This is a genomic window from Dietzia alimentaria 72, assembly GCF_000226215.1.
Classification (GTDB): Bacteria; Actinomycetota; Actinomycetes; order Mycobacteriales; family Mycobacteriaceae; genus Dietzia; species Dietzia alimentaria.
The window spans coordinates 112,890-228,232 of sequence record NZ_AGFF01000008.1; the positions used below are offsets into that span (position 1 = coordinate 112,890).

Genomic DNA, 115,343 nt, shown 5'->3' on the forward strand with positions numbered 1-115,343 from the left:
ATGAAGCGTCCGGCAGAAGGCAGACCATCGTAGTGACCCATAACGCGAACCTTGCGGTCGTTGGTGACGCCGATCAGATCATTCACTGCGAACTCCGAAACCAACGATTCGCGGTGAGTAGCGGCAGCATTGCCGAGCTCGATGTGGCACAGTTCGCCTTGAATGTTTTGGAGGGAACCAAGCCTGCGTTTGATAACCGTCGCCACAAGTATGAGGCGTTCCCTGAGTTGACTTGAGCAAATTCGTACCTACGACCTACCGGCGTGGACGCGCCTGCGACCTGGCCGGCGGACTGTCCCATCGCACGCAAGGACTGCCGCGCGGACTCCTTCGTCGCTGATCCCTAGCCGCTCGGAGACTTGAATGAGCGTGAGCCCACTATCGGAGAGTCGTGCTGCCGCCGTCCGAAGTTCGTCGCTCAGCTCAGGGCGACGAGTGACAAGACCTGACTGCACCGCCAACTGCCACACCGTCGACCGATGAATCCTAAATCGGGCCGCCAGGTCACTCACCGGCGCACCTGACGCATAGGCAGCGACAAGCTCTGCCCGATCCGAGGCATTCAAACGGGTTTGAGATTGACGCGAATTTTCTACGACAGGACCACCCGAATCAGCTGGCCGTGCCCCACGCGAGCGAGGAGTACGAGGCGCAGAGCCCCTGAGAACGCGGGAAATCAACGATCACAGTGGCATGCTCGGGTTTGAGAAGTGCCTACTGAGGTCCACAATCACACGCTACGCCGGGCGTGGGGCCTTGCCTGCTATGGCTTCAGAAAGCCAGGCCCATCCGGAGCGCGCCCACCGCCTCGGAGAGCGCGGCCCGGGCGATCGGTGTGGCTCCGACGGCGTTGACGAATGGGTGGACCAGTGTCGAATGTCGGCGTAACGCCACCATGACCCCCGCGTCGGCCATTTTTCGGGCGTACGCCTCGCCCTCATCGCGCAGTGGATCGAAGCCACCGGTGGCGACATAGGCCGGGGGTAGCCCGGAGAGGTCGGTTGCGAGCAGAGGGGAGGCTCGCGGGTCGGTGCGGTCGTCGTCTGACCGGATATAGGTTCGCTCGAACCAGTCCATGTTCGCCTTCGTGAGGAAGTAGCCCTCCCGGAACATCTCGTACGACGGGGTCCTGGCCGACATGTTGGTGGCGGGAACAAACAACAGCTGAAAGTCGGGCATTTTCTCACCGTCGTCCCGCGTCACCTGGCAGACGACCGCAGCCAGGTTGGCCCCCGCACTGTCGCCGCCCACGGCGATCCGGGTGGGGTCGACGCCGTACGCCTCGGCGTTGTCGCGTACGTGCCGGAACGCAGCAAGGGCGTCCTCGACGGCGGTGGGGAACCGGAACTCGGGTGCGAGCCGGTAATCCACGCTGAGAACGGTCAGTCCGCCGGTCCGCGCGATGTAGCGACACGTGGCGTCGTGGGAGTCGATACTTCCCAGCACCCAACCGCCGCCGTGGAAGTACACCAGCGCCGGCTGGGGCTCGTCGGTGTCGACTGACGAGTAAAGGCGGGCGGGGAGGTCGGCGCGGGCGGCGTCGCCACCGGCGAGCGGGAGCACGATGTCCCGGACAACGGCGAGATCGATCGTCTCTCCCGAGACCGTGTACGCCGATCGCTCGAGAGCAAGACGGGCTTCCTCCAGCTGCATGTCCTCGTACTCGCCCTTCGACATCAGGGATGTGAACCGCACCCCTGCCTGGAAATGCGGGTCGAGGATCTGGCCGCCGGCGCGCCGCGGCGGACCCGCCGCCAGTTGGATGAGTCCGCCGGGCAGCCGCCCGGCCGCCGACATGGTGGCCTTGGTCAGTCGATCGGAGAACGTCGGAGTGAAGACGCGATGGCCGGACATCGGGGAACGCATCGTCCCAGTGTGCCGAGCAAACGGAAAAAGTATGCGGCAAACGAACAAATGACGGGTCATCCGAGACCGGTTGCAGTTAGCCCCGTCGTCGTCGCCCGCTGCACTGCCCGCGGCTGACACACTGGGCCCCGACTGTCGCCGTCAAAACGATCGCGGCCACAATTCAGGGAGGAACCGATGTCGCAGGACATGATCGAGAAGGCGCTCGCCACCGTGGGGGAGTGGCCGGTGGACAACGTCTCCGCAGCGGTCGTCGGCCCTGACGGCACGGTGGCACTCCATGGCGACGAGTCCCGGGTATATCGATTGGCCTCCGTCACCAAACCCATCGTGGCGCTCGCGTCGCTTCTGGCCGTCGAGGAAGAAGCGATCTCACTCGACGATCCCGCCGGGCCCGAGGGCTCGACCGTGCGCCACCTGCTGGCCCACGCCTCCGGGCTTGATTTCGCTGACCGCGACACGATCCGAACCGGCCCGGGCGAGCGGCGCATCTACTCTTCCGCCGGTTTCGAGGTGCTCGCCGACCACATCGCTGACGCCACCGGGATCGCCTTCCCCGACTACCTTCACGAGGCCGTCTGCCAGCCACTCGGGATGACGTCGACGGCACTTGAAGGCTCGGCCGGGCACGGCGCCTCTGGCAGCCTTGCGGACCTCGCAGCGTTCGCCCACGAGCTCGTGGCGCCCAGGCTGCTCGCGCCCGAGACCTTGGAAGAGGCCGTCAGCGACCAGTTTGGCGGGCTTGACGGAATCGTGCCCGGCTACGGCATGCACAAGCCCTGCCCCTGGGGGCTGGGGTTCGAACTGCGCGGGTCCAAGCACCCGCACTGGACCGGCCAGCACAATTCGTCCGGGACCTTCGGACACTTCGGACAGTCCGGCACGCTCCTGTGGGTCCAGCCAGACCTGTCCGCCGCGCTGGTCGTGCTCACGGACCGCGAATTCGGCGACTGGGCGAAGCCGTTGTGGCCCGAACTGTCCGACAGGGTGGTCAAGGCTGCTTCCCGGCAGTAGGTCCACGGGGACCCGCTCGGCCGCTGATAGCTCGGAACGGCCGCCGGATCCCGACACGCCGCAGGGGGCTCCCGGAAGCGGAATACTGCTGCTGTAACTTTGCTGAGAATCCAGAAGTGTCGCTGGTGTAATTCGTTCACTTACGGCACAGTGGTGATCAACAACAACATAAGTCACATCGTGCACACGATTTCATGAGGTCGTTGGGGAAGACGTCCCTCAGTGAGTCGGGAGTGAAGCGATGTCTGATCTGAATAATTTTGCGGATACGACGACCGGTGTGGTGTTCATCCACGCGGCGCCGACCGCACTATGTCCACACGTCGAGTGGGCTCTGACGAGCATCCTCGACGCGAACTCAGCCATGCGCTGGGAAGACCAACCTGGCCAGCCGGGCGCTCGCAAAGCGATCGTCGATTGGATCGGCCCGGTTGGCACTGGCGCACGTCTGGCCGACTCGTTGGCTAAATGGTCCATGTTGGCCTTTGAGGTCACCGAGGACCCGAGCGACCTCGTCGACGGCGAACGCTTTTCGCACACACCCGAGTTGGGGATGTGGCGGGGTCAGACCGGCGCGAGCGGCGACGTGGTGATCGCTGAGAACCGGCTCCGTCGACTGATGCAAGACGGCCCCGCAGCGTTTCATGCCTCCGTCGAGACCGAGCTCGGCACAGCCTGGGACCGGGCTCTCGAACCACTACGCGGACACCCGGCCGCCGCCGAGGTCACCTGGCTCTCGCGCGTCGGCTGATTCGCTCACGCTCCCGCATCTCATAGAAAGCGCCTGTTCCCGGGTCGTCCGGGCGCAGGCGCTTTCTGATCGCCGACCTGCGATCCGGCGCGGTGACTATGCGCCACTCGATCTTGGCGGGCGATTCCCGGGCCATGGAGGGCGCTACAAGGCTTCGAGCGACGTTTAAGGTACCCGGGGGAGGGCCACAAACGCAGAACGCCCGCTCCCGGCGGTGCGGAGCGGGCGTTCTCGTGGTTGGCGGATCAGCTAGGTCACAGCGGGATGTTCTTGTGGTTGCCACGTGAGTGGGCGGCGGTATCGAGTGCCTCGGCGAGACGACGACGGGTGTCGGTGGGCTCGATGACCTCGTCGACGACGCCCATCGAGACCGCGCGTCCCACGCCGCCGGCGATCGCTGCGTGCTCCTCGGACAGGCGCTCGTGCAGTTCCTCGCGCTCGTCTTCGGGCGCTGCGGCGAGCGTCCGCCTGTGCAGGATGCCCACGGCTGCCTTGGCGCCCATGACGGCCACCTCGGCGTCGGGCCAGGCGAACACCGCGGAGGCGCCGAGTGCGCGCGAATTCATGGCGATGTAAGCCCCGCCGTAGATCTTGCGGGTGACCAACGTGACGCGGGCCACGGAGGCCTCGGCGAAGGCGTGGAGCAGTTTCGCTCCGCGGCGGACGACGCCCTCCCACTCCTGCGAGACGCCCGGCAGGTACCCGGGCACATCCACCAGGACGAGCAGTGGCACACCGAAGGCATTGCAGAGGCGGACGAATCGCGAGGCCTTCTCCGCGGACTCGGAGTTGAGACATCCGCCCAGACGGAGCGGGTTGTTGGCAATGACACCGACCGTACGGCCGGCCATCCGGCCGAAGCCCACCACAATGCTGGGCGCCCACTTGGCCTGGAGCTCCTCGAAGGTGGTGCTCCCGTCGAGCTCCGACGAGTCGAGGAGGCCGTGGACGAGCGGACGCACGTCGTACGCACGCTTCGGGGACTCGGGCAGGAGACCGGCCAGGTCCGTCTGGTCGCCCTCGAGGACCTGGAGGTCTAACTCGCCCTGGGCGGACAAGAGGTTGACCAGGCGCCGGGCCCGGTGGAGAGCATCGCGCTCGTCGTCGGCGGCGATGTGACACACGCCCGACTTGCGGTGGTGCACGTCCTGGCCGCCCAGGCCCTCCATATCGACCTGCTCGCCGGTGACAGAGCGGACCACGTCGGGTCCTGTCACGAAGATCTTGCCCGCCGGCGCCATGATCACGACGTCGGTGAGTGCGGGACCGTACGCGGCACCGCCGGCGGCGGGGCCGAGCACGACCGAAATCTGCGGCACGTGGCCCGATGCGCGGACCATGGCCTCGAAGACCAGGCCGACAGCGTGGAGCGCCTCAACGCCCTCCGCGAGCCTGGCGCCGCCCGAGTGCCACACCCCGACGATCGGCAGGTGCTCGTCGATCGCGACGTCGATGGCGCGCACGATATGGCGACACCCTTCCAGGCCCATGGCGCCGCCCATGACGGTGGCGTCCGTGGCGTACGCGATGGTGGGCTCACCATCGATGAGGCCCCGGGCGGCGAGAGCGCCCGAGGCATCGGGCTCAGTGATGAACTCGAGCGACGCGGGGTCGAAAAGGTTCTCAAGCCGCAGGACAGGGTCGCGCGGATCGATCTGGGTGTTCTGGTCCACGGTGCTGGTGATGGTCATGAATGCAGTCCTTTCCTTGGCACATGTCCCGGTTAGAGACATGAGCTCTGACGGACCCCCGGACTGGCTGGTGGGCGGCGATGGCGTTCGGAGCGGGACCCCCGTCCCGTTCCTGCCACCCGCCCGGTGCCCCGCGGTCAAGCGAGGTGGTGTGAGTGAACTGCCCTGCACACGAGGAGGGGACGCGGGCTCGCATGGTGCACCGACCGCACCTTCGGCCCTTCGACGCGTCCCCGCCCCGGCGTGCGGGGCATCAGGTCAGCTCTTGTCGATCTTCTGGATGTAGTCGACCGCATCCTGCACGGTACGCAACTTCGCGAGGTCCTCGTCGGGAATCTCAACCCCGTAGCGGTCCTCCGTCTGCACGGCGATCTCCACCATGGAGAGCGAATCGATGTCGAGGTCATCGACAAAGGACTTCTCTGGAGTCACCTCGGATGGTTCGATCCCGGTGACCTCCTCGACGATCTCTGCCAGTCCTGCGATGATCTCGGCCTCGGTGCGTGCCATGTGTTGTCCTCTCTGCTCTGGGACGCCGTGCCCGGTGGGCGCGGCGGACGTTCTGGTCACGGGCGTCGGATCAGGGCCGACGACCGTGGGGTGTGTGGGAGCGGTTACGAGCCGCTCAGTGCGGGGACCGACTCTAGTACGAGTTCGAGGTCCTCGGGGGTGGTGATTCCGTGCCGGGGCACGTCTCGCATCATCCGCTTGGCCAGCCCGACGAGTGCCCCGGAAGGCGGCAGTTCGACGAACATGTCGACCCCCAACTTGAGCATCGTCTGAGTGCAAAGGTCCCAGCGGACTGGGTTGGTGATCTGGTTGACCACGCGGTTCAGGGCGTCCCGGCCAGAGGTGACGACTACGCCGTCGGCGTTCGAGAGCAACGTCAGCTCGGGGTCGTTGACATCGGTCGCGTCGGCGAGCTCGCGGAACTCTTCGACGGCTGACCTCATGTGCTCGGTATGGAACGCGCCGGCGACTTCGAGTCGCCGGAGCCGTGCGCGGGCGGGGGGGTTCTGTTCCAACGCATCGCATGCCTCGAGTGGGCCGGCGGCGACGATCTGGCCGGCCCCGTTGCGGTTGGCCGGGGCCAGACCCGCGTTGTCGAGTGCGAGCAGCACGTCGGCCTCGACTCCGCCCAGGACGGCGATCATCCCGGTGGGGCGGTCAGCGCATGCGCGGGACATGGCGGCACCCCGTGCAGAGGCCAGCCGGAGAGCGTCGGCATCGGAGATCACACCGGCCACGGCGAGCGCGGCGATCTCACCGATGGAGTGGCCGGCAACGATGGTGTCCGCAGGCACCTCGCCCCGACGACGAAGCTCGGCGGCCCCGAGGAGGGAGGCTGCGACGACAAGGGGCTGAGTCACCGAGGTGTCGGTGATCTCCTGGAGGGTCGCGGTGGTCCCGAGGCGCTCGAGGTGCAGTCCGCTTGACGCGGACCACTCGGCGAGACGGCCGGTGGCGCCGGGAAGCTCGAGCCATGGCGCGAGCATTCCGGCTTTCTGGGACCCTTGTCCTGGGGCGGTTAGGCAAAGCACGGTTATTAGACAACACGTCCGGGCCGGGTTCGGATGATGTTCTCACAGCCAGAAACTTGCCCCTGTTTTTGTAGGGTTCCCACAAAAGTCGAGTTGGCAGGACGTCCATCTGTTGCTGGGCCAGTTTCGTTACACCGTGGGGTGGGAGTGATTATTTAGATCTCCTGTGAATGTCGTTCGGCGAACTTTCCGAGGACGAGCGCGATCCGCAGGACAAATGAGTCCCTCGCGTTGAGGGGATCGAAGGCCGTGATCTGGCTCACTCTTTTTAAGCGGTACCGAACGGTATTGGGATGTACGTACAACTCCCGTGCGCAGGCCTCGACGTGCCCACCGGAGTCCAGATACGCCCTTAATGTCGCCTCAACCGAGCTGTCCGCGCCTCGAAGTGGGGTGACGATCCGCTCGACGAGCATGGCGGCCGCGCCCCTGTCACCGCCGAGAACCCGCTCGGGGAGGAGGTCGATCGCCGCCACCGGCCGCGGGGCGCCCGGCCATCCACTGACGGCGGTCGCGGCAGAGAGTGCCTCCGCCGCGCTGTCGGGTGCCTCGATCAGAGAACCCACGGTGTGTCCGTGCACCACGGGCGCCTCGTCGGAGAAGGCGTCGATGACCGGTGCGGGTATCGACGTCGAAGACTCGAGCGCCCCGGAGAGGATGACGACGAGGCGCGCGCCCTGCACCACGGCCAGCGCGTGCCGATCGGACGCGACAGCTGCTCGATGAACGGCGGGCACCGATGCCAGGCCCAGATCCTCGCGCGGCGTCCCCACTATGACCGTCGCCGGGGTGGTGGGATCCCAGTTCAGCGCGGAGGCGCCGGAAATGAGGTCGGCATGCCGGTCACCGCGCACGACGGCGTCGACGATCATCGCCTCCATGCGGGTGTCCCACGCGCCACGGTTCTCCGCTGCCGCCGCGTACACGGACGCGGCGGTGAAGCCCAGTTCGCGGCCGAACTTCAGCACGGCGGCGATCATCAGGCCGCGTTGGCGTTCGTTATGGGTGATCCGTGGCATCACCAACTCGAAATACTCAAGTGTCGACCGGACCAGCTGCACCGTCTGCTGCAAGGTCAGCCCCTGACCGAGCCCCTTGGGGAGCAGTTTGAAGCCCGCGATGGTGTCGGTGTGCGGGGCCTCGGGGTTACGCATCCACGTGACGAAGTCACGCACGGCGCTCTGGATGATGAGCTGGATCTCCGCCCGCTGGTCCGCGGAGAGTTCGGCGAAGAACGGCAGCTCGAGTTCCAGAGCTCGAACGGCCTCGGTCGACAGGGTCCCCGAGTACCGGGTAATGCGCTTGAGCAGCGCATCGGAGACCGGACGCCGGTCCGGTGACGTCATTGAACGTCGCCGGACCGGCTGCGATCCGTCTGACCCGTCTCCGGGTTCGGTCAGCTCGGTCACGCCACTCCGGGGTCCGTGGTGGGCTCGGGCGCAGCCATGACGTCGTCGATCTGGTACTTGCGTGCGGCTTCCAGGAGGGTGCGCTTCTCCACGCTGCCCTCACGGACCAGGCCGGCGAGGACCGCCACGATGATCGACTCGGTGTCGGTGTTGAAGAACCTACGGGCGGCCGGGCGAGTGTCGGAGAACCCGAACCCGTCGCAGCCGAGCACGGTGAAGTCGCCGGGGACCCACGCACGGATCTGATCCGGGACCGCCTTCTGGAAGTCGCTCACGGCGACCTTCGGGCCCTCCGCGGACTCGAGCGCCGCAGTGACGAACGGAACCCGGGGCTGCTGGTCGGGGTGCCGCAACTCGTGTCGCTCGCTTTCGAAACCATCGCGCGCCAGCTCGGTCCACGACGTGGCGGACCACAGATCCGCAGCCACGTCCCATTCCTCGGCTAGGACGCGTTGGGCCTCGACCGCCGCGTACATCGCCACGCCGGACGCCAGGATCGACGCCTTGTGGGTGCCCGACTCCGCCTTGCGGAAGCGGTACAGGCCCCGTAGCAGGGCGTCCGCGTCGAGGTCCTCCGGCTCGGGTGGCTGGGGGACCGGCTCGTTGTACAGGGTGATGTAGTAGGAGACATTGCGGTCGATCCCGTCTGTCTCCGTCTCGTGCGCGGCACCCGGCCCGTACATCCGCTCGATGCCTGCCCGCACGATGTGGGCGACCTCGTAGGCCCAGGCCGGGTCGTAGGAGATGATCCCCGGGTTCGTCGCGGCGAGCAGCGGAGAGTGCCCGTCCATGTGTTGCAGTCCCTCACCGGTGAGCGTCGTGCGGCCGGCGGTCGCACCCAAGAGGAATCCTCGCGCGAGCTGGTCAGAGGCGGCCCAGATGCCGTCGCCGGTGCGCTGGAAACCGAACATCGAATAGAAGATGTACAGCGGGATCATGGGCTCGCCGTGGGTCGCGTACGCAGTGCCCGCCGCGGTGAACTCGGCCACCGACCCCGCTTCGCTGATCCCCTCGTGCATGATCTGGCCGTCTTTGGCCTCCTTGTAGCTCAGCATGAGGTCGTGGTCTACCGATGTGTAGTTCTGCCCGTGTGGGTTGTAGATCTTCAACGTCGGGAACCACGAGTCCATGCCGAACGTGCGTGCCTCGTCGGGGATGATCGGGACGAACCGGTCGCGCAGACCTTCGTCGCGCATCAGCTCCTTGGCCGTACGAACAAGCGCCATAGTCGTGGCTACCGCCTGCTTGCCCGATCCCTTGCGGAGAGATTTCAGTGAGTCGATGTTCGGGACCGACAGCGGGGTGAACGTCTGACGACGCTCCGGTACATGGCCGCCGAGGTCCGTCCTCCGCTCGAGCATGTAGCGGATCTCCGGTGAGTTGGGTCCCGGGTTGTAGTAAGGAGGCTGAGTCGGATCGGCCTCCAACTCCTCATCCGTGATGGGGATCTTCTGGGTGTCACGGAAGAGCTTGAGATCGTCGAGCGTCAGTTTTTTCATCTGGTGCGTCGCGTTGCGACCCTCGAAGTTCTGGCCCAAGCCGAAACCCTTGATGGTGTGCGCGAGGATGACCGTCGGCCGTCCGGTATGTTCCATCGCGGCTTTGTACGCGGCGTGGATCTTGCGGTAGTCATGCCCACCGCGGCGCAGGGCCCAGATCTCGTCGTCGGTGATGTCCTCGACCAGCTTCGCGGTGCGGGGATCGCGCCCGAAGAAGTGCTCGCGGATCCAGGCGCCGTCGTTCGCGCGGAACGTCTGGTAGTCACCATCGGAGACGGAGTTCATCAGCGACACGAGGGCACCCTCGGTGTCCTTCTCGAACAGGGCGTCCCACTCGCGACCCCAGACCACCTTGATGACGTTCCACCCGGCGCCGCTGAAGTACGACTCCAGTTCCTGGACGATCTGCCCGTTGCCGCGCACCGGCCCGTCGAGTCGCTGCAGGTTGCAGTTGATGACAAAAGTGAGGTTGTCCAGGGCATCGTTGGCGGCCACCTGAAGTGCCCCGCGCGACTCGACCTCGTCCATCTCGCCGTCGCCGAGAAACGCCCAGACGTGCTGCTGTGAGGTGTCGGTGATGCCCCGGTTGTGCAGGTAACGGTTGAACCGTGCCTGATAGATGGCGTTGAGGGGGCCGAGCCCCATGGAGACAGTGGGGAACTCCCAGAACTCGGGAAGTGAACGCGGATGGGGGTAGGACGGCAGGGAGCGTCCGGGGTGGCTCTTCTCCTGCCGAAAGCCGTCGAGGTCGTGCTCGCGGAGTCGACCCTCGAGGTAGGCGCGGGCATACATGCCGGGGGAGGCATGGCCCTGGAAGTAAATATGGTCGCCGCCGCCCGGGTGGTCCTTGCCGCGGAAGAAGTGGTTGTAGCCGACCTCGTAGAGGGGGGCGGCGCCTGCGTAGGTCGAAATGTGGCCACCCACACCGATCCCGGGCCGCTGCGCCCGGTGCACCATGATCGCCGCGTTCCACCGGATCCACCGGCGGTAGGTGCGCTCGATCGATTCGTCACCGGGGAATTCGGGCTCGCGGCTCGTGGGGATTGTGTTGACGTAGTCGGTCGAGGTGAGTGCGGGGAGGGGCACGCGCTGCTTGGAGGCCCTTTCGAGCAGTCTGAGCATGAGGTAGCGGGCCCGCTCGGGGCCGGCCTCCGCGAGCATCCCGTCGAGCGAGTCCATCCACTCCTGCGTTTCCTCGGGGTCCGAGTCCGCGAGGTAGGAGGCGACTCCTTCCCGTAGGACCGGCACATTGGTGGGTGCGGAACCGTCCCTGGGGCCTGCGTTCTCGGTCATGCTTTTCGTCCTCACTTCTGCGATTCCCTCTGCGGTGACCAGGTGGGGTCACGACGTTCGGTCGCGGTGCAGTTCCCGGGTCGCTGCGCATCCCGCGGGTGTGTGGCGGGTCGCGCGGCGGACTCGGTGCGGGCCGCCGTCGGCCCGCGTGTCCGATTGTGCCCCAAAGCGTGACGCTCGACACCCCCGTGCAGTTCTCCAGCGGATGAAATGGGCGGTAGGCGTTTCCCGTCGGAGGGTGCGCGGGTAGTGTTCCTGGTCAGCGAAAGACCGAACAGGTATTACACGGATATGAGGGAGGAACACCACGGTGGTCGCCGCGGCGAACCAGCAGGACGGAGCGGACCAGGTAGCTGGTCAGCTCGAACTGACGGAAGGCATGCTCGTTCAGGAGGTCGGATGGGATTCCGACTGTGACGAGTCGATCAGCGAGGCCGTCGAGGACGCCGTCGGATCAGAGCTGCTGGAAGATGACACCGACGAGGTGGTCGACGCGGTGCTGCTCTGGTGGCGCAGCGGTGACGGCGACCTGGTCGACCGGCTCATGGACGTGGTGACGCCTCTGGCTGACGCCGGATCCGTGTGGGTCTTCACCCCCAAGACGGGGCTCGACGGTCACGTCGAACCGGCAGTGATCGCCGAGTCTGCCCAGACGGCGGGGATGCTCCAAACGCGTACTGCCGCGCTGGGGGACTGGGCGGGCAGCCGACTCACGTTGCGCAAGAACAGCGCGCCTCGAAAGTGATCGTCGCCCCGGGCCGCACTCCTGCCTCGATGTGAGAGTGCGGCCCCGGGTGCGATAATCTAACCCGCGCCGGTGCGGTGATCCGCGTCGGCGCACGCGCGCGTAGCTCAGCGGTTAGAGCTCTGGTTTTACACACCAGCGGTCGGGGGTTCGATTCCCTCCGCGCGCACCCAGAGGTAAATCATGACCACCGGACGATGCTCCCTGGCGGGTGTGCCCAAGACGTTCCGCGAGAGGCTCAGGCCCCCGGAGGGGCCAGATGTCCTCGCGCTTATCTAGCTCCGCAGTCGATCCGCTCGCTGGAAGGCACGCCGCTGCTCGGCGTCGTTTCGTTGACCGTAGCGGTCCTGCAGCGCGCGTCGGCGGGCCACGATCTCATCGTCGACACCGGTAATCGTGGACGTGTCCTCGTCGGCGCCTGGGGCATCCGATCCCGTAGCACCCCCATTGTTGTGGTTCGCCGCTTCTTCGTCGTCGCGGCGCCGGGCTCGGAATTCGGCCCAGGCGAAGTAGAGGAGTGCTGCGGGTGCGAGCACGCCGAAGGTCAACCACTGCAGCCCGTAGGACAGGTAGGGGCCGTTCTCGATGCCGGGAATCGGCGCGGGAGTGAGCGATCCGGGTTGGTCGCCCGTCAGTTGCAGGTAGCCGTCTGTCACCACTGCGTGTCCGAGGGACGTGCCCAGAACAAGGGGATCCACCATGCGGACGGCAGGTATCCCGTCGATGCGAACAGGCTCCGCGTGACCAACCTCGGCTGTGCGGAGGCGGGCGGTGATGTCCACCTGGCCGGCCGGGGCGGCGGGGTAGTCCGGCACCGTATTGTTCTCGCCCACCGGTACGTAACCACGGTTGATCAGTATCTCAGGTCCGTCGACCGGCTCGAACACGGTAAGCACCTGGTAGACGGCCTCGCCGTCAACGGACCGCAGCCGCAACAATGCTTCCGCATCGGGCTGCCAACTCCCGGCGAGCGTGACCAGGCGCCACTCGCGTTCGGTGTACGCCTGCGGACTGTTGACCACCTCGGCCAGGGGTGCTGGTGCAGCCTCGACGGATTCGGCCAATCGTGAGTTGCGGACGTCCAGATCCTCGCTCTTACCCAACTGCCATGGGGCCAGAAGCGCAAAACAGGCCCAGGTGAACAGAATGACGGCCAGGAGGCCGAGCATCCACCCGGGGGTCAGGAAACGCCGCAGATTGCGCATGGTCTCAGGGTATCCGTCGTGGACGTTCAGCTATCGGAGCAGGTCTCGGACTTCGGCGACCAGGCCTGGCAGGGCAGCGTCGATCTGGAGCCGGGTGCGGGTGAACCCGCTGTCGTCACCGTAGAAGGGATCGGCGACGTCATGGCCGTCGGCTGAGGGGTCGAACTCCCGCAGGAGACGGACCCGCTCGGGATCGACGCCGGAGTCGAGAAGGTGATTTCGGTGACCGCTATCCAGGGCGACGAGGAGGTCGGCGCTGTGGTGATGGTCGGACAACTGGGCCGCGACGTGTGCGGAGTCGTATCCGTTGGCTTCCAACTCCGCAGCGGCACGGGGATCCATCCCGTCGCCGACGTGCCAATCGCCGGTACCGACGCTCGACACCCAGACCCTGTCGCCGAGCCCCTCGTCAGCGAAAGCACGCCGTGCCATGACGTCGGCCATAGGGGAGCGGCAGATGTTGCCGGTACAGACGAACACCACGCTCACCTCTGATTTACCACTCACGGATGATCGCCTCCAGTGCTGCGGTATCGATCGCAGACCAGCGGGCCGCGTCCCATTCGTCCGGCTGGCCGTAGCCCCAGCGGACGAGGGCGGTAGGAATTCCGAAACGGGCCGCACCCTCCACGTCGTGTTTGCGGTCACCGATCATCAGCACCTGTCGGGTGCCGCCCTCCTCGGATGGTATGGGTGCGATCTCCAATGCGGCGAGGGAGTGTGCGATCACATCCGCCTTCTCGAGGCGGCCAACCGTGATGTCGGCACCTCCGATGAAGTCGAAGGGGGCAGCCAGATCGAAGTGGCCGAGGATCCGCCGGGCGACGTCCTGGTCCTTACTGGTGGCCACCGCCATCCGGTAGCCATCCCTGGCGAGTCGGTTCAGCAGATCGTCCATGCCGGTAAAAACGCCGTTCTCCTGCCAGCCCACCTCGTCGTAGCGCTCGCGGTATGCGGCCAGTGCGCGGTCGAGGTCGGCACCTGCGAGGCCCAGCGAGGACAGGGTCTCGGTCATGGGCGGGCCGGCTATCGACCGGATGTCACGGGTGTCGTCCCACCGGGTGTCGGTTGCGTCGAGCGCGTGGAGGAGGGACTTCGAGATGCCTTCGAGGGAATCTGTGATGGTGCCATCGAGGTCTACGAGAAGAATCGGACGATCAGACATGACGCCAGTGTCCCAGAATCGGACTGGGTGGCTCCGTGACCGGGGGAGGGCAAGTGCGTGCACCATGGTGGAGAGTCCGGTCATCGTGCAGCGGATGGAACAGGAAGGGGAGCAACCATGACCACCGGTAGTCCCATTTTGGCCGAGGTGATCGACCTGCTCGAGCAGGCCTACCCGCCGCGACTAGCGGAGAGTTGGGACCGCGTGGGCCTGGTAGCCGGCGACCCCACCGCACAGATACACCGGGTCGTGGTCGCCGTCGACGCCACTGACGCGGTGGTGGACCACGCGCTTGCTTCGGGCGCCGATCTGTTACTGGTACACCATCCTCCGCTGATGAAGGGGGTGCATTCGGTGGCTGCCGATACCCCCAAGGGACGACTTTTGCACCGCCTCATAGCTGCTGGCTGCGCCCTCTATTCGGCGCATACCAACGCCGATTCCGCCCGCCCCGGCGTCAATGACGCACTCGCCGAGGTCCTCGGGCTGACCCCCGGGCGACCACTCGCGGTTACCGGTGACGGAACCGTCGATCGGTGGGTGGTGACCGTGCCCGGGGACGACGTCGACGCGCTGCTGCAGTCGGTGTTCGCCGCCGGGGCCGGACAGATGAGCGGCTACACCGAATGTTCGTTCTCGATTGCAGGCACCGGGAGGTTCCGGCCTGGGGAGGGCACCGACCCGACGATTGGGAGTATCGGCGAGCCCGAAGAGGTGGCCGAGCTCCGCGTGGAGTTCGTGGCTCCACCGGAGCTGCGATCCGCGGTGCGACGCGCGGTGATCGACGGCCACCCGTACGAGGTCCCGGCGATGGACGTGCTGGTCAACCATGCTGGACCCGGACCGGGGCCTGAGAGCACCGGGCTCGGTCGGGTCTGCGAACTCGATGAGCCCACGACTCTGGCCGCGTTTACCGCGCTTGTGGCCGATCGACTGCCCGTTACCGAATGGGGCGTCCGCGCGGCCGGTGATCCGGATGGTCAGATCAGACGTGTCGCGCTGTGCGGCGGGTCCGGCGACTCGCTGCTGGGTGCAGCCCGGGCGGCGGGAGCGGACGTCTATCTCACTGGTGATCTGCGCCACCACGTGGTGGACGAGCACCTCCGGGAGGGCGGACCGATGCTCGTGGACGCCGCCCATTGGGCGCTTGAGTTCCCCTGGTGTGCGCAGGCCGCGGCACTACTCGAGGAGCGGGCCGGAGTTGTGGCGACGGTCTGCGATGAGCGGACCGATCCATGGACGGTGGCGTCCGGAGGAGTGCGCGACGAGCGGTAGTCTTGGCCCTCATGAAGGCCGATCCCACTCTCCAGCGTCGACTCGTCGACCTCGCCGACCTAGACCTGCGTCTGGCGGGTCTCTCGCATCGGCGTTCGGCGCTGCCCGAGCAGGCCACCGTGGACGACCTAGAGGCCCAGCGTCGCGGTGCCGTAGAGTCCGCGGCTCGCGCCCGAATCCACGTAGAGGACCTGGATCGCGCGATCGCCAAGTTGCGCTCCGACCTCGACGCCGTTCGTCGGCGCCGGGCCAATGACGCGGACATGCTTGCTACCGGAGGAATCTCCGAACGCCAGGCAAGCGAACTCGAGTACGAGTTGCGATCGCTGGTCCGCCGTGAGGGGGCGCTCGAGGGGGAGCTCGCGGAACTCGAAGAGCGGCTCGAGGCTGTGAACGCCGATGTTCGTCACTCCGGCGCGCTGATCACCGACCTCGATGCCAGGCTCGGAATGGCCAGGACCGTGCGGGACACCGCCCTGGCAGAGCTTGAGGACGCGGTCACCGAGACCACCGGCGAGCGCGCCCGTAGTGCCGAGGACATCCCGGCGGACCTCCTCGACCTTTACGTCCGTAGTGCGGAGAGTTCGGGGGTGGGCGCGGCGATCCTGAACGGTGGTCGATGCTCCGCCTGCGCCATGGACCTGGACCGACGCACCATCTCCGTGTTCCGTTCGGCCCCCAAGGACGAGGTTCTGACCTGCCCCGAGTGCGGTGTGATCGTGGTCCGCACCGACAACTCGTGAGTGCCGGCCCCGGGTGGACCGGAGCCACCGGGCGCCCCACCCGGATCGTCCTCGCGCGCCACGGGCAGACCGCACTCTCCGTGGATCGTCGCTACTCCGGCCAAGGCGACCCGGAACTCACCGACCTCGGAGTTGCCCAGGCGGAGAAGACCGCCGCTCGACTGGCTGCGCTACCGCACCTGGCCGCCGTCGTCTCCTCGCCGCTGCGCCGGTGTCTGGCCACGGCCGAGCGCGCTGCCGTTACCGCCGGGGTTCCGCTGGTGGTGAACGAGGATCTCATCGAGACCGATTTCGGCCGATGGGAGGGGCTGACGTTCCGGGAGGCGGCCGAGCGTGACCCGGACGTGCACTCGAAGTGGCTCGGTGACACCGCCGTCGCGCCACCGGGCGGCGAGAGTTTCTCCGTGGTCCGCGAACGCGTCGAGCGGGGCCTACGCGGGATCGTCACAGATCATCCGGGAGCTGTGGTGGCCGTCGTCAGCCACGTCACCCCCATCAAACTCGCGGTCCGCGCCGGCCTAGGGGTGGGGAACGAGCTGCTGTTTCGTCTCCACCTAGACCTGGCTTCCGTATCCGACGTGCGCTTCTACCCTGACGGGCCTACCTCGGTGCACCTGGTCAACGACACCTCGCATCTCGACTAGACTTCTCTAGGCGAACGAGTCGGCCGGACGGCCGCGGACAGGGGAACCGGCACCCGAAGGGTGTCAGGCCTCGGCCCGAGGAAAGTCCGGACTCCACAGAGCAGGGTGGTTGCTAACGGCAACCCGGGGTGACCCGCGGGATAAGTGCCACAGAAAACAAACCGCCGCGCACTCGCTGCGCGGTAAGGGTGAAACGGTGCGGTAAGAGCGCACCAGCGCCCCGGGCGACCGGGGCGGCTAGGTAAACCCCACCCGGAGCAAGGTCAAAGGCCCCATCGTCTGACGATGTGGCTGCGCGGATGAGTGTGCACGAGGTGCACAGGAAGGGCTGCTCGCCCGAGTCCGCGGGTGGACCGCTCGAGGTGCCCGGCGACGGAGCACCCAGATGGATGGTCGTCGCTCTCCGTGCGCGGAGGGCACAGGATCCGGCTTACAGGCCGTCTCGTTCGCCCCCTCCAGGCCACGCGGATCGCACATCGGAACGCCCTCGTATCCATCGGCGGACAGCGAAGCGGCTAGTAGTGTCCGGGGAGTACGTCCGTACCCGACTACCCGAGGAGTCAACCGTGTCGGAAGAACAGTGGTACTACGACATCGCCACAGGTCAGGCCATGCAGGGCAAGGTGACCAATTGGGACAATCGAATGGGGCCCTACGCGACGCGTGGAGAGGCGGAGTCGGCACTCGAGCGAGCCAAGGCACGTAACGAGGCCTGGGACGCCCAGGACGACAACTGACCTGGAGACCGGGGCCGCGGTGTGGCCGAGCCCCCGTGCGCGGTGCGCGACTGAGTCACCCGGATTCATCTGCGGGTACCGTCACAGTGGTTCCGATCACGTGTTCTTTTGTGGGGAGATTCAGTGGAGCAGACAACTGTCGTTGACGTCCTCGTCGTCGGGGCCGGTTTCTCCGGTCTCGGCGCGGCCATCCGGCTGACACAGGAGGGCTTCAACGACCTGGTGGTGCTCGAACGAGGCTCCGACGTCGGCGGGACCTGGCGGGACAACAGTTATCCGGGTGCGGCGTGCGACGTGCCGTCCCACCTGTATTCCTTCTCGTTCGCCCCCAACCCCGACTGGTCCCGGGCGTTCTCCCCGCAGGGGGAGATCTACGACTACATCCGCCGGGTCACGCACGATGCCGGGGTGCGCGAGAAGATTCGGTTCGGGGTCGACGTGACCGCGGTGGAATTCGAGGAGGACCGCGGCCGCTGGACGGTGCGGACCTCCCAGGGCCAGTACGACGCCCGCGTGGTGGTGTTGGGCGTCGGCGCGCTCTGCGAACCCAAGCGCCCGAACATCGATGGGCTCGACGACTTCGCGGGCCCCGTATTCCACACCGCCCGGTGGGATCACTCTGTGGCGTTGGCGGACAAGCGGGTGGCGGTGATCGGCACCGGAGCCTCGGCGATCCAGGTGGTGCCGTCAATCGCACCGCAGGTGTCGCACCTTGATGTCTACCAACGGACCGCGCCCTGGGTGCTGCCACGGATGGACCGGAAGTACCCGGAGATCGAGCGCGCGGCATACCGCCGGATCCCCGGCCTCCAGCGCGCGATGCGGGCTCTGCAGTACGCCAGCCGCGAGTTCCAGGTGGTCGGACTCACGCGCACGCGGGCAGCGCTTGCCCCGATCAAGGCGATCGGCCGTGCGCACCTGGCCCTGCAGGTCCGCGACGCGCGGCTACGCGCCCGTCTGACCCCTCGATTTGAGCTCGGATGTAAGCGGATCCTGCTGTCCAGTACGTGGTATCCCGCCTTGACCAGGAACAACGTGGACGTGGTCACGGAGCCGATCAGCCGCGTCACGACGCAGGGGATCACCACCGTCGACGGTGTCGACCACCCCGCCGATGTACTGGTGGTGGCCACCGGCTTCCACGTGACCGACTCACCGTTTTTCCACCGAGTCCGCGGTGCCGATGGCCGCACCCTCGCGGACAGGTGGGAGGACGAGGGTATGGAGGCCTACAAGGGCACCACGGTGGCCGGCTACCCCAACCTCTTCGTGCTGGTCGGCCCCGCCACCGGCCTAGGTCATTCCTCGATGATCTACATGATCGAATCCCAGCTCAACTACCTGGTGGACGCCATGCGCACCATGCGGGACCGCGAACTGCAGACTGTCGAGATCCGCCGGGCCGTGCAGGATGCCTACAACCAAGAATTACGTGACGGTATCGGAGACACGGTCTGGGTGAGCGGCTGCCGGAGCTGGTACCTCGATGCGAAGGGGAACGCACCCGCCGTGTGGCCCGACTTCACGTTCGCGTTCCGCCGGGAGACCCGGGAGTTCGACCTGAGCGCCTACACGCGAACCGTCAAGGGCGAAAGTGGTCGGTAGCTTCGAGCAACAGGTGGGTTGTCCCGACTTCGGTCATCGCGTGCCCGGCGGCGGGGACGATGTGCAGCTCTGACCCCGGCCACGCCGCGTGCAGCTCCCACGCGTTGGCCACCGGACACACCACGTCGTAGCGCCCGTGCACGATCACCGCCGGCAGATGAACTATGCGGTCCATCCGGTCCAGTATCGAGGCGCCGTTCAGGAATGCGTCGTTGACGAAGTAGTGGTTCTCGATTCGGGCGAACGCGAGCGCAAATCGGTCCGGGTCGCCGAAGACTCCAGCAGGGCGGGGGAGCAGGGTGGACGTTGACTTCTCCCAGGTAGTCCACGCCCGCGCCGCGACGAGCTCCATCTCAGCGTCCCCGCAGTGCAGGAGTCGGTGGTAGGAGGCCACATGGTCGTACCCGGACTGCAGCACGGCGTCTGCGCCGTCGGCGGCGATCAGGGGCGCGAGATAACCCTCCCATTCGTCGGGGAACAGGTGTGCGGCTCCGCCTCGATAGAACCAGTCGATCTCCGACGGCCTGCACAGGAAGATTCCCCGCAGCACGAGGCCGCGGACCCGGTCGGGGTGTTCTTGCGCGTAGGCCAGCGCCAGTGTTGATCCCCATGAACCTCCGAACACCAGCCAGCGCTCGACCCCTAGGTGCTCACGCACCCGCTCGAGATCGGCCACCAGATGCCAGGTCGTGTTGACGGCGAGGTCGGCGCCGTCGGCCACGTGCGGGGTACTGCGCCCGCAGCCGCGCTGGTCGACCAGGATGATCCGGTAGGCAGCGGGATCGAACATCTGGCGGTGGGCCGGGCTGGTACCGCCACCGGGGCCGCCGTGGAGAAAAACCACCGGGGCACCGTCGGGATTGCCCGAGCACTCCCAGTAGAGCTCCTGGCCGTCGCCCACCTCGAGCATGCCGCTGTTGTGGGGTTCGATCCTCGGGTATAGGGCGTGCCGCCCGCCGCGCCCGGGGTCTTGTGAAGCCACGATCAGAAGGAGTGGTCGGGCCCGGGAAAGGCGCGCGAACGCACTTCCGCGCCGTATTGGCGTGCGGCGTCGCGCAGACCGTCGGCGAGCGCCGCATACTTTTTGACGAACTTGGCGGTGCGGCCGGTGCCATAGCCGGCCATGTCCTGCCAGACCAGAACCTGGGCGTCGCAGCCGTTTCCGGCGCCGATGCCGACCGTGGAGATTTCCAGCTCGTCGGTGACCTCGCGGGCCAGTTCGGCGGGCACCATCTCCATGACCACCGAGAACGCCCCGGCCTCCTGGACGGCTCGGGCGTCGGCGCGCAGTTCGTCTGCGGCGTCGCCGCGACCCTGAACACGGAAGCCACCCAGGCCGTTGACCGACTGCGGGGTGAAGCCGATGTGTGCCATGACGGGGATCCCGGCCTCGACGATCGCCCGGATCTGCGGTGCCATCCGAACGCCGCCCTCGAGTTTGACGGCCTGGGCGCCACCTTCCTTCATCATGCGGGTGGCCGCGGCGACCGCCATCGCGGGCGAGCCCTCGTAGCTGCCGAACACCAGGTCCGCCACGACCAGCGCCCTGGGGGCGCCACGGGTGACAGCCCGCACCAGGGGGATCATCTCGTCCTCGGTGATCGGGACGGTGGTGTCGTAGCCGTAGACCACGTTGGCCGCCGAATCGCCGACCAGAAGGACGGGGATCCCGGCTTCCTGGAAGAGCTGCGCAGAGACGAAGTCGTAGGCGGTGAGCATGGGCCACGGTTCACCGGCGGCCTTCATCTCGGCCAGGTGGTGGATGCGCGTCACACGGGTGAGTCCCTGCTGCACCGCGTCCGGTGCGTCACCGGATCCGTAGACGGGACTATCGGGGTTCTCGCTCATGGGGGTGTGGCCTTCCTCGGGTGACCTCGAGGCCGGCCGTGGCCGGTCCCCGGGTGGGCAGGGGGCGGTGACGAAAGTGCTATCCGTCGCCGACGAGTCTGCCACGCGCGCCCCGCGGGGGTCGGCGTGCGTGGTGCGAGGTGGATGTCACACGGACGTAACACGACAGGCACTAGGTTGGACGCCATGAACCGCCAGCAGGAGTACGTGCTCAGGACCCTCGAGGAACGCGACATCCGGTTCGTCCGGCTCTGGTTCACGGATGTCCTCGGCACCCTCAAGTCCGTTGCTGTCGCGCCGGCCGAACTCGAGGGGGCGTTCGGGGAGGGGATCGGCTTCGACGGCTCAGCCATCGAGGGTTTCTCCCGGGTCTCGGAGGCGGACACCGTCGCCAAGCCGGACCCGTCGACATTCCAGGTTTTGCCCTGGGCCCACGACGACGGCGGCCAGCACTCCGCCCGCATCTTCTGCGACATCTTCAACCCGGACGGCAGCCCCAGCTGGGCGGACCCGCGGCACGTGCTGCGCCGACAGCTCAACAAGGCCGCCGACCTGGGCTTCTCCTGCTACGTGCACCCGGAGATCGAGTTCTTCCTGTTCAAGGACCTGGACACGGACGGTGCCGAGCCTGTCCCCACCGACAACGGCGGTTACTTCGACCAGGCGGTGCACGACACGGCCCCGCATTTCCGCCGCCACGCGATCGAGGCGCTCGAGGCCATGGGCATCTCCGTGGAGTTCTCGCACCACGAGGGCGCCCCGGGGCAGCAGGAGATCGACCTGCGCTACGCCGACGCGCTGAGTATGGCGGACAACATCATGACGTTCCGGTACATCGTCAAGGAGGTGGCCATGAACAACGGGGTGTGGGCGTCGTTCATGCCTAAGCCGCTACGCGACCACCCGGGCTCGGCCATGCACACCCACATGAGCCTGTTCGAGGGCGACACCAACGCGTTCCACGACCAGGACGATGAGTATCAGATGTCGGCCACGGCGAAGTCGTTTGTCGCCGGCATCCTGCGTCACTCGCCGGAGTTCTCCGCGGTGACCAACCAGTGGGTCAACTCCTACAAACGACTTATCGGTGGCGGGGAGGCTCCCACCGCGGCCACCTGGGGCCGGGCCAACCGGTCGGCGCTCGTGCGGGTGCCCATGTACACGCCCAACAAGGCGTCGTCCCGCCGGATCGAGGTACGTAGTCCGGACTCGGCCTGTAACCCGTACCTGGCGTACGCGGTGATGTTCGCCGCGGGCATCAAGGGCGTGCAGGAGGGATACGAGTTGCCGCCGGAGTCCGAGGACGACGTGTGGACCATGAGTCGCAGGGAACGGCGCGCGATGGGGTACACGGACCTGCCGGGCAGCCTCGAGCAGGCACTCGACGCGATGGAGGAGTCCGAGCTGGTGGCAGAAGCGCTCGGCGAGCACGTCTTCGAGTTCTTCCTGCGCAACAAGCGTCGCGAGTGGCAGGAGTACCGCAACGACGTGACCCCCTACGAGCTGCGCAACTACCTGAGTCTGTGATCGGAGGGGGCATCGTGAGCCGGGACTCTTCGAGGCCTCGCCTCCCCAGCCCGGGTCGGCTCGGCCTGCTCGACAACCGGGCCACCGAGTGGTTGGGCTACCTGGGGTGGGACGACGACGACGCCGTCCAGATGCTCTGGGCGTTGTCGCGTGCTCCCGATCCGGATCTGGCGCTCGGTGCGCTCGTCCGGCTGCGGGAGTCACTGGCCTCGGAATCCCACGGCACGAGCTCGTCCGCGCGTGCCGGGACGGAGGCTGGAGTCGCGGCACTGGATTCAGCCCTCCGGTCCGAGCCTGAGCTCCGGGCGCGGTTGCTGGGTTTGCTGGGCTCGTCGAGCGCGCTCGGGGACCACCTCGTGGCGGATCCCACCCGCTGGGCGTCGCTCCGGTCGGACCTGCCGTCGCGAGAAGACGTCCTGGCCGCCATGCTCGGGTCCGTCGAGGCGGTGCCCGAGGAGCCGGTCGAGGGGGCTCCCGAGCCGACCCAGTCGGCCGACCTGCGGAGTGTGGGCACCTACCGGGCGAAGCTCACGGGCGGCGCTGCGGTAGCGGTCCTGCGCTCAGCCTACCGAGATCAGGTGGCGCTGCTGGCAGCACATGACGTGGCCCCGACAGTCGAGGACGCCGCGCCGGTACTGGCCTTCACCGACGTGGGGACGCGCTTGTCCGATCTCGCGGACGCTGCCCTGACGGCGGCGCTGGCCGTGGCCGTGACCACCGTCTACCCCGATTCCCCGATGCCCGCGCGACTGGGCGTAGTGGCCATGGGCAAGGGCGGTGCCCGCGAGCTCAACTACATCTCCGACGTGGACGTGATCTTCGTCTCCGAACCCGCAGACGCCCGGACCGCGCGCGTGGCGGGGGAGACGATGCGCATCGGGTCGATGGCCTTCTTCGAGGTCGACGCAGCACTGCGACCGGAGGGTAAATCCGGGGAGCTCGTGCGGACCCTGGAGTCCCACTCCGCCTACTACAAGCGTTGGGCAAAGACCTGGGAGTTCCAGGCGCTGCTCAAGGCCCGCCCCATGACCGGCGACCTGGCGCTGGCCGAGGAGTACCACGCCACCGTCCACCCCATGGTGTGGACCGCCGCGGAACGCGAGGACTTCGTCCACGACGTCCAGGCCATGCGCCGGCGGGTGGAGCAGAATGTCCCGGAAGCTCTGCGCGAACGCGAACTCAAGCTGGGGCGCGGGGGATTGCGCGATGTGGAGTTCGCGGTACAGCTGCTTCAGATGGTCCACGGGCGCACAGACGAGGACCTCCGGGTCACGAGCACTGTCGACGCATTGGCGGCCCTGCGCGCTGGCGGGTACATCGCCCGCGAGGACGGGGCCGAACTCCTGGCCGCCTACGAGTTCTTGCGACTGCTCGAACACCGGCTCCAGTTGCAGCGCTACAAGCGGACTCACATGCTCCCGGAGGACCACGACGAGGAGGCCTACCGCTGGCTGGCCAGGGCTTCGCTCATCAAGCCGAACGGGCCCCGTGACGCAGCCCAGGTGCTGCGTCGCGAGCTGATGGGAATCCGTCGTCGGGTGCGTCGCCTGCACTCGAAACTGTTCTACAGGCCCCTGCTCGACTCGATTGCCTCCTATGACGCTGAGGCGTTGTCGCTGAGTCCCGAGGCCATGGAACGTCAGCTCGCGGCCCTGGGCTTCGGCGCGCCCCGCAACGCGCTCGGGCACCTGCGTGCGCTCGCCGGCCAGAACAACCGTCGCGGCCGGATCCATGCGCTGCTGCTGCCCACGTTCATGGAGTGGCTCGCGGACACCCCGGATCCCGACGGCGGATTGCTCGCGTATCGCCGTCTGAGCGAGGAGAACCAGGAGATCACCTGGTTCCTGCGCACCCTGCGGGACGACAGCATCGTGGCCCGCCGCCTGGTGACCGTCCTGGGCACGTCGGCGTTCGTCTCCGAGCTGCTCCTGCGTAACCCGGAGGTGATCCCTGACCTCACTGACGGAGCCGAGGGACCGGTGTTGATGGCATCGCAGGTGTCTGACATCGCCTCTGCTCTCGCTGCTTCCGCCGCGCGACATCCGACCCCGGAGCGCGTGATCGCCGCCGCGCGGTCACTCCGCCGCGCCGAACTGGCCCGGGTAGGTGCCGCCGACGTGCTGCGGATGATCTCCGTTCCCGAAGTCGGCAAGCGGTTGTCCGCCATCTGGCGTGCGGTCCTCGAAGCGTCGTTGGCCTCGGTGACCCGCGATATGGTGCCCGCGGGTGGAACCCCACCGGCCCGGCTCGCGTACATCGGCATGGGCCGGCTGGGCGGGGATGAGCTGTCCTACGGCTCGGACGCGGACGTGTTGATCGTGTGCGATCCGGTCGAGGGCGCCACGGACGACGACGCGGTCAAGTGGGCCACCCAGGTGGCTGAACGGGTGGGCAGGCTGCTGTCCTCGCCGTCGTCGGATCCGCCGCTGGATCTCGACGCGGACCTCCGTCCCGAGGGCCGCAGCGGTCCGCTGGTGCGGACGCTGGCCTCCTACCGCGCCTACTACGCCAAATGGGCGGAGACCTGGGAGCTGCAGGCGCTATTGCGAGCGTCGTTCGCGGCGGGCGACCGTGAGCTCGGGCTGGACTTCCTCCACATGATCGATGTGTTCCGCTATCCGGAGGAGGGCGTCCCGCCGAAGGTCGTGCAACAGATCCGCCGGATGAAGGCCCGCATCGACTCCGAACGGCTCCCGCGCGGGGCCGACCCGGCAACACACACCAAGCTCGGGCGTGGCGGACTGGCCGACGTGGAGTGGTGCGCGCAATTACTCACCATGAAGCACGCCGCCCGCGTGCCAGGCCTGCACACCACATCGACCCTCGAGGCCCTGGACGCCGCTGCCTCCGCCGAACTTCTGTCCGAGGGGGAACGCGATGCTCTGGTCAAGTCCTGGCTGATGGCCGGGCATGCCCGCAACGCGCTGGTCCTCGCGCGGGGCAAGGCGGTGGACCAGCTCCCCGGGCAGGGCCCGATCCTGGCCGCGGTCTCGATGATCTGTACGGGCTCCGGTGACGGCGCGGAGTTCCTCAATGAGTATCTACGCGTGACCCGCCTCGGGCGCCGGGCGGTGGATCACGTGTTCTGGGGCGAGGTCTAGCGGCGGGGATCAGGGTGGGGCAAGGGTCGTCCCCGATGCGCGCAGGGCGTGCGCGCCGTTAACCTGGGAACATGCCTGTAACGATGAACCTCACCCTCACCCTCGACGGCGTCACCTATGGCGAGCTGTACGAGTTCGTCGACGCCGTCCGCGCCGCAGGTGTTCCCGCCGACGAACATGTCCGCTGCCTCGGCTCCGACGACAAGGGCGACCGCTTCGAGATAGAACTCGGCCCGGACCGCCGCCGCTCGGGTGCCGCCCGCGCGGCCTCGGGAGCCCTCGTCGGTGAGCCCGTCGGTCCGACCCGTGGCCCCTCGTCCCCGACCTCATCGTCCCCCTCGATCGCGTCGGTCGCCGAGACCGTCCGGTCGATGGTGCGCAACGGTGACGACCTGGATCGGGTGATCGCCGCCCTCGGAGACCTGCGCAAGTTCCTGCGTTGACCACACGCCGCCCGTTCGCGCGGGCCACGGGGGTGCTGGCAGTTCTCGTCGCCGCGGTGGGTATAGCCCTCCATCATTGGCGCTCCGAGGCTCCGGCAGTCCTGGTTCTGGCGACGTTCGCGGTGGCGTTGTGGCTGTTCTCCGTGATCGCTCTGGCCGCCGCCGTGCGCGCCCGGTCTGCGGTGCTGGGGGGCATCGCCGTCGTGTTGCTGGGGGCCGGGGTGGTCCAGTACAGCCCGCTGGTGGCGTCGCCGCGGGACATCGACGACGACAAAGGCGTTGGGCTGCGGGTGATGGTCCAAAACCTCGAGTTCGGACGGGCCGCGCCACACGACGTGCTCCGGGCGGTCCGCGACGGCGGGGTGGATCTCCTGATGACCGTGGAGACGACCCCGGAGTCGGCGGATGCGCTGCGCACCGCCGGGATAGTTACCCTGCTTCCGCACGAGGCGGTGGTGGCGGCCCCGGGTGCACAGGGAGTGGGCGTCTGGTCGCGATACCCGCTCACTGCGCCGGAGTCGATCCCCGGATTCAGTCTCGGCGCCGTCAGAACGTCGATGGTGGGCCCCGGTGGACCGGTGACGGTGGTGGCGGTCCACCCCGTGGCCCCGGTGTTCGACGCCGGCGCCGCGGTCGCGGAGGCCGATCTACTCCGCGGCTATCTGGGCGGACTGCCAGGGCCCGCACCAGTGGTGGTGGGCGGTGACTTCAACGCCACCTGGGACCACGTCCGATTCCGGGATCTGCGCGGGCTCGGTTACACGGACTCCGTCTCCGGCGGCGGCGACGGGTGGGTGCGCACCTGGCCGACGGACCGATGGTTCCCCCCGTTGATCGGTATCGACCACATTCTGGCCCGCGGCGTCGTGGGAGTGGGCCAGACGCAGACCGTGGACGTGGCGCGAAGCGACCACCGAGGAGTCACGGCGACGGTGCGTCTGCACTCCAGGTGGCCCCGGTGACCTAGCATGCGGACCATGAGTTCACGTTCTCATCTGACCGCATCCGGCTTCGCGGCTGTCGCGCTCGCCGTGACCCTGGCGGCGTGCGGCGGGACGACCGTTGACGGGCAGGCTCCGGAGGTCTCGTCCGAGCAGGGGACCTCGGCCGCGACATCGAGCTCCGCGTTCGCGCAGGAGCGGCCCGAGAAGCCGACCGGGCCGGTCCCGTCCCCGCCCCCGCAGTCCCCGGCGTCTGAACCAATGCCGGGTGAACCCGATCCGCTGCCCGCGCCTGACGCCGAGGGCGAGCCCGCACCGCCGGAAGCGCGGGGCGAGCCCGCACCCCCGGAACCGGGCGGCGGGGACTTTGTTGCACTGCTCGAGCGTCGTGGCGTGGTGATGCCCGGGGGAGTGGATCCGGTGGCCACCGCCACTGAGGCCTGCAGTCGCTTCGACGACGGACAGCAGATGGATGAGGTGTCGGGCTGGCTGGGCGAGCGCGGCGGACTCGATCGGGACGGTCAGGGCTACTTCCTCGGGGCCGCCGTGGGCACCTACTGCCCGGAGAACTTCCCCAAGCTCGGTTGAGACTGGCTCGAGGTCACATGCGGCCGTACCGGGCTCGGACGATTGAGTAGACGCCGTAAAGGCCGATCCCGACGCCGGTGAGGATCAGCAGGACCCGGCCGAAGGGCTGTTCGCCCACAGTGCGCAGAGCGGAGTCGAGGCCCCCGGCCTTCTCCGGGTCGGCGGTCACCACGGCGGCCACGACCAGTCCGCCGAGGATCGTCAGCGCTATACCCTTGGAGATGTAACCGAGTTGGCCCGCGATCACGATGGCCCTGCCGACATTCCCGCCGCCCGTGCGCTTGAGGTCCTCGACAAACTGCTTGGTCGCCCCTTTGTAGACCTGATAGAGGCCCACTCCGATCAGCACGAGCCCGGCCACCACCACGGCGACCTTGCCGGGGCCGGAACCGAGTAAACCGGCGGTGGTCCCGGACGCGGTCTGCGAGTCCGAACCGCCGCCGCCGGACGCGAATCGGGCGGTGGTCACCCCGAGCGCGAGGTACACGGCAGCTTTCGCTCCGGCGGTGGCGCGGTCGCTCATCTCGTCAGAGCCCAGAAACAGCTCTATGACCTGCCACAGCCCGAGGGCCACAAAGGCCGCCGCCCCCGCCCACAGCAGCGCCTGACCGCCGGGAGCCTCGGAGATCTGTGCGAGCGCGCCGGAGTTGGATGCCTCTTCGCCACCGGATCCCGTGGCGATCCGGATCGCGATCCATCCGATCAACAGGTGCATCACGCCGTTCATCACATATCCGGCGCGGGCCAGCCATTCCAGGGCCGGGTGGTCGACGGCAGACCTGGCGGCATCTCCGACTGAGCGGGAACGTAGCGGCGAGTTCATGCCTGAACCCTGCCATGCGGCAGCGGTGGCTACCACTCGATCTCGCCGAGCACCTCATTTCGACGCCGCAGTTCAGTGGCCCTCAGCTCCGTCTCGCGATGCTTTTCCATGCGGCGACGGGCCTGCTCTGCGAGTGCGTCGGCCTCGACTTCCGCGAGCAGGAGCTGGAGGCGGTCCTTCTGCTCGCGCAGGGTCTCGACGGAGGTGCCCATGGCGATGAGCTTGCGCGAACCGGCTGAGGCGTGCAGGAACGGATTGCGCTCGAGGATGAGTCGCGCCTCCTCGGGATCCAAGACCCGGGACAGCTTGAGCATTACCGGGTAGCCCTGACCCTCGCGTGCAGCGTCCTGCTCGTGCTCGGGGTCCAACGCCGCCGCCACCACTTTGAGTGGGCGGGCCCGGGGAGACGAGCTCCGGAAGTCGATTCCGTCCGCGTCCGTATCCATGTTGCCCCGGCCCCTTCCTGCTGCGCCGACCGGCTGCGAGCTATGCTCTCGTCCGCCGCCTGATCCAACCGTAAACGCCCCGGCCGTGGTGGCCGGGGCGTTTAGGCGATTCAGGTGATCCGGGCGTACCGGTCCGGGGTCAGCAATCGTAGTAGAGCTCGAATTCGTGGGGGTGTGGGCGCAGGGCGATCGGCGCAATCTCGTGATCGCGCTTGTACGAGATCCAGTTGTCGATCAGGTCCTCGGTGAACACGCCCCCCTCGGTGAGGTACTCGTGGTCTCCCTCGAGACGATCGATGACGGCCCCCAGAGAGGTTGGTGCCTGCGGGATGTCCGAGGCCTCCTCCGGCGGGAGCTCGTACAGGTCCTTGTCGACCGGGTCCAACGGCTCGATCTTGTTCTTCACGCCGTCGAGCCCCGCCATCATCATCGCGGCGAACGCGAAATACGGGTTACCTGAGGAATCCGGGCAACGGAACTCGATGCGCTTGGCCTTGGGGTTGTTGCCGGTGATCGGGATGCGGACACAGGCCGAACGGTTGCGCTGCGAGTACACAAGGTTGATCGGCGCCTCGTAACCGGGCACCAGGCGGTGGTACGAGTTGATGGTGGGGTTGGTGAACGCCAGCAGCGACGGAGCGTGGTGCAGGATGCCACCGATGTAGTGGCGAGCCATATCTGACAGTCCCGCGTAGCCAGACTCGTCGTGGAACAGCGGCTGGCCGTCCTTCCACAGCGACTGGTGGGCGTGCATACCGGACCCGTTGTCACCGAAGAGCGGCTTGGGCATGAACGTGGCCGACTTGCCGTTCTGCCAGGCGGTGTTCTTGATGATGTACTTGAACAGCTGCACATCATCGGCGGCGTGCAGCAGCGTGTTGAACTTGTAGTTGATCTCCTGCTGGCCGCCCGTGCCCACCTCGTGGTGCAGGCGCTCGAGTTCGAAGCCGGCGTTGGTGAGGTTGGTCGACATCTCGTCGCGGAGGTCCACGTAATGGTCGTACGGGGCGACGGGGAAGTACCCACCCTTGGCCCTGACTTTGTAGCCCAGGTTGGGGGACCCGTCGGCCTCCTGCCTCGCCCCTGTATTCCAGTGGCCGGAGATGGAGTCGACCTCGTAGAACCCGTGGTTGGTGCCGGAGCCGTAGCGGACGGAATCAAAGACGAAGAACTCTGCCTCGGCGCCAAAGAAGCAGGTGTCGGCGATACCGGTGGAGATCAGGTATTCCTCCGCCTTACGCGCGACGTTGCGCGGATCGCGGCTGTACGCCTCCCGGGTGAACGGATCGTGGACGAAGCAGCTGATATTGAGTGTTTTGGCTTTGCGGAAGGGGTCGATCAGCGCGGTCGAGATGTCCGGCAGGAGCATCATGTCCGACTCGTGGATCGACTGGAATCCGCGAATCGACGATCCGTCGAATGCCAGACCTTCCTCGATCATGTCCTCGTCGAACGCCGCGGCGGCGATCGTGAAGTGCTGCTCAGCCCCCGGCATGTCGGTGAATCGGATGTCGATGTACTCGACGCCCTCATCCTTGATGAACTTGATGACCTCATCCGGAGTGGAGAATGCCACGATTCGCTCCTCGTCTCTGAAGTGCAACGGAAAACCTGTGTCTTCCGTCGTGCGGTGACCTCACGATATGGGCGAGGTGTTGCCCGGCCGTCAAGCGGATGTTTCGTCGGTGTTACGCGGCGGGCCGGGGGTGTCCCTCCCAATGGGGCAAGCCTAGTAGCCCGGGGTGCGCCACCGCTGACATGGGGAGCGGAACGTCGCGGGCTACCCTTGGTGGTATGCGTGAAGTAGCGGGATCGTGGCTTTCCGGACCCACCTCGGCGGGTGGCGGAGTGGAGCAGGCGTACAAGGGCGAGAGACTGGGACTGCCGCAGTACGGCGAGGGCTCGCTGGCGCCTCTGGGGGTTCGGTTTGGAGCGCTGATCGTGGACTGGCTCCTCGCCTACGCCGTGGTAGGGCTGGTGGTGACACTAGGCGGTCCACAACTGCTCGGTGGTGACTCGTTTGCCGGAGTCTCCAGCTGGGCGGTACCGGTGGTCTGGGGCGCCGCGGGTGCAGTCTGCGTGTGGCTGTTCGCGCAGACTCCGGGTCAGGCCATCGTCGGCATCGGGACTGCTCGCATTGACGCGGAGGAGCGGGTGGGAGCAGGACGCGCGGTAGTCCGGGTCCTGTTCATCTTCTTCCTGCTTCCCCCGCTGATCCAGGACGAGGACGGCCGCGGAATGCACGACCGGGCCACGGGAACGGCACTCATCCGCACCCGCTGACGGTCATCGAGCCGGAGGTGATCAGCCGCGGCGACGAGCGCTTCGCTGGATGTTGCGGACTTTCGCACCCTTGGGAATCGGCCCCTTGGGCATCTGGTTCTGCAGCCCGGTCTTGGTGGACAGCGCCCGCAGTCGGGTGTCCAGAGCATCAACCTTCTGCCGACTGATGTTCATCGGGTAGCGGGTCAGACGGCGGGTGAGCTTGCGTAGCGGCACCTGCTCGGGGGTCGCGCCCTCCTCGTCACCCACGATCAACTCGTAGATCGGGGTGTCGCCCACAACGCGGGCGATCTTCTTCTTCTGCTGCGAGATGAGCGGCTTGAGCCGGTGTGGCTGGCCCTCACCGACCAGCACGATGCCGCACCGACCCACGACCATGTGTACGGCGTCGAAGCTCGTGGTGGCGGCGACCGCCTGGTTGACCCGCCAGCCGGAGCGCAGCTGGTCGAGGGCCCACGCGGCTGCACCCGGCTGTCCCTCGGCCTTGCCGAACACTGTGTTCTGCACGCGGCGGGAGAAGATGAACATCGCCGCCATCAAGCCGACGAGCAACCCGAGCGGAAGCATCCACCACTGGCCGCCCCACAGTGAACCGATGAAGAAGAACACCACGATCGAGAGCACGACCGCACCGATCAACAGTGGCCAGAGGAGCTTGTCCTCCTGGGACTGGATCTTCAACGCCTGCCACATCTGGCCGCGTTGTTCCTTGCCCGCCGCCCGTCGTGCGGCCCGGGCCGTCTTCTTGTCCGCCTTGCTGACCTCGCTCTTCGCCATGCCGATCAGGATACGTGGCACCGGCCCTTGTCCGGGAACCGCGGGGTCAGGCGCGGGTGCGCGCGAGGACGCTCGAGGCTTCCTGAGAAGCAGCTCCGCCGGTCTTGAGCTGAGCGAGGTGCTCCGGAACTTCCTGTCCGCGATGGTCGAGCGCCTGCACGTAGAGACGGCCGGCGCGGTACGAGGACCGGACAAGCGGGCCGGCCATCACACCGGCGAACCCGATCTCACGTGCCTGGTCGGATAGTTCCACGAACTCCTCGGGCTTGACCCAGCGGTCGATCGGATGGTGCAACGGGCTGGGCCGCAGGTATTGCGTGATCGTGAGGATGTCGCACCCCGCCGAGTGCAGATCCTTCATCGCGTCCACGATCTCCTCGGAGGTCTCGCCCATGCCGAGGATGAGGTTGGACTTGGTCACCAGACCGAAGTCACGGGCCGCGCGGATCACATCGAGAGATCGATCGAACCGGAACGCGGGCCGGATCCGCTTGAAGATCCGCGGGACGGTCTCCAGGTTGTGTGCCAGCACCTCGGGGCGTGACTCGAACACCTCGGCCAACTGGTCGGGGTTTCCGTTGAAGTCGGGGATGAGGTTCTCCACCCCTGTGTTGGGGTTGAGTTCGTGGATCTTGCGGACGGTCTCCGCGTACAGCCACGCGCCGCCGTCGGCGAGGTCGTCACGTGCCACACCGGTGATGGTCGAATAACGAAGACCCATCTCGCGAACAGACTCGGCCACCCGCCGGGGCTCGTCACGGTCTAGCGCCGTGGGTTTGCCGGTGTCGATCTGACAGAAGTCACAACGGCGGGTGCACTGTTCGCCACCGATGAGGAAGGTGGCCTCCCGGTCTTCCCAACATTCGTAGATGTTGGGACATCCGGCCTCCTCGCACACGGTGTGAAGGCCGCCGGTCTTGACCAGACTCTTGAGTTCCTTGTACTCGGGCCCCATGGTTGCCCGCGTCCGTATCCACGATGGTTTGCGTTCGATCGGCGTCTCGGCGTTACGTGCCTCGATACGAAGCAGTTTGCGGCCCTCGGGTGTCACAGTCACGCCTGTCAGCCTACGCGCGAATCACGAGACGGGCAGCGTGCCGTCGAGGGCCTCCACCAGGTCGGAGGAAACCTGGTCCAGTACGTCGGACACGGTCACCGTCCGACCGAGCTCCGCGCTGAGCGAGGTGACACCGGCGTCAACGATCCCGCACGGCACGATCCGTGAGAATGCGCCGAGGTCGCAGTCGCAGTTAAGTGAAAATCCGTGCATTGTCACGCCTCGCTGGACTCGGATGCCGATCGCGGCGATCTTCCGCTCGGGGCGCCCGCCGGAGGCCGCGCACCACACCCCCGACCGGCCTTCGACCCGGCCGGCCTCAACCCCGAAATGGGCGCAGGTGGCGATGAGCGCCTGCTCCACTCTGCGGACGTATTCGACCACGTCGATCGGGTCCGTCAGCGCGATGATGGGGTAGCCAACGAGTTGTCCGGGGCCGTGCCAGGTGATCCGACCGCCACGGTCCACGTCCACCACAGGCGTGCCGTCCGTGGGACGGTCCCCGGGCTCCGTGCGCTTGCCCGCCGTGTACGTGGCGGGGTGCTCGAGCAACAGGACGGTGTCCCCGCGGACGCCGTCCGCGCGCTCCTGCGCGAGGGTGCGCTGCAATTCCCAGGCGGGCGTGTACTCGACCGCGCCGAGCCGACGGATTTTCGGGGCGGTTGGATCCTGGCGCAGGGACTGACCGTGGTGCGACATGCGATCCAGACTAGGCCGATTGCTCGGCGGACGACGACGGGGCGCCCTCCCGGTAGGAGAGCGCCCCGCCTGTGACGGCCGGCGATTACAGCCCGAGGTCGCCCTCGAACTCCGCCTTCTCCAGCCGATCCTTGACCGTGGTCAGGAAGCGGCCGGCGTCCGCGCCGTCGATCAATCGATGGTCGTACGTCATGGGCATGAACCCCATGGACCGGATGGCGATCGACTCGCCCTCGTCATCTGTGTCCACCACGGGGCGACGCACGATCGCACCGGTGCCCAGCATCGCCGCCTGCGGCGGGACGAGGATCGGGGTGTCGAAGAGCGCGCCCTCGCTCCCGATATTGGTGATGGTGAACGTGCCACCCGAGAGATCGTCCGGCGTGAGCTTGGACGAGCGTGCTCGATCCGCCAAGTCGATGATCGCCTTGGTCAGAGCAGGAATATCCATGTCCTGGGCGTTCTTGATGACAGGAGAGAGCAGCCCGGCTTCGGTGTCCACGGCGATGCCGAGGTTCACCTCACCGTGGTAGGTGATCTCGTTGGCGTCCTCGTCGTAGGACGCGTTGACGTTCGGATGCGAAACCAGGGCCTCGACCACAGCCTTCGCGTAGAACGGCAGGTAGGTGAGCTTGACGCCGTGCTTGTCGGCGAACTGCTCCTTGACCTGGCCACGGAGCAGCGCCACGCGGGTCATGTCCACCTCGAAGACCTGGGTGAGCTGAGCGCTTGTCTGCAGCGAATCCCGGGTGATACGAGCCGTGACCTTGCGGATACGGTTCGCCTTCTTAGTTGTTCCACGCAGCTCGGCGAGCTCGGGCCGCACGCCAGCAGTGGACGGGCCGCCGGAGGTGGGGGCCTTCTTCTCGGCGGGAGCCTCGGGGCTGCTTTCCGCACCGGAGCCCTCGGCCGCGGCCAGCACGTCCTGCTTGCGGATGCGTCCACCGATACCGGTGCCCTTGATCGAGTCCAGGTCCACGCCGTGTTCCTGCGCCAGCTTGCGCACCAGCGGAGTCACGTACGGCGAGGTGCCGGCCTTGGCGGCAGCGGCGGGTTCGGCCCGCTTCTGCACGCCGGACCCGGAGGGCTTCGAGCTGTCAGCCTTCGCCTTTGCCTTGTCCGCGGACTTCTTCTCCTGCTCCGGTGTGTCGCCGGCTTTGTCGGCTTGCTTGTCGTCGCCGGCCGCGTCGGTGGCGTCACCCTGGGCCCGTTCGGACCTCGCGGAGGATTCTTCCTTCTCGGTCGTCTCCGCTGGCTCGTCGTTGTCGTCGGTGTCGGAGTCGTCGGAGTTGGAGTCGTCCCCGGAGCCGTCGCCGATTACTGCGAGGGTGGCGCCGACGTCGACGGTCTCGTCTTCTTCGGCGACGATCTTCTGGATGGTGCCGGCGACGGGGGAGGGGATCTCGGTGTCGACCTTATCGGTGGAGACCTCGAGTAGGGGTTCGTCGATCTCGACGGTGTCGCCGACGGCCTTGAGCCATTTGGTGATGGTGCCCTCGGTGACGGATTCGCCGAGTTCGGGCATGGTCACGTCGGTGCCCTTGCCGCCTCCGGAGCTGCCGGAGGACTTCTTGGGCGGGGCGGGCTCGTCCTCAGCGGGCTCGTCGGCGGAATCGTCGTCGGACGGTGCTTCGTCGGCCTCGTCGGCTTCTGCCTCGGGCTCATCCTGCTCAGCGGAGGAGTCGGAGTCGTCGGAGCTGGAGTCGTCCCCGGAGCCGTCGTCGATGATCGCGAGTTCTCCGCCGATCTCGACGGTCTCGTCTTCTTCGGCGACGATCTTCTTCAGGGTTCCCGCGGCGGGGGAGGGGATCTCGGTGTCGACCTTGTCGGTCGAGACCTCAAGCAAGGGCTCGTCGACCTCGACCGTGTCCCCCTCCTTTTTGAGCCAGCGGGTGACTGTCCCCTCGCTGACGGATTCACCGAGAGCCGGCATCTGTACGGAGAAGGCCATGGTGTTGTGACTCCTCGAGAGTGTGTCTGCGCCGTCCCCGGCGCGGTCAGCGCCCGCGGTGAGCGGCGTCATTTATTGGGCAACTATCTGTTCGTCGAACCATCCGGGACGGGCCGCGGTGGCGTACCTCACGGGTGATCGTCGTCCATTGTGCCCTCTGCCACTGGTCGGTGTCGGAGGACGCCCCGATCCGGTGCCGGGCCGGAGCGCGAACGTACCGGTGATCGTGCACGAACATCGTTACCGGCGCTCGGTAGAATCGCAGCGCATGATCGGCCCCACCCCGGACGGGGGGCCGATGGGAGGAGAACGACGGTGGGGATACGCGACCTTTTCGGCCTTCGGGGTCCCCGCATACCCGCGGACCCAGCCGACCTCGACCACTTTCGCCGGTGGTGCCGCACTCGGGTGGGGGTGGAGGCGTTTCTGGAACCCGAGACACTCGTCTCTGTTCCCGGACTGTGCCTGGTGGCGTTCGACGGTGAGTGGACGCGGCGTCCCGTCGGGGATGTGCGAACAGCGCGCAAGATCGCGGCCGAACTGAAGATTCCCCTCGTGGACGCGGCGGTCTACGGCTACCCGCAACGGATGCGCGATTACGAAGAGGTCCGCATCAAGCGGGAGAGACGCGAAAGCGCCCGCCGGCTCCGCGAACGGATTCGCGAAGCAGACGGGCGCTAGCGGACCAGCCGGGCGGAGAACTGAACCGACGAGGCGGCTCAGTTCGCCGAGGCGATGTCTTCAAGGACCGCCAGCAGGGTGCGGACCGGGACGCCGGTGGCGCCCTTGGGGATGTAGCCCTCGGCGCCGCCGTCGTTATATGCAGGGCCGGCGATGTCCACGTGCGCCCACTGGACGCCCTCGGCCACGAATTCCCGCAGGAACAGTCCCGCGGATAGCATTCCGCCCCACCGGTGCGGCGTGACGTTGGTGAGGTCGGCGACCTCCGAGTCGAGACCGTCGCGCAGCTCCTCGGGCAGTGGCATCGGCCAGCCGCCCTCGCCCACCTCGCGGCTAAGTTCGGAGACCCGGTCGCGGAACTCGTCGGTGCCCATGACTCCCGGGGTCTTCTTACCCAGCGCCACCATCTGCGCACCCGTCAGGGTGGCGGTGTCGATGAGGTGCGACGGCGAGTCCTCGCAGGCGCGGACGATCGCGTCGGCCAGGATCAGTCGACCCTCGGCATCGGTGTTCTGCACCTCCACCGTGGTGCCGCCGTACATCTTCAGGACATCGCCCGGACGGTACGCGGTCGCAGAAGGCATGTTCTCCGCCATCGGCACGGTCGCCACCACGTTGAGGTCCACACCGAGACGCGCGGCCAGGATCACGGTGGCCACCACGGCCGCCGCCCCGCCCATGTCCATGGTCATCTGCTCCATGCCGGCAGCAGGCTTGATGGAGATGCCTCCCGTGTCGAACGTGACGCCCTTGCCCACCAGTGCCACGGTCGGACGGCCCTCTCCGCCCCGGTGGGTCATGCGCACCAGACGCGGCCCACGGGACGAACCGCCGCCCACCGCGAGGATGCCGCCGAAGCCGCCGTCTGCCAGCGCGGCCTCGTCCAGGACCTCCACCTCGAGGCCCGCCTCGCGCCCGAGCGTGGCGGCGCGGTCCGCGAATGATCCGGGGAACAGGAGGTTGGGTGGGGTGTTGACGAGGTCGCGTGCGAGGCCGACACACTCCGCGATGGTGCGGGCGCGGGCCACCGCATCAGCGCCGTCCCCGGATACGAACACCCTCAGTGAGTCAGTCGGGTTGTCGTCGTTCTCGTTTTTCGCGGTGACCTTCGCGGGCCGGAACGATCCCAGAGCGGCGCCCAGTGCCACCACCTCGGCGCGCGCGCCGTCCAGCAGTACCAGCGCACTCCCGAGGCCACGGCACGCACGCGCGGCGGCACCGGCGGCGCGACGCAGGGTCTCATCGGTCACCTCATCGGTGGCGGAGCCCAGGCCGACCAGCACCATGGACCGCCCCGGGAGGCCCTCGGGCGCCTGGACGCGAGCTGTGGACCCGACCTTGGTGGACGCACCGACGGCGTGGGCCACATCAGTCACCGACGACGCCGCGTCGCTGTCCAGGCCAGGGGCCACGACGACCGGAACCGAGTCCTTGCCGGCGTCAGCGGCCGCGGAGATACCGACCACCACCACCTCGGACTCGACAAGTGACGTGACCGCCTCGATCACGGCGAGGTCCGGATTGTGGGTGAGGATCGACTGCGCGGTCGGCATGAAGCGCTCCTGGGGCTCGGCGGGAACATAACGGATCAGCCTGACCCGTGCGGCATGACCGCCACGGGAAGGGCACCACAGTCTATCGACTAACGTGGGATCCCAGCCGTACGTGAGAGCCCGAGGAGTGGCGATATGACAGACACCGGAGACCTCTACGAGGGGCCGCTGCACTCGCGCCACGTGGAGGCGGGCGCGACATTCGCACCCTTCGGTGGATGGTCGATGCCCGTCCAGTACACGGGCACGGTCGCCGAACACACAGCCACGCGCACGTCAGTCGGACTGTTCGACGTCAGCCACCTCGGCAAGGCCCGCGTGAGCGGCCCCGGCGCCGCCGAGTTCGTCAACACCTGCTTCACCAACGACATCGACCGGATCTCGGCCGGCAGTGCGCAGTACACGCTGTGCTGCAACGCCAGCGGGGGAGTTGTCGACGACCTCATCGCCTACCGCGTCTCCGACGAGGAGATCTTTCTCATCCCCAACGCCTCCAACACCGCCGAGGTCGTCCGGCTGCTCCAGCAGGCGGCCACGGAACGGGCACCCGGGATCACCGTCGCCGACGAGCACCGTTCGCATGCCGTGCTCGCGGTCCAGGGTCCGGAGTCCGGCGAGGTCCTCACCGCCCTCGGCCTACCGACCGACCTGGACTACATGGCCTACGTGGACGCCGATTTCGGCGGTCATCCCGTCCGCATCTGTCGGACCGGGTACACCGGCGAGTACGGATTCGAGGTCCTGCCCGCCTGGGATCATGCCGGCGCCGTCTGGGACGCGCTCGCCGAGCAGGTCCTCGCCCGCGAGGGCGCGCTCTGCGGACTCGGAGCCCGCGACTCGCTGCGTACCGAGGCAGGCTATCCGCTCCACGGTAACGAGCTGTCCGTCGACCTCAGCCCGCTCGAGGCCCGCTGCGCCTGGGCCATCGGGTGGGACAAGCCGTCGTTCTGGGGCCGGGAGGAACTGCTCCGCCAGAAGGAGGCCGGCCCCGCCCGCCGCGTCTACGCACTCCAGGTCACCGGTCGGGGAATCCTCCGCGCCGGCCAGACGGTGCGCGCCGGCGGTCGCGACGTGGGAATCACCAGCTCGGGGACGTTCTCGCCCACGCTCAGGACGGGCATCGCCCTGGCGTTCATCCAGTTGGACGCGGGGCTGAAGAAGGGCGACGACGTGGTGGTGGACGTACGCGGACGAGAGGTACCGTGCCGCCTCTCGGTACCGCCCCTCGTCGAGATCCGCACCCGCTGACCCCGCCACTTCTTCCAGGAACGAGACGCACATGTTCCAGTTCGACATCCGCCCCTCGGCCGCCCCACGGTCCGCCGATGAGCGTGACGCAATCCTTGCCGCCCCCGGGTTCGGCCAGTACTTCACCGACCACATGGTGACCCTCCCGTACGCAGACGGACGGTGGGGTACCCCCGTCGTCGAGGCGTACGCGCCGTTCTCCATCGACCCCTCGGCAGTGGTTCTGCACTATGCCCAGACGATCTTCGAGGGGCTCAAGGCCTATCGGCAGGCGGACGACTCCATCGCCTCGTTCCGGCCCGAGCAGAACGCGGCCCGCTTCAACCGCTCCGCGGAGCGACTCGCGATGCCGCAGCTCCCCGAGGAGTTGTTCATGGAGTCACTTCGGCAGATCGTGGAGATTGACCGCGACTGGGTTCCTGCCGCTGGTGGCGAGGAGTCCCTCTACCTACGTCCCTTCATGATCGCCACGGAGATCGGACTCGGCGTGCGCCCGGCCGGGGAATATCTGTACTCCGTCATCGCCTCGCCCGCCGGTGCCTACTTCGCCCGCGGCGTGGCCCCTGTCAGCGTGTGGTTGAGCACCGAGTACGTCCGCGCCAGCCCGGGCGGCACCGGCGCCGCCAAGTTCGGCGGAAACTACGCGGCGTCTCTGCGCGCACAGGAGCAGGCCACCCTGAGGGGCTGCGACCAGGTGGTCTGGCTGGACGCGATCGAGCGCAAATACGTCGAGGAGATGGGCGGGATGAACCTGTTCTTCGTCCTGGGCACCGGCGACGATGCCGAGATCGTGACCCCGGAATTGTCCGGCTCACTGCTGCCGGGCGTCACCCGTGACAGCCTGCTGACGCTCTCCCGTCATCTCGGCTACCGCGTGACCGAGCGTAAGGTCGCCGTGGATGAGTGGGAGGCCGGAGTGGCTTCGGGCGCGATCTCCGAGGTCTTCGCCTGCGGTACGGCGGCGGTCATCACTCCCGTCGGTTCGGTGCAGCACGCCGAAGGCGGCTACACCGTCGGTGACGGTGGGCCCGGAGCGGTGACCATGCGTCTGCGCGAGACCCTTACCGGCATCCAGCGCGGGTCTGTGGAGGACCCGTTCGGCTGGATGACCACCCTGGTCTGACCGCCCCGGCGCGATCCTGGCGTCGGTCAGAGCAGGAGAACGGCGGCGAGGAGAGTCGCCGCCGTTCCCGTTTCGATGGCCGCGCCCAGGATGTCGCCGTTGACGCCCCCGAGTCGGCGCACCACATGCCGGGTGACTCCGGCGGCGATGAGATAGGCCGCGAGGCCGATTGCCGCGCCCCCCGCGGCGATCCACCACCGGCCGTGGACGGCTGCCGTCCCGGCGAGTCCGGCCCCCGCGGCTGTACACAGCAGACCGGCACCGACGACGGCGACGCGGGATTGTGACCCCGCTACGAGCGCCCCGAACCCGGTGTTCGTGGCGGCCGGAACACCCCGACGGAGCAGGATGATGGGCAGGCAGCGGGACAGGACAAAGGCTGAGACAGGAGCGAGCCAGGCTCCCGAACCGACCAGTGCGCCCAGTGCGGCGACCTCGGCGAGAAGGGTGAGGGCGAGCACGGCCGCGCCCATCGGACCGATCGAACCGGACCGCATGATCTCCAGCGCCCGCCCCGGGCCCGCGTAGGACCCCAGGCCGTCGACGGTGTCGGCCAGGGCGTCGACGTGCATGCCGCGGGTCAATGCCAACACAGCCGCGATGCCCACGATCCCCGACAACAGCGCCCCGGCACCCAGCGCGTACGCACCGTGCGCCAGTGCGGTGGCCACGAGCCCGCAGACGAGCCCGACCACGGGCAAGGCCGTCATAGATCGGCCGGCGGCGCCACTACTGGGGATTCCTGTGTTACCCACGGGGAGCACCGTCATCCACGAGAAGGACAAACGCACCGCTTCCAGCACGAGCCGTCAGTCCTTGCCGCTGACCCCGGCGTCGGCGAAGGTCGCCATCTCCGTGAGGATCGCGATCGCGTTGTGGATAACCGGCAGGGCGGCGACGGCGCCACTGCCCTCGCCCAGTCGCATCGAGTGCTCGAGCACCGGATCGAGGGACAGGTAGGTCAGGGCCGCGGAGTGGGAGGGTTCGGCACTGCGGTGCCCGGCCGTCCACCACTGGCGTGACCCCGGGGCCAGGGCCTCGGCCATGAGCGCGGCGGAAGTGACGACAGAGCCGTCCAGCAGGCACGGCGTCTTACGGACAGCTGCCTGGGCCAGGAACCCGGCCATCGCGGCGATGTCGGCGCCGGCGACCTTACGCAGCATGGCCACGGGATCACGCAGATCGCCTGAAGCCCGGTACATTGCATCGCGGATCGCTGCGGTCTTGCGCATCCAGCCCTCGTCGTCCACGCCGGTCCCGCGTCCGACCAACTCGACCGGCTCGCGTCCTGTGACCAAACAGGTCAGCACTGTTGCAGGGGTTGTATTGCCGATACCCAGGTCGCCGGCGACGAGTAGGTCAGCGCCGGAATCCACCTCCTCGTCGGCGATCCGGCGTCCCGCGGCGATCGCGGCCCGTACCTCTGCGACGGTGAGTGCGTCCTCGCGGTCGATCGATCCACTGGAGCGGCGGATCTTGTGGTCGTCGATACCGCCGGGCCGCTCCTGCGACATCGCCATATCCGCCACACGGACGGTGGCACGGGACTGCCGGGCCAGCACCGATACCGCGGCGCCCCCGCCGACGATGTTGTCCGCCATCTGGAGAGTGACCTCGCGGGGGTACGCGGAGACGCCGTGCTCGGCCACGCCGTGGTCACCCGCGAACACCACGATCCTGGATCGCTCGAGCGGGCGCGGCGGGCACTCGCCCTGGCACGAGGAGATCCACACGCCCAGCTCTTCGAGCCGACCCAGCGATCCGTCGGGCTTGGTCAACGTGAGTTGGCGGGCGCGCGCCTCGTCAGCCGTCGAGTGGGACGGGGGGTGGACCGGAGGGAACTTGACCGGATCGTCGTAGTGGGCCACGTCGCCGAGGCCAGGAAAGTCGCACGGCGTCGCGGTATCGACCGGCGTCGCCGGGTGGGTGGCCGCGGCCGGTTCGCCGCCCGGTCCGGCGGCGGTGGCGGTAGGGGAGGCCCCCGCGGACGCAGCGACGGGTACGGCAGTCGCTACAGACGCGACGGATCCGGTCGCCGCGACGTTAATGACGGGCGAGGATCCGGCCCCCTCGGTCAGGGGGAGGGGGCGACCCGCGACGACGAGGACCGTCCGGTCGCACACCTCGGCCAGGCGCCGATTGAGCGAACCGATCACATCAGAGAAGACCCGGCCGGCGAGCGTGTCGGGCACAATCCCGAGCCCGACCTCGGGGGAAACCAGGATGACTCTGCCGACGTGTGCGGCGACGACCTCGACCAGCTGGTCGAGGTCGTCGGCCACAGCCGCCCCGCCGTCGGCCCATCCGAGGGTCGCGTCCATCCGACGGGTCAGCCAGCCGCCCAGGTCATCGACGAGCACGGTCGCGGAGGGGTTCTCCGCGAGGATCCGTGAGACCTCGTCCGTCTCGACGGTCGTCCACTGTTCCGGTCTGCGGTACTCGTGTACAGCGATACGGGCTGACATCTCTGCGTCATCGGCGTCGCGTCGCGCGGTGGCGACGTACACCACCTCGGTGTCGGCCGCGGCGGCCACGGCCTCGGCATAGGCGGACTTTCCCGAGCGGGTGCCGCCGAGGACGAGCTGGCGCATGGAGGTGGCCCTTCCGGGGTACGTCGAGGGGTCAGATAGCGTCGCCCGGACGGACCCGGGGACGCGGAGTGCGGAGCATTCGGGGCTGGGTGGCGCGCATGACCGCATACCAACCCAGACCGAAACCGGTGTCCTCGGTGTCGGGGAACCGGTCGCGAACGGCCTTGTTGATGGTGCGGCCGAGGAAGATCCCGTCGACGACGATCACCGCGATGAGGAGCAGGAACAACAGGCTGCTCAACTCCCGCAGCTCGGGGTTGGGCAGGAGCTGGAAGACGATCACGAACAGTGCCAGCGGCATGAACCAGTTGACGATACGGCGGTGTGTGTCCACCCAGTCGCGGGTGAAACGCCTGATGTCACCGCGGTCGCGGGAGAGCACGTAACGATCGTCGCCGTCCATCATCAACTGGCGCCGCTCCTCGCGGGCCTCGCGTTCCTGGGCCCTGGCGGCCTTGCGCTCGTCCTTGGTCATGCTCGCCTGGGCGGCCTTGCGCCGTTCCTTGGCCTCCTTGCGGGTGACCGGTGCGGTGACCGGACCCGAACGCATGCCTCGGGCCCGTTCCTGGTCACGGCGCTTCGGGGTGGGCTTCCCCTTGCCCGCCGGACGTCGCGCATCGGAGACGGACTCCTGCCCGGGAGCGCTGGTTGACTCCGGCCGCTCACCGGTCACCGAGGTGTTCTCGTCCGGACGGTCGTTTCTGGAGCCGAATCCACGCAACTTCACGACCCCAGGCTAGGCGATCGCCCGGAGCGAAGGACATTCACCTATCCGGCGCAGCAGGAGTACCGTGTGAACGGGAACGGGTACCGGGGAATAGAGGACTCCCCGGTAAGCGTTGGAATATTCGAGACGTCCCGAAGCCCTCTCGGATCGCAAGGAGAACCGACATGACCACTGCGGAGAACACCGCCACCGGTGTACTGCTCACCGACGCCGCCGCCTCCAAGGCAAAGGCCCTGCTCGACCAGGAAGGTCGCGACGACCTTTCGCTTCGCATCGCCGTCCAGCCCGGCGGCTGCGCCGGACTGCGCTACCAGCTCTTCTTCGATGACCGATCCCTCGACGGTGACGTGATCGACGACTTCGACGGCATCAAGCTCGCCGTGGACCGGATGAGCGTCCCATATCTCACCGGTGCGTCGATCGACTTCGTCGACACCATCGAGAAGCAGGGCTTCACGATCGACAACCCCCAGGCGACCGGTTCGTGCGCTTGCGGCGACTCGTTCAACTGACCTCACGGTCGAACCGACCTCACGGTCGAACTGACGACCCGGACCGATCACGTATCGGTCCGGGTCGTCTACTGTCTGGGGCATGCCCGTAGTCATCACTGGTTCCATCGCCTCCGACCACCTCATGAACTTCTCCGGTCGTTTCTCGGAGCAACTCCTCCCCGATCAGCTCGCGCACGTCTCGCTGAGCTTCCTGGTGGACTCACTCCAGATCCGCCGAGGCGGAGTCGGTGGAAACATCTCCTTCGCGCTCGGAGTGTTGGGTCGGGAGCCTTACCTGGTGGGTGCCGCCGGTGAGGATTTCGCCGAGTACCGCGACTGGCTCGAGTGTCACGGCGTCGACTGCTCGGCGGTCCACATCAGCTCCGCGCTGCACACCGCGCGTTTCGTGTGCACCACCGACTCCGAGATGGCGCAGCTCGCGTCTTTCTATCCCGGTGCGATGGGTGAGGCCGCCACCATTTCCCTGGCCCGGCTGGTCGAGCGGATCGGACGCCCGGAAATCGTGCTGATCGGCGCCAACGACCCGACCGCCATGAACTCGCACACCGCCGAGTGTCGTGAGCTCGGCTTGGACTTCGCCGCAGACCCCTCGCAGCAGCTGGCGTTCCTCGACGGTGACGCGTCCGCGGCCCTTGTAGAGGGAGCCCGCTACCTGTTCACCAACGAGTACGAGTACCAGTTGCTGCTAAACAAAACCGGTTGGACCGCCGATGAACTCGACTCCAAGGTGGGAACCCGCATCACCACTCGTGGGGGCAAGGGCGTCGTGATCGTGGAGAAGGGCGCCGAGCCGATCGAGGTCGGGGTCGTGCCCTCGGACAACCTGCTCGACCCCACCGGCGTGGGCGACGCGTTCCGCGCCGGATTCCTCAGTGGCGTCCTCGACGGGCTGTCGCTGGAGCGTTCCGCCCAGTTCGGTGCTCTCATCGCCACCCACGTGCTGGAAACCACCGGAACCCAGGAGTGGACCATCGACCCGGTGGCCGCGCGTCGTCGTCTGGCGGCCACCTACGGCGACGAGGCGGCCGAGGAACTCTCCGCGCTCCTGCCGGCCTGAACTACTGACGGCGCGGCCCACGGGGGCTTCGCTAGAGGCGTACCGGGTAGTCGCGCTGCTCGATGTCCGGGACGATCCGTCCCTCGACAAAGATGCCGTGCCAGATCATGAAGCACAGCATCGTCCAGATCCGGCGGCTGTGGTCGGAGTCGCCGCGCCGGTGCTCGTCGAGCATCCGCAGGACCGCGGCCTTGTCGATGAACTCGTCGGTACCGGAGGCGAGGACGTGCTCGCGGGCCCAATCATGAAGTTCCGGCCCGGCCAGCCAGTGGCGGGTCGGAACGGGAAAGCCCAGCTTTTTTCGGTGCAGAACGTGGGCAGGGACGATGCGCTCCAGCGCCTTGCGCAGTGCGTACTTGGTGGTGCCGTGCGAGATCTTCTCGGAGTGTGGCAGTCGGGAGGCGACCTCGTACACCTCGCGATCGAGGAAGGGCACTCGCAGTTCGAGTGAGTTGGCCATGGTGACCTTGTCCGCCTTGACCAGGATGTCGCCGCGCAGCCACGTGAACAGGTCGAGGTGCTGCATGCGGGCCACGGGATCCCAGCCTCGCGAGCGGTCGTAGATCGGCCTGGTGACGTCCTGGTGCCCCCACTCTGGGCGGTAGTCGCGCAGGACTGAGCGGACCTGATCCTCGGAGAAGGAGCGCGCGTTGCCGTAGTAGCGGTCCTCGAGACTCATCGAGCCGCGGTGGAGCAGGCTCTTGCCGCGGGTGCCCTCGGGGATTCGGGTGCTGAGCCGACCGAGAGCGCGCCGCAGCCCACCGGGGATCTTCTCGAACGGCGCAAGCGACAGCGGCTCCTTGTAGATGGTGTAGCCCCCGAACAGCTCATCCGCGCCCTCGCCGGACAGGACCACCTTGACGTGCTTGCGGGCTTCCCGGGCGACGAAATAGAGAGGGACGAGGGCGGGATCCGCGACGGGCTCGTCGAGGTACCAGATGATCTCGGGGATCGCGGCGGCGAACTCCTCGGGGGAGACCACCTTGACTATGTGCTCCACCCCGATCGCCGCGGCGGATTCCGCGGCCACATCGACCTCGGAGTAACCCTCGCGTTCGAATCCGGTGGTGAATGTCAACAGGTTCTCGTTGTGGCGGCGGGCCAGGGTGGCGATGGCGGTGGAGTCGATCCCGCCGGACAGGAACGAACCCACTGTGACGTCCGCGCGCATGTGCTTGGCGACGGAGTCCTCGAGGGCGGTCGCGATCTCCTCGTAGCGGCGCTCGCTGTCACCGTCGGCGACAGGTACGACCGGGAAGGTGGGCTCGAAATACCGCTCGATGAGGGGAGGGGCACCCGGCGTGAGGGTGGCGTGGCAGCCGGACTCGAGGCGACGGACGCCGCGCGTGAGGGTCTCGTCCTCAGGGACGTACTGGAGGGTGACGTAGTGCTGGAGGGCGCGGGTGTCGATTGAGGTGTCGACGACCACGAGGTCCACGAGTTCTGTGATCGACTTCTTCTCGCTCGCGAATGCGGTACCCCCGGGGCCGGTGGCGATGTACAGGGGCTTGATGCCGAACGGGTCACGGGCGACGAAAAGTGAGCGCTCGACGGTGTCCCAGATTGCGAACGCGAACATCCCGCGCAGTCGGCTGACCGCGCCCGGACCCCAGTGGTGGAACGCCGCGACTATGGGCTCGCCGTCGCCTTCGGTCTCGAAGGTGGCGCCGTGCTCGCGACTGAGTTCCTCGCGGAGTTCGAGGTAGTTGTAGATCTCCCCGTTAAACACCAGTGCGTAGCGGTCCGGCTGTCCAGGCGGGCCCCAGCGGAGTGGCTGGTGGGAATGCGCGATATCGATGATCGACAGCCGATTGAAGCCGAAGGCGATGTCGTCGTCGGTCCACGTTCCCACCTCGTCCGGGCCGCGGTGGCGCTGGCAGCCCATGGCGGCGAGCACGCGTGCCTCGTGGGAACGGGCGGAGCCGTCGGGGGTCAAGAGACCAAGCAGGCCACACATGCGTCGGGTACCTCGTCGATCCAAACTCGGGGGGTGGGGCGGCGGACCCGCCTGGACGGGTCGCGACGGGTTCGAATACTACTGGCACGAGTGGTCATGGACGTCGTCGTGGACGTGTCGGGGGTCAGTCGGGTGAAATGCCGGACCCGCGGCTTCCATTCTGAGAGCCGTGGTCTACTCTTCTAAGGTGTCCCGGCCACGTGGCCGGAGCCGCTGATCAGGAAGGCATGATGGTGGAACAGCGTGACGGGCGTCGTCGGACGCGCAGGGCGACACTCGCGGTGTCTCTCGGCACATTGGGCTTGCTGTTGTCCGGTTGTAGCCTCCACACCGACAACAAGTGGTGGAACCAGACCATGAACTTCGGGTTCCCGAACGGGATTACCCCCGAGGGAATCGCGATTCGCGAGTTCTGGACGTTGGTCGTGGTGACCTCGCTGATCGTCGGCTTCTTCGTGTGGGGGCTGATCTTCTGGTCGATGGCCTTCCACCGTAAGAGGAAGAACGACGACGGCGAATTCCCGCGTCAGACCGCGTACAACGTGCCGCTCGAGTTGGTCTACACGGCGGTGCCGTTCGTGATCATCTCGGTGCTCTTCTACTTCACCGTCATCACCCAGAACAAGGTGCTGGATCTCCGTCCGGAGGACGAGGTCGGCGTCAAGGTCGATGTGACCGCATTCCAGTGGAACTGGAAGTTCGGCTACAACAAGGTCGACGTCGCTGGTGCCAGCATCGAGGACGGCACCAACTACGAGGCGCAGCGCGCGGCCGAGGAAGCGGGTGTGCTCTCCGACGAGCAGCGGGCGGCGCTCGGACACGAGGGTGAGCTCGCCGCCGGCGGTCCGATCCACGGCCGTCTCGCCGAGGACAAGTCGTACCTGCACTACAACAATATCGAGACCGTCGGTACGTCCGAGGAGGTCCCGGTGCTGGTGGTGCCGACCGGCACTCGCATCGAGTTCCGGCTGGCCGCTGCCGACGTGGTCCACTCCTTCTGGATCCCCGAGTTCATCTACAAGCTCGATGTCATGCCGAACCCCGGCAAGAACCAGCAGCTGAGCATGTTCCAGGTGTCGGAGATCGAGCGCGAGGGTGCCTTCGTCGGGCGCTGCGCAGAGATGTGTGGTGCGTACCACGCCATGATGAACTTCGAGCTGCGTGCGGTCTCCCCGGAGGCATTCGCGGACTACATCGAGTTCCGTCAGGACAATCCGCTCGCGTCCAACGCTGAGGCTCTCGAGTCGATCGGCGAGGAGCCTTACTCCACGTCCACGGCTCCGTTCAAGACCGGCCGTAGCGATACCCGCGATCAGAACAACGTCATCGAGAACGCGTCGGCCAACTGACGGTCTCTCCAGGTATCTCGCGAAGGGCTCCTTGAACGATGAACGCAACCGTTAGAATCTTCGACGCTCTGACGATCTTCTTGGTCGTCCTGGGTGTTGGCTACGGCTACTTGACCGGCACCTCACGTACCGGTGTCGAGTGGGTCGGCACCACAGCCTTCGTGCTCTCCGGTGGCTTGGCCCTGCTCATCGGCGGCTACCTCCGCTTCGTGGCGCGTCGTATCAGCACGCTGCCCGAGGACTACGAAGAGGCGGAGGTCTCCGACGGAGCCGGCGAGCTGGGCTTCTTCAGCCCGCACAGCCTGTGGCCCTTCATGATGGCCTTCTCGATCTTCGTCGTCGGGTACGGCGCGGCGTTCTGGAACTGGTGGGTGCTGATCGGCGGTGCGATCTCGTTGATCGTGACGGTCTGCGGCCTGGTCTTCGAGTACCACTGGGGCCGGGAGAAGCACTGACGCCGGCACTCGCAGAATCAACGGGGCCCCCATCGCAGTCGCGGTGGGGGCCCCGTTGTTGTCGGCGAGCGAACCTACAGGCCCATGTCCTTGGCGATGATGGTCTTCATGACCTCGTTTGTGCCACCGTAGATTCGGTTGACCCGGTTGTCCGAGTACAGGCGAGCGATCGGGTACTCGTTGATGAATCCGTAACCACCGTGCAGCTGGAGGCAGCGATCGATGACCTCCGCCGCCACCTCGGTGCAGAACAACTTGGCGGAGGCGGCCTCGGCCGGGGTCAACTCGCCCGCGTCGAGGGCCTCGAGGGCCCGGTCCGCGACTGCCTGGGCAGCGTCAACCTTGGCCTGGCAGGCAGCCAGCTCGAACTTGGTGTTCTGGAACGAGGCGACCGCCTTGCCGAACACCTCACGCTGCTGTGTGTACTCCTTGGCGAACCGCACCGCCGCCGCTGCCTGACCGTAGGCACCGAACGCGATGCCCCAGCGCTCGGACGGCAGGTTCTGTCCGAGGTAGTGGAACCCGCGGTTCTCCTCGCCCAGCAGGTCCTCGACCGGAACCTTGACGTCGGTGAACGAGAGTTCGGCGGTGTCAGATGTTTTGAGGCCGGCCTTGTCCAACTTGCGACCCACGGAGTAGCCCTCAAGCGAAGTCTGCACAGCGAGAAGAGAGATGCCGAAGCGACGGTCGTCCTCACGAGGGGAGGACGTGCGGGCACAGACAATCACCCGGTCGGCGTGTACCCCGCCGGTGATGAAGGTCTTGGCACCGTTGAGGAGGTAGTGCGTTCCGTCCTCGGAGAGTTTGGCGGTGGTTTTCATCCCAGCCAGGTCGGAGCCGGTCCCGGGCTCGGTCATCGCGATGGCCCACATCTCCTCCCCGGCGACGAACTTGGGCAGGTAGCGCTGCTTCTGCTCCTCGGTGGCGAGCATCTTGATGTACGGCAGGCACAGCCCGACGTGGACGTTGGACCCGCCAAAGTTGACGCCGGCGCGGGTGATCTCCTCGGTCTGGATGGCTTCGAACTTGTGGGTGTCCAGTCCGGCGCCGCCGTACTCTTCGTCCACAGTGATCCCGAAGAGACCCAGTTCGGCGAGCTTGTAGTAGAACTCGCGCGGCACGATGCCGGCGTCGTACCACTCGTCGAAATTAGGGGTGACCTCAGATTCGATGAAGGAACGGAGGGTCTGGCGGAAGGCCTCGTGGTCCTCATTAAACACAGTTCTGCGCACGGGTACGCCTTTCCATTGGATGCCCCGTTGACGGCGGAGTCCGGGGTGTGAGGTGAATGTCTTTTACCACTGTCGATCGTACAAGGGCGCGGGCACCCATCTTCGCGAGATCACCGGCTCGGGCGGGTACCCCCGAAGAATCTGAAACGTGTTCTACCTGACGCGGGTGCCGATATCCTCGGGCGAGAACATCTCGTCGGGCGGGCCGGTCACCGGCGGGCTGGGCGGGATCAATCGACCGCACCCAGACGAGACCGAGGATTACCGTGATGGAACAGGACAGCACAGTCGACCAACACTTCGACGTGGTGGTGGTGGGCTCCGGCGTAGCCGCCCTCTTCGGCGCAGCCGCAGCAGCCTCGCGAGGTCTGTCCACCTGTCTCATCGAGAAAACCGACCGATTCGGAGGTACGTCCGCGTATTCCGGAGGCGCCGTGTGGCTGCCGGGCAACGCGGTTCTCGCCCGCGACGGTCTCGGGGACTCTGTTGAGCGAGGTCGCACCTACTTCCGCGCCGTAGTGGGGGACAGGACGAACCGGGACGTCCAGGAGGCCTTCCTCAACACGGGCCCGCGGGTGGTCGAGTTCCTCCAGGACGAGCTCGGCATCCCCATGCGGTTCCAGGCGTTCCCCGACTACTTCGATGCCCCAGGACGCCAGGAGAGCGGCCGTAGCGTCTATCCCAAGCCGATCAAGGGCGAGGAGGTGGGCGACCGGACCTCGGACATACGGCCTGCTGTTCCGGTCGACCAGTTCGGGGCCCCCGAGGACACCACGCGGCTCGAGGGTGGACGCGCGTGGGTCGCCAGACTGGTTCTGGCCCTGGACGCGATGGATAACGCAACTGTGCTCCTGAAGACTGCCGCAGAGGAACTACTCACCGACGCCGACGGCCGCGTCGTGGGTGTGGCGGTGAGTGACGACTCGGGCCCCCGCAAGATCAACGCCCGCCGGGGCGTCCTGGTGGCCGCAGGGGGCTTCGAACGCTCGCCCGAGATGCGCAAGGAGTGGCAGCAGATGCCCACCGCCGACTGGTCGTCGTCGCACCCGGACACCGGATCTGGCGATGCGGTCCGGATGTTCGAGCAGGTGGGCGCCAAACTCGACCTGCTCGACCAGTCATGGTGGTGCCCGGCAACACTTTTCCCGAACGGCCACGCCGCCTTCACGCTGGGCTTCCGCGCGGGTATCATCGTGGACGGCACCGGCCGACGTTTCGCTAACGAACTCCTCCCGTACGACCAGATGGGCCGCAGGATGCGGGCGCGGATGGCCGACGGCGCAGGTGACGAGTTCTGGTTTGTCTTCGATGACGCCGAGGCCGGGGGCTACCCCGCCATCTGCATCCCGGCACCGGACCAGCAGCAGCTGAGTGAGGCCGGGCTCTGGCATTCCGCCGGGTCGATCGAGGAGATCGCGAAGGCCACCGGCCTCGACAAGTCCGCCCTCGCGGAGAGCGTGGACCGGTTCAACGGTTTCGCCGAGAACGGCCAGGACACCGACTTCCGTCGGGGAGAGGACCCGTACGGGCGATTCTTCCTGGGCGCGTCAACCACCAAGGAATGCCTGCGTCCCCTCGGCGGCGAACGCTTTCACGCCGTCCGGCTGGTGCTAGGCGATCTGGGCACTAAGGGCGGTGCCGTGATCGACACCAACGGCGCGGTGGTGGACGCCGCCGGCCAGGCGATCGCAGGTCTGTACGCCGCGGGTAACTCCTCGGCGTCGGTGTCCGGCGAGGCGTACCCGGGCCCCGGCGTCCCACTCGGCTCCGGGATGGCCATGGCGTTCAGGGCCGTGGCAGACATGGCCGGCGACCCCCTGCCGATCGCTCCCTAAGACCGGTGGGCCGGGGTGCGCGGCAAGGCGCACCCCGGGTTCAGCCCAGGGCTCAGTGCCCTGCCCACTCCAGGAAGTCGGCCACTGAGATGACCGGCTTTCCCCACCTCGATGCGGATCGGGCCTTACCCGATTGACTGCCCACCTCCGCCACGATTAATGCGTCACACTTCGTCTTGGTCACGTTCGCTACAGGCAGCAGCCCGTTCTCGACTGCCAAGGCCTCCATGTCGGATCGCTCCATCAGCCTGCCCTGGCGGTCGAGCGCGCTGCCGGAGAAACTCACGCGGGTGCCGGGCAGCAGTACCTTTGCGGCACCTACGGCTTGAGATGTTTCGAGCCCGGCAGAAAGATCTGAGCCCACCACCGTGCCGGCCCTGCGGAGGCGGCCGAGTATCTCCGTGGTCAGGGGCACTCGCTCGGCTGCCAGGCGCACCTGTTCGGCCACGAGTCGTCGCGCGCCCACCGCAACTTCGAGGTCTCCTGCGGTGAGTTCGTCGTCGTTGTCGTCCGTACCCGACTGGTCCGCGCAGTGCGGGAGGTCCAGGAGAACCGCACTGAGCTCTGTGCTGATCTTGAGCATCGCCGACAGTTGGGGGAGTGCGCTCGAGGTCGGTGGCCGAAGGCCGACGTCGCGGCTGAGGAGGTAACTGATGCCGGATCCCTCCCCGAGATCCACAGCGAACACTCCGGCCGCCGGGTCCTCCGGCCACACCCTCTCGTACGCCTGCAACGCGGCTTGGGCGCGCATCAGGGCCGACCCCGCGCGACTGCGAGTGCGCTCGCCGGGCGTGAGTCCGTCCGAGGGGATTTCCACGCCGAGAGGCATGGGCTCCGCGCTACCCAGCCGTTTGAGCTCGGAGTCCACGTGACCGACCGTGGAATCGACGTGCACGCCGACGGGCGTGTGACCGTCTAGCAGGGGCGCGATCATCGCCCACGCCTCACGGAGGTTCGGTGCCAGCAGAATGTCGGTGACGGTGATCCCGTAGTCGGTACGGGCCTCTGCGAGGTCGCGTTCCGGGTTGACCAGGGTGGTGACCGCGGTGCCGTCGGGAAAAGCAATCGCCAGCTCAACGGGCCTGGGCATGGACCGCGCGTTGTCCTTCCCGACCGTCAGCGCCGCAATAGCGCAGTAACGGCGGTCGGTAGTGTTCTGGTCCGGCGCGCGGAGAAACCTGATGATCCTCCGATCGGTCCGCAGGTCCTTGGCGAGAACCGGTCGTGTCAGTATCAGCCCGTCGAGTGACCGGCACCGGCTTAACGCGACGTACAACTGGCCGGTCGCGAACGTTCCTCCGGTGAGGTCAACCACCAGCCTGTCGAGTGTCTGACCTTGACTTTTGTGGATAGTGATTGCCCATGCCAGTTTGAGGGGCAACTGGGTGAACGTACCCACGATCTCGTGGCGGATACCGCCACCGGAAGCGACTGGGCGGGTCACATCCCAGGTGTGCAGCGCCACTTCGGCCACCTCGCCGTTCGTGAATCTGACGACTACGACCGGTCCCCGTTCTCCGCGGTCGCCTCGTCTCCCCAGGGTCACGTCGATCACCCTGCCGATGGAACCGTTGACCCAGCGATGTGCCGGGTCGTTGTTCAACATCATGACCTGGGCGTTGACCTTGAACCCGAGTACCTCCTCGGTCGGCAATTCGAACCCCGTGAGGTCCCCGGAGGTCATGGCCTCGAACGACAGTTCCGAACCGGGCAGCCGCTCGAGAAGGCGGCGGTTGCGGGCGTCGGCCATGCGGTTGGTCGTGGTGAGGGTGAGCCAGAACTCGTCGTCGGGGGGTTCGAAGTCGGGGAAGGTTCTCGCGTTGAGGCGCTGCCGGGCACTTCCGACCAGCGTCCCTTCCCGGATGGTGTTCAGGATCGAGGTGAGTTCGGGATCGCCGGACTGCCGGAATACGTGGGTCAGATCGACGGTGGCGAACTCGTTTCGGGTATAGCGGTTCGCGGAGAAGAAGTAGGGGGTCGCGTACGCGCTCTCGAAATTGGGCTTCTCGCCTTCCGTGACCACTGGGGGTAGCTGGAACAGATCGCCCACCAGAACCAGTTGGACGCCGCCGAACGGCATGGTGGGGTCCGGACCGAATCGGTCGAGGGCCTCGGCGATCATGTCAAAGACGTCGGCCCGGATCATCGACGCCTCGTCGAGGATGAGAGTGCGCACTCCTGACAGTGCTTGGGCGAACCGGGCGGGCCGGTAGGTGTTCCCCCGAATGTGGTCGACGGTGTGGCTGGGGTGGAAGCCGAACAGTCGGTGAATGGTGTATCCGCCCACGTTGAGGGCGGCGATGCCGGTCGGGGCGGCCACGAGGGCCGAGTGTTCGGTCTCGGCGAGGAAGTGCCGGATAAGAGTGGACTTTCCGGTTCCGGCCTTGCCGGTGAGGAAGAGGTTGTGCCCGCCGTGGAGCAATTCGAGGGCGTGCTCGATCTCATTGGTCAGCTCAATCGGGTGACCGGTATCAGCTGCGTGCGTGTGTTCGGTCATCTGTGCCTGCCTGCTGGTGTCCCGTGTTCTACGCGGGGGAGTGGCCGGGTCGACGTGCGGTGGCCACAAAAATCGCGGACCGGATCTCCTGGTGGAGATCCGGCCCGCGATCAGATGCTGCCGGGTAGGTCAGTCCTCGTCGTGCAGACGGGGCCGGTTTTGCTCCTGCAGCGACGTGAGCGTGGAGTGCTCGAGGTCGTGCTTGCGGTGGGCTGCCTCGTCGAGCAGCCGGGCCTCTTCGATTGGGTCGGCCGTGAGAGCACCATGCGGAGCGCGACCTGCCGCACCGAGTTGGTTCATCTTGGTCGGGACCTTGGCCCCGGCGTACTCGAGAGGAACCGCGTGTCCGTGCTCATCGATCTCCCCGAGCGGCTGGTGCACCTCGATGAATTCACCCTGCGGCAGGCGCATGATGATTCCGGTCTCGATGCCGTGCTCCAGCACCTCACGGTCGGTGCGCTGGAGTCCCAGGCACAGGCGGTAGGTGAAGAAGTACACGAGTGGCGGCATGAGGATCAGTCCGATTCGACCGGCCCACGTGGTGGCGTTCAGCGAGACGTCGAAGTGATAAGCGATGAGGTCGTTCGAACCCATCAGCACCAGGATCACATAGAACGTGATGGCCATCATGCCGGCGGCGGTACGCACCGGCACGTCGCGCGGACGCTGAAGCAGGTTGTGGTGAGCAGTGTCGCCCGAGAACTTGGACTCGATCCACGGGTAGGCGAACATCACAGCGACCATGCCGCCGAGCATCACTGCCACCCACATGACGGCGGGGACGGTGTACGGGCCGAGGTAGAGCTCCCAGGCAGGCATCACACGTGCGCCGCCCTCTGTCCACAGCATGTACCAGTCCGGCTGCGAGCCCGCTGAGATATGCGATGGGTTGTACGGCCCGAGGTTCCATATCGCGTTGATCGTGAACACGCCCGAGAAGAGCATGAGCATGCCGATCGTGATCGCACCGAAGGCGACGGACTTGACGGCGAAAACCGGCAGGATGCGGACACCCACCACGTTGTTCTCCGTGCGGCCGGGCCCGGGGAACTGCGTGTGCTTCTGGTACCAGACAAGCGCGAGGTGCGCGGCGATCAGCGCGAGGATGATCGCGGGGATGATCAGCACGTGCAGGACGTAGAAGCGAGGAATCATCAGGTCGCCGGGGAAGTCGCCGCCGAAGATCATCCAGTGGAGCCAGGTGCCGATGACCGGCATGCCGACGATGATGCCGGAGGTGATCCGGAGGCCGGTACCCGAGAGCAGCTCGTCCGGGAGGCCGTAACCGAGGAACCCCTCGACGATTCCCAGGAGCAGCAGCACACAACCGATAACCCAGTTGGCCTCACGCGGGCGACGGAATGCGCCGGTGAAGAAGATACGGATCATGTGAACGACCATCGAGGCCACAAACAGCAGCGCTGCCCAGTGGTGAATCTGACGGACGAAGAGCCCGCCACGGACCTCGAACGAGATTTGAAGTGCAGTCTCGTAAGCACGCGACATCTCGATGCCGTTGAGCGGCGCGTACGCACCCTGGTAGATCACCTTCGACATCGAGGGGTCGAAGAACAGGGTGAGGTACACACCGGAGATCAGCAGGATGATGAAGCTGTACAGGGCGATCTCGCCCAGGAGGAAGGACCAGTGCGTCGGGAAGACCTTATTGATCTGCCGGCGCATGCCCTTTGCCATGGTGTACCGCGAGTCGAGCCCGTGGCCGACTGCGGCGATTTTAGTGTTGTTACTCATGAACGACGCTCCCAGAAGGCCGGTCCGACGGGCTCGATGAAGTCACCATTGGCGACGAGGTAGCCCTCGCTGTCCACGGCGATGGGCAGCTGCGGCAGCGCACGCGCGGCGGGGCCGAAGATCGGCTTCGCGTACTCGAGTGCGTCGAACTGCGACTGGTGGCACGGGCAGAGGAACCGGTGGGTCTGCTGCTCGTACAACGACGTGGGGCAGGCGAGGTGGGTGCAGATCTTCGAGTAGGCGTACAGGTCGCCATAGTTGAAGTTCTCCTGGCCCTTGCGCTTGATCACGCGGTCAGCGTCCTCGGGACGGAAGCGGATCAGCATCACAGCGTTGCGGACGCCATGGATGGAGTGCATGTGCTCCTCGAAGTTTCCGAGGGCAGTGGCGGGGAGCGGGAAGACCGACTCGAGACCACCGGCGGCCAAGTCCTCAACGTGGATGCGCTCGAGGCGACCCTCGCCGGCCGGCGGGTGGCCGTCCGGGTAGACCTTGCCGGTATCGCGTGCGATGTAGACCTTCTCGGCGGGCAGGCCGTCGGGGCGCTCGTTCGAGGCGAGCGTCCATCCGGTGGTGTGGAGAGTGCCGTCGCCGGCGATGGTGAGCTCGCCGCGCTTCCACGGGTTCTTGATCATGCCGCCGAGGGGCAGGATCGCGGAGAGTCCGATGAGGCCTGCGCCGGCGCCGAGGAAGCCGCCCATGACCTTGCGGCGACCAAGGGTGGAGGTCTTCCAGGCGTCATTCAGTTCGGCGACGATCGTCTTCTGGTCCACACCTTCCGACGGGCCGTCGTGGCGAGTCTGGACCGAGATCTCCTCGGGGATGAACTTCTTGGTGAACTGGACAGCGCCGAAACCCAGGAACAGGATCGATAGGCCGATCGTCACGCCGAGCAGCGGGGTGTACAGCATGTACATGCCGAAGCCGTCTTCGCCCTCCCCGCGGTATTCCCACGGCCAGGCGATGTAGATGACGGCGAAAGCCAGCGCCAGCAGGGCGGACAGGGCGAACCAGATGGTTACCGTGCGAGCGGCACGCTTCTCGGCGCGGGTGGTGACACCCTCGGGGAAACGCGGTTCGCGGAACCGGACGTCGACCTCATCAAGCTCGGTTCCCAGCCGGACGAGTTCAGCGTCACTCATCCGGTCGAGGTCCGCGGCGGACGGGTCCTTCGGGCTTTCACTCATGAACGGGTTCCGATCCACAGGGTCGCGCCGATGAGGGCGACGATGCCGACAAGCCACATGGCCACGCCTTCGGTCACGGGGCCCAGGCCGCCGAGGGCGTAGCCACCGGGCGAGACCTTGCCGTCGGCGTTCTTAACGTAGGCGATGATGTCTTTTTTCTCGTCAGGCGTGAGCTGGCGGTCCGAGAACTTGGGCATGTTCTGCGGTCCGGTCAGCATGGCCTGGTAGAGCTCTTGCTCGTTGGCAGGGTCGAGAGTCGGGGCGTACTTGCCCGCCGACAGGGCGCCACCACGACCGGTGAAGTTGTGGCAGGAGGCACAGTTGAGGCGGAAGAGCTCCGAACCACGAGCGATCTCGTCGGAGCGGTTTTCGCCCGAGGCGCCAAGAAGGCTTTCCTGGGCGATGTTCCCGTCCGCGTCCCTGACGATATCCGGACCGCCGCCGTAGAGATCGACGTACGCGGCGAGCGCCATGATCTGGTGCTCGTTGTACCGGGGCTTCTTCCGCTCGGCCTGGGCCTCGTTGTCGGCCGCGGGCATGCGGCCGGAGTGCACCTGGAAGTAGACAGAGCCGGCGCCGACGCCGACGAGCGACGGGCCGCGGTCTTCGACGCCCTGCAGGTTTGCGCCGTGGCAGGTGATGCAGGCGACGTCGAAGATCGACTTACCCTCGGCGATGAGGGCGGCCTGGTCCTGCTGCGCCGTTGCCACCTGGGGCTCCGGAACGACGGCCGTGGCGATGGCTCCAGCGCCCAGCAGACCGGCAGCTATGACGAGCGCGCCGGTCGCCTTGCGGCGCCGCTTGGAGGACGCCGGACGCTTCGGAGTCGCTGCCGACTCCGGCGACGGCGAGTCCGCAGCGGGTGGATGAGGTGAGTTCATTGTGAGTTCCCTTTGGTGTTGGGACCTGCTGGACACAGCGTCCTGCAGCCAGCTGACTACTGAATGAAGTAGATGGTGACGAAGAGGCCGATCCAGACCACGTCAACGAAGTGCCAGTAGTAGGACACCACGATGGCCGCGGTGGCCTGCGCCGGCGTGAACCGCGACATCGTCGTACGCATGACGAGTACGACGAAAGCGATCACGCCCGCCGCTACGTGGAGGCCGTGGAAGCCGGTGGTGATGAAGAAAACGGACCCGTACACGCTGGACGAGATGGTGGTGCCCTCGAGCACCAGCGTCACGTACTCGTACGACTGCCCGATGAGGAACACCGTGCCCATCGCGGCGGAGATCACGTACCAGCGGCGAAGCCCGAAGACGTCACCCTGCTCCGCGGCGAAGACACCCATCTGGCAGGTGAACGACGACGCCACGAGGATCACGGTGATCGTCAGGGCGAACGGCACGTTCAGGTGCACGGGGTAGGAAGGCCAGTCACCTCCCGAATTTGCCTTGGAGACGAAGTACATCGCGAACAGGCCCGCGAAGAACATCAGCTCCTGGGACAACCAGATGATGGTGCCCACGCTGACCATGTTTGGCCGATTCAGCGAATGAACACGCTGGGCCATGGCCGATCCTGAGTTATCTACTGCGCTCGTCACGAGGCCAAGTATGACCCCTGAGGTGGGCGGAGTCTGCACGGACCCCCGAAATCGGCGTGTCCGATCAGCGTTTCCGCAGGTCGTCTTCGTCACGACCGTGTAAGGGACGGGGAAGCGACCCCCTTGCAGGGGCTATCAGGGCGCTCTCAGCCTGATTGCAGAGGCGCTGAACGAGGTCTCCCGGAGGGAGTCCGGCGGCGAGGTGAAGGCGGCTGGTGGCACGATTGGGCGCGGCGGGTCCGGGCCATCGGGGTGCGGGCCGGTAGGACACCATCAGGAAGGTCGGGACACGTGGTCAGTTCGGCAGCGTTCGGCGGGGGTCGCTCGTGGCCCGGGGTTCTCGGCACGCTCACCGAGGGCGAGGACCTGGATTCGGCGGATGCCAGCTGGGCGATGTCCCGAATCATGGAGGGTGTTGCCACGGATGCGCAGATCGCGGCTTTCGGGGTGGCTTTGAAGATGAAGGGCGTGACCGGGGTGGAGCTCGACGCGCTGGCGTCCACGATGCTCGCCTACTCCCGGCGCGTGCCCACCGACCGTCCGAGCGTGGACATCGTTGGGACGGGCGGCGACCGGCAGGGAACCGTCAACATCTCGACTATGTCGTCGTTGGTGGTCAGCGCATGCGGTGTTCCGGTGGTGAAGCACGGAAATCGCGCGGCCTCCTCAAAGAGCGGTGGCGCGGATGTGCTGGAGGCCCTGGGGGTATCGATCGACCTGGGGCCGGAAGACGTCGCACGCTGCCTGGACAGCGTGGGTGTTGCCTTCTGCTTCGCTCCCGTCTTTCACCCCGCGCTTCGGTTCGCCGCCACCCCGCGCAGGGAAATCGGCATCCCGACGGTGTTCAACATCCTCGGGCCATTGACCAACCCGGCGGCACCCACGGCGAATCTTATCGGGTGCGCCTTCGAGAATCTGATGACCGTGATGGCCGAGGTGTTCGCGCTCCGCGGCCGGTCCGCTCTGGTTGTCCGCGGCGAGGACGGCCTTGACGAGATCACTATGACTGGTCCCACGCGGGTGCTCAGGGTTTCTGACGGACACGTCGATGAGGACCGGATCTCGCCAGCTGATTTCGGGATGGACACGTGCTCTATAGAGGAGCTCCGCGGTGGCGACGGCAATTACAACGCCGGCGTTGCCCGTGCTCTTCTGGCGGGCGATCGCGGGCCTGTGCGTGATGCTGTGTTGCTGAACTCCGCGGCGGCGTTGGTGGCTTTTGACGGACTTTCTCGTGGTGATGATCTCGCTCCGGCGATGCTCGTCGCGGTGGATCGCGCGGCCGCCGCGATCGACAGCGGGCAGGCGGCCCGACTGCTCGAGTCGTGGGCGAGCTTCAGCGCCGGGGGGCGCTGAGACGGGTCAGCTGTCACCAGCGGCGCGTTCGGCCTTCTCCGCCCAGTTGACGAACGCGCGAGCGCCGTCCAGGGGGAGGGACCAGTCCCCGTCGACGGTGACGATCCTTGTCGGCGCGAAATCAATCCACCGGTGCACGTTCGAGATCTCTGCCGATGTGGCTCCAGCGAAGGGGCCGATGGTCGGCAGGACGGTCGTGGCGGCCGATCTGAGTCCGTCTATGACGGACATGGGTGATGCGCCTGCGGGAACAGTTCCCGACCCCGCGAGTCGGCCGAATCGCACCACCGCGATCGCCCAGGCGTGCGGTCGGGAGGGCTGGGCCAGGACGATCTCGGCCACGCGGGCCGTTGCCGCGAACTCCTGTCGGCGCGCGAGGACGCGGACGAGGACGGCGACGCGGTCCCGCAGCCGAGCCGCACGTTCGAAGGCTCCCTCGGAGGCGAGTGTGTCGATTCTGGCGATCAGGGCCCGCAACACGCTGGAGTCGCGTCCGTCCACAAACGCCGTCCACTCCCGGGCATCCGGTATCACCTCGAAGATCTCCATGAGGTCCTGCCAGGCGTCTCTGGCGTCTTCCGCGCGGCGGAACGGGCCGATCGCATGGTCACGGTCGGGGAGTCGGGCTACTCGGCCCCGGTTGGCCCGTCCCTCTGGCGGCGACAGCCACCAGCCACGTCGGGGACTACGGGAGCGACGGTTGTACGGGGGTTGCAACGAGTCGATGAGGCGCTCCTCGACCGTCCACGCTTCGAGGAGATGTGCACACGGAACGGCCTCGACGGATGAGGCCAGTCCAACCATCGTCCGCATCCGCCCCCGGGAGTCGCCACCGGAGTAATAGGAACGGGCTCGTCGACGGACGGAGATAGATGATCCGACATATAAAGCGACGCCGGAAGCGTCGCGGAACACGTAGACGCCCGGCCCGGTGGTGAGTGAGTCGGTCAACGCAGATCGACGCCGTACGTCCGGCGACAAGCGACCGTCGTAAGCCCGTAGCTCCGAGAGCGTAGAGACGCCGCAGTCGCCGACCCTCGAGATGAGCGCGTGGAGCACGTCGACAGTGGCGCGCGCGTCCTGCAGAGCGCGGTGGTTCGGTTCGACGGTGGCGCCGAGATGTGCGGCCAGCACCCCTAGTTTGTGACCACGTGTCTCACCCTGGTGCAGAACCCGGCGAGCGAGGGCGAGAGTGCATACGGACTGCGGGTCGGGCCAGGGGTGTCCGGTGGCGATGGCGGCCGCGCGGAGGAAGCCGAGGTCGAATCGGGCGTTGTGGGCAACGAGTACAGAGTTTCGCGAGAACTCAAGGAAGGTCGCCATGACCTCGCCAAGGGACGGCGCATTGACCAGGTCTCCGGACTCGATACCCGTGAGTCGACTGATGTGAGCGGGTAGAGAGCCGTCGATGGAGACGAACGTCGACAGTTCGGCCCGCACTTCTCCGCCGCGCACCCGTACCGCGCCGATCTCGGTGATCTCATCCCTACCCGGGCTGGTTCCGGTGGTCTCCAGGTCCACCACGACGAAGGTCACTTCGGAGAGCAGAGGCTCGAGATCGTCGAACGCCGCCTGTGTGCCGGGCAGCACGGGCGAGAGGGATCCGGACATGGCGCAGACGGTAACGCCGGGGTCCGACACGTCCGGTCTCGACCCTCCCTGTCCGCCGGTGTGTCCTCCGGGACGCCGCCTTGACGCGAGGTCGTGTCGTACCCGGTTCCTAGGGTGCGACGTGGGCGACGCCATGGGACGGCTATCGCGGCTCGATAACGAATGGGCAACACGCTCAGGACGGAATGTGAGGTAGATCATGATCTCGATGGACTGCGCCGAGTGTCCGGCTCGTTCCGAAGGTTGCGAGGGCTGCATAGTCTCGCTGCTTGTCGGAGAGAAAAGCCAGGTAGATGGCTTTTTTGAAGAGTCGTGCGGTTATGTGTTGGAGCCGGAGATCAGATCGGCCATCGAGGTTCTGCGTGAACTCGGAATGGTCACGACTCTCGAAATTCTGGCCGGATCCGAGGCCGCGTGAGCGATGGGCTGGACTTCGAAGAGATGGTTTCGTAACCTTTTCGAGACCTCGGAAGTCATCGCCCGCCCACCGGTGGGGAGCCGGGGTCACCACCTAAGCGCATACCGCGCACCGGGGAACCAAGTTCCAGTGGGGTGAATCGCACACGGGGCCATCGCGGTCTCGAGCGTAGGACAGACTTCCGTGTCCGAACCCGTCAGCTAACCCGGTCGGTGTAACAGGAAGAAAGAGGAAAAGACTCTCGTGGGAGCTCACAGCATCAAGACCAGTTCGACCGGCCGCCGTGTCGCCGTAGCCGGACTGCTCGCAGCAGGAGCCGCAGTTGCGGGTTCCGCCACCGCGGCCGCCGCACCGGTGTCCGTCGACGTCCCCGTCGAATTCCAGCTTCCGGGTGTGCCGGCCCAGGTCACCTTCGACCTCCCCGAGGGCATCGCGCTCCCGGCCGGCCTCGCTCAGGTCGCTCCGGTCGAGTTCGCCGCCCCGGCACCCGTGGTCACCACCGGGCAGCGCATCCTGGACGCAGCGAGCACCCGCGTCGGATCGCCGTACGTGTGGGGCGCCACCGGCCCCAACTCGTTCGACTGCTCGGGCCTCACCTCGTGGGCGTACCAGCAGGCCGGGATCTCCATCCCGCGCACAAGCCAGGCTCAGATCGGCGGCGGCACGCAGGTGGCGAAGGCCGACCTGCAGCCCGGCGACATCGTGGCCTTCTACAGTGGCGCCAGCCATGTGGGCATCTACGCCGGCAACGGCCAGGTCGTGCACGCGCCGTACTCCGGCACCTCGGTCAGCTACGCACCGCTCGACTCCATGCCGTTCTACGGCGCGACCCGCTACTACTGAGTCAGTCAGTTCTCGGGCTTCTGCGAACCCCGTCGACACCCGGCCGAGAGCCGGGGTCGACGGGGTTTGTCGCATTCACGGGGCTCTTCCGTGGCTGATCGGCGGCGACAGGTATCCGTCCCGGCAGGGCGGGCGAAGGCCGCGCGCGCCCTGTGGCAGTCTCGTTAATGATGACCAAGACCCTGCTGATCACCAATGATTACCCGCCCCGCCCCGGCGGCATCCAGTCGTATCTCGAGATGTACCTGTCCCACCTGGATCCCGACAACGTCGCGGTGCTCGCTTCGACGTTCCGTGGGACCGAATCGGCGGACTACGACGCATCCAAGCCGTTTCGGGTCGAGCGGGTGCCCACGGAGACGCTGCTCCCCACCCCGGATCTCGCCGATCGCGCCCGGAGACTGGCTGCGGATTTCGGTGCGAACACCATATGGTTCGGCGCAGCCGCGCCTCTCGCGGTGATGGCGCCAGTTCTCCGGCAGGGACAGGTCACCCGGATCGTCGCCAGCACCCACGGGCATGAGGTCGGCTGGTCGATGCTGCCGGGGTCGCGGCAGGTGCTGAGAATCATCGGCGATTCCACGGACGCGGTCACCTACGTCAGTGACTACACGCGCCACAGGTTCGCCTCCGCATTCGGACCCCGAGCCCGTCTCGTCCATCAGCCCGGAGGTGTGGACACGGACCGGTTCCGGCCCGACCCTGCCAGGAGAAAGGCGATCCGCGAGCGCTACAACGTGGCCGATAGGAACGTGATCGTGTGCCTGTCCAGGCTCGTGCCGCGGAAGGGACAGGACGCGCTCATTCGCGCGATGCCTGAGATCGCCAGGCGTGTGCCGGGAGCGGTCCTCGTCGTCGTCGGCGGGGGGCCCTACCGTCGGAGCCTGGAGGGGTTGGCGCGCCGCCACGGCGTGAGTGACCGGGTGATCTTCACCGGACGGGTTCCGGCGGACGAGATCGTGGACCACCATCGAATGGCAGACGTGTTTGCCATGCCCTGTCGCACGAGGGGCGGCGGGCTCGACGTGGAGGGACTCGGAATCGTCTACCTGGAGGCCTCGGCCTGTGGCGTGCCGGTGGTGGCCGGCCGAAGCGGAGGAGCGCCGGAAACCGTGCAGGACGGCCGTACCGGGCTGGTGGTGGACGGAAGGTCCGACGGCGAGGTGGCCGATGCCGTGGCAAGTCTGCTGGAAGACAAGCCACGCGCCTCATCGATGGGGGTGCGCGGGCGCACATGGGTCCTGGACAACTGGCGGTGGGAGGACCTCGCCACAGAAATGGAACGCGTGCTCTCGGGGGAGTGATCCCCCGGGAACACGCGTTCCGTCTGACATCGCGCTCAGGCGTACAGGGCCTCGATCTGCTTGGCGTACTTCTGGTGCACCACGTTGCGCTTGACCTTGAGCGACGCGGTCAGCTCACCGGTCTCCTCCGTGAACTGGTCGGGGAGCACGTGATACTTCTTGATCGACTCGGTGTGCGAGACCAAATTGTTGGCCCGCGCGAGCAGCTGGTCAAGGTGCTCGATCATGTCGGCGTCCTTGAGCAGGTCGTACAACGAGCCGGACTTGTCGTGCTGCTTCTGCCACCGCTCAACGGCTTCCGGATCGAGGGTGAGCAGCACGGAGATGAACGGCTGGCCGTCACCCACGCAGACGGCCTCGGCGATGAGCGGATCCGCGCGAAGTGCGTCCTCGAGCTGGTTGGGCGCGACGTTCTTGCCGCCCGCGGTCACGATGATTTCCTTTTTGCGGCCGGTGATGCGTAGGTAGCCGTCCTCGTCGAGTGAGCCGAGGTCACCGGTGCGGAACCATCCGTCCGCAAATGACTCCGCCGTGGCCTTCTCGTTCTGCCAGTAGCCGGAGGCGACGACCGGCCCGCTGACCTCGACCTCGCCGTCGGTCGCGATCCTGACAGCGCAACCGGGGAGTGGCTGCCCGACGCTGCCGATCCGCATACGGTCAGGGGTGTTGACCGTGATGGCAGCACAGGTCTCGGTGAGCCCGTAGCCCTCGAAAATATTGACCCCAATACCGTCGAAGAAATGCGTCAGACGCTCACCCAACGCGGCACCACCTGAAATCGCGATCTCACAGCGTCCGCCGAGCGCGTTGACGAGCTTGGCGTAGACGAGCTTGGAGAACACCGCGTGGCGCAGCCGGAGTAGTGGACCGACTTTGCCCGCCCGATTGGCCTTGGAGTATGCGACCGCGGTCTCGGCAGCCTTGGCGAACATCCAGGCCTTGAAGGCGCCACCGTCCTGCGCGGTCGCCTGGGCCTTGTTGTAAACCTTCTGGAAGACGCGCGGAACGGCCAGGATGTAGTGCGGCTTCATCTCACCGAACGTCTCGACGAGATTCGTGATGTCCGACGAGTGCGCGATGGTCACACCCGCGTGGAAGCCCGCGAAGGTGATGGCACGCGCCAGGACATGGGCCAGCGGCAGGAACATCACCGTGGTGGAGTCGTCGCGCAGGTACTGCTTGAACGGTGTCTCGAGCACCGCCAGCGTCTCGGACATGAAGTTCCGGTGCGTGAGCATGCAGCCCTTGGGCCTGCCGGTGGTGCCGGAGGTGTAGATCAACGTAGCGGGGGAGTCCGCGCGCACCATGGACCGACGCTCGTCGAGCGCCGTCGCGTCGACCGTTTCACCTTCCGATGCCAAGGCCTCGAGTACGGGTGTCGCGCCGTCGATGATGAGTACCTCACGACTGCCGTCCAGGCCTTCGACGCCCGCGCGGGCTGTAGCGGCATTGACGTCGTTCTCGACGATGATGAGTCGGGCGGCCGAGTCTTCCATGATCCAGCGGATCTGTTCGGCGCTCGAGCTGTCGTACACGGGCACCGTCACCGCGCCGGCGGCCCAGATGGCGAAGTCGATGACGTTCCACTCGTATCGGGTGGAACACAGCAGGGCGACCCTGTCGCCTGCTTCGACTCCGCGCGCAATCAGCCCGCGTCCCGCGGCTCTGACCTCCTCGGCGAATTGCAGGTTGGTGACGTCCGTCCAACGGCCGTCGACGGGCTTCTGGAATGCCACGTTGCGCGGGCTCTGCTCTGCGCGGTCGTAGGCCGCCTGAACGCAGGACCAGTCGTCAGGGACGGTGAAGGTGGCGGGTGCGGCGATATATTCGCGCAAAGGGTCCTCCCGGTGGAGACGTTCCGTTATGTCGCCTGCCACACTATCCGCGCGGTCGGGGGAGGTCGACGCCGCCCGGCATCACCCGACCACTGTGAAGAGCGCATCGCCGGTCGGAATGTGTGAAGCTTGACGGTATGAACGAGGACAACGGTGCCCCCGAGGTCTGGCCGACCAAGGATTCCACGGTGGTCGATGCCCCGGTGGACGTGGTCATGGCGGTGATTTCCGACTTCAGCGCCTACCCGGAATGGTCCGCGTCGATTCGTGCCGCAGAGGTCGTGTCCACGGGCGCGGATGGTCGTCCGGACCAGGTCCGTTTCCAACTCGAGGCGGGCGCGATCGTCGACGAGTACGTGCTTCATTATTCCTGGTCGGCGGACAACCGCGGTCTGGAATGGCAGTTGGAGAGCTCTACGCTGCAGAAGTCCCAGCGCGGCAGCTACAAACTGGCGCCCGTGAGCGGTGGCACGCGGGTGGACTACGAGTTGGAGATCGAACTCGTGGTGCCGGTCATCGGCAGTCTGCGCAGTCGTGCCGAGCGCAGGATCCTCGAAGACGCGCTGAGCGAACTCAAACGTCGGGCGGAGTCCCGGTGACCGAGACTCTGGTCGTCGTCATTCTGGGTGGCGATCCCGCGCAACGCGCCGCCACCACCGCGAACCTCCTCTCGGACGGGCGCACCGCACTCGTCCTGACCGGCCACCCGAATGCCGTGGACCCCCGCTTGGCCACCGGCGACCACGGTTCCGTCGAGATCCGTCCTGAAGACCCGATCTTGCGTCTGGAGGCGTACCGCTCGGGATCGGTGGACCCGGACGACGACGTCCTTGCCGCACTGTCCGCCGGCGGCGACACCCCGCTCTCAGCAGTGCTGGGTTGGGAGTACGCCCGCCGCGCCGCGCGTGCCGGGTACTGGGACGTCGTGGTGGTGGAACTCGATGGCGACATCTCCGCGGTCCGCCGGATCTCCGCGGCCGGGGAGCTCGCCGCCTTTGTCGAGTCGAGGTGGCCCGCGCACGTCCGGTTCGCGTCGATGGCGGCGGGAGACCGCGCGGATACACGAATAAGGGAGGCCCACCGTCTCGCGTCCCTCGCCGGCGACGTGGCCGATTTCCTTGCCGGCCCGCTAGAGGTGCACGTGGTGGGCAGCGCACCCGAGGGGACGGTGGCGATGGCGGCCCTGGCCAGGGGAGCTGTCCACCCCGAGGTCACATCTGACGGTGTCGGGGGGTACCTGGTCGAGTATCCGGTTCCCACCCGTCCCTCTTCACCGGTGACGGTCGAGGGGGACAGACTCCGTCTGGAACACGACGGGTTCCGGGCGGTATTGCCTCTGCCTTCACTGCTGGCGCGATGCGAACTCGTCGGGACCGAGTTCGACGCCGACGCCGGCCGAGTGGTCGCCCGCTTCGTGCCCGACCCGGAGCTGTGGCCCCCGAATCTGGTGCCGAGCGGATCCGCGGGCCAGGCCGGGTAGTATCTGCTTTCGTTAACACCCATGACGCGAGGACCGGTGACCACGGTGCTGTACTACCTGTTCAAACACGTGCTCATCGGCCCGTTCCTGCGGCTTACCAGTCGGTGTGTTGTGACCGGTCGGGAGAACTTCCCCCGCCACGGTCCCGCGCTGTTGGTCGGCAACCATGAATCGGTGGCGGACTGGTTGTTCATGCCGCTTCTGGTTCCTCGCCGGGTGACCTTTCTGGCCAAGAGCGATTACTTCACCGGGACGGGCATCCGCGGCATGCTGAGTCGCTGGTTCTTCGCCGGCTCCGGGCAGCACCCGATTGATCGCACAAATGCGGACGCCGCCCAGGCCGCGCTCGACGCGGGGCTTGAAGTCCTGTCGAGGGGCGAGGTCCTGTGCATCTACCCCGAGGGCACCCGCTCGCCGGACGGTCGCTTGTTCCGGGGCAAGACCGGTCCGGCCCGTCTCGCTCTCCGCGCCGGGGTGCCGATCATCCCCGTGGGCGTGATCGGCGGTGGTGATTACATCCGCGGGCTCAGCCGACTCCGCTTCGGACGCCGGCCCGAGATCCGCATCAAGGTGGGGGAGCCGGTCGACCTGTCACCGTGGGCGGGCAGGGCGGGCGACCGCACCGCAGAACGAGAGCTCACCGACGAGTTCATGCGTCATATCCAGGCGCTCACCGGTCAGGAGTACGTACCCGACACGTACGGTGCCGATATGAAGAAGCGCTACGAAGCGGTCCAGAAGGCGGGCCGGAACATGCTGGACCAGCCCGTCGAGGGCATGCGCTGACGACGTGCGTTATTTCTACGACTGTGAGTTCATCGAAGACGGCACCACTATCGAGTTGATCTCGGTTGGTGTGGTGGCGGAGGACGGACGCGAGTTCTACGCCGTGTCGACCGAATTCGATCCTGCCGCTGCCGGTCCCTGGGTGCGACGCAACGTGTTACCGAAACTTCCGAACCCCTCGTCCCCGGCCTGGATGTCGCGAACCCGGATCAGAGACAAGCTGTACGAGTTCGTCACCGCGCCGCCGGCCGGCGGAGTGGAGATGTGGGCGTGGATCGGTGCCTACGACCACGTGGCGATCTGCCAGCTGTGGGGGGACATGACTGCTCTCCCGGCCGCCATGCCCCGTTTCACGCGGGATGTGCGGCAGCTCTGGGAGATGGCGGACAAGCCCGAACTGCCGCCGCACCCCGGTGGTGAGCACGACGCGCTCGCCGACGCCCGGCATGCGCTCATGCGGTTTCGCGCCATCGCGGCCAGGGCTCCCCACCTGGGTCTCTGACGCGGCGGTCCGGCACCGTCGCGTATCCTCGCCCAGGTGAGCAACTGGACAGTCGACGTCGACATCGCGCAGCTACCCGACCTTCCCCCGCTCTCCGCGGACCTGGACCGAAAGCTGGCCGATGCACTGTCGCGACCGGCGCTTCAGCAGCCGTCATGGGATCCGAAGCATGCCGCGGCAATGCGCAAGGTCCTCGAGAGCGTCCCTCCGGTGTGCGTGCCCTCTGAGGTGGAGCACCTCGCTGACCGCCTGGCGGACGTGGCTCACGGCCGCGCGTTCCTGCTCCAGGGTGGTGACTGCGCCGAGACGTTCGAGGCGAACACCGAACCACACATCAAGGGTGTCATCCGAACACTCCTGCAGATGTCGGTCGTCCTGACGTACGGCGCGTCGATGCCGGTGGTCAAGGTCGGTCGGATCGCCGGGCAATACGCCAAGCCGCGTTCCGCCGATCGTGACGCCACCGGACTGCTGTCCTACCGCGGCGACATGGTTAACGCGCTCGAAGCCGACGAGGCGGCCCGTGGTCATGACCCGTCACGGCTGGTCCGTGCCTACGCCAACGCTGCCGCCGCGATGAACCTGGTCCGCGCGCTGACCGCCTCGGGCACCGCTGACCTGCACCGCGTTCACGAGTGGAACATGGAGTTCGTCGCGGGTTCGCCGGCCGGAGCCCGATATGAGGCGCTGGCGGCCGAGGTCGACCGAGGACTCCGGTTCATGGACGCCTGTGGTGTGTCGGACGAGAACCTCCGCTCCGCGGACATCTTTTCCTCCCACGAGGCGCTGGTACTCGACTACGAGAGGGCCATGCTCCGCCTGGCCGACGACGGGACCGGACTGACCGGGGATGCGGAGCCCGGGCTCTATGACCTGTCGGCTCACTTCCTGTGGATCGGCGAGCGGACCCGCGGTATCGACGACGCACATGTGGCGTTCGCATCTCTCATCGAGAATCCGATCGGACTGAAGATCGGGCCCACCACCACGCCCGAGCTCGCTGTCGCGTACGTCGAGAAACTTGATTCGCATAATCGCCCGGGCCGCCTGACCCTGGTCTCACGGATGGGTAACGATAAGGTCCGCGAGGCGCTGCCCCCGATAGTCGAGGCCGTAGAGGCCACCGGCCATAAGGTCATCTGGCAGTGCGACCCCATGCACGGCAACACGCACTCCACGTCCAACGGCTACAAGACCCGGCACTTCGACCGGATCATCGACGAGGTGCAGGGCTTCTTCGAGGTGCATCACGCGCTCGGTTCGCACCCGGGCGGTATTCACATCGAGCTGACCGGCGAGGATGTGACCGAGTGCCTCGGCGGCGCCCAGGACATCTCTGACCTCGACCTCGAAGGCCGCTACGAAACCGCCTGCGACCCGCGACTCAATACGCAGCAGTCGCTCGAGCTCGCCTACCTGGTGGCGGAGATGCTCCGCGGCTGACCAACTCGGGAGCGGATCAACCGAGAGCGTCGATCTCCACCCCGGATCCACGGGCGACCACACGTCCGGGCAGCGGCGTCTGGCCGTAGACGATGCCGCGGGACGTGCCGGTGTCGATAGTCGCGCGCAGTCCCGCGTCCTCAAGGGCCCGTCGCGCGTCAGAGGCCCGGGATCCCAGCACCACGGGAACGGTCACCGCGTCGGAAGGCACGACCCGCACCACCGCGTTATCGGGATCCACCCGCTGGCCAGCCGCAGGTTCGGTGCGCACCACGTGGCCGTCCGCGATCTGTCGATCGGTGACCGGGGATTCGCGGACGATTGTGAACCCGGCTTCGGTCAGGATGTCGGTCGCCTCGTCGAGGGGCGCATCGCGGGTATCGGGAACGGTCAGTGCATTGGACACGAGCAGGGTGATCTTGTCGCCGCGTGCCACGCCGGTTCCGTTCTCCGGGTCGGTGCCCACGGCGTGCCCGCCCTCCACCTCGTCGTCGTAGATCCTCTCGACGCGTGACACAGTGAGGCTGGCCCCCTCCAACGCGTTACGCGCCTGGTCCTCCGCCAGGCCCGCGACGTCGGGAACGGCAACGGGTGCTGGTCCGGAGCTGGTCACCATGGATACCCTCGCGCCCACGTCGACCGTCGTGCCCGCCCGCGGCTCCAGCGACACCACCTGACCCTTGGGCACCGAATCTGAGTGTTCGGCGGTCCCCCGGATCGGTTCTAGGGAGTTCTCCCGCAGCAGCGTGGACACCGCCTCGACGGATCGGTCCGCACCCACCGGGGGTACCACGGGACGGCCGACGGAAACCAGGACCGCCACGGTGTCGCCGCGTGGGACTCGCTCCCCGGCGGCGGGATCGGTACCGACGAGTCCGGTCGGCGGTACGTCGTTGCTGAAGGCGTCCCGCGTGGTGGCCGCCAGCCCGACTGCGTTGACGGCGTCTGTGGCCTGCCCGATGGACATGCCCTGGACCGATGGCACCTCCACGAAGCGACCTGATCCGAGCCACCAGCCCGCTACGGCCAGGGCGATGGCGGCAGCGAGCGCCACCACGAGCCACAACAGACCTGACCGGCGCTGCGGGCGCATCAGGTCGCGCCTCTGCGGGGACTCGATCTGAGCGCCCGGAGAGGGCCCGGCCGAGCGGGTCTCAACCCGGGTCGGCGTCGGGCCGCCCGGATGACGGAGGGCCTCGCCGCTCTCGCGGTCGGCGGCGTCGAACTCGGACTCGCCGCCGGGGGCGGACCGTGCCGCGGCAGCCCGGGCCCGAGACCAGGAGGACTGCTGCGGTGCGGGGACCACGTAGGCAGGGAACTTGCCCGTCCCGGCGGCGTCGTCGAGGTCTCTGAGCATGGAGTCGGCGTCGGCGTAGCGGTCTTCGCGGCTGCGACGGGTGGCATGGAGGACGAGGTGGTCGAGGTCTTCCGCCACGGTGTCAGAGTGGTCGGAGGGGGCGGGGACGTCGGTGTCGAGTCGGCGGTAGGCGACGGCGATGTTGTTGTCACCGGAGAAGGGCGGTTCACCGGTGAGCATCTCGTACGCCAGGACTCCGAGCGAGTACAGGTCGGACCGGGCGTCGGTGTCCGCGCCGGTTATCTGTTCGGGGGAGAGGTAGGCGGCGGTGCCCATCACGACGCTGCTGGAGGTGGCCCGGGATTCGGCCACGGCCCGGACGAGGCCGAAATCCGCGAGTTTGACGGCACCGGTGCCCGAGATCAGGACGTTCTCGGGTTTGATGTCGCGGTGCACCAGGCCGGCACCGTGAGCTTCGCGCAGCGCACCGAGGAGGGGGCGCAGCACGGCGGCTGCGGCGTACGGCGGCATGGGGCCGCGCTCGTCCAGTAGCTCGCGCAATGTGCCGCCGGGCACGAGCTCCATGACGAGGAAGGCGATGTCGCCTTCAACGCCCTGGTCGAAGACCTGCACTATGCCGGGGTCGGACAGTTTCGCGGCGGAGCGGGCCTCAAGGGTGAAGCGATCGACGAAGGCGCTGTCGCCGGCGAGGGTGGGGTCGAGTAGCTTGACGGCCACGTGACGGTCCAGCCGTTCGTCGGTTGCCAGGTGGACGATCGACATCCCACCCCGCGCGATCACGGCGTCGAGCCGGTAACGCCCGTCCAAGAGCGTGCCCGGTCCCGGGAGGCGGCCGTCATATGTGCTCATGCCGTCCATTCTGCCCCTCGGGCCTCAAGAACGGTACGGCGCGACGCGGAGCGGGCAGTGGTGCGGCCCGCGGGCGCTCGGGCGTCTAACGTGGTGTGCGTGAGTAGCATTCCGCACAGCGACGACGTCCTGCCCGCCGGCACCGAGACCATCAACCTTCCCGAGGTGTCCGAGCGTCTCGGCATCCCTGTGACTAGGGTCCATGATCTTCTGCGCGACGGGTCACTGCTCGCCGTGAGGCGCGCGGGCATCATGGTTGTGCCGGCGTTGTTCCTGGATGACGACGACGAGATCGTCCGCTTCCTCCCGGGGCTTGTCTCCGTGCTCAGAGACGGTGGGTTCAGCGACGAGGAGATCCTTCGCTGGCTGTTCGACCAGGATGAGAGCCTGCCAGGGAGGCCGGCCGAGGCGCTCCACGGTCACAGCGCCCGCGAGGTCATGCGGCGCGCGCAGGCTATGGCGTTCTGAAGGAGCCCGACGGGTCGGGCGGATCCGGCACGTGCGTCGTCGCCCGCCGCCACCACATGCCCGTGAGCAGAGTGGCGGCCAGCGCGATCCCGACGAGCAGAGGACTGTAGAGACTGGTCGAGCCATTGGGGCCGATAGCCATCACGAGGAACACGGTCACACAAACGGCTGCCGTGGTGGCCCGTCGGCCGGGTCGGGCGGGGAACCAGAACGCGGCCACCCACACGTGGTACCAGGGCCAGGACAGTGTATTGAGCACCACGAACGCCAACATCGCCAGCATGATCCCGCGGAGCGCGTTCCGTGTGTGCTGGCGGTGGAACCACCACACGAGCACCAGGGTCGTCGCGAGGACCACCTGGCCGACGGTGCGTGCCACGGCGAGGATGTCCTCGAACCCGTGTGCATCCCACACTGCGTGCACTAGGTGCGCGGCTGCGGTGGGCGCGCTGAGGTAGTTGATCACGCGGTCGGAGACAGAGATGGCATGGATCCACCCGACGCCCGTTCCGGAGGCCACGGTGATCAGAGCGAACACCGTCAGTGCCACCGCGGCGGCGACTGCGGTGTCCGCCGTGGCGCCGAGAACGGGGCGGCTGGTGGCTGACGAGCGGCGCCGGTCGAGGGCGATCCACAGCAGGAACGGAGCCACGATCACGGCTGTGGCTTTGAAGGCGACCGCGATGCCGATCGCCGCCCCGGCCCACGCGTACCTCCGATCGAGGGTGAGAATTACCGCACCCACGCAGGCGACGAGCGGGAAGATCTCGTTGTGCAGCCCGCCCGCCACGTGGATCACCGTCAACGGTGAGGCGCACGCCAGCCAGACCGTTGCGCCAGGGTCGACCCCGGCGCGTCGTGCCGCGATCACCAGCAGCGCCACGAGTCCGGCAAGGGCCGCGAGGACCGCCAATCGAAGGATGATGACGCCCACGGCAGGGTGCCCGCCGGACAGGGCCACCACGATCCGCATGGACAGCAGGTGGAGTGGACCGTAGGGGGTGGCGGTGGACTGCCAGTCCGGGCTGACCTCGGTGGTGAAGGGCCCTGGGTTGGCCTCGGGGCCGAACTTGTACGGGTCGACCCCGGCTGCGGTCATGGCCCCCTGGGCGAGGTAGGACCAGGCGTCGCGGCTGAAGAGCGGGATCGACGGCAGCATGGGGAGCGACCACAATGCTGTGGCCCAGGCGGCGTCCCGGGCGGGCAGACGTCCGGACACGGCGCGCGGGCCCAACGCGAGCCACGAAGTCACCATGAGCGTCACGCCGACCCACGTCAGGATCAGCGCGAGGACGCCGCCGTGACCGAAGGTGTATCCGGGAAGTCCGAGAGCGACGGCCGGGCCACCGTCCACGGGTAGTGCGCCCGCGCCGAAGCCGCCGAGAGTGAGTAGGACCGCACCGATGATTCCGCGCCGCAGTGCGGGGCCGGAAGGACCGGACAGGGCGCTACGTGCCGACTCCGCCGTCGTCATGGTCACCGTCCGTATCCGTGACGACGACGTGGACGCGATCGTCGGGACCGTGCCTTTCGCAGGATCCACGCTCAGGCCCGTCGTTTTGTCGCAGCCGCCGCCAACGATCGGAGCTCGTCCCGCCCGTGATCGCTGACGGCCTCGGAGGAGATGGCGTCCAGCGCGCGATCGGTGAGCCCGTCTATCTCCGTCTCGACGGAGGCCACCGCGCCGGACTCCACGAGGATGCCGCGGGCCCGCTCGAGGGTCGTCGGCGTTGGTGCGGTCCCCAGCACGGACCGGAGGAAGTCGGCATCCACTCGCGGGGCCAGGGCGATGCCCCTGGCGAGTAGCAGAGTGCGTTTGCCCTCACGCAGGTCATCGCCAGAGGGCTTTCCGGTGATCTCGGGGTCGCCGAACACTCCGAGCATGTCATCGCGCAACTGGAATGCCTGGCCCACAGCTACGCCGAACTCTCGGAGCGCGGCGATGGTCTCCGGGCGGGCGCCGGCCAGTTCGGCACCGATGTGGAGGGGACGCTCGACCGTGTAAGCCGCGGTCTTGAACCGATTGACCCGTGCCGGGGTCTCCTCGTCCGTCGCGTCCGAGGCCTCGGCGAGGATGTCGAGCATCTGCCCCGAGAGGACCTCGGTCTTCATCGAGTACCAGGGAACCAAGGCTCGGGAAAGCGCGGCCGACTCGACCCCGGATGTCACGAACATTTCATCGGCCCAGGTCAGTGCCAGATCGCCGATGAGGATGGCCTGCGATTCGCCGTAACGTCCCGGGTCGCCGTCCCATCCGAGGTCACGGTGCAGGGACTCCACGGAACGGTGCACGGTAGGCCGTCCGCGGCGGGTGTCGGATGCGTCGATGATGTCGTCGTGGACCAGGGCACACGCCTGGATCAGCTCGAGGGCGGCGCACGCGGTCACGACCTCGTCCGGCACGTGCGCCCCGACGGAGTCGACCGCTGCATAACCGGCCAGAGCGAATCGGGGACGCATCCGCTTGCCACCGCCTAGAACGAAGTCGGCAAGGAGTCCCGCCAGGCGGTCGACGCGGTCATCGATCCCCGCCACGACCGCGCGACGTCCTCCGAGGTGGTGGCGGAGCGCGGCGAGGACGCGTTCTCCGTCGTCCGGTCGGGTCGCCGTGACCATGAGCACCGTCCCTTCCGGGCGCCCTGTCGCGGGTGCCCTCGTCGTCGATGATCCTAGTGGTCGGGTGGGAGAGGGACCCGTCTCACGTCGGGTTACCCTGTTCCGGTGACCCAGCTACCCGACTTCGACCCGACGGACGGCGGCCGGCACCCGAGTGTCGTCGCGCAGATCGCCGCGTCGACCTCTCCGAGGGTTCCGTTCTCCGTGGAGTTCTACCCGCCTCGTGATCAGGCGGCGGAGGAGCGTCTCTGGCGCGCCGCTTCGGTCTTCTCCGAGCTCGGGGCAGCGTTCGCCTCCGTCACGTACGGGGCCGGTGGATCGACGCGCGACCGTACGGTCCGCGTGGTGGAACGGATCGCCCGCGATACCAACCTGGTACCGATCGCCCACCTCACAGCGGTCGGACACACGGTTGCCGAACTGCGCGAGATGATCCGTATGTTCGGTGAGGTCGGGGTCTCCAATATCCTTGCGCTGCGCGGTGATCCACCCGGGGATCCGCTCGGAGAGTGGACCGCACACCCGGAGGGCCTGCACTACGCGGAGGAGCTCGTTCGCCTTATCCACGAGGTGGGAGACTTCCATGTGGGTGTGGCGTCGTTCCCCGAGGGCCATTACCGGGCTCGCGACCTGGACCACGACTCCGAGATCTTGATCAACAAGCTGCGTGCCGGGGCCGACTACTCCATCACCCAGATGTTCTGGGACGTCGAGGATTACCTGCGCCTGCGCGACCGCGCGGTCGCCGCCGACCCGGAGCAGGGCGCCAAGCCCATCATCCCGGGCCTCATGCCGGTCACGAGTCTGCGTCAGGTCAAACGGATGGTCGAGCTGTCCGGTTGCGCACTGCCGGACGACCTGTCGACACGGCTGCAGTCCGCGGCGGGCGACGGGCCGGAGGAGAACCGTGCGGCGGTGCGTGAGGTCGGGATCGATCTGACCACCCGGATGTGCGAGCAGCTGATCTCCGAGGGAGTCCCGTGCCTGCACTTCAATACCCTGAATTTCTCCAAGGCGACCCACGAGGTCCTGACTAACCTGTCGATGGTGACCCCGTCCGGGGTGTACGCAGGCGGGACCTGAGCCGACTAACCTCCACTCGGGTCAGTGCACGAGGCGGTCCTCGCGGGCCCGCGAGGTGCGGGCCGCCAGGACGGTACCGATCGAGACGAGCAGTGCCGCGCCGATCCCGACGATCATCCACACCGCGAAGCCGCGTGCAGCCGGATCCGGATACGACGACGACGCCTGCATACGGGTGATCGAACCGGGCGAGGGGGTCCAGCTGACGGAATTTCCGGCGCCGATGGTCCCGTTGCTCTGGCCGATCCGGTTGGGAAACGTCAGGTCCACCTGGGTGGTGGCGGAGTCGGACCGGTCCGCCGGGAGCCCGGACAGGTCGACCGATCCACTGAAAGTGACCGTGTCACCGCTCCGGCGGAATCCCATCGTGTACGGGCGCGCCCCCTCGATGTCGACGGCGAGCGTCAGTGCGTCCACCTCGGCGAAGGTCAACTGGGTGAAGTAGATCTCCCGCCCGGTAAAGCCGTCTGCGGAATACGGGGTGATCCGTACCTTCTGCTCCAGACCGGAAGGGGCTCCGATGCGTTCAAACGCCGCCGCCTGCTCCGGTTGATCTCCGGCCACGAGGATGCGGCCCGACACCGTGTCGTCCTTCCGCACGCTCATCTGCGCGTTGAGCTGTAGACACCCGGTCAACATGAACAGCAGCGTGGCAAGTGCGGTGACCCCCGCCAGACGCCGGGGCACGAGGGAGGCGCCGCGGGGCGGGGCAGTGGTCGCGGAAGGGTGGGGCTGGGTCACGATCGTCATTCTGCCCGTGAGCGACGTCGCCGCCGTGCCGACGTGCCGAGACGGCGACTTACGAGACGGGCGACGGTTCGGCCGCTGGTACCGATGACGCCCCCGCCGGGGTGGGTCGAGGCACCCGCGAGGAACACCCCATCAGCTCCGGGAACGGTGTGACCCCGAAGCTCGGGATGGGGTCGCATGGGCAGCATCTGATCCAGTGACATCTCGACGTGCATCACGTTGCCACCGATCAGCCCAAGTTCGGACTCCAGATCTTCGGGGGTCTGGACGTGACGATGGATGATCGAGTCAGCCAGCCCGGGCGCGTAGCGGTCGGCGGTCGCGATGATGCGGTCGGCCTCGGCCGGGCCGGCCTGTTCCCAGGAGCGTCCGTCCGCCAGGTGACGGGGATGCCATTGGGACCACAACGTCAGCTCGTGCCGTCCCGCGGGCGCGAGCGAGGGGTCGAGGGCACTGAAACTCATCGCCAGGACGGCGGGATCGGCGTCGAGTCCGCCTGCCGCCGCGACGCCGTGGCGTCGATCGAGGACACGGCGGTCCGTCACGAGCAGTTGCAATCCATGGGAACTGGTAGGAGTGTCGATCCCGGGGTATCGGGGAAGGTCGCTGGTCCCGAGACGTACGACCATGCCGAGTCCGAACCCCGGCCGGATTCTCCTGCGCCAACCGTCCAGGGTCATCTCCGGTAGCACTCCCGCCAGGAGGTCGAGTGTGGTGTGGACGTGGCAGGCGGCCACGACGACCGAGCACTCCAGTGAGGACCCGCTCTCAGTCTCGACCCGCCATCCGGATCCGGATCTGTGGACGGCGGTGGCACCCGACCCCGGGGTGACGGTCCCGCCATTGGCACGAACGGAAGAGACGAGCGCGTCTGCGAGCGCGCCCGAGCCGCCGATCGCACGGCCCGGCGGAATGCGATGCATGAGTGCGGCGAATCCGATCATCGGGGCCGTGGCGGGATGCGACATCGGTGGGCCGGACTGTGCCCCGAACCAGGACAAGGCCGCCTTGAGTCGTTCGGAGGAGAATGTGGCATCGAGGAGCGCGTCTCCCGACGACAGGAAGGTCTGTACCGCGCCGAACGGGTCCCGGAGGTCGTCGAACCCGAGGAACGCGGACCCCAGTCCGGAGGCCGTGGGCCGGACTGAGAAGCCCTTCATCATCCGACCGGCGAGCACATCCCATCGGCGCACGAATGAACGGTAGGCATCGGCGTCCTGCGCGCCGCATGCGGCGGCGATACTCACGCAGGTGGCGTCCAGGTCGCGGTGGAAGACGATGGGTGGAGCGTCGCTCCCCGGTGGCGCTGGTGCGAATCCCCAGGGGTCACAGTCAACGTAGCGCAGACCGTGTGAGGACAGGTCCAACTCTTCCGGGATGCCGGTGTGTCGGATCATCAGATGAGCGGATGAACCGCGATCCGTGCGGTGGCCCGGGTAGCGCTCGACGGTGGAGGTGGCTCCGCCGAGTACCGTGTCGCGTTCCACCACGTGCACGTCGAGGCCCGCCCGGGCGAGGTAGGCGGCGCAGACGAGTCCGTTGTGACCCGACCCGATCACCACAACGTCATGTCGTTGGCTCACGCGGGATCCCCTGCCTTCAGGAGCGGGAGCGGGCGCGCGAGGACGGCGAACGGCCTGGCATCGCCTTCGAACCGGTATTGGCGGAGGATGTCCGTGAAGCCCATCGACCGGTACAGGCGCCACGCACCGTTGGCTTCTCCGTCCACCTCCGGTGTAGACAACAGGACGGTTCCCTCTGGCCTGTCGGCGAGAAACCGGCTGAGCAGAGTGGAGCCGACCCCCCGTCCCTGGTGGGTGGGGGACACGTGGAGTTCGGTCAGTTCGACGTAGTCGGTGGGCAAATCACGACCCTGGTCGCGTAACCCGCGGGAGACCTGTTCGTACCACCACTGCCCAGGGCTGCCGTGGTAGCCGTAACAGATCGCCACCAGCGGGCCGCGCGACGGACCGAGGATCCGGCGTTTCGGAGCCTCGAACGCAGCCCAGCCCGACCATCCCTCGCGGTGGCTGTGCTCGAGCCACGCGGCCGCTCTGGACCGGATCACCTGTGGCGGGTAGCCCATGGCGTCCACATAGACGCTCAGCGCCTCGGGTAGTCGGTCTCGGAAGTCGGCGGCGTCCAGCCGGGTGATCACGGTGTCCATCCCCACCATCTCACCACGCGCACGCGTCTGTGGGCCGGGTTGTGTCGTACCCCGGCGATACCTTGCGTTCAGAAAGGGAGGTGCGGTGGAGATGGGCACAAGCAACGGCGGACGAATTCCGGGCGGGTGCGCCGGCAAGTCACTGGGTCGGGCGGGCCGGGCCGAAATCCATAGGGGGCGCGCGGTGGCGGCCTCGGCACCCGAGGAGCGGTTCGTCGAGGCGTACCGTGCGGCCCGGACGGCGGCCAGTGCCCTTCTCGTCCCCGGGCCGCGTAGGCGGGGCCCGACCGATGTCTGGCACCGCCTCTCGTCGGAGGTGCCGGACCTCGGGGAGTGGGCGACCGCTTTCGGTGGATATTCCGCTCTGGCGGCCGCGGTTGAGGACGGTCTTCCCCGCACAGTCACGGACCGTATGGCGGATGATTTCCTTTGGGCGGTGGGCAGATTCCTCGATCTCGTGGACCAACGGCTGGGGGTCCTGGGGCCCGCGGCGTAACTAGTTCACGCGTGTTCGGTGCGGAGGTTTGCCCTCAGTGGGTAATCGTGGTGGTCCTCAAGGCGTTCCGCTCGTATGATGGGGGGAACCCTTGACCGGCTGATCACCCGACACGGTCGATGTCTACCGATCGAGCCGGCTGCGCTCGTCATCACGAGCATTTGAAGGAGGTCGAAGTGCCCCTATCTGAGCACGAGCAGCGCATGCTCAAAGAGATCGAGAGCGCGCTCTACGCCGAAGACCCCAAGTTCGCGTCGTCTGTCCGCAAGACCGGCGCGACCGGACCTCGTCGTCCCACAGGTCTTGTCGTGGCGCTCGGATTGCTGGGAGTCGCCCTGCTCGTGGGTGGGTTGGCCGTGTTCAAGCTCGGTGGCTTCCCGATCCTCAGCCTCATCGGTTTTCTTATGATGTTCGCGGCTGGTGTGCTCGCCCTGCGGTCCTCGCCCTCCCACAGGTCCACCGGCAGAGCCAAGCAGGCGGCGGGCTCCAAGGTGCCCGGCGCGGGCCGCGGAGCCACTCGGTCGTCGGGAGGGCAGTCCTACTCGACGCGTATGGAAGATCGTTTTCGGCGTCGGTTCAATCAGGAGCCATAGCCAGGCCGGTGTAGTAGGGCCCTGACGGGCCCCGGACCTCGAAGGAGGGGTGAGCGCAGATGCGCTCGCCCCTCCTTCTTTGTATTTGTCCGAGGCGCCGGCTCCACGGTCCAGTCGGAGCTCTTCCACCTTGGGACACACCAGGGTTGCGGCTCATGCCGCACCGTCCCACTACGCCCCACCCTGTAACCCCACTTCCCCCCACGGGCCTTGCCTCACTGATGGTCTTGAGCCGCAGTAGTCACACTGGTACCAATTTCGCGGACTATTCCCGCCCGGTCGGAGGCGTTGGGTGCTCTTTTCGGTGCGGGGCTACAGTGGATTTGAATAATTTTGTGCGCTGTGAACTGCAGTTAAAGCTGTTGGTGGGGAGAAGTGGGGCGCAGACCTTGTTTGTGGGGCGTTGTGGGGTAGAGTGGGGCACGCAAGGAGCTCGAAGGGCCTGAACCCCAGGAGGTGGCGGGTGACCGACACCGATCCCGTCGACTCCGGACGTGAACGAGCCTTTGTCGGGTACGGGACACACCGTCCCAAGCTCGACGACAAGGGGCGACTGACGATCCCCGCCAGATTCAGGCCAGGCCTGGCGGACGGGGTGGTGGTGTGTGGGTGGTTCACCAACACGCTCTCGGTCTTCCCTGAAGACGAGTTCGACGCGCTGGTCAGAAAGGTCCGGCCGACCGCCAACCTCAGCGAGAGGCACATGGCGTTCTTCCGGCTCCTGGTGAGCGGCGCGGAAGTCCAGCAGCTGGACTCGCAGGGGCGGATCTCCGTGCCGGCGAGTCAGAGGAACTACGCCGGTCTCGACAAGGACTGTGTCGTCAACGGCCTCGGGGAACGACTCGAGGTCTGGAACGCCGAGGCGTGGGACCGCTACAGCGCCGAGAACCTACCCGTGTTCTCCGAGATGGAGGGCACCTCGCTCGGGATCGAGTTCTGATCCAGATCGAGGCATGAGACGAACTAGGCAACAAGCACGACGGACGGAGCCCCCCGGCCCCTGCCCGGCACCACCCTGACGTACTTCCCCAACGCCAGGTGGGTACCGGACGGGGACCAGGGGGCTCCACCACAACCGGAGCACTAACGAGAATTTCCGGACGCGAGGGAGGCGAGATGGCGGCAGAGCCCGATGCCGACCGAGGCGCCGCGCGCTCCGGGCACGTCCCGGTCTTCCTCGAGCGGACCATCGAACTCTTCCGTCCGGTCGTGGAGGGCGCCGCCGGTGAGGGGCGCACCCCGGTCATCGTGGACGGCACCCTCGGGCTCGGCGGCCACACTTCGCACCTGCTCGCGGAGTTCGATGACCTCCACATCCTCGGGGTGGACCGCGATCCGGAAGCGCTCGACATCGCCACTCGTCGGCTCACCGCCTACAGGGATCGCTTCACTCCTGTGCACGCACGATTCGACGACTTCGACGATATCGTCGCTGCGCTTCCCGCGGACGCCCGTGACGAGGCCGGACCGGCGATCGATGGAATCCTGCTGGACTTCGGGGTCTCCTCCATGCAGTTGGACGTGGCCGAGCGCGGCTTCGCCTACTCGGTCGACGCTCCGCTGGACATGCGGATGGACCCCACCACCGGCCCGACCGCCGCGGACGTGCTGGCCGACTACACACACGGGGATCTCGCGCGCATCTTCCGGGTGTACGGCGAGGAGCGGTTCGCCCGGCAGATCGCCGCCGAGATCGTGCGACGGCGGGACACCGATCCGGTCACCACGAGTACTCAACTCGTCGAACTTCTCTACGACACCATCCCGCATGGGGCCCGCCGCACCGGAGGCCATCCGGGCAAGCGTGTGTTCCAAGCGCTGCGCATCGAAGTGAACGCGGAACTGGAGGCGGTGGAGAACGCCGTGCCCGGTTATCTCGACCTCGTCCGTGCAGGCGGACGTGCCGTGTTCATGGCCTATCACTCGCTCGAGGACAAGATCGTCAAGCGCGAACTTACTTCGAGGATTGCCTCACGTACCCCCGCCGGCCTCCCGGTCGAACTTCCAGGTCACGGCCCGGAGTTCGCCGCGGTCACCAGGGGTGCGGAGAAGGCGTCACAGGCGGAGATCGATCACAACCCACGCTCGGCCTCGGTCCGGGTGCGTTGCGTCCGGCGAATCGACGGGAGAAACCCATGACGAGCACAATCGATACGCCCGGGTCGATCAACGGGCTCGACACTCTGCCCACGCCCGGCGATGCCGTCGATGGTCCCGAGACCGCTGGCCGAGCGGTCGGCTTGCGACGTCGACCGGTCACCCGATCCGTACGAGGGCGTCGAACGGTCATAGTTCCCGCGGAGCGACTGAGCGCTGCCGACCTCGCGGGCCGGGTGCCCTTCGTCGTCGTGCTTCTCCTTCTCATCGGTGCGGGCGTGGGCGGCACACTCCTGCTCTCCGCCCAGACCACTCAGGACACTTACGATCTGAAGAACGCCCGAGACTCCAACGTCGAGCTCGTCGAACGGATGGAGTCCCTCCAGGCGTCCAACGAACGCGCCCGCTCCGCTGAGGTTCTGGCCCAGCGCGCAGAGAAGCTCGGGATGGTCGGCGTGGCCAGCGCACCGATCCTCGCCAGGGGTTCGGACGGGGTCATCGAGATCGTGGGCGAGCCCGAGGCGAAGCTCGGCGCGCCGATCAAGCCGCTGCAGCCCGCTCCGGTAGCGTCCGATCCGTCGAGGTCGCCTGGCAGGGGCGGGTTCGACATACCGCCCGCGCAGTCCCCCCAGGACAGGACGCCTCGCGGGGTCGCCCCCGTCCCGTATCCGCCCACCCAGGCGGCTCTACCGGCGCCTCTTGGAGAACCCGTCCCTCCGGCTCCGGTCGAGCCGGCACCCGCAGTTCCCGAACTCGCCGCCCCGGCGCCGGCCGGCCCCGGCGCGGACACAGCGACACTTGCGCCGGTACCCGGCCAGCCGTTCTGACACCTAACCCCGAAAGGCACTCCCGATGACCGATCGACGCAACCCGGGAAGCGGACCCCGCGTCCCATCGGGTGCCCCTCGCGGGGCGGCGCCGGGCGCAGGGAGGCCACCGACACGCTCCGGCCGGATTCTCACCGCCGCGACCACCGACCGCCGCTTCACCTGGATGCGGTCGGCGTTCGCGGTGATCATGGTGATCGCACTGGCCAAGCTGTTCTGGGTGCAGACCATAGGCGGTACCGAACTCGCTGCGCGGGCGGAAAGCCAGCGGCAGGTGCACCAGATCCTGCCCGCGACGCGTGGGGCGATTGTCGACCTCAATGGTGACCCCATCGCGTTCACCCGCGAGGCGCGCGACCTGTCCATCCAGCCGCTCGTCGAGGAACGCAATGCGGAGGAGCGAAAGAAGCTCGACAGCTCCAAACCCACGTGGGACGAACTGGTCGAGGAGATCGCCGACGAGTTCGAGGCGGTTCTCGGTGATTCAGTGCACCGCGATGAGATCGAGGCCAAGCTCACCTCCGGCGGAGGATTCACCTATCTCGTCCGCAATGTCGACGTGACCCTGGCCAACACCATCACCAAGAAGTTTCCGATGGTCGGCGCCGAGCGCGTCGACATCCGCGAGTACCCCGGCGGAGCCCTTGCGGCGAACGTCGTGGGAGCCACGTCCAAAAGTGACGACGGCAAGCTGATCGGGCTCCAGGGCATAGAGGCGTTCTTCAACGACCAGCTCGACGGCGAAGACGGCCGACAGACGTTCGACCGAGCCCAGGACAACACCATCATCCCGGGCACCCTGCGCAACGTCACCGAGCCGCGGGACGGGGACACCGTCCGGCTCACGCTCGACGCAGATCTGCAGTGGCACGTCCAGAAGGCCATCCAGTCGGCCAAGGACACCTCCGGCGCGGAGAACGCCTCCGCCGTGGTGCTCGACGCTCACACCGGTGAAGTCCGGGCGATGGCCAACGACAATACGTTCAACCCGGCCGTGGGGGTCGGTACCGAACTCGAGCGGGGCGCCGATCTCGGGAACCAGGCTGTCACCTCACCGTTCGAACCAGGCTCGGTGCAGAAGATCATCACGGCATCCGCCGCGATCGAAGGTGGTCTCACCGACCCCCAAGAGGTCCACTCGGTGGACGGCAGTATCAGCATGGAGGGAGTCACCGTCTCCGACGCGTGGCAGCACGGCCCCACGCCCTACACGACCACCGGGATATTCGGTAAGTCGTCCAACGTCGGCACCCTGATGCTCGCGCAGCGTATCGGCAAGGAGTCCTTTTCCGACTACCTGCACAAGTTCGGCCTGGGCGAACGCACCGGGATCGAACTCGCCGGCGAGTCCGAGGGACTGGTCCCGGACCTACAAAACTGGCAGGGCGGCAGCTTTGCCAACTTGCCCATCGGGCAGGGGCTGTCCATGACCACACTCCAGATGGCCGGGGTCTACCAGACCATCGCCAACGACGGACTGCGGGTTCCTCCACGGATCGTCGCCGAGACTGTCGGTCCGGACGGCGAATCCAAGGCCACCGAGAGGCCCGAGGGCGAGCGTGTGGTGAGCGAGGAGACGGCACGAACGGTTCGCGACATGTTCCGCTCGGTCACACAGTCCGGCGGAACCGGGCCCCAGGCCGCGGTCGCCGGCTACCAGATCAGCGGCAAGACCGGTACGGCTCAGCAGATCGATCCCGGCTGCTCCTGTTATTCCAACTCGCGGTACTGGATCACCTTCGCGGGAATCCTCCCCGCCGATGACCCCGAGTACGTGATCGCCATCATGCTCGACGCGCCCCAGCGCGGAGTGCTCGGCGCTTCCGCCGCGCCCCTCTTCCACGACATCGCCTCGTGGCTGGTCAACAGGGACAACATCCCGCCGTCCGCGCCCGCGCCGGAACTGGTCCTGCAGGCGGGGTGACCGTCGCCGGGCAGGGTAGCGTGTAGCGGGTTCACGGGAGGGTGCGAGTACGGAAAGCGGGGCGAGGACAGGCGATGACCACAGCAGCAGAGCTGGCTGACGGGGCGGGGGCGACGCTGCTCGGAAACAGGGACGGGGCCGATGTCGTCCTGACAGGCGCCACCATCCGGGCCCAGGACGCCGGGCCCGGGATCCTGTTCGCGGCGCTCCCCGGCACCCGGTTACACGGCGCGGCCTTCGGTGCCACCGCTATCGAAGCGGGGGCGTCGGCGATTCTCACCGACGCCGAGGGCATGGAGACGATGGCTGCGGTCGCCGGCCGGGTCCCTGTTCTCGTTCATCCCGACCCCAGATCCGTCCTGGGTGAGGTATCCGCGTCGGTGGCCGGGGACCCTTCGGCGGATCTCGACGTGGTGGGCATCACCGGCACCTCCGGCAAAACCACCACGTCCTATCTTGTCGAGGCCGCGCTCGAAGGGTGCGGTCACACCGCCGGGCTCATCGGCACCACCGGCAGCCGCGTCGGTGGCCGAGCTTTGCCCAGCCGACTCACCACCCCCGAAGCCCCCGATCTCCAGGCACTGCTTGCCCGCATGCGCCAAGACGGGGCGAGGGCTGTGGCCGCAGAGGTCTCCAGCCATGCACTGCGCCTCGGGCGGGTCGACGGAACCCGCTTCGCAGTGGGCGCGTTCCTCAACCTGTCTCAGGACCACCTGGACTTCCACCCGGATATGGAGGACTACTTCCGGGCGAAATGTCGACTGTTCGACGCCGATGTGGACCCCGGCTCGTCGGTGCGCCCGGCGACGAAGGCAGTCGTGGTGATCGATGACGACTGGGGGCGACGTCTCCATGCGATGCGCCCGGACGCGGTGACCGTCTCCGCCGAATCCGGGGTCGACGCCGACTGGACGGCGGGGGAGTCCGCCACTACCGACCACGGCACCCAGATCTTCACCGTTCACGGACCGGACGCGTTCACCGTCGAGGTGGAGTTGCCCCTGCTGGGGCGTTTCAATGCGGCCAACGCGTTGGTGGCCCTCGCGATAATGGATGCCCTCGGCGAGGACGTCACCGCGGCCGCGACGGGTTTGGCGAATGTGCGTGTCCCCGGTCGCCTCGAGCCGGTGGTGCGCGGCCAGGATTTCCGGGTGCTGGTTGATTACGCCCATAAGCCGGGGGCCGTGGCCGCTGTCCTGCGGTCCGTGCGCGCCCAGACCACGGGGCGTGTGGCTGTGGTACTCGGTGCCGGGGGTGACCGTGATCCGGGCAAGCGCTCGCTGATGGGGGCCGCTGCGGCGGAGATCGCCGACTTTGTGGTGGTGACCGACGACAATCCCAGGTCAGAGGATCCGGCCACCATCCGGTCCGCTGTGCGCGCGGGGGCTGAAGGCAGGGCCGGGAAAGACACCGTGGTCGAGGAGATCGGGGACCGCGGTGCCGCGATCGCGGCGGCCGTCGACTGGGCGCGCACCGGTGACGCCGTGGTGATTGCCGGCAAGGGGCATGAGACCGGCCAGGAGATCAACGGGACCGTGTACCCGTTCGACGACCGGACCCGGGCAGCCGAAGAACTCGTACGTCGACTCGAATACACCGCCCCGACGGGCGAGACGGAGGACAGCACGTCATGATCGACCTCACCCTCGGCGAGATCGCCGGGATAGTCGGCGGGCGGTTGGTCGGAGGAGAGCCGTCCACCGCGGTCACCGGATCAGTGGAGTTCGATTCTCGACGCCTCGGCCCCGGTGGACTGTTCCTGGCGCTGCCCGGCGAACGCGTTGACGGTCACGACTTCGTCGCCCGCGCGATCGATGCCGGTGCGGCCGCGGCCCTCGTCGCCCGTGAGGTCGACGGGGTGGACGGCGCTCAGATCGTCGTCCCCGCCGTCGACCGGCGCGAGACCAACGCGATGGCGCTCGCGGCTGACACGGACGGCTCCGGCGCGGCTGTGCTTACCGCACTGGGTGCGCTCGCCCGCGCCAGCGTCGACCGACTGGTCGCCGACCACGGGCTCGTGGTGGTGGGGGTGACGGGCTCATCCGGCAAGACCAGCACCAAAGACCTCATCGGGGCGGTCCTCTCGGCGAAGGGCACTGTCGTGGCCCCGCCGGGATCGTTCAACAACGAGATCGGTCACCCGTGGACCGCCCTACGGGCCGATGAGACCACCGACTTCCTTGTGTTGGAGCTCAGCGCCCGTGCTCCCGGGAACATCACCGAACTCGCAGCCATCGCGCCGCCCCGCGTCGGGGTGGTGCTCAACGTGGGCACCGCGCACCTCGGCGAGTTCGGATCCCGAGACGTCATCGCCGCCACGAAGGGTGAGCTCGTCGAGGCGCTGCCCCCGCGGGCCATGGGAGGTGTCGCCGTTCTCAACGCCGACGATGATCGCGTCTCCGCCATGGCGCCGCGCACCAGTGCCGAGGTGGTGACGGTCGGCCACGACGGTTCCGCCGACGTGCGTGCGGAGGATGTGCGGCTCGACGACGAGGTCCGCGCCACCTTCCGCCTGATCACACCGCAGGGGGACGCAGACGTCGCGCTCCGGGTCCACGGCGAGCACCAGGTGGGCAACGCGCTGTCCGCCGCCGCCGTCGGCCTGGCCTGTGGCATGGAAGTCGAGCAGATCGCCGCAGCACTCGGCACTGCAGAGGCCGCCTCAGAGCGCCGGATGGACGTGCGCGTGACCGCGGACGGCGTGACCGTGATCAATGACTCGTACAACGCCAACCCCGATTCCATGCGGGCCGCCCTCAAGTCCCTGGCCGTGATGGCCCGGTCGGGAGGGCGTCCGCGACGGACGTGGGCCGTGCTCGGCGAGATGGGTGAACTGGGCGACGACTCGGTGATCGAGCACGACCTGGTGGGACGATTCCTCGTTCGTCTGGACGTATCCCAGCTCGTGGTGGTGGGCATAGGCCGTCCCCAACGAGCGATGTTCCAGGGCGCGATCCAGGAGGGTTCGTGGGGTTCCGAGGCCGACCATGTGGGTTCGGCGGAGGAGGCGATGGCGATCCTCGACGAGCGGGTGGAACCCGGCGACATCGTCCTGGTCAAGGCCTCGGCGGCCGTCGGTTTGTGGAGCGTCGCGGAGCACCTGCTCGCGGCGCGTGGTGAGGAGAAGTCGTAAATGACACAGATCATGGTCGCCGGCATCGTGGCCTTTGTCGTGAGCATCTTCCTGACGCCACTGCTCATCATCTACTTCCGCCGCCACGGATACGGGCAGGAGATCCGTCTCGAGGGACCGCAGTCCCACATGAGCAAGCGCGGAACCCCCAATATGGGCGGCATCGCGATCCTTGCCGCGGTGTGGCTCGGGTACATCGTGGCGGGGGTGATCGGACAGATCACCGTGGGTGGTGGCGGGTTCACCGCATCGGGCCTGCTCATCCTGGGCCTGGCCACCGCACTGGCTTTCGTGGGCCTGATCGATGACGGTCTCAAAGTGTTCAAGCGTCAGAACAAGGGCCTGGGCATCCTTTCCAAGACCATCGGTCAGATCCTCGCGGCGGTGGCTTTCGGCATCCTCGTCCTGCAGTTCCGCAACGGGGACGGGCTCACCCCGGCTAGCAGGTCGCTGAGCTACGTGCGTGACTTCGTGGCGGTGAGTTTCCCCGTCGTCGTCTTCCTCGTCTTTATCGTCTTCCTCGTCTACGGCTGGTCCAACGCGGTCAACTTCACCGACGGACTCGACGGACTGGCCGCTGGTTCCATGGCGATGGTCATGGGTACGTACGTGGTGTTCAGCTTCTGGCAGTTCCGCTACTCGTGCTTCTCCACCGCCGAGGGCGTTGACCTCTCCGGCTGCTACCAGGTACGCGACCCGCTGGACATCGCCGTGGTGTGTTCGGCCGCGCTCGGTGCGTGCCTGGGTTTCCTGTGGTGGAACGCCGCCCCGGCCAAGATCTTCATGGGCGACACCGGCTCCATGTTCCTCGGAGGCATCGTCGCGGGCGTGTCCGTGGTCTCGCGGACCGAACTTCTGATGGTCGTGGTGGGTGCCGTCTTCGTGATGGAGTTCGTCTCCGTACTCATCCAGGTCATCTCATTCCGCACCACCGGACGTCGCCCTTTCCGGATGACGCCCATCCACCACCACTTCGAGAATGGCGGCTGGAAGGAGACCACGGTGACCATCCGCTTCTGGCTGCTCGTCGCGATCTCCTGTGGTCTGGCCATCGCGCTGTTCTACGGCGACTGGCTCGCGAGCTCGACGGGATGACAGACGTGACCGACAGGAGCGAATTGGCAGCAGTACAGGGCCCCGACGTGCGCGGACTCGCCGGCCTGCGCGTGCTGGTGCTGGGCGCCGGAGTCTCCGGTCCGGGCGCGGTCCGCATCCTCCATGCGCTGGGGGCCGACCCCGTGGTGGCGGACTCACGGCCCGACGCCCTCGCACGGCTGCGTGAGGCGCTGCCCGACGACGCTGAATTCGTCGGCATCGATCTGGACCACGCCGCCGAGCTGCTCGATGGTTCTGCCGGTGGTCCCGAGGTGGACCTGGTAGTGACCAGCCCGGGCTGGCGGCCGGACTCCCCGCTCCTCCTCGCCGCCGCGGCCGGTGACGTCGCGGTGTGGGGCGATGTCGAGCTGGCATGGCGTGCCGATGCCGCCGAACTGTTCGGTCCCCGCCGCACCTGGCTCGCGGTGACCGGGACGAACGGCAAAACCACCACCACCTCGATGCTCGAGGCGATCTGCCTCGAGGCGGGCATGGCGGCCCGGGCGTGCGGAAACATTGGTCTGCCGGTGACGGACGTCCTGCTGGCCGAGCCGCGCGTCGACGTGCTGGCCGCCGAACTCTCGAGTTTTCAGCTGCACTGGGCGCCGAGTTGCCGGCCCGACGTGGGACTGGTGCTCAACATCGCCGAGGACCACCTGGACTGGCACGGTTCCCTGCAGGCGTATGCCGCTGCCAAGGCCCGGGTGCTGACCGGACGCGTGGCCGTGGCCGGCGCCGACGACGAGATCGCCGCGCGACTCCTCGCCGCCGCGCCCGCCGCCACGCGCATCGGATTCCGTCTCGGCGTGCCGTCGCCGGGGGAGTACGGAGTGGTCGACGATGTGCTCACCGCGAGGGTCGGCGGTGTGGGTCACCCGGACACTCATGTGGATCACCCCGAGAACGGCTCAGCCCCCGCGGTGGCGCTGCTACCGGCAGCGGACGTCCGCCCGGGCGGGCCCGCCGGCATCCTCGATGCGCTGGCGGCCTCGGCCGTGGCGATGTCTGTGGGTGCGCGACCCGAGCACGTGGCAGCGGCCCTGCGGTCATTCACGGTCGGGGCGCACCGTGCCGAGCCGGTTGAGACGATCGACGGGGTCCATTACGTGGACGACTCCAAGGCCACCAACCCCCACGCGGCCCGCACCTCGCTGCTCGGTGGTGGGGGACGGGTGTGGATCGCCGGAGGCCTGCTCAAAGGCGCCGACGTCGACCCCCTGGTCGCCGAGGTCGCCGACGTCCTGCGGGGCGTGGTGCTGATCGGCCGGGATCGGGGCCTGATCGCCGAGGCATTGGCCCGACACGCGCCCTCGGTGCCGGTCGTTGAGCTGGCCTCGGGAGACGATGACGGTGCCACGGCTCCCGACGAGCCGCAGCAGACGATGGACCGGGCGGTCGAGGAGGCCGCACGGATGGCCAACGGTGGCGACACGGTACTGCTCGCCCCCGCAGCCGCATCGATGGACATGTTCACCGATTACGGCCACCGCGGGCGAAGCTTCGTCCTCGCTGTGGGCCGTGTGGCCGGGAGGTAGGGACATGGCAGTGAAAGAGACCGCCGGCAGGGGCGCACGCCCCGCACCCGCGTCCGGCGCGCGGGCGGGAACCGATACCGGCTCCGAGGCCCGACCGGACGTGCTCGCCCGCATCGCCGGGCCGCTGGCCGCCATCAGTCGCGCACCTCTGACCTCGTACCACGTGGTCATGGTCGTCACCGCCCTGCTCACCGTGATCGGGCTGGGAATGGTGCTGTCCAGCTCCAACGTCCTGGCCATCTCCGGTGGGGGTACACCGTTCGATATCTTCCTCCGCCAGGCACTGTTCGTGGTGATCGGCTGGGCCGGCTTCATGGTGGCCCTGCGGATGCGGATCGAAGCACTGCGCGCGCTCGCTTTTCCGCTGCTCGCGGTGTCCGTCCTGCTGCTGGTAGCGGTGCTCGTGCCCGGCGTGGGTTCCGAGGTGAACGGCTCACGCGGCTGGATAAGCCTCGGGTTCTTCTCGATACAGCCCGCGGAGATCGCGAAACTCGCCTTCATCGTCTGGGCCTCGTCGGTGATCGCCAAGCGGATGCGGACGGGTTATTGGCTCGATCTGCTCTTCCCGGCCGTGATCGGCTACGCCGTGGTGGCGGCGCTCATCGTCGTCGCCCCGGACCTGGGTATGGCGACAGCCGTCACCATCGCCTTCCTCTGCGTGCTCTGGTTCGCCGGTTACCCCACGCGGCATTTCCTGTGGGTGATCGCGTTCGGAGTCGTCGTGTTTGGCATTCTCGCGGCGGCGTTCGCCTACCGCTTCGAGCGGATCCGCACCTTCGTCGACACCTTTCGCGGTGACTTCTCCAACCCTCAGGGCTCGGCGTACCAGTCGTATCAAGGCATGCTCTCCCTGGCAGACGGCGGACTCTTCGGGGTCGGGCTCGGGCAATCCAGCGCCAAGTGGTTCTACCTCCCCGAGGCGACCAACGACTTCATCTTTGCGATCATCGGCGAGGAACTCGGCTGGTTCGGTGCCGCCGTGGTGGTCTCGCTGTACCTGACCCTCGGCTGGGTGGGCATGCGGATCTCGACCCGCTCGGTCGACCCCTTCCGTCGGCTGCTCGCCGGGACCATCACGGCGACGATCGTCCTGCAGGCGTTCATCAACATCGGTTACGTGGTGGGCCTGCTGCCGGTGACCGGACTGCAGCTGCCGTTGATCTCCAACGGCGGTACCTCGGCCGTTATCACCCTGGCCTCCCTCGGAATCCTCGCCAACTGTGCCCGGCACGAGCCCGAGGCGATCTCCGCGATCCTCAGTTCGTCGCATCGGCGTCGTCGTTGGTTCTCGTTGCCGGCCCCTCGCCCCTACACACCCGAGCGTCCGGTGCCAGCCTCGTCCACGCCCGGCCGTTCCAGCGCCGGCACCCGCCGGTACGGCGAGCCCGTCACCCGGCAGCAACCTCCTCGACCCGCAGGGTCCGCACCGCGCGGCAACAACGGTTCGCGACGTACCGCACAGCCGGCACCCGTCCCGCGACCGCCTCGGGGCACGCCCCGGGCTCCCGCGTACGAGAGCATGCCGATCCCCGCAGACGCAGCCCGTGACCGGCGCCGTGGTGCCACCGCGATGACCGGCCGCACCGCGCGTCCCGTGCGTGGACGTGAGGCGGAACGTACCCAACCGCGGCGCCCGGCTCCTGACGCGACCCGTCAGCCGCCCGGCTCTCGTCAGGCGCCCGCCGCCGGTAAGCCGAGCCCGATTCACAGGGGAAGGGACCGATGAGTAGTCCGACAGCCTCGGGACCTTCCGTCCTCGTGGTGGGCGGCGGCACCGCCGGCCACATCGAACCCGCCCTCGCGGTGGGGGAGGCGGTCAACGCTCTCGACCCGACCGCACGCGTCACCGCCGTCGGCACCCCCCGCGGACTCGAGACCGAGATCGTCCCGCGTCGCGGCGTGCCCCTCGAACTGGTCGACCCCGTCCCGCTGCCCCGCACCATCGGCGGCGACCTGTTCCGGCTCCCCGGACGGATGATTCGCGCCGTACGCGGCGCCCGGGAGATGCTGCGCCGAACCGAGGCCGATGTCGTGGTGGGCTTCGGCGGGTACGCCTGCGTACCCGTCTACCTGGCAGCAGCCGTCCCTATCGGCCGCGGTCGTTCGCGTCGCCGAGTGCCGATCGTCGTCCACGAGGCCAACTCCCGTGCCGGGATCGCCAACAAGCTCGGAGCCCGCTTCGCCGTCGCGACGCTGGCCGCCGTCACCGACTCCGGCCTCGACGCCCGCGTGGTGGGTAACCCGGTCAAACGCTCTGTCGCCACGCTGGACCGGGCCTCGCTTCGGCCGCAGGCCCGGGCAGCGTTCGATCTGGACCCCGACGCCCCTACGTTGCTGGTCGTGGGTGGCTCGCAGGGCGCCCAGTCACTCAACACCGCCATGGCGGGAGTGGCGGAGGAGTTCTCCCGCGCCGGGGTGGCCGTTCTCCATGCGGTGGGGCCGAAGAACGTCGACGACGCGCCCGCGCCCGGCAACGACGGCGCGCCGTATGTCACCGTCCCCTACCTGGACAGGATGGATCTGGCCTACGCCGCCGCCGACCTGATCCTGTGTCGTGCCGGCGCCATCACCGTGGCCGAGGTCTCCGCGGTCGGACTGCCCGCGGTCTTCGTCCCGTTGCCGCACGGCAACGGTGAGCAGGCCCTCAACGCCCGAGACCTCGTGGCCGGAGGTGCTGCGCTGATCGTGGACGACGCCGACCTGAACGCCGACTACCTGCGGTCGGAGGTCCTGCAGCTCGCGCTGGACGCCGACCGCCTCCAGACGATGTCCGCGGCCGCCGTCAGCGGTGGCTCCCGAGATGCGGCGGAGGTCGTGGCGCGAATCGCGCTCGACGCCGCCGGAAAGGCCGCTCGTTGACCGAGAGCACCCCGCCCGCAGCCACGCCGTCACCCGGCGCCGTACCCGTCGGCGAAGCCCCCGTCGACGACGTTCCTTCGGCGCTCACACGCGTGCATATGATCGGCATCGGCGGCGCCGGGATGTCCGGTGTCGCGCGCATCTTGCTCGACCACGGCGTGGCCGTCTCGGGCAGCGACGCCCGCGACTCGGTGGACCTGCGCGCACTCCAGGCCCGCGGCGCCGTCGTGCGGGTGGGCCACCACGCCGAGGCGCTCGGCGACCCCGCGACCCCGCCGGACGCGGTGGTGGTATCCAAGGCCGCGATACCGACGGACAACCCCGAGCTCGTCGCGGCCCGCGCCGCCGGGATTCCCGTGGTCACCCGGTCGCAGGTCCTGGGCTCACTGGCCCGGGCGGGCCGGTCGATCATGGTGTGCGGAACCCACGGGAAGACCTCCACCACCTCGATGCTCATCGCGGGAATGCTGGCTTCCGGGTCAGATCCCTCCTTCGCGGTGGGCGGCACGGTCCTGCAGTTCGGCACCAACGCGCGTGGCGGCGCCGACCCGGTGTTCGTGGCCGAGGTCGACGAGTCCGACGGTTCGCTCGTACACTACGAGCCCGACGTGGTGATCCTCACCAACGCCGAGCCCGACCACCTTGACCACTTCGGCACCGCCGAGGCGTACTACGAGGTCTTTGACACCTTCCTCGCCCGCATCCCCTCGACCGGCGCGCTGGTGGTGTGCCTCGATGACGAGGGCGCGTCCGAGCGCGCACGCCGCGCCGCGACCGCCGGGGTCCGTGTGGTGGGCTACCGGACCTCGACCGGCCCCGCGACCGACCTGCCGGTGGTGGGGGAACTGTCGGCGATCACGGTTGACTCCGATGGTGCCCGAGCCCGGCTCACGCTCGACGGCGCGGACCGCGGTGAACTGCATATCGGTACCCCGGGTGAGCACATGGCGCTTAACGCCCTCGCAGCGCTCCTGGCCGCACGCGAGGTCGCAGGCAGCACCGACACCGATGTCGCCGGCTTCCTCTCGGGGCTGTCCGGCTTCGGGGGAGTGGGACGTCGCTTCGAACCCAAGGGCACCGCGGCCGTCGGTGACGGCGAGGTCCGGGTGTTCGACGACTACGCACACCACCCGACCGAGGTCACCGCTGTGCTGGGCGCTGCCCGCGAGATCGTGGCCACCGAGGGTGGCCGCCTGATCGCGGTGTTCCAGCCCCACCTGTACTCGCGGACCCGCATCTTCGCCGAGGAGTTCGGGCAGGCGCTCTCCCTCGCGGACGAGGTGGTGGTGCTCGATGTGTACGGGGCGCGCGAGCAGCCCGAGCCCGGCGTCGACGGCGGCCTGGTGGCCCGGTACGTGACCTCGTCGGCCCACCACGTTCCCGACCTCGATGCGGCACTGGCCGCGGTGTTCGGCATCATCCGGCCGGGCGACGTGGTGTTCACCCTCGGCGCCGGTGACATCACCACGCTCGGCGCTCGTATCGTCGCGGGCCCTCGTCACGGAGAGGCGGCCTCCGCCGCCTCCGGCCCGGGGTCGTGAGGGATACACACCATGATCGACGACCCTGTCGACCGGCCGAACGACGAGCCGGAGTCCATGACGGACGACCCGGACCGCCGCCTCGACGCCGCCACCGTGCGCAGCTCCGACGAGCGTGTGCGGCACTCCGACCCGACCGTGCGTGCCCGGCTGCGGCGGCGTCGGCGACGCACCAATCGCATCTACGCGGGCCTCGGCGCGACCCTGGTTGTGCTGCTGATCGGCTACGTGGCGTTGTACTTTCTGCCCGTGTTCTCCGTCCGTGAGGTCAAGGTGGTCGGGACGACGTCTATCCCGCAGGAGATCGTGACCGAACGTGCCGCGGTGATCCCCGGCACGCCGCTGCTGCAGGTGGACACCCACAAGATCGCCCGGCGCGTCGCGGGCATCCCGAGGGTCGATCAGGTGACGGTCAAGCGTGACTACCCGTCGGGTTTACGGATCCAACTCGTCGAGCGGACTGCGCTCGTGATGGTGGAGGTCGACGGTGCCCTGCACCTCGTCGACGCCCAGGGCATTGACTTCGGCGAAGGGGAACCCCCGCCCGGTACGCCATTGCTGACGGTGGGGGAGTCGGCGAGAGCCGAACTGCCCGGGGTCGTCCGCGATCTGGCCTCGGTCTTCGACGAGGTCCGTGGCACGGCGGGCCAGGAGATCACCTCGGTCGAGGTGCAGACGCCGGCGTCCATCGTGCTGACGCTGGCCGATGGACGGATCGTGGAATGGGGGGCCGCCGGACGAGACCACGAGAAGGCGGTGGCCCTGCAGATGGTGCTCGAGCAGCCCGGCGAGATCTGGAACGTGTCGAACCCCGCCCTTCCGGCCTCCCGGTAAAATCCCAACGAACGAATTTTCAGTCCCTCGGGACGCGGTAGACACGACACGCCCGCGAGCCTCGTGGACGTGCGGGGCCGGTGCCCCTACCGTGTGTTTCGACGGCGGAAAAGGCCTCTGACCAGCAAGTTTAACCCTCAACTAGAGGGTGAGACTTCAGGCTCCTGGAACTATCGCCCGAGACAAACTCACCTGAACCGAGCACGACACCCCCATAGGAAGGCCGGGCCTCGATGAGCTCACCGCACAACTACCTCGCAGTCATCAAGGTCGTCGGGATCGGCGGCGGCGGCGTCAACGCCGTCAACCGGATGATCGACGAGGGGCTGAAGGGTGTCGAGTTCATCGCGGTGAACACCGACGCACAAGCCCTCCTCATGTCCGACGCCGACGTCAAGCTCGATGTGGGCCGCGAACTCACGCGCGGACTCGGCGCCGGCGCTGACCCGGAGGTCGGGCGCAAAGCTGCCGAGGACCACAAAGACGAGATCGAAGAGGTCCTCAAGGGTGCCGACATGGTGTTCGTCACCGCCGGCGAGGGCGGCGGCACCGGTACCGGTGGTGCGCCCGTGGTGGCGGCCATCGCCCGCAAGCTGGGCGCGCTCACGGTCGGCGTGGTCACACGCCCGTTCTCGTTCGAGGGCAAGCGTCGCGGCGGTCAGGCCGACTCGGGCATCGATCAACTGCGCGAGGCCTGCGACACGCTGATCGTGATCCCCAACGACCGGCTCCTCCAGTTGGGTGACGCCGGGGTGTCGATGATGGAGGCCTTCAAGACGGCCGACGAGGTCCTGCTCAACGGTGTCCAGGGCATCACCGACCTCATCACCACGCCGGGCGTGATCAACGTCGACTTTGCCGACGTCAAGGGCGTCATGTCCGGTGCCGGGAGCGCTCTGATGGGTATCGGCTCCTCGCGTGGCGAGGGTCGGGCCTACAAGGCGGCCGAGGCCGCCATCAACTCGCCGCTGCTCGAGACGACGATGGAGGGCGCCAAGGGCGTGCTCATGTCGATCGCCGGTGGTAGCGACCTGGGGCTGTTCGAGATCAACGAGGCCGCCACGCTCGTGCAGGAGGAGGCGCACCCGGACGCCAATATCATCTTCGGCACCGTCGTGGACGATTCGCTGGGCGACGAGGTCCGCGTGACCGTCATTGCCGCCGGTTTCGACGGCGGTTCGCGTCCGGTCACGGCTGGTTCCGCGCAGCCGCGCCGTGGACGCCACCACCTCGGCGACGACGAGTCCGTGCCCGGCGCCTCCGGAGACACCGGCGGCGCCTCCGAGCTCGGATCGACCCCCCTCGGCAGCGGGCGCCGCGAGGAGTCGGCGTATCCGGCGTCCTCCGGCTCGTCCACGACCGCGTCCTCGTCGCGCCGTCGTGATGACGACGACGACATCGACGTCCCGCCCTTTATGCGGCACTGACTCCTGAGATGTCGCCTCATGCCCCGGGGCGCGTCCGCCGGGTGGTCACCGACCGCCGCGGCGGAGCGTCTTCCGGTGACTTCGACTCGTTCAACCTTGGCGATCACGTCGGGGACGCCCCCGCCGCGGTGGCGGCAAACCGGACCCGCCTCGCCCGCCGGATAGGGCTGCCCGCCTCGGACGTGGTGTGGATGGACCAGGTCCACGGCACCCGCATCGCCCGCGTCACACGCCCGACCGGCGGCGCGGTGCCCGCCACCGACGGGCTCGTCACCGACCGGCCGGGTCTGGCGCTGGCGGTTCTCACCGCGGACTGTGTCCCGGTGCTGGCCGCCGACGAGCAGGCCGGCGTGATCGGTGCCGTGCACGCGGGACGAGTGGGGGCTGTCGGCGGGATCGTGCCGTCTCTGATCGGGGCCATGACCTCTCTCGGTGCAGACCCGGCGAGGATCACCGTCCTGCTCGGACCCGCCGCGGCGGGGGAACATTACGAACTGCCCGATCACCTGGCAGACGAGGTCGAGGCCGCACTTCCAGGCAGTCGCGCCCGGACCGTCGCGGGCACCGCCGGAGTGGATCTGCGCAAGGGCATCACGCGCCAACTGGCCGGGCTCGGCGTCACCCGTGTCGACTCGGATCCGCGGTGCACCATCGCCGAGGAGAGTCTGTTCTCGTATCGGCGTCAGGGGCGGACCGGACGACAGGCCTCGGTCATCTGGAGGCAGACGCAGGACGGAGGACGGACATGACGGACACCCGATCGGACGAACTGGCGACGCGTCTCGCCGCGACCAGGGAACGCGTGGATGCGGCCCGGGCCGCGGCCGGCCGGACGGACCCGGTCGACCTCGTCGTCGTGACAAAATTCCACCCGGTCACCGACGTGCTCCACCTGGCCCGCCTCGGGGTGCGCGACGTGGGCGAGAACCGCGTCCAGGAGGCCGCCGCCAAGGTCGACGAGCTCGCGACCGCCGACGCTGAACTGGCCGCGGCGGTGCGCTGGAACATGGTCGGCCACATCCAGTCCAACAAGGCTGCCGCCGTGGCTGGCTGGGCAGATCGTGTGCACTCGGTGGACTCCGTCAAGGTTGCCAACGGGCTGCAGAAGGGGCGCGCCCGCGCCGCGGACGAGCGCGAGGGTGTGGCCGCGCTGTCGGTGCTGCTGCAGTTGAGCCTCGACGGAGACACCTCCCGTGGCGGCGTCACCCGTGACGATCTCGGGCCCCTCGCCGACCACGTGGCCGGACTGGACCACCTCCGCCTGGCGGGGCTCATGGTGGTGCCGCCCCTGGAGGGTGAAGCCGCTGCGCACTTCGCCGACGCCGCGCGTGTCCACGCCGAACTGCTCCGGTCACACCCGGATGCGGTGGACTTCTCCGCCGGCATGTCCGGGGATATCGAAGAGGCGATCGCGGCGGGTTCGACATGCGTGCGTGTCGGAACGGCGATACTCGGCCCCCGACCAGTAGTTTGAGTTCCAGCCTCGTGGGACGGATCCCGCGAAGAGAAGCCCGCGACGCCCCGTTATCAGGAAGGTCCCGGAAGATGAGTGCAATCGCCCGGTTCAAGGAGTACTTCGGAATGGCGCCCGTCGCGGCGTACGAGGACGAGTACCTGGACGACTATGACCGCCCGGTCCACCACGACGTCCGCGCCCCCCGCGGGCTGCACGACGAGGATGGCCTGGGGCCCGTCGCGCGCGATCGTCGGGACGACTACGGCTACGCCGAGGACCGCTATACCGAAGACCGCTACGCCGAGGAGCCCGCGCCGCGGGCCCGCGTGTCCGACCTCGACGCGGTCGACGAGCGGATCGCCATGCGCTCACGTGGCGGCCTCGATGAGCCGGCGCCCCGTACGCGCCGCTACCATGCCGCAGAGGCCGGAGCTCGCGCCTCGCTGCGCGGTGTCCCCGCCACCAGAGGTGCCGTGGCGCTCGCGCCCGAGGAGGAGTTCGTGGAAGACGGCCTCGTGACCGTGCCCGAGACAGTGGTCGAGCGTCCCCGCGGTTTCGGCGACGGCAAAAGCCTCGGCGAACACTTTCGCGCCGGCCGCGCCGTCGTTCTGGACCTGTCCACCATGGCCGGTGGAGACGCCCGCCGCATGGTCGACTTCGCCGCCGGACTCGTCTTTGGGCTCGACGGGCGGATGGAGAAGGTGGCCGATCGTGAGCGCACCTTCCTGCTCCAGCCTGCCGGCATGGACCTCACCGAGGCCGAGATCCGCGACGCGGTCAATGGCGCCTTCCGGCGTTGATACAGCTCACCGAAGCAGTGGCAGGTATCGACGGGGTGCCCTCGGCGCGGTGTCACCGAGTGCCAGTAGGGTTGGGCCGTGCTTGAAACCCTGAAGGTTCTCGACGTCATCATCCAGGTCTTCTGGTACATGCTCCTGGCCCGGATCGTGGTGGAGATGATCGCCTCGTTTTCCCGCGGCTGGAGCCCGAAGGGCTTCTTCGCCGTGGTGGCGGAAGTGCTGTTCACCATCACCGACCCGCCGGTCAAGGCCCTGCGCAGGGTGATCAAGCCGGTACGGCTCGGCCAGGTTTCCCTGGATCTCTCGGTGCTGGTGTTGTTCCTGATCCTGATGGTTCTCCGAATGGTTTTGGGCATAATGATTGGAACATTGCGGTAGTCAGTCGCGACCAGTAGGTGACGCGCGGGCCGAATGTGACTAGATTGGCACGCGTTAAGGTAGTAATTAAGTCGTGGGTCCGGTGCGAATTCGCCGGGCCGGCACCCGAGACGACCACGAGGGGTATCCATGCCGTTGACTCCAGCCGATGTGCACAACGTCGCTTTCTCCAAGCCGCCGATCGGCAAGCGGGGCTATAACGAGGACGAGGTCGACACGTTCCTTGACCTGGTCGAGACCGAGCTGTCCCAGCTCGTCTCGGACAATGAGGAGCTCCGCCACCGGGTGGACGAACTGAGCAAGGACCTCGAGAAGGCTCGCAAGGAGAAGGCCTCCAAGGCTGACGCTGCGAGCGCCTCGGTCGCCGGCGATCAGACTTCAGCCCCCGCTGCGGCGGCTGCGCCGGCCGCGGCAGCCGCGCCCACCACTCCGGCGCCCGCCGCTGCTGCAACGCCGTCGTTGGCCAAGAGCGAGGACAGTGGCGCCGCGAACTCCGATACCCACCTTCGCGCCGCCCGCGTGCTGGCCATGGCGCAGGAGATGGCCGACCGGCTCACGGGTGAGGCCAAGAAGGAGTCCGACGGGCTCATGACCAAGGCGCGCGGCGAGTCCGACCGTCTGGTCGGCGACGCCAAGTCGCAGTCCGACAAGATGGTCGGAGACGCCCGCAAGGAAGCCGATAAGATCCTCGGCGACGCCAAGGCCAAGTCGGACGGCATCGTGAAGGACGCGCAGACCCGCTCCGAGCAGCAGGTCAAGGAGGCGCAGTCCAAGGCCGACGCGCTGCAGGCCGACGCCGAGCGCAAGCACACCGAGATCATGGCCACCATCAACCAGCAGCGTGGTGTTCTCGAGGGCCGGATCGACCAGCTACGCACGTTCGAGAAGGACTACCGCAGCCGGCTCACCAGCTACCTGGAGAACCAGCTCAGCGAGCTCGGCAAGTCCGGCTCGGCGGCTCCCGCCTCGCCCACATCGTCCTCCGCGGCCACCGCGTCCTCCGCGTCCCCCTCGGACAGCAGCACTGGTTCGTCCGTCCAGGGCTCTAACAAGGACGGCGGCCACCGCGCCGAGTGATCCTCGTAGAGCGACGCGTCGGTCCCCGCCCCTACCCAGGTGCGGGGATCGACGTATATTCGATGACAAAGTAGGGGCCGCCGTGAGCCATGTGACCCCGCGACGCCACAGGGGCAGGAGGCACGAATGCTCATCGCAGCACTCGGACTGACCGTTCTCGGTTTCGCCTTTCTGGTGGCCGCCGTTGCGACAGGGCAGATCGGCTGGGCCTGGGCCTGCATCCTGGTGGGTGCGGTGGGACTGCTACTGCTGGTCGTCGACCTTGTCCGAGGTCGCGGCGGGCGCGGCCGCGATGCCGGCAGAACGCCTGAAGAGGCGGAGACTCGGGCCGAGGGGTAATATCGACCTCATGTCCGGCCATGAGCCGGATGCGCACTGAACCGGCCATCACCGGGGAGCGCTCGGAAGAACGGTCGGCCCCGCGTGGGACGGCTCAGTAGAACCGAACGGGGGAGCCCGTCACAGCCCGACCCACGAGTGGGCGTCGCATGTCGTCGCCAAACGGGGTGGTACCGCGGACGGAGCGCGCCAGACGCGATCCGGATCGTCCCCGAGCGCAGGCCAGACGGCCCCACGGACGCGACTCGTGAGGGCCCCGTACGCGAGGAGTCCGCCCCACATGAGCACAGACCCGGCCAACCATGTGCCCGCCGCCACCGGCAGCGCGTACCCGATCCTCGACCTGACCGGAGGGACCACGGCGCAGACGCCGTCGTTCCCCGCACTCGAGGAGACCGTCCTGAAACGGTGGGACGAGCGCGACACCTTCCGCGAATCCATCCGCAACCGTGCTGATGCCGAGGAGTACGTCTTCTACGACGGCCCCCCGTTCGCCAACGGCCTGCCCCACTACGGTCACCTGCTCACCGGATACGTCAAGGACGTGATCCCGCGCTACCGGACCATGCGCGGCTACAAGGTGGACCGCCGCTTCGGCTGGGATTGCCACGGCCTTCCCGCCGAGTTAGAGGCGGAGAAGCAGCTGGGGATCACCGAGAAGTCGCAGATCCTCGAGATGGGGCTGGCCGAGTTCAACGAGGCCTGCAGGACCTCGGTCCTCCAGTACACCGACGACTGGGAGGAGTACGTCCACCGCCAGGCCCGCTGGGTGGACTTCGAGAACGACTACAAGACCCTGGACATCGACTTCACCGAATCCGTCCTGTGGGCCTTCAAACAGCTGTACGACAAGGGCCTGGTCTACAAGGGATTCCGCGTGCTGCCCTACTCCTGGTACGAGCAGACGCCGCTGTCCAACCAGGAGACGCGACTCGACGACGCCTACAAGATGCGGCAGGATCCGGCCGTCACCGTGGCACTTCCGCTGGAGGCGTCGCAGGACAGCCCGTTCCACGGCGCCGAGGCCCTGGTCTGGACCACCACTCCGTGGACCTTGCCGTCGAACCTCGCGGCCGCCGTGCACCCCGACACCGACTACGCGGTGGTGCGGGTGAACACCGGTGATCTGGCCGGACGGACGTTCGTGCTGGCCGAGGCCCGCCGTGACGTGTACTCCGCCGAGTTCGGCGAGGATGCCGAAGTCGTGGCCACCGTCAAGGGCTCCGAGCTCGTGGGCACCCCGTACATCCCGCCCTTCGACTTCTTCGCCGGCCACGCCAACGCGCACGTGGTGCTCTCCGCCGACTACGTGACGACCGAGTCCGGTACCGGTGTCGTTCACCTGGCGCCCGCCTTCGGCGAGGAGGACAAGGACGCCTGCGACGCCGCCGGCATCGAGCTGGTCATCCCTGTGGGTCCCGACGGCAAGTTCACTGCCGAGGTGCCGCCGTACGCGGGCCAGTTGGTCTTTGATGCGAACGCGCCCATCTCCCGGGACCTCAGGGCCGCGGGCAAGCTGGTGCGGCACGAGACCATCGAGCACTCCTACCCGCACTCCTGGCGCTCCGGGCAGCCGCTCATCTACATGGCGCTGCCCGCGTGGTTCGTCAAGGTCACCGCATTCCGGGATCGCATGGTGGAGCTCAACCGTGAGCACATCACATGGATGCCGGAGCACGTGCGGGACGGCCAGTTCGGCAAGTGGCTCGAGGGTGCCCGCGACTGGAACATCAACCGCAACCGATACTGGGGTGCCCCGATCCCGGTGTGGGAATCCGACGACCCGGCCTACCCACGCGTCGACGTGTACGGGTCGCTCGACGAGCTCGAGGCCGACTTCGGTGTCCGCCCCACAGACCTGCACCGCCCGTACATCGACGAGCTCACCCGACCCAACCCGGACGACCCGACCGGCAGGTCCACCATGCGCCGCGTGGCGGACGTGTTCGACTGCTGGTTCGAATCCGGCTCGATGCCGTTCGCCCAGGTGCACTACCCGTTCGAGAACAAGGAGTGGTTCGACTCCCACTTCCCGGGCGACTTCATCGTGGAGTACAACGGTCAGACCCGCGGCTGGTTCTACACCCTGCATGTATTGGCCACGGCCCTGTTCGACCGCCCGGCGTTCACGCACGTCGCGGCCCACGGCATCGTCCTGGGCAGCGACGGGCTCAAGATGAGCAAGTCCAAGGGCAACTATCCGGACGTCATGGAGGTGTTCTCCCGCGACGGCTCGGACGCCATGCGGTGGTTCCTCATGAGCTCCCCGATCCTGCGGGGCGGCAACTTGGTGGTGACCGAGCAGGGCATCCGCGAGGGCGTTCGCCAGGCCATGCTTCCGCTGTGGAACTCGTACAGCTTCTTCCAGCTGTACGCCGCCGAGCGGGCCACCTGGCGCACCGATTCACCGCACGTGTTGGACCGCTACATCCTGTCCCGGCTGTCCTCGACCCGCGACGCCATGACCCAGGCGCTCGATGTGACCGATATCGCGGCGGCGTGCGACGAACTCCGCCTGTTCGCCGACGCCCTGACCAACTGGTACGTCCGCCGTTCGCGCTCGCGTTTCTGGGCCGGCGAGTCCTCGGGGCAGGACTCCCGCGACGCCTTTGACACCCTCTACACGCTGCTCGAGACCACCATGCGGTTGGCGGCCCCGCTGCTGCCGCTGATGAGCGAGGTCGTGTGGACCGGGCTCACCGGTGAGGAGTCGGTGCATCTCACGGACTGGCCGGCGGCCGACGAGCTTCCCGGCGACGACGAGTTGGTGGAAACCATGGAGGCCGTGCGCGCGGTGTGTTCGACCGTGTCCTCGGTCCGCAAGGCAAAGCAGCTGCGCGTGCGCCTTCCGCTGAATTCGCTGACCGTCGCGATGCCGGACGCCGAGCGCCTGCGCCCGTTCGTCGGGCTCATCGCCGACGAGGTCAACGTGCGCGAGGTGCACCTGACCAGCGATGTGGCTGCCCACGGCCGGATGGAGTTGGCCGTCAACGCCCGCGCCGCCGGCCCTCGCCTGGGCAAGCAGGTGCAGGTCTGCATCAAGGCGTCCAAGTCCGGGGACTGGACCGACGAGGACGGCGTGGTCACCGCCGGTGGCATCCGCCTCGAGGACGGCGAGTTCGAGCACCGATTGGTCGCCGCGGATCCGGAGTCCACGGCAGCTTTGCCGGGTGGCGCCGGACTGGTGGTCCTGGATCTGACGGTCACCGAGGAGCTGGAGGCCGAGGGCTGGGCCAAGGACCGGGTCCGCGAGATCCAGGAGGCCCGACGTGCGGCCGGCTTCGACATCTCCGACCGCATCCGCGTGCGTATGGAGGTGCCCGCAGCTCGACGTGAGTGGGCCGACCGCCACGCGCAGCTGATCGCCGGCGAGGTCCTGGCCACCGATTTCGCGGTGGTGGACGCGCTCGACCCAGCGGACGGGGATCCCGTGGACCTGGCTGAGGGCGTCCGGATGACGCTGGCTCGGAATTGACGGGGTAGGGCCGCCGTGACCGGCGGGCAGGATCGGTGGGTCCTGCACGTGGACATGGACGCCTTCTTCGCGTCCTGTGAGCAGCTGACCCGCCCGACCCTGCGGGGCCGGCCGGTGCTTGTGGGCGGGGTCGGCGGCCGTGGCGTGGTGGCGGGCTGTTCGTACGAGGCGCGTGCGTTCGGGGCTCGTTCGGCCATGCCGTCGCACCAGGCGCGCAGGCTGATCGGTCCGTCGGCGGTATTCCTGCCACCGCGGATGGCGGTGTACCGCGCGTTGAGCCGCCGGGTGTTCGAGGTGTTCGCCGAGAACGCCCCGGTGGTGGAGCAGGTGTCGGTAGACGAGGCGTTCCTCGAGCCCCCTGAGCTGCGCGGCGCCGATTCGGAGCGGACCCGCGCGTGGGCGCAGGCCCTGCGGGCGGCGATCCGCGAGGCCACCGGGCTGCCGGCGTCGGTGGGGGCGGGCGCCGGCAAGCAATACGCCAAGATCGCCTCGGAGCTGGCCAAGCCGGATGGGGTCGCGGTGGTCTCGCGCCGTGATCACGCCCGGATCCTGGACCCGTTGCCGGTGCGCAGCCTGTGGGGGGTGGGTCCGGTGGCGGGGGAGCGGCTCGCCCAGTTCGGGATCGCCACAATAGGCGACTTGGCGGCAATGGACCACGACGACGTGACTCACGCCCTCGGCAAGACCGTGGGCCCGGCGATCGCCCGGATCGCGCGCGGCTACGACGACCGGCCCGTCCACGAGCGGGCCGAGGCCAAGCAGATCAGTGCGGAGAGCACTTTCGCTGCCGATCTCACTACCGCGGGTCAGGTCGCGGCGGCGGTCCGGCGGTCGGCAGAGGGGGCGCACCGCCGCCTGCTCGTCGACGGCCGCGCTGCGCGCACGGTGACGGTCAAGGTCCGGCGGTCCGATTTCACCTCCATCACCCGCTCGTACACGTTGCCGGAGGGCACAACCTCTCTCGAGACGATCATCTCGGTGGCCCGCTCACTGGCGCCGGACCCGGTCGACTTCGGCGCGATCCGCCTGCTCGGCGTGGGCGTGTCGGGTCTGACAGAGTTTTACCAGGACGCGTTGTTCGAGCAGGAGTTCGCACCCGGCCCACGGACATCCGATGACGACGGCGAGGACCTGCCCGACATCGTGGGAGTAGGCACCACCGTCACCACGGAGGATTCCGGCTCAGCAGATCCCGACGACCGTGCCGCGGACGGGTCGGCTGTCGACGCGCCCCCGGCGATCGGCGCGTGGCGGACCGGTGAGCAGGAACGGTTCCGGACCGGGGCGGATGTGCGGCATCCGGATTTCGGTCACGGCTGGGTCCAGGGCTCGGGGCACGGCCGCGTCTCGGTGCGTTTCGAGACGGCGGCCACCGGGCCGGGCCGTATGCGCACCTTCGCCGACGACGACCCCGCCCTCGAACCGGCCGATCCCCTCGACTCACTTGGCTGGTGACCACCCGCCGCGCAAGCCCCGAGGTCACGGCTCATCAGCTGTAGAGGTGGTACCGGCCCCACCGGCGTCGGACCTCTGCGGCCCCGGAGTCAGTGGCGCCGGAGTCAGAGGCTCCGGCCACGGAGAGTAGCGCGGCCAGGAGGACGCGAGCCTGTCCCGAGCGGAGGTAGCCGCTGCTCAGCACGCCGCGGGCTTCGAGTTCGGCCCCGCCTCCCTGGCCCCCGTAGGTCGCTGAGGCCTCCCCTCGGGGGACTCGCGTGCTGGCCACCACCACTATCTCGGGGCGATCTTCGGCCAACTCAGCGACGGCCTCCGCGACGAGTGGAGGAAGGTTGCCGGAGCCCGTCCCCTCGAGGACCAGCCCGCGGGCCCCGGCATCGACGCAGGCGCGCAGCGCGGCGGCGTCGGAGCCCGGCGGGCACGCCACCACGTCCACGCGGGTGTCGGTGAAGCGGGCGCGACCGGCCAGCGTGGGCCGATCGAGCTCGGGTGGGAGATCCTCGACGGGATGCTCGGGCGAGTTCCGGGCAAACGCGACGGGGTCGGTGGTGTGCCATTTCCGGACGCCGCGGGCCTGGAGGATCGCACGTCCCAGGACCACCAGCACGCCGAGGTCGCGGGAGACGGGGTCGGCGGCGAGCAGCACCGCGTCGAGCAGGTTGGCGGGGCCGTCTGCTTGCGGATGATCGGCTGGGAGCTGTGCTCCGGTCAGTGCGACGGGCCGTGGGTCGGCGTGGTGGAGGTCGATCGCCATGGCGGTCTCCTCGAGGGAATCCGTCCCGTGGGTGATCACCACCCCGCAGACCCCGGGGTCGGCCAGGACATCGGTTACCGCCTCGACGAGACGGTCCCATTCTTTGGGCCCGAAGCTGTACGAGTCGCCGTCCAGGACGGCGCGCGCGCTCACCTGAACCTGCTCCGGCAGCACGGCCCGAAGACCGTCGAGCATTGCTTGCGTCGCGGGGTCGGAGTCACCGGCCACGACCGTCCCGTCGGGGCCCGTCGAGGCCGTGATCGTGCCTCCGGTGGTGCAGATCACTACGTGGGGGGTGTCTGTGCTGGTCTCGGCGCTGTTCACCCGGTCCACAGTGGTGGGCGGACGGCCCGTCGTCAACCATCCCGGCCGCTGTCGATGGAACAATGACGATTCCGTGTTCGTTGGGCCGGTGACGCGGTCAGCGAACCGCACCGGGCCCGCACGCTCTTGCTCGGAATCGCACATACGACGAAAGGACCACGCGTGAGTCTTCGACGGACCATCGCCGCAGTCTCCCTGTCCGCCTTCGCGCTGGGTGGCCTGGCCGCCTGCGGGGGCGAGGACAACACCCGGGAGACGGCACCGGCCCCCACCACGTCCGCGCAGGAAGTCGCCGCCGTGCCCACCGCCGAGGAGCTGACCCAGCTGCTCGACCGCGCGTCCGACCCCGCAGTGCCCGTGGAGGAGAAGGTCGACCTGGTCGAGGGCGGCGCCGAGGCCCCGGAGATCTTTGACCAGATCGCCGCGCTCAAGTCCGAGCAGGGCGCGAGCGTGACCATCACCGGTGTGGCCGAGGGCGATATCCCCGGCACGTTGATCGCCAACGCCGTGATCGCGCAGCCCGGCCAAGAGGACATCAACGTCCAGGCCCAGTTCATCAACCAGGGCGGCCAGTGGCAGCTGCAGAAGGCGTTCGCCTGCGCGCTGATCACCAACGCCGGCCTCGAGCCGCCGGCGACCTGCGCAGCGGCCTGACAGGCCTCTCGCGATCTGACCAGCCCACCGCGGCCGACTGATGCCAACTGATCAGTCGACGCTGCGGAACTGCAAAACCGAGTCCTCGTCGTAGGACGTCTTCCGACCCGACTCGGGGTCGGTGTAGACGGCCCGCGTCGAGGACTCGGTTTTTCCGTCCACGGGCAGTGCTGCGCGCAGGTCGATGGTGAGTTCGCCGGAGCCGCTGACGGCGTAGGTCTCTACGTCCAGCGTCACGCCGGGACCGCCGTCGGGTGCGGGGGCGGTGAGGGTGTCGGCGGTGTCGGGGGCGTCGTACTCCACCCGGACGGTGGCCACGTCGCCGTCGAGGGCTGTGAGTTCGTAGGTGACCACGCGGGTCGGTGCCACTGCGTCGTCGACCTGCCGGGTGACGGTCCAGCGGGCGCCCACGCCGATCGCCTCGGTGGGCCAGGCGACGGTGGCCTCCGAGACGGCGTTGGCGGTGATCTCCACCCCGGCCCGGGCGGCGTCGGTGGCGCCGGTGGGTGCTTCGAGCGAGAGTTCGCGCACGATGCCGTTCGAGCTGCGGTTCCAGGTGACGGTGAAGCCGGGCGCGGTGGCGAACTGGGCGTTGCGCAGTTCGTCCACGGAGGTGAACTCCTCGGCCACGACCGTGGCGCGCTGCGCCCCGTCGACGTCGGGTTCGGACTCCCCCTTGAGGGTGAGGGTCTGCGCGGGAGTGGTGTCGGTCCGCGGCTCCGTTCCCGGCACGGAGGTGCTGGAGTTCCCCGAGCGGGTGACGTCGACCACCGCAGGTTCGCGAGAGGGTGCGTATTCGAGGACGCGGCGCTCGCCTCCACCGGCATCGATCAGGGAAACGTCGGGTGCCGGCCCCGGGTCGACCTTTACTGCGGGTTCGAGGCCCTGGGTGTCCGCGGAGCTGCTGGGCGCCCGGTCGGCGGCCTCATCGGATTCAGCGCACGCCGCCGCGCCCACCAGGAGAGCGGCGGCCAGCGCGGCGGCCACCAGACGGCGGCCGCGGTGAACGGGTCGGAAGAGGCCGGGGGCAGGGAGCGATCGCGGGTCCACGGGCACGAGCCTAGAGGGTCGCCACCCCGGGGCCACGGCGTCCGCGAGCTCATCAGCGATACTGGAGCCCATGACTGAGACCAACGAGCCGCGGTCCGATGCGCCGACGCAGACGCCCGGGTACTTCCGGGCCGGGCCGGTACTCATGCTGGGTCTGGGTGCGGGGATCGTGATCCTCGATCAGATCACCAAGGTCCTGGCGGTGGCGAAGCTCGAGAATGCAGCGCCGATCCGCCTCGTGGGGGACACGGTTCGTCTGGTGTTATTGCGCAACCCGGGCGCTGCGTTCTCTATGGCGACAGAGCTGACCGTGGTGCTGAGTGTCGTGGCGACCGTCGTGGTCCTGGGACTGCTCTGGTTCTCGCGTCGGGTGCATTCAACGTGGTGGGCCTGCGGACTCGGCTTGATCCTGGGCGGCGCCGCCGGCAATCTGATTGACCGCTACTTCCGGTCGCCGGGGATCCTGGAGGGCCACGTGGTGGACTTCATGTCGATCGGCTGGTGGCCGGTATTCAACGTGGCGGACTCGTCTCTGGTCGCCGGGGTGATCGTGGTGGCCGTGGCGGTGCTGCGGAGCATCGACTATGACGGTGCACCGGTCGCGCTCGCGAACTCCACGGGCCCTGTGGACGCCGACGAGGAGGATCCCACCGATGGGTGAGGTACGGACGTTCCCCGTCCCCGACGGCCTCGACGGCATGCGCGTCGACGCCGGAGTCTCCCGGCTGCTGGGGCTGTCCCGGACCGCGGTCGCCGATCTGGCGGTCGAGGGCAAGGTTCTGCTCGACGGCCGCGCCGTGGGTAAGTCCGACAGACTCACGGGGATGAGCTGGATCGAGGTCGAGATGCCGGCGCCGCGGGCCGAGCCGGCGGTGGTGGCCGAGCCCGTCGAGGGGATGGCGGTGCTGTATTCGGATGCGGACATCGTCGTCGTCGACAAGCCCGTCGGCGTGGCCGCCCACGCCTCCGTGGGCTGGACCGGCCCCACGGTCATCGGCGGTCTCGCGGCGGCCGGGTACCGCATCTCCACCTCCGGCCCGCCCGAGCGCAAGGGGATCGTCCACCGTCTGGACGTGGGCACCTCAGGGCTGATGGTGGTGGCGGCCTCCGAGCGGGCGTACACGCTGCTCAAGCGGGCCTTCCGTGACAGGACGGTCGACAAGACCTACCACGCGCTGGTGCAGGGCCATCCCGATCCGCTGGCAGGGACCATCGATGCCCCGATCGGCAGGCACACATCGTCGGACTGGCGGTTCGCCGTGACCTCCGACGGCAAGCACTCCATCACCCACTACGACACGCTCGAGGCGCACCAGGCCGCGACGTTGGTGGAGGTGAAACTCGAGACCGGGCGGACCCATCAGATCCGCGTGCACTTCTCGGCACTGCACCACCCGTGCGCGGGCGATCTCACCTACGGCGCCGATCCGGTGCTGGCCAAGCGGCTGGGGCTGGAGCGTCAGTGGTTGCACGCCGTGGGGCTCGGGTTCGAGCATCCGGGCACGGGGTCGCGCGTCGACTTCACCAGTACCTACCCCGACGATCTCCAGAGCGCGATCGACGTCCTGCGCTCGGCATGAGTTCGCCGGCTCGGGCACCCCTGCCGCTGCGGGTGCTCAAGGTAGCCGGTGTGGGCGTGGTGATCGTGCTGGCGTTGGTGGCGATCCTCACTGCCCTGCGTACTGATCCGCCGCGTAGCCCGGGCGTGATGAGTGACGCCGTGGGGCCCGAGCATGATGAGCCCGTCGACGACTATGCCGCGCGTGTGTCCGACACCCTGGCCACCGCAGACGGCGACCGGGACACAGCACGCTGGGCGCTCGTGTCCTTGACGGATCCGTGGTCGGTTGCCGAGGCGGCGGACGTGGTTCGCGACCTGCCGCGGGTCTCGCGGATGTTCGTGCAGGTGCCGGTGGACGGTGTCGCGATGCCCGTCACCGGCGCCACCCTGCCCGAGCCGATCGCGGGGGACAGCGGGCGCGGGGAGGTATTTGACCGGGGGCTGCGGCAGGTGAGTGCCGTACTCGGGGCGGGCACGGCACCCACCGACCGGGCTGGCGAGAACGTGGCCGGCGAGGGCCGAGCCGCCGCCGTGGCCTCGCTCACTGTCTCCCGCATCCGCGCCAGCGACCCCGCGATCATCGGGCTCCTCGCCCGCGGTACCAGTGAGCAGCTGCGCGTGGTGGCCGAGCACCCGCGGGTCCGCGCGGTCGAGGCGTTGCCGCCGGACGCGGTGTGGGGTCGCTTCGCCATCCGCCCACTGCTGCCACAGCAGACTGAGGTGGCATCGCCGCTGCCCGACACGGCCCCCGTTCCGGCCGGCTGAACCTGCCGGGCGCATGAGCTGGGGCCACCTCTGGCCGCACCCCCGCCCGAGGGCCCGGGGCTGGGTCCGGGGCTAGGGTTGCGCCGGTGAACGGCAGACGGGCGGTCGGAGCGGACTCAGCGATGGCGGGCGGGATGCTCGCCGGAGTCCTGGCCTACACCCTGTGGGGATTCTTCCCCGCCTTCTTCCCGCTCCTCGAGCCCGCCGGGGCGGTGGAGATCGTCGGCCACCGCATCGTCTGGTCCCTCGTGGTGATGGCACTGGTGCTCACCGCCCTGCGCCGATGGCGTGAACTGTGGGCGCTCGACCGCGCCGCCTGGACCCGGATCAGCGGCGCCGCGGTGTTCATCACCGTCAACTGGGGCGTGTACGTCTACACGGTCAACTCCGAGCGGGTCACCGAGGCGGCGCTGGGGTACACCATCAACCCGCTCGTCAGCGTGCTGCTGGGCGTCGTCCTGTTCCGCGAACGCCTCACCCGCGCGCAGTGGTGGGCGGTGGGCCTCGCCGTCGTCGCCGTGGGGGTTCTCACCGCCGGATACGGACACTTCCCGTACCTGTCCGTGATCCTCGCGCTGAGTTTCGGGCTGTACGGCGCGCTCAAGAAGGGGCTGCGCGTGGACCCGGTGATCGGGATGACGGGTGAGGTCCTGGTGATCGCCCCGTTCGCGCTCGCGCTGCTGGTGTGGCTGGGCGTGACCGGCGTGGGCACGTTCACCGGCCACGGCGCGGGGCACTCGGTCCTGCTGGCCGCCGCCGGCCTGGTGACGGTGGTGCCGCTGCTGCTGTTCGCACGCGCCGCGCAACGCATCCCGCTGGCGATGGTGGGGATGCTGCAGTACATCGTCCCGGTCCTGCAGATGGCGTGGGGACTGATCGTGGTGGGGGAGCGACTCGACGCTGTGCAGTGGGTCGGGTTCGGGCTTATCTGGGTAGCGGTGATCGCGTTCACGCTGGCCGGGCGGTCGCCGCGGATGCCGCGTGCTGCGGGTTCGAGGCCTGTCGTAGATCCGACCTAGACTGAGGCGGACAAGTTGTAGGAGGAATGCTGCGTGGGCGGATCCCAGTTCGTGCATCTGCACAATCACACCGAGTTCTCGATGCTCGACGGGATGGCACAGATCGACCCACTGTTCGCCGAGGCCTCCCGTCTCGGCATGCCGGCGGTGGGGATGACGGACCACGGCAACATGTACGGGTCCTCGGACTTCTACAGGCAGGCCGTCAAGACCGGCATCAAGCCGATCATCGGGATCGAGGCCTACGTCGCCCCCGAATCGCGTTTCAACAAGAAGCGCGTCCTGTGGGGCGAGAAGAACCAGAAGAGCGACGACGTTGCGGGCTCGGGCGCCTACACGCACATGACGATGGTCGCGGAGAACGCCACCGGCCTGCGCAACCTCTTCCTGCTGTCCTCCCTGGCCTCGTACGAGGGGCAGCTCGGCAAATGGGCCCGCATGGACGCGGAGATCCTCGCCGAGCACGCCGAGGGCATCATCGCCACCTCCGGCTGTCCGTCCGGTGAGATCCAGACGCGGCTGCGACTGGGCCACAAGAAGGAGGCCTACGAGGCCGCCGAGAAGTGGCAGTCCATCTTCGGCAAGGACAACTTCTTCCTCGAGCTGATGGACCACGGCATCGACATCGAGCGCCGGGTTCGCGAGGACCTCATCAAGCTCGGCAAGGACCTCGGCATGCCGCCGTTGGTCACGAACGACTGCCACTACGTCACCCGCGATCAGGCCCACGCGCACGAGGCCATGCTGTGTGTGCAGACCGGCAAGACGTTGGCCGACGAGAACCGCTTCAAGTTCGACGGCGACGGCTACTTCCTCAAATCCGCCGAGGAGATGCGCGCGCAATGGGACTCCGAGGTGCCGGGCGGCTGCGACAACACACTCTGGGTCGCCGAGCGCGTGCAGCCGTACGACGACATCTGGGCGCCCAAGGACCGGATGCCCAAGTTCCCCGTCCCCGAGGGCGAGACCGAAGACACCTGGCTGGCCCGGGAGGTCCACAAGGGTCTGCAATGGCGCTTCCCCGACGGGATCCCGCAGGAGTACCTCGACCGCGCCGAGTTCGAGCTCGAGGTGATCAAGGGCAAGGGCTACCCGGGCTACTTCCTCGTGGTCGGTGACCTCATCGAGCACGCCCGCTCCATCGGCATCAAGGTCGGTCCCGGCCGAGGCTCCGCCGCCGGTGCGCTGGTCGCGTACGCGCTCAAGATCACCAATATCGACCCCATCGAACACGGCCTGCTGTTCGAGAGATTCCTCAACCCGGAGCGACCGTCCGCACCGGATATCGATATCGACTTCGACGACCGGCGCCGCGGGGAGATGATCCGCTACGCCTCCGACAAGTGGGGATCGGACAAGATCGCCCAGGTCATCACCTTTGGCACCATCAAGACAAAGGCCGCCATCAAGGACGCCGCCCGCGTGAACTTCGGTCAACCCGGCTACGCGATCGCCGACCGCATCACCAAGGCGCTGCCGCCGCCGATCATGGCCAAGGACATCCCGCTGTCGGGCATCACCGACCCGAAGCACGAGCGCTACGGCGAAGCCGCCGAGGTCCGCCAGCTCCTCGAGACCGACCCCGACGTCAAGCGGATCTACGAGACCGCCCGCGGTTTCGAGGGCATGGTCCGCCAGGCGGGCGTCCACGCGTGCGCGGTGATCATGTCCTCTGAGCCGCTGCTCGACGTGATCCCCATGTGGAAGCGCGCGCAGGACGGGGCCCTGATCACCGGATGGGACTACCCCTCCTGTGAGGACATCGGCCTGCTCAAGATGGACTTCCTGGGCCTGCGCAACCTCACCGTGATCGGTGACTGCCTGGAGAACATCAAGCTCAACCGCGGCGAGGACATCGACCTCGACACCCTGAGCACCGACGACCTGCCCACCTACGACCTGCTGGCCCGCGGCGATACCCTCGGCGTGTTCCAGCTCGACTCGGGCGGCATGCGCGAGCTGCTCAAGCGGATGAAGCCCACCGGTTTCAACGACATCGTGGCCGCCCTCGCGCTCTACCGCCCCGGACCCATGGGTATGGGTACGCACTGGAACTACGCCGACCGTAAGA

102 protein-coding genes, 1 tRNA gene, 1 other RNA gene, 1 pseudogene and 1 riboswitch (2 of these 106 cut by a window edge) are annotated in these 115,343 nt (G+C 67.7%); of the genes and pseudogenes, 65 read left to right on the forward strand and 40 right to left on the reverse strand.

The genetic code is table 11. From position 1 onward, the window contains the following. Positions 1-236 carry the 3' portion of a TrlF family AAA-like ATPase gene (locus tag ON04_RS16990; RefSeq protein WP_010540508.1) on the forward strand. It extends 2,791 nt beyond the left edge of the window, so 236 of the gene's 3,027 nt are visible here — the last part of the coding sequence; the start codon falls outside the window, past its left edge; it ends in the stop codon at positions 234-236. 12 nt (positions 237-248) lie between these two features. Here the strand turns inward: ON04_RS16990 and ON04_RS17310 are convergent, their stop codons facing one another. Both ON04_RS17310 and ON04_RS05105 read right to left on the reverse strand, forming a co-directional pair. After that, a complete protein-coding gene (locus ON04_RS17310; RefSeq protein WP_420795327.1) occupies positions 249-680 on the reverse strand; it encodes a helix-turn-helix domain-containing protein in 432 nt (143 codons plus the stop codon). Between the two features lie 91 nt (positions 681-771). After that, positions 772-1,866: an alpha/beta hydrolase gene (locus tag ON04_RS05105; RefSeq protein ID WP_141564642.1), complete on the reverse strand. Its 1,095-nt coding sequence runs from the start codon at positions 1,864-1,866 to the stop codon at positions 772-774. Between the two features lie 177 nt (positions 1,867-2,043). Here ON04_RS05105 and ON04_RS05110 point away from each other — a divergent pair, with 177 nt between their 5' ends. Together ON04_RS05110 and ON04_RS05115 are read left to right on the forward strand one after the other, a co-directional pair. After that, positions 2,044-2,880 carry a serine hydrolase domain-containing protein gene (locus tag ON04_RS05110; protein ID WP_010540511.1) on the forward strand — a complete coding sequence of 279 codons (837 nt, stop codon included), beginning with the start codon at positions 2,044-2,046 and terminating at the stop codon, positions 2,878-2,880. 241 nt (positions 2,881-3,121) lie between these two features. Then, entirely contained in the window at positions 3,122-3,631 is a 510-nt protein-coding gene (locus ON04_RS05115; RefSeq protein WP_010540512.1) for a DUF3145 family protein, read from the forward strand. A 254-nt stretch (positions 3,632-3,885) separates the two neighbouring features. On the opposite strand, the gene ON04_RS05120 is transcribed toward ON04_RS05115, so the two are convergent. From ON04_RS05120 to aceE, 5 genes are all read right to left on the reverse strand, one after another. Continuing rightward, entirely contained in the window at positions 3,886-5,322 is a 1,437-nt protein-coding gene (locus ON04_RS05120) for an acyl-CoA carboxylase subunit beta (RefSeq protein WP_010540513.1), read from the reverse strand. A 258-nt stretch (positions 5,323-5,580) separates the two neighbouring features. Then, positions 5,581-5,832, reverse strand: a complete 252-nt coding sequence (gene acpM / locus ON04_RS05125) for a meromycolate extension acyl carrier protein AcpM (protein ID WP_010540514.1) — start codon at positions 5,830-5,832, stop codon at positions 5,581-5,583. Positions 5,833-5,936: 104 nt separating this feature from the next. Then, positions 5,937-6,863 (reverse strand): ACP S-malonyltransferase, encoded by a 927-nt coding sequence (locus ON04_RS05130; protein ID WP_029457779.1) that lies wholly within the window; start codon positions 6,861-6,863, stop codon positions 5,937-5,939. A gap of 155 nt (positions 6,864-7,018) precedes the next feature. Further along, positions 7,019-8,272 carry a PucR family transcriptional regulator gene (locus tag ON04_RS05135; protein ID WP_010540516.1) on the reverse strand — a complete coding sequence of 418 codons (1,254 nt, stop codon included), beginning with the start codon at positions 8,270-8,272 and terminating at the stop codon, positions 7,019-7,021. Beyond that, the gene (gene aceE / locus ON04_RS05140; RefSeq protein ID WP_010540517.1) at positions 8,269-11,064 is read right to left on the reverse strand and encodes a pyruvate dehydrogenase (acetyl-transferring), homodimeric type; all 2,796 of its coding nucleotides are present in this window, start codon (positions 11,062-11,064) and stop codon (positions 8,269-8,271) included. Before aceE ends, ON04_RS05135 begins: the two co-directional genes overlap by 4 nt. 310 nt (positions 11,065-11,374) lie before the next feature. Here aceE and ON04_RS05145 point away from each other — a divergent pair, with 310 nt between their 5' ends. Both ON04_RS05145 and ON04_RS05150 read left to right on the forward strand, forming a co-directional pair. After that, positions 11,375-11,809 carry a DUF3052 domain-containing protein gene (locus tag ON04_RS05145; protein ID WP_010540518.1) on the forward strand — a complete coding sequence of 145 codons (435 nt, stop codon included), beginning with the start codon at positions 11,375-11,377 and terminating at the stop codon, positions 11,807-11,809. 96 nt (positions 11,810-11,905) lie between these two features. Then, a tRNA-Val gene (locus ON04_RS05150) sits at positions 11,906-11,978 on the forward strand. Positions 11,979-12,084: 106 nt separating this feature from the next. On the opposite strand, the gene ON04_RS05155 is transcribed toward ON04_RS05150, so the two are convergent. Genes ON04_RS05155 through ON04_RS05165 form a run of 3 tightly spaced genes read right to left on the reverse strand, consistent with a single transcriptional unit; the run spans position 12,085 to position 14,179 of the window. Further along, a complete protein-coding gene (locus ON04_RS05155) occupies positions 12,085-13,014 on the reverse strand; it encodes an SURF1 family cytochrome oxidase biogenesis protein (RefSeq protein WP_010540519.1) in 930 nt (309 codons plus the stop codon). Between the two features lie 30 nt (positions 13,015-13,044). Continuing rightward, entirely contained in the window at positions 13,045-13,521 is a 477-nt protein-coding gene (locus tag ON04_RS05160) for a low molecular weight protein-tyrosine-phosphatase (RefSeq protein WP_029457781.1), read from the reverse strand. Further along, entirely contained in the window at positions 13,511-14,179 is a 669-nt protein-coding gene (locus ON04_RS05165; protein WP_033444095.1) for an HAD hydrolase-like protein, read from the reverse strand. Before ON04_RS05165 ends, ON04_RS05160 begins: the two co-directional genes overlap by 11 nt. Before the next feature lie 117 nt (positions 14,180-14,296). Here ON04_RS05165 and ON04_RS05170 point away from each other — a divergent pair, with 117 nt between their 5' ends. From ON04_RS05170 to ON04_RS05185, 6 genes and pseudogenes are all read left to right on the forward strand, one after another. Next, positions 14,297-15,454, forward strand: coding sequence for a Nif3-like dinuclear metal center hexameric protein (locus ON04_RS05170; protein WP_010540522.1), 1,158 nt, complete (start codon positions 14,297-14,299; stop codon positions 15,452-15,454). A gap of 11 nt (positions 15,455-15,465) precedes the next feature. Then, positions 15,466-16,197, forward strand: coding sequence for a zinc ribbon domain-containing protein (locus ON04_RS05175; protein WP_010540523.1), 732 nt, complete (start codon positions 15,466-15,468; stop codon positions 16,195-16,197). Positions 16,198-16,205: 8 nt separating this feature from the next. Further along, positions 16,206-16,841: pseudogene (locus tag ON04_RS05180) on the forward strand (histidine phosphatase family protein); the annotation flags it as partial. Positions 16,842-16,856: 15 nt separating this feature from the next. Continuing rightward, positions 16,857-17,290, forward strand: an RNA gene (rnpB, locus tag ON04_RS15915) — RNase P RNA component class A. 117 nt (positions 17,291-17,407) lie between these two features. Then, positions 17,408-17,578, forward strand: coding sequence for a hypothetical protein (locus ON04_RS16405; RefSeq protein ID WP_010540525.1), 171 nt, complete (start codon positions 17,408-17,410; stop codon positions 17,576-17,578). A gap of 123 nt (positions 17,579-17,701) precedes the next feature. After that, positions 17,702-19,183, forward strand: coding sequence for a flavin-containing monooxygenase (locus tag ON04_RS05185; RefSeq protein ID WP_010540526.1), 1,482 nt, complete (start codon positions 17,702-17,704; stop codon positions 19,181-19,183). On the opposite strand, the gene pip is transcribed toward ON04_RS05185, so the two are convergent. Further along, entirely contained in the window at positions 19,161-20,093 is a 933-nt protein-coding gene (gene pip / locus ON04_RS05190; protein ID WP_010540527.1) for a prolyl aminopeptidase, read from the reverse strand. The two genes, ON04_RS05185 and pip, sit on opposite strands and share 23 nt — an antisense overlap. 74 nt (positions 20,094-20,167) lie before the next feature. Then, positions 20,168-21,031, reverse strand: a complete 864-nt coding sequence (gene panB / locus ON04_RS05195; RefSeq protein ID WP_010540528.1) for a 3-methyl-2-oxobutanoate hydroxymethyltransferase — start codon at positions 21,029-21,031, stop codon at positions 20,168-20,170. A gap of 186 nt (positions 21,032-21,217) precedes the next feature. On the opposite strand from panB, the gene glnA (ON04_RS05200) reads away from it, so the two are divergent. From glnA (ON04_RS05200) to ON04_RS05220, 5 genes are all read left to right on the forward strand, one after another. Beyond that, a complete protein-coding gene (gene glnA / locus ON04_RS05200; protein WP_010540529.1) occupies positions 21,218-22,558 on the forward strand; it encodes a type I glutamate--ammonia ligase in 1,341 nt (446 codons plus the stop codon). An 11-nt stretch (positions 22,559-22,569) separates the two neighbouring features. Continuing rightward, positions 22,570-25,659, forward strand: a complete 3,090-nt coding sequence (locus ON04_RS05205; RefSeq protein WP_029457786.1) for a bifunctional [glutamine synthetase] adenylyltransferase/[glutamine synthetase]-adenylyl-L-tyrosine phosphorylase — start codon at positions 22,570-22,572, stop codon at positions 25,657-25,659. 71 nt (positions 25,660-25,730) lie between these two features. Continuing rightward, positions 25,731-26,102: a hypothetical protein gene (locus ON04_RS05210; RefSeq protein WP_141564644.1), complete on the forward strand. Its 372-nt coding sequence runs from the start codon at positions 25,731-25,733 to the stop codon at positions 26,100-26,102. Then, positions 26,099-27,064 carry an endonuclease/exonuclease/phosphatase family protein gene (locus ON04_RS05215; RefSeq protein ID WP_010540532.1) on the forward strand — a complete coding sequence of 322 codons (966 nt, stop codon included), beginning with the start codon at positions 26,099-26,101 and terminating at the stop codon, positions 27,062-27,064. Before ON04_RS05210 ends, ON04_RS05215 begins: the two co-directional genes overlap by 4 nt. Before the next feature lie 15 nt (positions 27,065-27,079). After that, entirely contained in the window at positions 27,080-27,631 is a 552-nt protein-coding gene (locus ON04_RS05220) for a DUF732 domain-containing protein (RefSeq protein ID WP_010540533.1), read from the forward strand. Between the two features lie 13 nt (positions 27,632-27,644). On the opposite strand, the gene ON04_RS05225 is transcribed toward ON04_RS05220, so the two are convergent. The 3 genes from ON04_RS05225 to glnA (ON04_RS05235) form a co-directional block, all read right to left on the reverse strand. Continuing rightward, on the reverse strand, positions 27,645-28,454 hold the full coding sequence (locus tag ON04_RS05225) for a DUF1206 domain-containing protein (RefSeq protein WP_029457788.1): 810 nt from the start codon (positions 28,452-28,454) through the stop codon (positions 27,645-27,647). 29 nt (positions 28,455-28,483) lie between these two features. Next, positions 28,484-28,900, reverse strand: coding sequence for a hypothetical protein (locus ON04_RS05230; protein WP_010540535.1), 417 nt, complete (start codon positions 28,898-28,900; stop codon positions 28,484-28,486). A gap of 139 nt (positions 28,901-29,039) precedes the next feature. Next, positions 29,040-30,476, reverse strand: coding sequence for a type I glutamate--ammonia ligase (gene glnA, locus ON04_RS05235; protein ID WP_010540536.1), 1,437 nt, complete (start codon positions 30,474-30,476; stop codon positions 29,040-29,042). A 218-nt stretch (positions 30,477-30,694) separates the two neighbouring features. Here glnA (ON04_RS05235) and ON04_RS05240 point away from each other — a divergent pair, with 218 nt between their 5' ends. Beyond that, positions 30,695-31,183: an RDD family protein gene (locus ON04_RS05240; protein WP_029457791.1), complete on the forward strand. Its 489-nt coding sequence runs from the start codon at positions 30,695-30,697 to the stop codon at positions 31,181-31,183. A gap of 21 nt (positions 31,184-31,204) precedes the next feature. Here ON04_RS05240 and ON04_RS05245 read toward each other — a convergent pair whose 3' ends face one another. The 4 genes from ON04_RS05245 to sucB form a co-directional block, all read right to left on the reverse strand. Further along, positions 31,205-31,960, reverse strand: a complete 756-nt coding sequence (locus ON04_RS05245) for a DUF4191 domain-containing protein (protein ID WP_029457793.1) — start codon at positions 31,958-31,960, stop codon at positions 31,205-31,207. Positions 31,961-32,006: 46 nt separating this feature from the next. Further along, positions 32,007-33,017 carry a lipoyl synthase gene (gene lipA, locus ON04_RS05250; protein WP_010540539.1) on the reverse strand — a complete coding sequence of 337 codons (1,011 nt, stop codon included), beginning with the start codon at positions 33,015-33,017 and terminating at the stop codon, positions 32,007-32,009. 21 nt (positions 33,018-33,038) lie between these two features. Continuing rightward, entirely contained in the window at positions 33,039-33,716 is a 678-nt protein-coding gene (lipB, locus tag ON04_RS05255; protein ID WP_010540540.1) for a lipoyl(octanoyl) transferase LipB, read from the reverse strand. A gap of 85 nt (positions 33,717-33,801) precedes the next feature. Continuing rightward, positions 33,802-35,667, reverse strand: coding sequence for a 2-oxoglutarate dehydrogenase, E2 component, dihydrolipoamide succinyltransferase (gene sucB / locus ON04_RS05260; RefSeq protein WP_029457795.1), 1,866 nt, complete (start codon positions 35,665-35,667; stop codon positions 33,802-33,804). A gap of 414 nt (positions 35,668-36,081) precedes the next feature. On the opposite strand from sucB, the gene ON04_RS05265 reads away from it, so the two are divergent. Continuing rightward, complete coding sequence (locus ON04_RS05265; RefSeq protein WP_238529240.1) at positions 36,082-36,348, forward strand: oxidoreductase; 267 nt, start codon at positions 36,082-36,084, stop codon at positions 36,346-36,348. A 38-nt stretch (positions 36,349-36,386) separates the two neighbouring features. Here the strand turns inward: ON04_RS05265 and ON04_RS05270 are convergent, their stop codons facing one another. Further along, entirely contained in the window at positions 36,387-37,901 is a 1,515-nt protein-coding gene (locus tag ON04_RS05270; protein ID WP_010540543.1) for a leucyl aminopeptidase, read from the reverse strand. A gap of 135 nt (positions 37,902-38,036) precedes the next feature. Between ON04_RS05270 and gcvT the strand changes: the two genes are divergently transcribed. Both gcvT and ON04_RS05280 read left to right on the forward strand, forming a co-directional pair. Continuing rightward, a complete protein-coding gene (gcvT, locus tag ON04_RS05275; protein ID WP_010540544.1) occupies positions 38,037-39,149 on the forward strand; it encodes a glycine cleavage system aminomethyltransferase GcvT in 1,113 nt (370 codons plus the stop codon). Positions 39,150-39,180: 31 nt separating this feature from the next. After that, positions 39,181-40,272, forward strand: coding sequence for a branched-chain amino acid aminotransferase (locus ON04_RS05280; RefSeq protein WP_010540545.1), 1,092 nt, complete (start codon positions 39,181-39,183; stop codon positions 40,270-40,272). 26 nt (positions 40,273-40,298) lie between these two features. Here ON04_RS05280 and ON04_RS05285 read toward each other — a convergent pair whose 3' ends face one another. Genes ON04_RS05285 through ON04_RS05295 form a run of 3 tightly spaced genes read right to left on the reverse strand, consistent with a single transcriptional unit; the run spans position 40,299 to position 43,590 of the window. Then, entirely contained in the window at positions 40,299-41,042 is a 744-nt protein-coding gene (locus tag ON04_RS05285; RefSeq protein WP_274376958.1) for an adenosylcobinamide-GDP ribazoletransferase, read from the reverse strand. Between the two features lie 39 nt (positions 41,043-41,081). Further along, complete coding sequence (gene cobT, locus ON04_RS05290; RefSeq protein ID WP_010540547.1) at positions 41,082-42,863, reverse strand: nicotinate-nucleotide--dimethylbenzimidazole phosphoribosyltransferase; 1,782 nt, start codon at positions 42,861-42,863, stop codon at positions 41,082-41,084. A 31-nt stretch (positions 42,864-42,894) separates the two neighbouring features. Beyond that, positions 42,895-43,590, reverse strand: coding sequence for a DUF3043 domain-containing protein (locus ON04_RS05295; protein ID WP_010540548.1), 696 nt, complete (start codon positions 43,588-43,590; stop codon positions 42,895-42,897). A 164-nt stretch (positions 43,591-43,754) separates the two neighbouring features. Between ON04_RS05295 and ON04_RS05300 the strand changes: the two genes are divergently transcribed. Then, a complete protein-coding gene (locus tag ON04_RS05300; RefSeq protein WP_010540549.1) occupies positions 43,755-44,102 on the forward strand; it encodes a HesB/IscA family protein in 348 nt (115 codons plus the stop codon). Positions 44,103-44,184: 82 nt separating this feature from the next. Next, a complete protein-coding gene (locus ON04_RS05305) occupies positions 44,185-45,162 on the forward strand; it encodes a carbohydrate kinase family protein (RefSeq protein ID WP_010540550.1) in 978 nt (325 codons plus the stop codon). 31 nt (positions 45,163-45,193) lie between these two features. On the opposite strand, the gene asnB is transcribed toward ON04_RS05305, so the two are convergent. Next, positions 45,194-47,119, reverse strand: a complete 1,926-nt coding sequence (gene asnB / locus ON04_RS05310; protein ID WP_010540551.1) for an asparagine synthase (glutamine-hydrolyzing) — start codon at positions 47,117-47,119, stop codon at positions 45,194-45,196. Between the two features lie 230 nt (positions 47,120-47,349). On the opposite strand from asnB, the gene ctaC reads away from it, so the two are divergent. Both ctaC and ON04_RS05320 read left to right on the forward strand, forming a co-directional pair. Further along, positions 47,350-48,468: an aa3-type cytochrome oxidase subunit II gene (gene ctaC, locus ON04_RS05315; RefSeq protein ID WP_193350589.1), complete on the forward strand. Its 1,119-nt coding sequence runs from the start codon at positions 47,350-47,352 to the stop codon at positions 48,466-48,468. A gap of 38 nt (positions 48,469-48,506) precedes the next feature. Further along, positions 48,507-48,923 (forward strand): cytochrome c oxidase subunit 4, encoded by a 417-nt coding sequence (locus ON04_RS05320; protein WP_010540553.1) that lies wholly within the window; start codon positions 48,507-48,509, stop codon positions 48,921-48,923. Positions 48,924-48,997: 74 nt separating this feature from the next. Here the strand turns inward: ON04_RS05320 and ON04_RS05325 are convergent, their stop codons facing one another. Beyond that, on the reverse strand, positions 48,998-50,155 hold the full coding sequence (locus ON04_RS05325) for an acyl-CoA dehydrogenase family protein (protein WP_010540554.1): 1,158 nt from the start codon (positions 50,153-50,155) through the stop codon (positions 48,998-49,000). A 269-nt stretch (positions 50,156-50,424) separates the two neighbouring features. Here ON04_RS05325 and ON04_RS05330 point away from each other — a divergent pair, with 269 nt between their 5' ends. Next, a complete protein-coding gene (locus tag ON04_RS05330) occupies positions 50,425-51,990 on the forward strand; it encodes an FAD-dependent oxidoreductase (protein WP_010540555.1) in 1,566 nt (521 codons plus the stop codon). Between the two features lie 52 nt (positions 51,991-52,042). Here the strand turns inward: ON04_RS05330 and ON04_RS05335 are convergent, their stop codons facing one another. The 5 genes from ON04_RS05335 to ctaE all read right to left on the reverse strand — a co-directional run bounded on the left by ON04_RS05335 (position 52,043) and on the right by ctaE (position 58,975). Further along, a complete protein-coding gene (locus tag ON04_RS05335) occupies positions 52,043-54,487 on the reverse strand; it encodes an AAA family ATPase (RefSeq protein ID WP_010540556.1) in 2,445 nt (814 codons plus the stop codon). A 129-nt stretch (positions 54,488-54,616) separates the two neighbouring features. Then, positions 54,617-56,239 carry a cytochrome bc1 complex cytochrome b subunit gene (gene qcrB, locus ON04_RS05340; protein WP_010540557.1) on the reverse strand — a complete coding sequence of 541 codons (1,623 nt, stop codon included), beginning with the start codon at positions 56,237-56,239 and terminating at the stop codon, positions 54,617-54,619. After that, positions 56,236-57,426 carry a cytochrome bc1 complex Rieske iron-sulfur subunit gene (qcrA, locus tag ON04_RS05345; protein WP_010540558.1) on the reverse strand — a complete coding sequence of 397 codons (1,191 nt, stop codon included), beginning with the start codon at positions 57,424-57,426 and terminating at the stop codon, positions 56,236-56,238. Before qcrA ends, qcrB begins: the two co-directional genes overlap by 4 nt. Further along, positions 57,423-58,307: a cytochrome bc1 complex diheme cytochrome c subunit gene (qcrC, locus tag ON04_RS05350; protein ID WP_010540559.1), complete on the reverse strand. Its 885-nt coding sequence runs from the start codon at positions 58,305-58,307 to the stop codon at positions 57,423-57,425. Before qcrC ends, qcrA begins: the two co-directional genes overlap by 4 nt. A gap of 56 nt (positions 58,308-58,363) precedes the next feature. Further along, positions 58,364-58,975 (reverse strand): aa3-type cytochrome oxidase subunit III, encoded by a 612-nt coding sequence (gene ctaE, locus ON04_RS05355; protein WP_010540560.1) that lies wholly within the window; start codon positions 58,973-58,975, stop codon positions 58,364-58,366. A 291-nt stretch (positions 58,976-59,266) separates the two neighbouring features. On the opposite strand from ctaE, the gene trpD reads away from it, so the two are divergent. Continuing rightward, positions 59,267-60,331 carry an anthranilate phosphoribosyltransferase gene (gene trpD / locus ON04_RS05360; protein ID WP_010540561.1) on the forward strand — a complete coding sequence of 355 codons (1,065 nt, stop codon included), beginning with the start codon at positions 59,267-59,269 and terminating at the stop codon, positions 60,329-60,331. Between the two features lie 6 nt (positions 60,332-60,337). Here the strand turns inward: trpD and ON04_RS05365 are convergent, their stop codons facing one another. Beyond that, positions 60,338-61,942, reverse strand: coding sequence for a DEDD exonuclease domain-containing protein (locus ON04_RS05365; RefSeq protein WP_238529242.1), 1,605 nt, complete (start codon positions 61,940-61,942; stop codon positions 60,338-60,340). 199 nt (positions 61,943-62,141) lie between these two features. On the opposite strand from ON04_RS05365, the gene ON04_RS05370 reads away from it, so the two are divergent. The 3 genes from ON04_RS05370 (at position 62,142) to ON04_RS05380 (ending at position 64,507) form a co-directional block, all read left to right on the forward strand. Continuing rightward, positions 62,142-62,360 (forward strand): hypothetical protein, encoded by a 219-nt coding sequence (locus ON04_RS05370; RefSeq protein ID WP_029457799.1) that lies wholly within the window; start codon positions 62,142-62,144, stop codon positions 62,358-62,360. 80 nt (positions 62,361-62,440) lie between these two features. Next, positions 62,441-62,590: riboswitch (cyclic di-AMP (ydaO/yuaA leader) on the forward strand. A 13-nt stretch (positions 62,591-62,603) separates the two neighbouring features. After that, entirely contained in the window at positions 62,604-63,203 is a 600-nt protein-coding gene (locus ON04_RS05375; protein WP_010540563.1) for a C40 family peptidase, read from the forward strand. Between the two features lie 170 nt (positions 63,204-63,373). Next, the gene (locus ON04_RS05380; RefSeq protein ID WP_029457801.1) at positions 63,374-64,507 is read left to right on the forward strand and encodes a glycosyltransferase family 4 protein; all 1,134 of its coding nucleotides are present in this window, start codon (positions 63,374-63,376) and stop codon (positions 64,505-64,507) included. Between the two features lie 35 nt (positions 64,508-64,542). Here ON04_RS05380 and ON04_RS05385 read toward each other — a convergent pair whose 3' ends face one another. Further along, entirely contained in the window at positions 64,543-66,342 is a 1,800-nt protein-coding gene (locus tag ON04_RS05385) for an AMP-dependent synthetase/ligase (RefSeq protein ID WP_010540565.1), read from the reverse strand. Positions 66,343-66,479: 137 nt separating this feature from the next. Here ON04_RS05385 and ON04_RS05390 point away from each other — a divergent pair, with 137 nt between their 5' ends. From ON04_RS05390 to ON04_RS05410, 5 genes are read left to right on the forward strand one after another with little or no spacing between them, the layout of a single operon-like run. After that, positions 66,480-66,941, forward strand: a complete 462-nt coding sequence (locus ON04_RS05390) for an SRPBCC family protein (protein WP_010540566.1) — start codon at positions 66,480-66,482, stop codon at positions 66,939-66,941. After that, positions 66,938-67,822 carry a hypothetical protein gene (locus ON04_RS05395; protein ID WP_010540567.1) on the forward strand — a complete coding sequence of 295 codons (885 nt, stop codon included), beginning with the start codon at positions 66,938-66,940 and terminating at the stop codon, positions 67,820-67,822. Before ON04_RS05390 ends, ON04_RS05395 begins: the two co-directional genes overlap by 4 nt. Positions 67,823-67,843: 21 nt before the next feature. Next, positions 67,844-68,608, forward strand: a complete 765-nt coding sequence (locus tag ON04_RS05400; protein WP_238529243.1) for a lysophospholipid acyltransferase family protein — start codon at positions 67,844-67,846, stop codon at positions 68,606-68,608. 4 nt (positions 68,609-68,612) lie between these two features. Further along, positions 68,613-69,110, forward strand: a complete 498-nt coding sequence (locus tag ON04_RS05405) for a polyadenylate-specific 3'-exoribonuclease AS (protein WP_010540569.1) — start codon at positions 68,613-68,615, stop codon at positions 69,108-69,110. A gap of 36 nt (positions 69,111-69,146) precedes the next feature. Continuing rightward, positions 69,147-70,553, forward strand: coding sequence for a class II 3-deoxy-7-phosphoheptulonate synthase (locus ON04_RS05410; RefSeq protein WP_010540570.1), 1,407 nt, complete (start codon positions 69,147-69,149; stop codon positions 70,551-70,553). 16 nt (positions 70,554-70,569) lie between these two features. On the opposite strand, the gene pknB is transcribed toward ON04_RS05410, so the two are convergent. Further along, a complete protein-coding gene (gene pknB / locus ON04_RS05415; RefSeq protein WP_141564647.1) occupies positions 70,570-72,720 on the reverse strand; it encodes a Stk1 family PASTA domain-containing Ser/Thr kinase in 2,151 nt (716 codons plus the stop codon). Between the two features lie 99 nt (positions 72,721-72,819). Between pknB and ON04_RS05420 the strand changes: the two genes are divergently transcribed. Further along, a complete protein-coding gene (locus ON04_RS05420; RefSeq protein WP_029457804.1) occupies positions 72,820-73,188 on the forward strand; it encodes an Rv2175c family DNA-binding protein in 369 nt (122 codons plus the stop codon). Here ON04_RS05420 and mptB read toward each other — a convergent pair. Together mptB and ON04_RS05430 are read right to left on the reverse strand one after the other, a co-directional pair. After that, on the reverse strand, positions 73,175-74,662 hold the full coding sequence (gene mptB, locus ON04_RS05425; protein WP_010540573.1) for a polyprenol phosphomannose-dependent alpha 1,6 mannosyltransferase MptB: 1,488 nt from the start codon (positions 74,660-74,662) through the stop codon (positions 73,175-73,177). The two genes, ON04_RS05420 and mptB, sit on opposite strands and share 14 nt — an antisense overlap. 71 nt (positions 74,663-74,733) lie before the next feature. Then, positions 74,734-75,804, reverse strand: a complete 1,071-nt coding sequence (locus ON04_RS05430) for a polyprenyl synthetase family protein (RefSeq protein WP_010540574.1) — start codon at positions 75,802-75,804, stop codon at positions 74,734-74,736. 105 nt (positions 75,805-75,909) lie between these two features. Between ON04_RS05430 and metF the strand changes: the two genes are divergently transcribed. After that, positions 75,910-76,887 carry a methylenetetrahydrofolate reductase [NAD(P)H] gene (gene metF / locus ON04_RS05435; protein ID WP_010540575.1) on the forward strand — a complete coding sequence of 326 codons (978 nt, stop codon included), beginning with the start codon at positions 75,910-75,912 and terminating at the stop codon, positions 76,885-76,887. Positions 76,888-76,908: 21 nt separating this feature from the next. Here metF and ON04_RS05440 read toward each other — a convergent pair whose 3' ends face one another. From ON04_RS05440 to ON04_RS05450, 3 genes are read right to left on the reverse strand one after another with little or no spacing between them, the layout of a single operon-like run. Next, entirely contained in the window at positions 76,909-77,637 is a 729-nt protein-coding gene (locus ON04_RS05440) for an LppM family (lipo)protein (RefSeq protein WP_010540576.1), read from the reverse strand. After that, positions 77,634-79,220, reverse strand: coding sequence for a phytoene desaturase family protein (locus ON04_RS05445; RefSeq protein WP_029457807.1), 1,587 nt, complete (start codon positions 79,218-79,220; stop codon positions 77,634-77,636). The genes ON04_RS05440 and ON04_RS05445 overlap by 4 nt, the downstream gene beginning before the upstream one ends. Beyond that, the gene (locus ON04_RS05450) at positions 79,217-79,804 is read right to left on the reverse strand and encodes a GNAT family N-acetyltransferase (protein ID WP_010540578.1); all 588 of its coding nucleotides are present in this window, start codon (positions 79,802-79,804) and stop codon (positions 79,217-79,219) included. The genes ON04_RS05445 and ON04_RS05450 overlap by 4 nt, the downstream gene beginning before the upstream one ends. A 91-nt stretch (positions 79,805-79,895) precedes the next feature. On the opposite strand from ON04_RS05450, the gene ON04_RS05455 reads away from it, so the two are divergent. The 23 genes from ON04_RS05455 to ON04_RS05565 all read left to right on the forward strand — a co-directional run bounded on the left by ON04_RS05455 (position 79,896) and on the right by ON04_RS05565 (position 107,145). Next, positions 79,896-80,300, forward strand: a complete 405-nt coding sequence (locus ON04_RS05455; RefSeq protein ID WP_050815272.1) for an SAV_6107 family HEPN domain-containing protein — start codon at positions 79,896-79,898, stop codon at positions 80,298-80,300. A 176-nt stretch (positions 80,301-80,476) separates the two neighbouring features. Beyond that, the gene (locus tag ON04_RS05460) at positions 80,477-80,893 is read left to right on the forward strand and encodes a DUF3040 domain-containing protein (RefSeq protein WP_010540580.1); all 417 of its coding nucleotides are present in this window, start codon (positions 80,477-80,479) and stop codon (positions 80,891-80,893) included. A 463-nt stretch (positions 80,894-81,356) separates the two neighbouring features. Continuing rightward, on the forward strand, positions 81,357-81,833 hold the full coding sequence (locus ON04_RS05465; RefSeq protein ID WP_010540581.1) for a division/cell wall cluster transcriptional repressor MraZ: 477 nt from the start codon (positions 81,357-81,359) through the stop codon (positions 81,831-81,833). Between the two features lie 176 nt (positions 81,834-82,009). Next, positions 82,010-83,032 (forward strand): 16S rRNA (cytosine(1402)-N(4))-methyltransferase RsmH, encoded by a 1,023-nt coding sequence (rsmH, locus tag ON04_RS05470; RefSeq protein WP_010540582.1) that lies wholly within the window; start codon positions 82,010-82,012, stop codon positions 83,030-83,032. Beyond that, positions 83,029-83,817, forward strand: coding sequence for a cell division protein FtsL (ftsL, locus tag ON04_RS15910; protein WP_010540583.1), 789 nt, complete (start codon positions 83,029-83,031; stop codon positions 83,815-83,817). The genes rsmH and ftsL overlap by 4 nt, the downstream gene beginning before the upstream one ends. Positions 83,818-83,842: 25 nt before the next feature. After that, positions 83,843-85,741, forward strand: coding sequence for a peptidoglycan D,D-transpeptidase FtsI family protein (locus ON04_RS05480; protein ID WP_010540584.1), 1,899 nt, complete (start codon positions 83,843-83,845; stop codon positions 85,739-85,741). Between the two features lie 74 nt (positions 85,742-85,815). After that, positions 85,816-87,375, forward strand: a complete 1,560-nt coding sequence (locus ON04_RS05485) for a UDP-N-acetylmuramoyl-L-alanyl-D-glutamate--2,6-diaminopimelate ligase (protein WP_010540585.1) — start codon at positions 85,816-85,818, stop codon at positions 87,373-87,375. Continuing rightward, the gene (locus ON04_RS05490) at positions 87,372-88,874 is read left to right on the forward strand and encodes a UDP-N-acetylmuramoyl-tripeptide--D-alanyl-D-alanine ligase (RefSeq protein WP_010540586.1); all 1,503 of its coding nucleotides are present in this window, start codon (positions 87,372-87,374) and stop codon (positions 88,872-88,874) included. The genes ON04_RS05485 and ON04_RS05490 overlap by 4 nt, the downstream gene beginning before the upstream one ends. Continuing rightward, positions 88,875-89,969 carry a phospho-N-acetylmuramoyl-pentapeptide-transferase gene (gene mraY / locus ON04_RS05495; RefSeq protein WP_010540587.1) on the forward strand — a complete coding sequence of 365 codons (1,095 nt, stop codon included), beginning with the start codon at positions 88,875-88,877 and terminating at the stop codon, positions 89,967-89,969. It abuts the gene before it with no gap. Continuing rightward, positions 89,966-91,504 (forward strand): UDP-N-acetylmuramoyl-L-alanine--D-glutamate ligase, encoded by a 1,539-nt coding sequence (murD, locus tag ON04_RS05500; protein WP_050815263.1) that lies wholly within the window; start codon positions 89,966-89,968, stop codon positions 91,502-91,504. The genes mraY and murD overlap by 4 nt, the downstream gene beginning before the upstream one ends. A 4-nt stretch (positions 91,505-91,508) precedes the next feature. Beyond that, a complete protein-coding gene (gene ftsW / locus ON04_RS05505) occupies positions 91,509-93,230 on the forward strand; it encodes a putative lipid II flippase FtsW (protein WP_010540589.1) in 1,722 nt (573 codons plus the stop codon). Next, positions 93,227-94,363: an undecaprenyldiphospho-muramoylpentapeptide beta-N-acetylglucosaminyltransferase gene (gene murG / locus ON04_RS05510; RefSeq protein WP_010540590.1), complete on the forward strand. Its 1,137-nt coding sequence runs from the start codon at positions 93,227-93,229 to the stop codon at positions 94,361-94,363. The genes ftsW and murG overlap by 4 nt, the downstream gene beginning before the upstream one ends. 98 nt (positions 94,364-94,461) lie before the next feature. Then, positions 94,462-95,904, forward strand: a complete 1,443-nt coding sequence (gene murC / locus ON04_RS05515; RefSeq protein WP_050815264.1) for a UDP-N-acetylmuramate--L-alanine ligase — start codon at positions 94,462-94,464, stop codon at positions 95,902-95,904. Positions 95,905-95,916: 12 nt separating this feature from the next. Then, positions 95,917-96,738, forward strand: coding sequence for a cell division protein FtsQ/DivIB (locus ON04_RS05520; protein ID WP_010540592.1), 822 nt, complete (start codon positions 95,917-95,919; stop codon positions 96,736-96,738). 233 nt (positions 96,739-96,971) lie between these two features. Beyond that, positions 96,972-98,165 (forward strand): cell division protein FtsZ, encoded by a 1,194-nt coding sequence (ftsZ, locus tag ON04_RS05525; RefSeq protein ID WP_010540593.1) that lies wholly within the window; start codon positions 96,972-96,974, stop codon positions 98,163-98,165. Between the two features lie 8 nt (positions 98,166-98,173). Then, positions 98,174-98,914, forward strand: coding sequence for a peptidoglycan editing factor PgeF (gene pgeF, locus ON04_RS05530; protein WP_033444074.1), 741 nt, complete (start codon positions 98,174-98,176; stop codon positions 98,912-98,914). Beyond that, entirely contained in the window at positions 98,911-99,639 is a 729-nt protein-coding gene (locus ON04_RS05535) for a YggS family pyridoxal phosphate-dependent enzyme (protein ID WP_010540595.1), read from the forward strand. The genes pgeF and ON04_RS05535 overlap by 4 nt, the downstream gene beginning before the upstream one ends. A gap of 71 nt (positions 99,640-99,710) precedes the next feature. Beyond that, entirely contained in the window at positions 99,711-100,421 is a 711-nt protein-coding gene (locus ON04_RS05540) for a cell division protein SepF (protein ID WP_010540596.1), read from the forward strand. A 78-nt stretch (positions 100,422-100,499) separates the two neighbouring features. Further along, positions 100,500-100,799 (forward strand): YggT family protein, encoded by a 300-nt coding sequence (locus ON04_RS05545; RefSeq protein WP_010540597.1) that lies wholly within the window; start codon positions 100,500-100,502, stop codon positions 100,797-100,799. A gap of 129 nt (positions 100,800-100,928) precedes the next feature. Beyond that, positions 100,929-101,876: a DivIVA-like cell division protein Wag31 gene (wag31, locus tag ON04_RS05550; RefSeq protein WP_010540598.1), complete on the forward strand. Its 948-nt coding sequence runs from the start codon at positions 100,929-100,931 to the stop codon at positions 101,874-101,876. A gap of 126 nt (positions 101,877-102,002) precedes the next feature. Then, positions 102,003-102,215: a hypothetical protein gene (locus ON04_RS05555; RefSeq protein ID WP_010540599.1), complete on the forward strand. Its 213-nt coding sequence runs from the start codon at positions 102,003-102,005 to the stop codon at positions 102,213-102,215. A 280-nt stretch (positions 102,216-102,495) separates the two neighbouring features. Beyond that, on the forward strand, positions 102,496-105,690 hold the full coding sequence (gene ileS, locus ON04_RS05560; protein ID WP_010540600.1) for an isoleucine--tRNA ligase: 3,195 nt from the start codon (positions 102,496-102,498) through the stop codon (positions 105,688-105,690). A 15-nt stretch (positions 105,691-105,705) separates the two neighbouring features. Beyond that, entirely contained in the window at positions 105,706-107,145 is a 1,440-nt protein-coding gene (locus tag ON04_RS05565; protein WP_010540601.1) for a DNA polymerase IV, read from the forward strand. Positions 107,146-107,179: 34 nt separating this feature from the next. On the opposite strand, the gene ON04_RS05570 is transcribed toward ON04_RS05565, so the two are convergent. After that, entirely contained in the window at positions 107,180-108,223 is a 1,044-nt protein-coding gene (locus ON04_RS05570) for an asparaginase (RefSeq protein WP_010540602.1), read from the reverse strand. A 162-nt stretch (positions 108,224-108,385) separates the two neighbouring features. Between ON04_RS05570 and ON04_RS05575 the strand changes: the two genes are divergently transcribed. Beyond that, positions 108,386-108,877 carry a WKL family lipoprotein gene (locus ON04_RS05575; RefSeq protein ID WP_010540603.1) on the forward strand — a complete coding sequence of 164 codons (492 nt, stop codon included), beginning with the start codon at positions 108,386-108,388 and terminating at the stop codon, positions 108,875-108,877. A 51-nt stretch (positions 108,878-108,928) separates the two neighbouring features. Here ON04_RS05575 and ON04_RS05580 read toward each other — a convergent pair whose 3' ends face one another. Further along, on the reverse strand, positions 108,929-109,927 hold the full coding sequence (locus ON04_RS05580; protein ID WP_033444104.1) for a hypothetical protein: 999 nt from the start codon (positions 109,925-109,927) through the stop codon (positions 108,929-108,931). A gap of 70 nt (positions 109,928-109,997) precedes the next feature. Here ON04_RS05580 and lspA point away from each other — a divergent pair, with 70 nt between their 5' ends. The 5 genes from lspA to dnaE all read left to right on the forward strand — a co-directional run. Next, positions 109,998-110,588, forward strand: coding sequence for a signal peptidase II (lspA, locus tag ON04_RS05585; RefSeq protein WP_010540605.1), 591 nt, complete (start codon positions 109,998-110,000; stop codon positions 110,586-110,588). Further along, positions 110,581-111,507: an RluA family pseudouridine synthase gene (locus tag ON04_RS05590; RefSeq protein WP_010540606.1), complete on the forward strand. Its 927-nt coding sequence runs from the start codon at positions 110,581-110,583 to the stop codon at positions 111,505-111,507. Before lspA ends, ON04_RS05590 begins: the two co-directional genes overlap by 8 nt. Further along, positions 111,504-112,253 (forward strand): hypothetical protein, encoded by a 750-nt coding sequence (locus ON04_RS05595; protein WP_010540607.1) that lies wholly within the window; start codon positions 111,504-111,506, stop codon positions 112,251-112,253. The genes ON04_RS05590 and ON04_RS05595 overlap by 4 nt, the downstream gene beginning before the upstream one ends. 122 nt (positions 112,254-112,375) lie before the next feature. Continuing rightward, positions 112,376-113,272, forward strand: a complete 897-nt coding sequence (gene rarD / locus ON04_RS05600) for an EamA family transporter RarD (protein WP_010540608.1) — start codon at positions 112,376-112,378, stop codon at positions 113,270-113,272. 33 nt (positions 113,273-113,305) lie between these two features. Beyond that, positions 113,306-115,343, forward strand: partial view of a DNA polymerase III subunit alpha gene (gene dnaE, locus ON04_RS05605; RefSeq protein ID WP_010540609.1) — the 5' portion only. The gene runs 1,511 nt beyond the window's last position; 2,038 of the gene's 3,549 nt are visible here — the first part of the coding sequence; the start codon lies at positions 113,306-113,308; its stop codon lies off the right edge, out of view.

Bases quoted from the DNA above. Each gene is read 5' to 3' on its own strand.
- ON04_RS05105 (WP_141564642.1), bottom strand. From the start codon at position 1,866: ATGCGTTCCCCGATGTCCGGCCATCGCGTCTTCACTCCGACGTTCTCC.
- ON04_RS05110 (WP_010540511.1), top strand. From the start codon at position 2,044: ATGTCGCAGGACATGATCGAGAAGGCGCTCGCCACCGTGGGGGAGTGG.
- ON04_RS05115 (WP_010540512.1), top strand. From the start codon at position 3,122: ATGTCTGATCTGAATAATTTTGCGGATACGACGACCGGTGTGGTGTTC.
- ON04_RS05120 (WP_010540513.1), bottom strand. From the start codon at position 5,322: ATGACCATCACCAGCACCGTGGACCAGAACACCCAGATCGATCCGCGC.
- acpM (WP_010540514.1), bottom strand. From the start codon at position 5,832: ATGGCACGCACCGAGGCCGAGATCATCGCAGGACTGGCAGAGATCGTC.
- aceE (WP_010540517.1), bottom strand. From the start codon at position 11,064: ATGACCGAGAACGCAGGCCCCAGGGACGGTTCCGCACCCACCAATGTG.
- ON04_RS05155 (WP_010540519.1), bottom strand. From the start codon at position 13,014: ATGCGCAATCTGCGGCGTTTCCTGACCCCCGGGTGGATGCTCGGCCTC.
- ON04_RS05165 (WP_033444095.1), bottom strand. From the start codon at position 14,179: ATGTCTGATCGTCCGATTCTTCTCGTAGACCTCGATGGCACCATCACA.
- ON04_RS05170 (WP_010540522.1), top strand. From the start codon at position 14,297: ATGACCACCGGTAGTCCCATTTTGGCCGAGGTGATCGACCTGCTCGAG.
- ON04_RS05175 (WP_010540523.1), top strand. From the start codon at position 15,466: ATGAAGGCCGATCCCACTCTCCAGCGTCGACTCGTCGACCTCGCCGAC.
- pip (WP_010540527.1), bottom strand. From the start codon at position 20,093: ATGCTCGAGGTGGGCGACGGCCAGGAGCTCTACTGGGAGTGCTCGGGC.
- panB (WP_010540528.1), bottom strand. From the start codon at position 21,031: ATGAGCGAGAACCCCGATAGTCCCGTCTACGGATCCGGTGACGCACCG.
- glnA (WP_010540529.1), top strand. From the start codon at position 21,218: ATGAACCGCCAGCAGGAGTACGTGCTCAGGACCCTCGAGGAACGCGAC.
- ON04_RS05210 (WP_141564644.1), top strand. From the start codon at position 25,731: ATGCCTGTAACGATGAACCTCACCCTCACCCTCGACGGCGTCACCTAT.
- ON04_RS05220 (WP_010540533.1), top strand. From the start codon at position 27,080: ATGAGTTCACGTTCTCATCTGACCGCATCCGGCTTCGCGGCTGTCGCG.
- ON04_RS05225 (WP_029457788.1), bottom strand. From the start codon at position 28,454: ATGAACTCGCCGCTACGTTCCCGCTCAGTCGGAGATGCCGCCAGGTCT.
- ON04_RS05230 (WP_010540535.1), bottom strand. From the start codon at position 28,900: ATGGATACGGACGCGGACGGAATCGACTTCCGGAGCTCGTCTCCCCGG.
- ON04_RS05240 (WP_029457791.1), top strand. From the start codon at position 30,695: ATGCGTGAAGTAGCGGGATCGTGGCTTTCCGGACCCACCTCGGCGGGT.
- ON04_RS05245 (WP_029457793.1), bottom strand. From the start codon at position 31,960: ATGGCGAAGAGCGAGGTCAGCAAGGCGGACAAGAAGACGGCCCGGGCC.
- lipB (WP_010540540.1), bottom strand. From the start codon at position 33,716: ATGTCGCACCACGGTCAGTCCCTGCGCCAGGATCCAACCGCCCCGAAA.
- sucB (WP_029457795.1), bottom strand. From the start codon at position 35,667: ATGGCCTTCTCCGTACAGATGCCGGCTCTCGGTGAATCCGTCAGCGAG.
- ON04_RS05270 (WP_010540543.1), bottom strand. From the start codon at position 37,901: ATGCCGACCGCGCAGTCGATCCTCACCCACAATCCGGACCTCGCCGTG.
- gcvT (WP_010540544.1), top strand. From the start codon at position 38,037: ATGACAGACACCGGAGACCTCTACGAGGGGCCGCTGCACTCGCGCCAC.
- ON04_RS05280 (WP_010540545.1), top strand. From the start codon at position 39,181: ATGTTCCAGTTCGACATCCGCCCCTCGGCCGCCCCACGGTCCGCCGAT.
- ON04_RS05285 (WP_274376958.1), bottom strand. From the start codon at position 41,042: ATGACGGTGCTCCCCGTGGGTAACACAGGAATCCCCAGTAGTGGCGCC.
- cobT (WP_010540547.1), bottom strand. From the start codon at position 42,863: ATGCGCCAGCTCGTCCTCGGCGGCACCCGCTCGGGAAAGTCCGCCTAT.
- ON04_RS05300 (WP_010540549.1), top strand. From the start codon at position 43,755: ATGACCACTGCGGAGAACACCGCCACCGGTGTACTGCTCACCGACGCC.
- ON04_RS05305 (WP_010540550.1), top strand. From the start codon at position 44,185: ATGCCCGTAGTCATCACTGGTTCCATCGCCTCCGACCACCTCATGAAC.
- asnB (WP_010540551.1), bottom strand. From the start codon at position 47,119: ATGTGTGGCCTGCTTGGTCTCTTGACCCCCGACGGCTCCGCCCGTTCC.
- ctaC (WP_193350589.1), top strand. From the start codon at position 47,350: ATGGTGGAACAGCGTGACGGGCGTCGTCGGACGCGCAGGGCGACACTC.
- ON04_RS05320 (WP_010540553.1), top strand. From the start codon at position 48,507: ATGAACGCAACCGTTAGAATCTTCGACGCTCTGACGATCTTCTTGGTC.
- ON04_RS05330 (WP_010540555.1), top strand. From the start codon at position 50,425: ATGGAACAGGACAGCACAGTCGACCAACACTTCGACGTGGTGGTGGTG.
- ON04_RS05335 (WP_010540556.1), bottom strand. From the start codon at position 54,487: ATGACCGAACACACGCACGCAGCTGATACCGGTCACCCGATTGAGCTG.
- qcrB (WP_010540557.1), bottom strand. From the start codon at position 56,239: ATGAGTAACAACACTAAAATCGCCGCAGTCGGCCACGGGCTCGACTCG.
- qcrA (WP_010540558.1), bottom strand. From the start codon at position 57,426: ATGAGTGAAAGCCCGAAGGACCCGTCCGCCGCGGACCTCGACCGGATG.
- qcrC (WP_010540559.1), bottom strand. From the start codon at position 58,307: ATGAACTCACCTCATCCACCCGCTGCGGACTCGCCGTCGCCGGAGTCG.
- ON04_RS05365 (WP_238529242.1), bottom strand. From the start codon at position 61,942: ATGTCCGGATCCCTCTCGCCCGTGCTGCCCGGCACACAGGCGGCGTTC.
- ON04_RS05370 (WP_029457799.1), top strand. From the start codon at position 62,142: ATGATCTCGATGGACTGCGCCGAGTGTCCGGCTCGTTCCGAAGGTTGC.
- ON04_RS05380 (WP_029457801.1), top strand. From the start codon at position 63,374: ATGACCAAGACCCTGCTGATCACCAATGATTACCCGCCCCGCCCCGGC.
- ON04_RS05390 (WP_010540566.1), top strand. From the start codon at position 66,480: ATGAACGAGGACAACGGTGCCCCCGAGGTCTGGCCGACCAAGGATTCC.
- ON04_RS05400 (WP_238529243.1), top strand. From the start codon at position 67,844: ATGACGCGAGGACCGGTGACCACGGTGCTGTACTACCTGTTCAAACAC.
- pknB (WP_141564647.1), bottom strand. From the start codon at position 72,720: ATGAGCACATATGACGGCCGCCTCCCGGGACCGGGCACGCTCTTGGAC.
- mptB (WP_010540573.1), bottom strand. From the start codon at position 74,662: ATGACGACGGCGGAGTCGGCACGTAGCGCCCTGTCCGGTCCTTCCGGC.
- ON04_RS05430 (WP_010540574.1), bottom strand. From the start codon at position 75,804: ATGGTCACGGCGACCCGACCGGACGACGGAGAACGCGTCCTCGCCGCG.
- ON04_RS05440 (WP_010540576.1), bottom strand. From the start codon at position 77,637: ATGACGATCGTGACCCAGCCCCACCCTTCCGCGACCACTGCCCCGCCC.
- ON04_RS05450 (WP_010540578.1), bottom strand. From the start codon at position 79,804: ATGGACACCGTGATCACCCGGCTGGACGCCGCCGACTTCCGAGACCGA.
- ON04_RS05455 (WP_050815272.1), top strand. From the start codon at position 79,896: ATGGGCACAAGCAACGGCGGACGAATTCCGGGCGGGTGCGCCGGCAAG.
- rsmH (WP_010540582.1), top strand. From the start codon at position 82,010: ATGGCGGCAGAGCCCGATGCCGACCGAGGCGCCGCGCGCTCCGGGCAC.
- ftsL (WP_010540583.1), top strand. From the start codon at position 83,029: ATGACGAGCACAATCGATACGCCCGGGTCGATCAACGGGCTCGACACT.
- ON04_RS05480 (WP_010540584.1), top strand. From the start codon at position 83,843: ATGACCGATCGACGCAACCCGGGAAGCGGACCCCGCGTCCCATCGGGT.
- ON04_RS05485 (WP_010540585.1), top strand. From the start codon at position 85,816: ATGACCACAGCAGCAGAGCTGGCTGACGGGGCGGGGGCGACGCTGCTC.
- ON04_RS05490 (WP_010540586.1), top strand. From the start codon at position 87,372: ATGATCGACCTCACCCTCGGCGAGATCGCCGGGATAGTCGGCGGGCGG.
- mraY (WP_010540587.1), top strand. From the start codon at position 88,875: ATGACACAGATCATGGTCGCCGGCATCGTGGCCTTTGTCGTGAGCATC.
- murD (WP_050815263.1), top strand. From the start codon at position 89,966: ATGACAGACGTGACCGACAGGAGCGAATTGGCAGCAGTACAGGGCCCC.
- ftsW (WP_010540589.1), top strand. From the start codon at position 91,509: ATGGCAGTGAAAGAGACCGCCGGCAGGGGCGCACGCCCCGCACCCGCG.
- murG (WP_010540590.1), top strand. From the start codon at position 93,227: ATGAGTAGTCCGACAGCCTCGGGACCTTCCGTCCTCGTGGTGGGCGGC.
- murC (WP_050815264.1), top strand. From the start codon at position 94,462: ATGATCGGCATCGGCGGCGCCGGGATGTCCGGTGTCGCGCGCATCTTG.
- ON04_RS05520 (WP_010540592.1), top strand. From the start codon at position 95,917: ATGATCGACGACCCTGTCGACCGGCCGAACGACGAGCCGGAGTCCATG.
- ftsZ (WP_010540593.1), top strand. From the start codon at position 96,972: ATGAGCTCACCGCACAACTACCTCGCAGTCATCAAGGTCGTCGGGATC.
- pgeF (WP_033444074.1), top strand. From the start codon at position 98,174: ATGTCGCCTCATGCCCCGGGGCGCGTCCGCCGGGTGGTCACCGACCGC.
- ON04_RS05535 (WP_010540595.1), top strand. From the start codon at position 98,911: ATGACGGACACCCGATCGGACGAACTGGCGACGCGTCTCGCCGCGACC.
- ON04_RS05540 (WP_010540596.1), top strand. From the start codon at position 99,711: ATGAGTGCAATCGCCCGGTTCAAGGAGTACTTCGGAATGGCGCCCGTC.
- wag31 (WP_010540598.1), top strand. From the start codon at position 100,929: ATGCCGTTGACTCCAGCCGATGTGCACAACGTCGCTTTCTCCAAGCCG.
- ON04_RS05555 (WP_010540599.1), top strand. From the start codon at position 102,003: ATGCTCATCGCAGCACTCGGACTGACCGTTCTCGGTTTCGCCTTTCTG.
- ileS (WP_010540600.1), top strand. From the start codon at position 102,496: ATGAGCACAGACCCGGCCAACCATGTGCCCGCCGCCACCGGCAGCGCG.
- lspA (WP_010540605.1), top strand. From the start codon at position 109,998: ATGACTGAGACCAACGAGCCGCGGTCCGATGCGCCGACGCAGACGCCC.
- ON04_RS05590 (WP_010540606.1), top strand. From the start codon at position 110,581: ATGGGTGAGGTACGGACGTTCCCCGTCCCCGACGGCCTCGACGGCATG.
- ON04_RS05595 (WP_010540607.1), top strand. From the start codon at position 111,504: ATGAGTTCGCCGGCTCGGGCACCCCTGCCGCTGCGGGTGCTCAAGGTA.
- rarD (WP_010540608.1), top strand. From the start codon at position 112,376: ATGGCGGGCGGGATGCTCGCCGGAGTCCTGGCCTACACCCTGTGGGGA.